100 protein-coding genes, 1 tRNA gene and 2 pseudogenes (2 of these 103 running past the window's edge) are annotated in these 115030 nt (G+C 71.3%); 35 read left to right on the top strand and 68 right to left on the bottom strand.

Features of this window, described 5'->3' with window-relative positions; all coding sequences use genetic code 11:
- The 3 genes from AB5L52_RS32500 to AB5L52_RS32490 all read right to left on the bottom strand — a co-directional run.
- Positions 1–607: the 5' portion of a DUF3068 domain-containing protein gene (locus AB5L52_RS32500; RefSeq protein WP_369367394.1), read on the bottom strand. 386 nt of this gene lie to the left of the window's left edge; 607 of the gene's 993 nt are visible here — the first part of the coding sequence; it begins with the start codon at positions 605–607; its stop codon lies off the left edge, out of view.
- A 46-nt stretch (positions 608–653) separates the two neighbouring features.
- Entirely contained in the window at positions 654–788 is a 135-nt protein-coding gene (locus AB5L52_RS32495; RefSeq protein ID WP_351017763.1) for an SPW_0924 family protein, read from the bottom strand.
- Positions 789–949: 161 nt separating this feature from the next.
- Positions 950–2686: a lytic transglycosylase domain-containing protein gene (locus AB5L52_RS32490; RefSeq protein ID WP_369367393.1), complete on the bottom strand. Its 1737-nt coding sequence runs from the start codon at positions 2684–2686 to the stop codon at positions 950–952.
- Positions 2687–3003: 317 nt separating this feature from the next.
- Between AB5L52_RS32490 and AB5L52_RS32485 the strand changes: the two are divergent.
- Positions 3004–4009, top strand: a pseudogene (locus AB5L52_RS32485) (DUF4184 family protein).
- 497 nt (positions 4010–4506) lie between these two features.
- Here the strand turns inward: AB5L52_RS32485 and polA are convergent.
- Positions 4507–7233, bottom strand: coding sequence for a DNA polymerase I (gene polA, locus AB5L52_RS32480; protein ID WP_369367392.1), 2727 nt, complete (start codon positions 7231–7233; stop codon positions 4507–4509).
- A gap of 178 nt (positions 7234–7411) precedes the next feature.
- Between polA and AB5L52_RS32475 the strand changes: the two genes are divergently transcribed.
- The 7 genes from AB5L52_RS32475 (at position 7412) to AB5L52_RS32445 (ending at position 16864) form a co-directional block, all read left to right on the top strand.
- Positions 7412–9715 (top strand): FdhF/YdeP family oxidoreductase, encoded by a 2304-nt coding sequence (locus AB5L52_RS32475; protein WP_351017771.1) that lies wholly within the window; start codon positions 7412–7414, stop codon positions 9713–9715.
- A gap of 48 nt (positions 9716–9763) precedes the next feature.
- Positions 9764–10246 carry a hotdog fold thioesterase gene (locus tag AB5L52_RS32470; RefSeq protein WP_351017774.1) on the top strand — a complete coding sequence of 161 codons (483 nt, stop codon included), beginning with the start codon at positions 9764–9766 and terminating at the stop codon, positions 10244–10246.
- A gap of 751 nt (positions 10247–10997) precedes the next feature.
- Positions 10998–12224: a branched-chain amino acid ABC transporter substrate-binding protein gene (locus AB5L52_RS32465; RefSeq protein WP_351017776.1), complete on the top strand. Its 1227-nt coding sequence runs from the start codon at positions 10998–11000 to the stop codon at positions 12222–12224.
- Between the two features lie 124 nt (positions 12225–12348).
- Entirely contained in the window at positions 12349–13281 is a 933-nt protein-coding gene (locus AB5L52_RS32460) for a branched-chain amino acid ABC transporter permease (protein WP_351017779.1), read from the top strand.
- A gap of 5 nt (positions 13282–13286) precedes the next feature.
- Positions 13287–15113: a branched-chain amino acid ABC transporter permease gene (locus AB5L52_RS32455; RefSeq protein ID WP_369367391.1), complete on the top strand. Its 1827-nt coding sequence runs from the start codon at positions 13287–13289 to the stop codon at positions 15111–15113.
- A 6-nt stretch (positions 15114–15119) separates the two neighbouring features.
- Positions 15120–16151, top strand: a complete 1032-nt coding sequence (locus AB5L52_RS32450) for an ABC transporter ATP-binding protein (protein ID WP_369367390.1) — start codon at positions 15120–15122, stop codon at positions 16149–16151.
- On the top strand, positions 16148–16864 hold the full coding sequence (locus tag AB5L52_RS32445) for an ABC transporter ATP-binding protein (RefSeq protein ID WP_351567968.1): 717 nt from the start codon (positions 16148–16150) through the stop codon (positions 16862–16864). Before AB5L52_RS32450 ends, AB5L52_RS32445 begins: the two co-directional genes overlap by 4 nt.
- A gap of 73 nt (positions 16865–16937) precedes the next feature.
- Here AB5L52_RS32445 and AB5L52_RS32440 read toward each other — a convergent pair whose 3' ends face one another.
- Complete coding sequence (locus tag AB5L52_RS32440; RefSeq protein ID WP_351567965.1) at positions 16938–17594, bottom strand: response regulator; 657 nt, start codon at positions 17592–17594, stop codon at positions 16938–16940.
- A gap of 100 nt (positions 17595–17694) precedes the next feature.
- On the opposite strand from AB5L52_RS32440, the gene AB5L52_RS32435 reads away from it, so the two are divergent.
- A tRNA-Leu gene (locus tag AB5L52_RS32435) sits at positions 17695–17769 on the top strand.
- A 107-nt stretch (positions 17770–17876) separates the two neighbouring features.
- On the opposite strand, the gene pyk is transcribed toward AB5L52_RS32435, so the two are convergent.
- The 7 genes from pyk to AB5L52_RS32400 form a co-directional block, all read right to left on the bottom strand.
- On the bottom strand, positions 17877–19316 hold the full coding sequence (pyk, locus tag AB5L52_RS32430) for a pyruvate kinase (protein WP_369367388.1): 1440 nt from the start codon (positions 19314–19316) through the stop codon (positions 17877–17879).
- Between the two features lie 170 nt (positions 19317–19486).
- The gene (locus tag AB5L52_RS32425; RefSeq protein ID WP_351567959.1) at positions 19487–20899 is read right to left on the bottom strand and encodes a SidA/IucD/PvdA family monooxygenase; all 1413 of its coding nucleotides are present in this window, start codon (positions 20897–20899) and stop codon (positions 19487–19489) included.
- Positions 20896–22290, bottom strand: coding sequence for an aspartate aminotransferase family protein (locus AB5L52_RS32420; protein ID WP_369367387.1), 1395 nt, complete (start codon positions 22288–22290; stop codon positions 20896–20898). The genes AB5L52_RS32425 and AB5L52_RS32420 overlap by 4 nt, the downstream gene beginning before the upstream one ends.
- Positions 22291–22541: 251 nt before the next feature.
- Positions 22542–23369, bottom strand: a complete 828-nt coding sequence (locus tag AB5L52_RS32415; RefSeq protein WP_369367386.1) for an SDR family oxidoreductase — start codon at positions 23367–23369, stop codon at positions 22542–22544.
- 111 nt (positions 23370–23480) lie between these two features.
- Positions 23481–25997: an aminopeptidase N gene (gene pepN, locus AB5L52_RS32410; RefSeq protein ID WP_369367385.1), complete on the bottom strand. Its 2517-nt coding sequence runs from the start codon at positions 25995–25997 to the stop codon at positions 23481–23483.
- Between the two features lie 95 nt (positions 25998–26092).
- A complete protein-coding gene (locus tag AB5L52_RS32405; protein ID WP_351017806.1) occupies positions 26093–26440 on the bottom strand; it encodes a chorismate mutase in 348 nt (115 codons plus the stop codon).
- Positions 26437–27363, bottom strand: a complete 927-nt coding sequence (locus tag AB5L52_RS32400) for an AraC family transcriptional regulator (RefSeq protein WP_351017809.1) — start codon at positions 27361–27363, stop codon at positions 26437–26439. The genes AB5L52_RS32405 and AB5L52_RS32400 overlap by 4 nt, the downstream gene beginning before the upstream one ends.
- Positions 27364–27489: 126 nt before the next feature.
- Between AB5L52_RS32400 and AB5L52_RS32395 the strand changes: the two genes are divergently transcribed.
- Together AB5L52_RS32395 and AB5L52_RS32390 are read left to right on the top strand one after the other, a co-directional pair.
- Positions 27490–29247, top strand: coding sequence for a beta-galactosidase family protein (locus AB5L52_RS32395; protein ID WP_369367384.1), 1758 nt, complete (start codon positions 27490–27492; stop codon positions 29245–29247).
- A gap of 57 nt (positions 29248–29304) precedes the next feature.
- Positions 29305–30186, top strand: a complete 882-nt coding sequence (locus AB5L52_RS32390; protein WP_369367383.1) for a hypothetical protein — start codon at positions 29305–29307, stop codon at positions 30184–30186.
- Positions 30187–30222: 36 nt separating this feature from the next.
- Here the strand turns inward: AB5L52_RS32390 and AB5L52_RS32385 are convergent, their stop codons facing one another.
- Positions 30223–31128, bottom strand: coding sequence for an SDR family oxidoreductase (locus AB5L52_RS32385; RefSeq protein WP_351017816.1), 906 nt, complete (start codon positions 31126–31128; stop codon positions 30223–30225).
- Between the two features lie 25 nt (positions 31129–31153).
- On the bottom strand, positions 31154–31903 hold the full coding sequence (locus AB5L52_RS32380; RefSeq protein ID WP_369367382.1) for an SDR family oxidoreductase: 750 nt from the start codon (positions 31901–31903) through the stop codon (positions 31154–31156).
- Positions 31904–31997: 94 nt separating this feature from the next.
- Here AB5L52_RS32380 and AB5L52_RS32375 point away from each other — a divergent pair, with 94 nt between their 5' ends.
- Genes AB5L52_RS32375 through AB5L52_RS32360 form a run of 4 tightly spaced genes read left to right on the top strand, consistent with a single transcriptional unit; the run spans position 31998 to position 35376 of the window.
- Positions 31998–32741: an enoyl-CoA hydratase family protein gene (locus AB5L52_RS32375; RefSeq protein ID WP_351017822.1), complete on the top strand. Its 744-nt coding sequence runs from the start codon at positions 31998–32000 to the stop codon at positions 32739–32741.
- Positions 32742–33578: a CoA transferase subunit A gene (locus tag AB5L52_RS32370; protein WP_369367381.1), complete on the top strand. Its 837-nt coding sequence runs from the start codon at positions 32742–32744 to the stop codon at positions 33576–33578. It abuts the gene before it with no gap.
- Positions 33575–34318, top strand: a complete 744-nt coding sequence (locus AB5L52_RS32365; RefSeq protein ID WP_369367380.1) for a CoA-transferase subunit beta — start codon at positions 33575–33577, stop codon at positions 34316–34318. Before AB5L52_RS32370 ends, AB5L52_RS32365 begins: the two co-directional genes overlap by 4 nt.
- On the top strand, positions 34318–35376 hold the full coding sequence (locus tag AB5L52_RS32360; RefSeq protein WP_351017831.1) for a nitronate monooxygenase: 1059 nt from the start codon (positions 34318–34320) through the stop codon (positions 35374–35376). The genes AB5L52_RS32365 and AB5L52_RS32360 overlap by 1 nt, the downstream gene beginning before the upstream one ends.
- Before the next feature lie 151 nt (positions 35377–35527).
- On the opposite strand, the gene AB5L52_RS32355 is transcribed toward AB5L52_RS32360, so the two are convergent.
- The 3 genes from AB5L52_RS32355 to AB5L52_RS32345 are packed head-to-tail and all read right to left on the bottom strand — an operon-like array spanning position 35528 to position 38147.
- Positions 35528–36685, bottom strand: a complete 1158-nt coding sequence (locus AB5L52_RS32355) for an acetyl-CoA C-acetyltransferase (protein ID WP_351017834.1) — start codon at positions 36683–36685, stop codon at positions 35528–35530.
- Positions 36686–36725: 40 nt separating this feature from the next.
- On the bottom strand, positions 36726–37337 hold the full coding sequence (locus AB5L52_RS32350; protein WP_369367379.1) for a TetR/AcrR family transcriptional regulator: 612 nt from the start codon (positions 37335–37337) through the stop codon (positions 36726–36728).
- 24 nt (positions 37338–37361) lie between these two features.
- A complete protein-coding gene (locus AB5L52_RS32345) occupies positions 37362–38147 on the bottom strand; it encodes an SDR family oxidoreductase (protein WP_351567922.1) in 786 nt (261 codons plus the stop codon).
- A gap of 60 nt (positions 38148–38207) precedes the next feature.
- Here AB5L52_RS32345 and AB5L52_RS32340 point away from each other — a divergent pair, with 60 nt between their 5' ends.
- Both AB5L52_RS32340 and AB5L52_RS32335 read left to right on the top strand, forming a co-directional pair.
- On the top strand, positions 38208–39347 hold the full coding sequence (locus tag AB5L52_RS32340; RefSeq protein WP_351567919.1) for an acyl-CoA dehydrogenase family protein: 1140 nt from the start codon (positions 38208–38210) through the stop codon (positions 39345–39347).
- On the top strand, positions 39347–40345 hold the full coding sequence (locus tag AB5L52_RS32335; protein ID WP_369367378.1) for an acyl-CoA dehydrogenase family protein: 999 nt from the start codon (positions 39347–39349) through the stop codon (positions 40343–40345). The genes AB5L52_RS32340 and AB5L52_RS32335 overlap by 1 nt, the downstream gene beginning before the upstream one ends.
- A gap of 64 nt (positions 40346–40409) precedes the next feature.
- On the opposite strand, the gene AB5L52_RS32330 is transcribed toward AB5L52_RS32335, so the two are convergent.
- The 4 genes from AB5L52_RS32330 to AB5L52_RS32315 form a co-directional block, all read right to left on the bottom strand.
- On the bottom strand, positions 40410–41135 hold the full coding sequence (locus AB5L52_RS32330; protein WP_351017848.1) for a VWA domain-containing protein: 726 nt from the start codon (positions 41133–41135) through the stop codon (positions 40410–40412).
- A 118-nt stretch (positions 41136–41253) separates the two neighbouring features.
- Complete coding sequence (locus AB5L52_RS32325) at positions 41254–42717, bottom strand: glutamate synthase subunit beta (protein ID WP_351017851.1); 1464 nt, start codon at positions 42715–42717, stop codon at positions 41254–41256.
- Positions 42710–47302 (bottom strand): glutamate synthase large subunit, encoded by a 4593-nt coding sequence (gltB, locus tag AB5L52_RS32320; RefSeq protein ID WP_369367377.1) that lies wholly within the window; start codon positions 47300–47302, stop codon positions 42710–42712. Before gltB ends, AB5L52_RS32325 begins: the two co-directional genes overlap by 8 nt.
- A 519-nt stretch (positions 47303–47821) precedes the next feature.
- Positions 47822–48553: a VIT1/CCC1 transporter family protein gene (locus tag AB5L52_RS32315; protein WP_351017854.1), complete on the bottom strand. Its 732-nt coding sequence runs from the start codon at positions 48551–48553 to the stop codon at positions 47822–47824.
- Between the two features lie 288 nt (positions 48554–48841).
- Here AB5L52_RS32315 and AB5L52_RS32310 point away from each other — a divergent pair.
- From AB5L52_RS32310 to AB5L52_RS32290, 5 genes and pseudogenes are all read left to right on the top strand, one after another.
- Positions 48842–49747, top strand: a pseudogene (locus tag AB5L52_RS32310) (ADP-ribosylglycohydrolase family protein); the annotation flags it as partial.
- Between the two features lie 8 nt (positions 49748–49755).
- Positions 49756–50865 (top strand): ADP-ribosylglycohydrolase family protein, encoded by a 1110-nt coding sequence (locus tag AB5L52_RS32305; RefSeq protein ID WP_369367376.1) that lies wholly within the window; start codon positions 49756–49758, stop codon positions 50863–50865.
- Positions 50853–52295, top strand: a complete 1443-nt coding sequence (locus AB5L52_RS32300) for an ADP-ribosylglycohydrolase family protein (RefSeq protein ID WP_369367375.1) — start codon at positions 50853–50855, stop codon at positions 52293–52295. The genes AB5L52_RS32305 and AB5L52_RS32300 overlap by 13 nt, the downstream gene beginning before the upstream one ends.
- On the top strand, positions 52292–53185 hold the full coding sequence (gene rbsK, locus AB5L52_RS32295; protein ID WP_351017863.1) for a ribokinase: 894 nt from the start codon (positions 52292–52294) through the stop codon (positions 53183–53185). The genes AB5L52_RS32300 and rbsK overlap by 4 nt, the downstream gene beginning before the upstream one ends.
- 52 nt (positions 53186–53237) lie before the next feature.
- Positions 53238–53366: a hypothetical protein gene (locus AB5L52_RS32290; protein WP_369367374.1), complete on the top strand. Its 129-nt coding sequence runs from the start codon at positions 53238–53240 to the stop codon at positions 53364–53366.
- An 88-nt stretch (positions 53367–53454) separates the two neighbouring features.
- Here AB5L52_RS32290 and lgt read toward each other — a convergent pair whose 3' ends face one another.
- The 11 genes from lgt to hisI all read right to left on the bottom strand — a co-directional run bounded on the left by lgt (position 53455) and on the right by hisI (position 62488).
- Positions 53455–54438 carry a prolipoprotein diacylglyceryl transferase gene (gene lgt, locus AB5L52_RS32285; RefSeq protein ID WP_369367373.1) on the bottom strand — a complete coding sequence of 328 codons (984 nt, stop codon included), beginning with the start codon at positions 54436–54438 and terminating at the stop codon, positions 53455–53457.
- A 102-nt stretch (positions 54439–54540) separates the two neighbouring features.
- On the bottom strand, positions 54541–55314 hold the full coding sequence (locus AB5L52_RS32280) for a DsbA family protein (RefSeq protein ID WP_369367372.1): 774 nt from the start codon (positions 55312–55314) through the stop codon (positions 54541–54543).
- Between the two features lie 128 nt (positions 55315–55442).
- Positions 55443–56261 carry a tryptophan synthase subunit alpha gene (gene trpA, locus AB5L52_RS32275; RefSeq protein ID WP_351017875.1) on the bottom strand — a complete coding sequence of 273 codons (819 nt, stop codon included), beginning with the start codon at positions 56259–56261 and terminating at the stop codon, positions 55443–55445.
- The gene (trpB, locus tag AB5L52_RS32270; RefSeq protein WP_351017878.1) at positions 56258–57541 is read right to left on the bottom strand and encodes a tryptophan synthase subunit beta; all 1284 of its coding nucleotides are present in this window, start codon (positions 57539–57541) and stop codon (positions 56258–56260) included. Before trpB ends, trpA begins: the two co-directional genes overlap by 4 nt.
- A gap of 77 nt (positions 57542–57618) precedes the next feature.
- Positions 57619–57843 carry a tryptophan biosynthesis modulator TrpM gene (trpM, locus tag AB5L52_RS32265; protein WP_369367371.1) on the bottom strand — a complete coding sequence of 75 codons (225 nt, stop codon included), beginning with the start codon at positions 57841–57843 and terminating at the stop codon, positions 57619–57621.
- A gap of 21 nt (positions 57844–57864) precedes the next feature.
- Positions 57865–58674 carry an indole-3-glycerol phosphate synthase TrpC gene (trpC, locus tag AB5L52_RS32260; RefSeq protein WP_351017879.1) on the bottom strand — a complete coding sequence of 270 codons (810 nt, stop codon included), beginning with the start codon at positions 58672–58674 and terminating at the stop codon, positions 57865–57867.
- A gap of 135 nt (positions 58675–58809) precedes the next feature.
- Complete coding sequence (locus AB5L52_RS32255) at positions 58810–59202, bottom strand: DUF2752 domain-containing protein (RefSeq protein WP_351018428.1); 393 nt, start codon at positions 59200–59202, stop codon at positions 58810–58812.
- 212 nt (positions 59203–59414) lie between these two features.
- Positions 59415–59675, bottom strand: coding sequence for an HGxxPAAW family protein (locus tag AB5L52_RS32250; protein ID WP_369367370.1), 261 nt, complete (start codon positions 59673–59675; stop codon positions 59415–59417).
- A 200-nt stretch (positions 59676–59875) separates the two neighbouring features.
- Complete coding sequence (locus AB5L52_RS32245; RefSeq protein ID WP_351017884.1) at positions 59876–60514, bottom strand: TIGR02234 family membrane protein; 639 nt, start codon at positions 60512–60514, stop codon at positions 59876–59878.
- Between the two features lie 70 nt (positions 60515–60584).
- Positions 60585–62063, bottom strand: a complete 1479-nt coding sequence (locus AB5L52_RS32240; RefSeq protein ID WP_369367369.1) for an anthranilate synthase component I — start codon at positions 62061–62063, stop codon at positions 60585–60587.
- A gap of 11 nt (positions 62064–62074) precedes the next feature.
- Positions 62075–62488 (bottom strand): phosphoribosyl-AMP cyclohydrolase, encoded by a 414-nt coding sequence (gene hisI, locus AB5L52_RS32235; RefSeq protein ID WP_351017889.1) that lies wholly within the window; start codon positions 62486–62488, stop codon positions 62075–62077.
- 83 nt (positions 62489–62571) lie between these two features.
- Here hisI and AB5L52_RS32230 point away from each other — a divergent pair, with 83 nt between their 5' ends.
- Both AB5L52_RS32230 and AB5L52_RS32225 read left to right on the top strand, forming a co-directional pair.
- Complete coding sequence (locus AB5L52_RS32230) at positions 62572–63207, top strand: TIGR03085 family metal-binding protein (RefSeq protein WP_351017892.1); 636 nt, start codon at positions 62572–62574, stop codon at positions 63205–63207.
- Between the two features lie 34 nt (positions 63208–63241).
- Positions 63242–63640 carry a VOC family protein gene (locus tag AB5L52_RS32225; protein ID WP_351567883.1) on the top strand — a complete coding sequence of 133 codons (399 nt, stop codon included), beginning with the start codon at positions 63242–63244 and terminating at the stop codon, positions 63638–63640.
- Positions 63641–63661: 21 nt separating this feature from the next.
- Here AB5L52_RS32225 and AB5L52_RS32220 read toward each other — a convergent pair whose 3' ends face one another.
- The 10 genes from AB5L52_RS32220 to hisD form a co-directional block, all read right to left on the bottom strand.
- Positions 63662–64900, bottom strand: coding sequence for an MFS transporter (locus AB5L52_RS32220; protein ID WP_351017898.1), 1239 nt, complete (start codon positions 64898–64900; stop codon positions 63662–63664).
- A gap of 11 nt (positions 64901–64911) precedes the next feature.
- A complete protein-coding gene (locus tag AB5L52_RS32215) occupies positions 64912–65502 on the bottom strand; it encodes an ArsR/SmtB family transcription factor (protein ID WP_369367368.1) in 591 nt (196 codons plus the stop codon).
- Between the two features lie 112 nt (positions 65503–65614).
- Positions 65615–66370 carry an imidazole glycerol phosphate synthase subunit HisF gene (hisF, locus tag AB5L52_RS32210; protein ID WP_351017904.1) on the bottom strand — a complete coding sequence of 252 codons (756 nt, stop codon included), beginning with the start codon at positions 66368–66370 and terminating at the stop codon, positions 65615–65617.
- A 6-nt stretch (positions 66371–66376) separates the two neighbouring features.
- Positions 66377–66772 carry a RidA family protein gene (locus AB5L52_RS32205; RefSeq protein ID WP_351017907.1) on the bottom strand — a complete coding sequence of 132 codons (396 nt, stop codon included), beginning with the start codon at positions 66770–66772 and terminating at the stop codon, positions 66377–66379.
- The gene (gene priA, locus AB5L52_RS32200; RefSeq protein ID WP_351017910.1) at positions 66769–67494 is read right to left on the bottom strand and encodes a bifunctional 1-(5-phosphoribosyl)-5-((5-phosphoribosylamino)methylideneamino)imidazole-4-carboxamide isomerase/phosphoribosylanthranilate isomerase PriA; all 726 of its coding nucleotides are present in this window, start codon (positions 67492–67494) and stop codon (positions 66769–66771) included. The genes AB5L52_RS32205 and priA overlap by 4 nt, the downstream gene beginning before the upstream one ends.
- A 3-nt stretch (positions 67495–67497) precedes the next feature.
- The gene (hisH, locus tag AB5L52_RS32195; protein ID WP_351017913.1) at positions 67498–68148 is read right to left on the bottom strand and encodes an imidazole glycerol phosphate synthase subunit HisH; all 651 of its coding nucleotides are present in this window, start codon (positions 68146–68148) and stop codon (positions 67498–67500) included.
- Positions 68139–68303 (bottom strand): hypothetical protein, encoded by a 165-nt coding sequence (locus AB5L52_RS32190; RefSeq protein ID WP_369367367.1) that lies wholly within the window; start codon positions 68301–68303, stop codon positions 68139–68141. The genes hisH and AB5L52_RS32190 overlap by 10 nt, the downstream gene beginning before the upstream one ends.
- Positions 68304–68306: 3 nt before the next feature.
- Positions 68307–68900 carry an imidazoleglycerol-phosphate dehydratase HisB gene (gene hisB / locus AB5L52_RS32185; RefSeq protein ID WP_351017917.1) on the bottom strand — a complete coding sequence of 198 codons (594 nt, stop codon included), beginning with the start codon at positions 68898–68900 and terminating at the stop codon, positions 68307–68309.
- Positions 68897–70003, bottom strand: a complete 1107-nt coding sequence (locus tag AB5L52_RS32180) for a histidinol-phosphate transaminase (protein ID WP_369367366.1) — start codon at positions 70001–70003, stop codon at positions 68897–68899. Before AB5L52_RS32180 ends, hisB begins: the two co-directional genes overlap by 4 nt.
- Entirely contained in the window at positions 70000–71343 is a 1344-nt protein-coding gene (gene hisD, locus AB5L52_RS32175) for a histidinol dehydrogenase (RefSeq protein WP_369367365.1), read from the bottom strand. Before hisD ends, AB5L52_RS32180 begins: the two co-directional genes overlap by 4 nt.
- Positions 71344–71512: 169 nt before the next feature.
- Between hisD and AB5L52_RS32170 the strand changes: the two genes are divergently transcribed.
- The 4 genes from AB5L52_RS32170 to ybaK all read left to right on the top strand — a co-directional run bounded on the left by AB5L52_RS32170 (position 71513) and on the right by ybaK (position 75652).
- Positions 71513–73090 carry an oxidoreductase gene (locus AB5L52_RS32170; RefSeq protein ID WP_351017926.1) on the top strand — a complete coding sequence of 526 codons (1578 nt, stop codon included), beginning with the start codon at positions 71513–71515 and terminating at the stop codon, positions 73088–73090.
- A gap of 159 nt (positions 73091–73249) precedes the next feature.
- Positions 73250–74338, top strand: a complete 1089-nt coding sequence (locus tag AB5L52_RS32165) for a hypothetical protein (RefSeq protein WP_369367364.1) — start codon at positions 73250–73252, stop codon at positions 74336–74338.
- Between the two features lie 11 nt (positions 74339–74349).
- Positions 74350–75090 carry an LON peptidase substrate-binding domain-containing protein gene (locus tag AB5L52_RS32160; protein ID WP_351017931.1) on the top strand — a complete coding sequence of 247 codons (741 nt, stop codon included), beginning with the start codon at positions 74350–74352 and terminating at the stop codon, positions 75088–75090.
- Between the two features lie 61 nt (positions 75091–75151).
- A complete protein-coding gene (gene ybaK / locus AB5L52_RS32155) occupies positions 75152–75652 on the top strand; it encodes a Cys-tRNA(Pro) deacylase (RefSeq protein ID WP_351567858.1) in 501 nt (166 codons plus the stop codon).
- A gap of 37 nt (positions 75653–75689) precedes the next feature.
- Here the strand turns inward: ybaK and AB5L52_RS32150 are convergent, their stop codons facing one another.
- The 4 genes from AB5L52_RS32150 to AB5L52_RS32135 all read right to left on the bottom strand — a co-directional run bounded on the left by AB5L52_RS32150 (position 75690) and on the right by AB5L52_RS32135 (position 79615).
- Positions 75690–76337 carry an AAA family ATPase gene (locus tag AB5L52_RS32150; RefSeq protein WP_369367363.1) on the bottom strand — a complete coding sequence of 216 codons (648 nt, stop codon included), beginning with the start codon at positions 76335–76337 and terminating at the stop codon, positions 75690–75692.
- Positions 76338–76371: 34 nt separating this feature from the next.
- Positions 76372–77193: an ABC transporter permease gene (locus AB5L52_RS32145; protein WP_351567852.1), complete on the bottom strand. Its 822-nt coding sequence runs from the start codon at positions 77191–77193 to the stop codon at positions 76372–76374.
- Positions 77194–77290: 97 nt separating this feature from the next.
- Complete coding sequence (locus tag AB5L52_RS32140; protein WP_369367362.1) at positions 77291–78304, bottom strand: ABC transporter ATP-binding protein; 1014 nt, start codon at positions 78302–78304, stop codon at positions 77291–77293.
- A gap of 96 nt (positions 78305–78400) precedes the next feature.
- Entirely contained in the window at positions 78401–79615 is a 1215-nt protein-coding gene (locus AB5L52_RS32135) for an NYN domain-containing protein (protein ID WP_351567846.1), read from the bottom strand.
- A gap of 225 nt (positions 79616–79840) precedes the next feature.
- Here AB5L52_RS32135 and AB5L52_RS32130 point away from each other — a divergent pair, with 225 nt between their 5' ends.
- Complete coding sequence (locus AB5L52_RS32130; RefSeq protein ID WP_351017948.1) at positions 79841–80017, top strand: hypothetical protein; 177 nt, start codon at positions 79841–79843, stop codon at positions 80015–80017.
- Between the two features lie 74 nt (positions 80018–80091).
- On the opposite strand, the gene dnaE is transcribed toward AB5L52_RS32130, so the two are convergent.
- On the bottom strand, positions 80092–83631 hold the full coding sequence (gene dnaE / locus AB5L52_RS32125; protein ID WP_351567842.1) for a DNA polymerase III subunit alpha: 3540 nt from the start codon (positions 83629–83631) through the stop codon (positions 80092–80094).
- Positions 83632–83832: 201 nt separating this feature from the next.
- On the opposite strand from dnaE, the gene AB5L52_RS32120 reads away from it, so the two are divergent.
- The 4 genes from AB5L52_RS32120 (at position 83833) to AB5L52_RS32105 (ending at position 88580) form a co-directional block, all read left to right on the top strand.
- Complete coding sequence (locus AB5L52_RS32120; RefSeq protein WP_369367361.1) at positions 83833–85158, top strand: DUF2252 domain-containing protein; 1326 nt, start codon at positions 83833–83835, stop codon at positions 85156–85158.
- 68 nt (positions 85159–85226) lie between these two features.
- Complete coding sequence (locus AB5L52_RS32115; RefSeq protein WP_369367360.1) at positions 85227–85913, top strand: hypothetical protein; 687 nt, start codon at positions 85227–85229, stop codon at positions 85911–85913.
- Positions 85914–85993: 80 nt separating this feature from the next.
- Complete coding sequence (locus AB5L52_RS32110) at positions 85994–86815, top strand: thioredoxin domain-containing protein (protein WP_351017957.1); 822 nt, start codon at positions 85994–85996, stop codon at positions 86813–86815.
- A 94-nt stretch (positions 86816–86909) separates the two neighbouring features.
- Positions 86910–88580, top strand: coding sequence for an alkaline phosphatase (locus AB5L52_RS32105; RefSeq protein ID WP_369367359.1), 1671 nt, complete (start codon positions 86910–86912; stop codon positions 88578–88580).
- A gap of 9 nt (positions 88581–88589) precedes the next feature.
- Here AB5L52_RS32105 and AB5L52_RS32100 read toward each other — a convergent pair whose 3' ends face one another.
- Positions 88590–89168, bottom strand: a complete 579-nt coding sequence (locus AB5L52_RS32100; protein ID WP_351567833.1) for a dienelactone hydrolase family protein — start codon at positions 89166–89168, stop codon at positions 88590–88592.
- Positions 89169–89272: 104 nt separating this feature from the next.
- Between AB5L52_RS32100 and AB5L52_RS32095 the strand changes: the two genes are divergently transcribed.
- Positions 89273–90397 (top strand): mechanosensitive ion channel family protein, encoded by a 1125-nt coding sequence (locus AB5L52_RS32095; protein ID WP_369367358.1) that lies wholly within the window; start codon positions 89273–89275, stop codon positions 90395–90397.
- Here AB5L52_RS32095 and AB5L52_RS32090 read toward each other — a convergent pair.
- The 6 genes from AB5L52_RS32090 to AB5L52_RS32065 form a co-directional block, all read right to left on the bottom strand.
- Positions 90369–91109, bottom strand: a complete 741-nt coding sequence (locus tag AB5L52_RS32090; protein WP_351017969.1) for an SDR family oxidoreductase — start codon at positions 91107–91109, stop codon at positions 90369–90371. The two genes, AB5L52_RS32095 and AB5L52_RS32090, sit on opposite strands and share 29 nt — an antisense overlap.
- Positions 91110–91238: 129 nt before the next feature.
- Positions 91239–92825, bottom strand: a complete 1587-nt coding sequence (locus AB5L52_RS32085) for a Na+/H+ antiporter (RefSeq protein ID WP_351017972.1) — start codon at positions 92823–92825, stop codon at positions 91239–91241.
- Positions 92826–92936: 111 nt separating this feature from the next.
- Entirely contained in the window at positions 92937–93404 is a 468-nt protein-coding gene (locus AB5L52_RS32080) for a GNAT family N-acetyltransferase (protein ID WP_351017975.1), read from the bottom strand.
- A complete protein-coding gene (locus AB5L52_RS32075; RefSeq protein ID WP_351017978.1) occupies positions 93401–94345 on the bottom strand; it encodes an RluA family pseudouridine synthase in 945 nt (314 codons plus the stop codon). The genes AB5L52_RS32080 and AB5L52_RS32075 overlap by 4 nt, the downstream gene beginning before the upstream one ends.
- A gap of 73 nt (positions 94346–94418) precedes the next feature.
- Positions 94419–94991 (bottom strand): signal peptidase II, encoded by a 573-nt coding sequence (lspA, locus tag AB5L52_RS32070; protein ID WP_369367357.1) that lies wholly within the window; start codon positions 94989–94991, stop codon positions 94419–94421.
- Between the two features lie 59 nt (positions 94992–95050).
- The gene (locus tag AB5L52_RS32065) at positions 95051–96196 is read right to left on the bottom strand and encodes a TraR/DksA family transcriptional regulator (protein WP_369367356.1); all 1146 of its coding nucleotides are present in this window, start codon (positions 96194–96196) and stop codon (positions 95051–95053) included.
- 603 nt (positions 96197–96799) lie between these two features.
- On the opposite strand from AB5L52_RS32065, the gene ileS reads away from it, so the two are divergent.
- Positions 96800–99943, top strand: a complete 3144-nt coding sequence (ileS, locus tag AB5L52_RS32060; RefSeq protein ID WP_369367355.1) for an isoleucine--tRNA ligase — start codon at positions 96800–96802, stop codon at positions 99941–99943.
- A gap of 164 nt (positions 99944–100107) precedes the next feature.
- Here the strand turns inward: ileS and AB5L52_RS32055 are convergent, their stop codons facing one another.
- The 14 genes from AB5L52_RS32055 to AB5L52_RS31990 all read right to left on the bottom strand — a co-directional run.
- Positions 100108–101253, bottom strand: a complete 1146-nt coding sequence (locus AB5L52_RS32055; RefSeq protein ID WP_351567813.1) for a DivIVA domain-containing protein — start codon at positions 101251–101253, stop codon at positions 100108–100110.
- 52 nt (positions 101254–101305) lie between these two features.
- Positions 101306–101596: a YggT family protein gene (locus AB5L52_RS32050; protein WP_351017992.1), complete on the bottom strand. Its 291-nt coding sequence runs from the start codon at positions 101594–101596 to the stop codon at positions 101306–101308.
- 60 nt (positions 101597–101656) lie between these two features.
- Entirely contained in the window at positions 101657–102298 is a 642-nt protein-coding gene (locus AB5L52_RS32045; RefSeq protein WP_066992671.1) for a cell division protein SepF, read from the bottom strand.
- Positions 102299–102426: 128 nt separating this feature from the next.
- On the bottom strand, positions 102427–103146 hold the full coding sequence (locus AB5L52_RS32040) for a YggS family pyridoxal phosphate-dependent enzyme (RefSeq protein ID WP_369367354.1): 720 nt from the start codon (positions 103144–103146) through the stop codon (positions 102427–102429).
- Positions 103147–103152: 6 nt separating this feature from the next.
- Positions 103153–103881 (bottom strand): peptidoglycan editing factor PgeF, encoded by a 729-nt coding sequence (gene pgeF / locus AB5L52_RS32035; protein ID WP_369367353.1) that lies wholly within the window; start codon positions 103879–103881, stop codon positions 103153–103155.
- Entirely contained in the window at positions 103878–105086 is a 1209-nt protein-coding gene (gene ftsZ / locus AB5L52_RS32030; RefSeq protein ID WP_351018002.1) for a cell division protein FtsZ, read from the bottom strand. The genes pgeF and ftsZ overlap by 4 nt, the downstream gene beginning before the upstream one ends.
- Positions 105087–105365: 279 nt before the next feature.
- On the bottom strand, positions 105366–106160 hold the full coding sequence (locus AB5L52_RS32025; protein WP_369367352.1) for a cell division protein FtsQ/DivIB: 795 nt from the start codon (positions 106158–106160) through the stop codon (positions 105366–105368).
- Between the two features lie 26 nt (positions 106161–106186).
- A complete protein-coding gene (gene murG, locus AB5L52_RS32020) occupies positions 106187–107275 on the bottom strand; it encodes an undecaprenyldiphospho-muramoylpentapeptide beta-N-acetylglucosaminyltransferase (protein WP_351018007.1) in 1089 nt (362 codons plus the stop codon).
- Between the two features lie 6 nt (positions 107276–107281).
- Entirely contained in the window at positions 107282–108658 is a 1377-nt protein-coding gene (gene ftsW, locus AB5L52_RS32015) for a putative lipid II flippase FtsW (RefSeq protein ID WP_351018010.1), read from the bottom strand.
- A gap of 68 nt (positions 108659–108726) precedes the next feature.
- A complete protein-coding gene (gene murD, locus AB5L52_RS32010) occupies positions 108727–110169 on the bottom strand; it encodes a UDP-N-acetylmuramoyl-L-alanine--D-glutamate ligase (protein ID WP_351567797.1) in 1443 nt (480 codons plus the stop codon).
- A complete protein-coding gene (mraY, locus tag AB5L52_RS32005; RefSeq protein ID WP_351018016.1) occupies positions 110151–111224 on the bottom strand; it encodes a phospho-N-acetylmuramoyl-pentapeptide-transferase in 1074 nt (357 codons plus the stop codon). The genes murD and mraY overlap by 19 nt, the downstream gene beginning before the upstream one ends.
- A complete protein-coding gene (gene murF / locus AB5L52_RS32000) occupies positions 111221–112615 on the bottom strand; it encodes a UDP-N-acetylmuramoyl-tripeptide--D-alanyl-D-alanine ligase (RefSeq protein ID WP_369367351.1) in 1395 nt (464 codons plus the stop codon). The genes mraY and murF overlap by 4 nt, the downstream gene beginning before the upstream one ends.
- A gap of 28 nt (positions 112616–112643) precedes the next feature.
- Positions 112644–114299, bottom strand: a complete 1656-nt coding sequence (locus AB5L52_RS31995; protein WP_369367350.1) for a UDP-N-acetylmuramoyl-L-alanyl-D-glutamate--2,6-diaminopimelate ligase — start codon at positions 114297–114299, stop codon at positions 112644–112646.
- Between the two features lie 39 nt (positions 114300–114338).
- Positions 114339–115030 carry the final stretch of a penicillin-binding protein 2 gene (locus AB5L52_RS31990; protein WP_351018025.1) on the bottom strand. 1276 nt of this gene lie beyond the right edge of the window, so only the last 692 of its 1968 coding nucleotides appear in the window; its start codon lies beyond the right edge, outside the window; its stop codon occupies positions 114339–114341.

The following is a 115030-nucleotide window of genomic DNA, read 5'->3' as shown; positions in this document are numbered from 1 at the left end:
TGATGCCCTGGACGGGCATCGTCTTCGGCATGGGGACCTTGGTCCAGGGGATGGTCTGTTCGAAGTAGTAGACCTTCAGGCCGCGGAAGGTCTGCGTGCCCTTGTAGTGGATGGGGCTGGTGGTGCGGGTCTGGGCGTCGAAGTACTCGTAGTCGCGTTTCTGCGTCAGGAAGGGCCACTTGAACTCGATGCCCGCGCGGGTGACCGGATCGCCGTCGACCATTTCTCCGGTGGCGTGCACGGGGTCCTGGGTGTGGGCGTCGAAGATGTAGCGCTCGGGGATGCGGGAGACCATCTTGCCGTCGGGACCCTGGACGTAGGAGAGGCTGTCCCAGACCACGATCGGCCGGCCCGCCGTCTTCTCGATCTTCTTCGCGGCCGCCACATCGCCCTTGAGGGTCTGCACGATGGTGACCCCGGAGACCTTCCGCGCGCGCATCGTGCCGTAGTCGAGAAGGGTCGCGCCCTTGGCCTCCAGGACCATGTCCTGGTACTGGTTCGCGGGGATCCTGGCCAGGCGCGGGAAGGCGTACCAGCGCATGAGCGGGGACAGCGCCGCGCAGAAGACGGCGCAGGCGAGCAGGACCAGGCTTGCCTTGCGGCGCATCGAGGGCCTCCTTCCCGGACGGATACGGCTGGGGCGGCTGAGGCGGCTACGGATGCGAAGGCACCGTCGTCAGCAGCGGCTTGGGGGACGTCCGGCCCGATGGCGTACCCATGGCGGTCATCGCCAGGACCAGGGCGAGCGCGAGGGCGAGGCCGGTCGCGGCGGCGATCAGGGCGCGCATACGGGCCTCCCGGCGGACGGTCTGCGTCCCGAGGTTTCCTGATGGATCGTCAGGTTGGGCACCGTAGCAACGGGCGGGTGAGATGAGAACAGCGGTGCACCCACGAACGAGGGCGCCCTCCCCGCCGGTGCGGAGAGGGCGCCCTGCCGGTGCGCGTGATGTCAGGAGGAGGACGAGGCGGACGGGCTCGGCGACGGGCTCGCCGAGGTGTCGTCGGCGGCGACCTTCAGCTCGACGGTGAGCGTCGTGCCCCCGGTCGTGGTGATGCGGAGCAGGAAGGTGCCGGTGCTGTCGTCCGCGTACAGCTTCGGCAGCGTCAGCAGGCCCTTGGCGTCCGTCTGCAGAGCGTCGAGGGTGCGTACGGGCTTGCCGTTCTTGTCCTTGAAGTAGGGGCCCTTGTCGTTCTCGGTGGTGTCGAGAGGCGACTTGATCAGGGTGGCGGTGGCCGCGACCTTATCCGCGACGGCGCCCTTGTACGTCGCCTTCACCTGGACCTGGTCGGCGAATTCGCCGCCCGGGGTGCAGGTCAGCGGGGTGTCGCTGGTGCGGGTCAGGGTGTCGGCGACGCGCTCGGTGACGGTGGCGGTGTAGTCGACGCCCTTGACCTTGCGGCCGACGACGGTGGCGGTGACCTTGAAGTCGCCGGTCTTCTCGCCCGCCTGGAGCGCCGGTGCGTGGGCGACGCCCTGGGCGTCGGTGGTGACCGTGGCCACGGTCTCGCCGCCGGTGAAGGTGGCGTCGGTGTCCCCGCTGATCGTGAACCTGACCCTGACCTTGGCGACGGACTTGTCGGCCTTGGTCTCGGCGCGGGTGCCGATCCGCTCGGTGAAGGCGTGCCCGGCCATCGCGGTGAGCTGGGCGGTGTCCGCGTCCTGAAGGTGGTCCACCGTGTCGGTGGGGGTCTGCGGAGTCGTCGGCGGGACGGGCGGCTTCGGCGGCTTCGGGGTGGGGTTCTCGTTCCCGCCGCCGGGCTTGCCCGGCCCACTGGGCTTGCCGGGCTTCGGGGCGGGCTTGGCCTTCGGCGGGTTCGAGTGCTGGGGGGACTGGGTGCGCGGGGTGCCCTGGTCACTGCGGTGGGTGGGCAGGTCGCCGCTGCCGTCGGGCACGGAGTGGGTGCCCTTGCGGTAGTAGTCCAGCCAGCTCAGGACCAGGTTCAGATAGTCCTGCGAGTTGTTGTAGCTGAGGATCGCGCCGTGCAGGTCGTCCTCGTGCGAGAGGTCCCTGCCGTTGCTGCACAGATAGTGGCCCGCGGCGAGGGCGGCGTCGTAGACGTTGTTGGGGTCCTTCTTGCCGTCGCCGTTGCCGTCGCGGCCGGCCCAGGCCCAGGTCGACGGGATGAACTGCATGGGGCCGACGGCTCGGTCGTACTCGGCGCTGCCGTCGTACTCCCCGTGGTCGGTGTCCTTGATGAGCGCGAAGCCGTTGCCGTCGAGCACCGGCCCCAGGATGGGGGTCAGCGTGGTGCCGTCGGCTGCGACTCGGCCGCCCTCGGCCTGGCCCGACTCGACCTTGCCGATGGCGGCGAGCAGCTGCCAGGGCAGGTTGCAGCCGGGCTTGCTGGAGCGCAGTTCGGCCTCGGCCTTCTTGTAGGCGTCGAGGACCGTCGCCGGTATGCCTCCCTCGCCCTCGGCGACGGGAGTGCCGGCGGTCGTCGGCGAGGGGCTGGGCTTGGGGCTGTTCAGCGGCGGCAGGTCCGTGTAGTACGGCGAGTTACCGGTGGCGTTGCCCGTGGAGGCCGCGGCGGGGACGGGGGCGGAGGCGCCGGCCGTCGTCTGTCTGCCGTGGTCCTCGCCCGTTGATCCCGGAGCCTGGGACGCGGACAGGGCCGCGACCGCTGCCGCGGCCACGGCGGTGGTCGCCGCCCCCTTGCGCAGCCGCCTTCCGAAATGCGCCGCCATCGACTGAACCCCTCCCGTGGACGCCCCGCGTCCGTCTCCGTCGGTCTGTCCTCGCCCTGGTGTGACGGTTGACCCGGTGTTCTGGTTGCGCCTGGGGCGTCCTTCCGGCTGTGTGATGTGTGTACGACCATGCGTTCGGCACGGCGACTCAGGTGACCCTACGGCAACTTCCTGTGGGTCGGGACCCGTTCCGGCCCGTTTTCACCGGTTGGCCGACTCTCGTTGTCGCATACGCTCCCGGGCGGGGATCGCGCATACGGGACGGAACTCGATCACCGGCTCGATGCGGTGGCCGACGGCCGTCCCAGGGAGTCCTGTTGCGGTTCACGCTCGGCCATGCGGCGGCCGTCCTGCCCGCGGTCCGCCGGGACGGTTCCGGCCGCGGCCCGCTGATACCGGCGGTGCTCGTGGCGGGCCCCTTCGCGCCCGACATGACCTTCTATGCGGCGAGTGTCCTTCCGGGCGGGATGGAATATGGAATTCGGTGCGGTCACGCATTCGTTCGCCGGGGTCTTCACGGTCGACGTGCTCATCTCCTGGGCGCTGGTGGGCCCGTGGCTGCTCGTCCGCGCACCGTTGCTCGCGCTGCTGCCCCGGGACCTGCGGAGGGGGCGCCCGTCCGTGCTGCTGCGCCGCAGTGTCCCCCGCGCGCGGGTATCGGGTCGGCTCGGTGGTGTGGTGGTACGTCTCCGCGGTGCTGGGTGCGCTGACCCATGTGGGGTGGGACGCGTTCACGCATGACGGGCGGCGGGGGACGCGGCTGATTCCGGCCATCGAGCACGAGCGGGACCATCTGGCGGGCCGCCGCTGTTCTCGTGGCTGCGGTACGGCTCGTCCGTGGTGGGCGCGGTCGTGATCGCGGTGTTCGCCGCGCGTGCGGTGCGGCGGGCGTCGGGCGGGTGCCTGTGGGGGTGGGGGTGGGGCGGGGTGCCGGTGGGGGTGGGGGTGCCCGTGCTGTCCGTGCGGGACCGCCGGATCGCCGGGGCGTTGATCGGCGGTTGTGCGGCGGCCGGGGCGGTGCAGCGGGCGGCGCGCCGGTGGACCACGCTGGCTGCGCCGAGGCGGCTGTGGGATCTGGTGCCCGCCCTGTGCTTCGGAGCGAGTGCCGGGCTGGTCCTGGGGCTGGTGCTGTACGCCGCGGAGGTCAGGGCATGGCGTCCGGACCGGGTTCCGGATGGTCCGGAGAGTCCGGATGGTCCGGAGAGCCACGGTGGTCACGTTGATCAGGGTGATCAGGGCTATCGGGATGATCCTGGTGATCGAGGCGATCGCGGCGGGGTGGTCGGTGGCGGAGCGGGCTCGGAGCGGCCGGTCGCTCGGTGAGGGGCACGACGAAGACCGTGAGGGTCTGCCGGGGCCGCGACCTCGGGATCGCGGTGAGCGCGAGGGCGAGGTAGCCGCGAGCCAGGTCGGTCCACTGGCGCCCGTCCGGGGCGTGGCCCGCGTGGGCGGTCCCGCCGGTGCATCCGTGCCGGAGGTCCGTGGCGGCTCTGCGGACGGTCGCGGCCAGGCCGGCGGGGATGCGGGCGGTGCTTGCGTCGGCCGCGAGGGCCGGGACCGGCGAGGCGGGCATGGCCTGCGCCGAGGCGGTGTCCGCCCAGGCCCGGGTGACTGCCTCGGGCGTCCGGCGGTGAAGCATGCGTATACCCATGCTCGCAGTTTTGCGGCTGTGGGGGGTGAGGGGCGTTTTGGCGGGGGCCACGTGAGTGACGGTCCTTGCGGGGGTTCGGCCGAGGTTCTCCCGTGGGCGCCGGTGCGGTGGCGGAGGGGGCGGTGCAGCCCAGGCAGGCTGCACCGCCCCTCCGCTCAAGCGCCGCAGGCTAGTGCGCCGCCGATTCCCAGTCCGGTCCCGCGCCCACCGAGACATCCAGGGGTGCCTTGAGGTGTACGGCGCCGGCCATTTCGTGGCGGACGATCTCCTCGGCGGCCTGGCGCTCGCCGGGGGCGATCTCCAGGACGATTTCGTCGTGGACCTGGAGGAGCATGCGGGACCTCAGGTCCGCTGCCCGCAGCGCGCTGTCCACCTTGAGCATGGCGATCTTGACGATGTCGGCCGCCGTGCCCTGGATGGGCGCGTTGAGGGCCATGCGCTCGGCCGCCTCGCGGCGCTGGCGGTTGTCGCTGTTGAGGTCGGGGAGGTAGCGGCGGCGGCCGAAGAGCGTCGCCGTGTAGCCCGTCGCCCGCGCCTCGTCGACCGCCCGGCGCAGATAGTCCCGGACGCCGCCGAAGCGCTCGAAGTACGCGTCCATGAGGGCGCGCGCCTCGGCCGCCTCGATGTTCAGCTGCTGGGAGAGGCCGAACGCGGACAGGCCGTAAGCCAGGCCGTACGACATCGCCTTGATCTTGCGCCGCATCTCCGCGTCCACGGCGGTGGGCTCGACGCCGAACACCTGGGACGCGGCCGTGGTGTGCAGGTCCTCGCCGGAGGTGAACGCCCGGATCAGGCCCTCGTCCTCGGAGAGGTGGGCCATCACGCGCAGCTCGATCTGGCTGTAGTCGGCGGTCATCAGGGACTCGAAGCCCTCGCCGACCACGAAGCCGCGGCGGATCGCCCGGCCCTCGTCCGTGCGGACCGGGATGTTCTGCAGGTTCGGGTCCGTGGAGGACAGCCGGCCGGTCGCGGCCACCGTCTGGTTGAAGGTGGTGTGGATCCGGTTGTCGGCCGCGATGGTCTTGATCAGGCCCTCGACCGTGACGCGCAGCTTCGCCTGCTCGCGGTGGCGGAGCATGATCACCGGCAGTTCGTTGTCGGTCTGGGTGGCGAGCCAGGCCAGGGCGTCGGCGTCGGTGGTGTAGCCGGTCTTGGTCTTCTTCGTCTTCGGGAGGGCCAGCTCGCCGAAGAGGACCTCCTGGAGCTGCTTGGGCGAGCCCAGGTTGAACTCGTGACCGGCGGCCGCGTGGGCCTCCTTCACGGCCTGCTGCACCGCCGCCGCGAACGTCTGCTCCATCGCCTCCAGATGCGCGCGGTCCGCCGCGATGCCGTGCCGCTCCATGCGGGCGAGCAGGGCGGACGTGGGCAGCTCCATGTCGCGCAGCAGGTCCGCCGCGCCTACCTCCTCGAGGCGGGTCCCGAAAGCCTCGCCGAGGTCGAGGACCGCGCGGGCCTGGATCATCAGGGACTCGGACTCGGCGCCTTCGTCGGTGCCGAAGGCCAGCTGGCCGTCGGCCGCGGCGGCGGGGGCCAGCTCGCGGTGCAGGTACTCCAGGGACAGCGCGTCCAGGTCGAAGGAGCGGAGGCCCGGCTTGACCAGGTAGGCGGCGAGCGCGGTGTCCATGCTCACGCCCTCGACGGACCAGCCGTGCTCGGCGAAGACCCGCATGGCGCCCTTGGCGTTGTGGAGCACCTTGGGGCGGGCGGCGTCGGCCAGCCAGGCCGCGAACGCGTTCTCGTCGGCCTCGTCCAGCTCGGCCGGGTCGAACCAGACGGCCGCTCCCCCGGCCGCGGCCAGGGCGACCTCGGCGACCGAGCCGGTGCCCAGTGCCCAGGCGTCGACGGTGGCGACGCCCAGGGTCTCGGCGCCGTGCTCGGCGAGCCAGGGGGCCAGCTCGCCGGTGCGCAGGATGGTGCCGTCGATCTCCACCCCGTCCGTCACCATGGGGGTGGTCTCGGCCTCCTCGGCGCCGGGGTCGACGGCGAAGAGGCGCTCGCGCAGGGACGGGTTGCGGATCTCCAGGGTGTCCAGGACCATCGTGACGCCCTTGCGGTCGTACGGGGCCCGCTCCAGGTCGGGGACCGACTTCGGCAGGTCGACCTGGCGCTCCAGCTCGGTGAGGACGCGGTTGAGCTTGACCGACTCCAGGTGGTCGCGGAGGTTCTGCCCGGCCTTGCCCTTGACCTCCTCGACGCGCTCGACCAGCTCCGCGAAGGAGCCGAACTGGTTGATCCACTTCGCGGCGGTCTTCTCGCCGACGCCGGGGATGCCGGGGAGGTTGTCGGACGGGTCGCCGCGCAGGGCCGCGAAGTCGGGGTACTGGACGGGCGTCAAGCCGTACTTCTCGAAAACCTTCTCCGGGGTGAACCGGGTCAGCTCCGAGACGCCCTTCGTCGGGTAGAGCACGGTGATGTTGTCGGTGACCAGCTGGAAGGAGTCGCGGTCGCCGGTGACGATCAGCACCTCGAAGCCGACGGCCTCGGCCTGGGTGGCGAGGGTGGCGATGACGTCGTCCGCCTCGAAGCCCTCGACGGCGAAGCGCGGAGCGTGCATCGCGTCGAGCAGCTCGCCGATCAGCTCGACCTGGCCCTTGAACTCGTCCGGGGTCTTGGAGCGGTTCGCCTTGTACTCGGTGAAGCGCTCGGAGCGCCAGGTCTTGCGCGAGACGTCGAAGGCCACGGCGAAGTGCGTGGGCGCCTCGTCACGCAGGGTGTTGGCCAGCATCGACGCGAAACCGTAGATCGCGTTCGTCGGCTGGCCGGTCGCGGTCGTGAAGTTCTCCGCGGGCAGCGCGAAGAACGCGCGGTAGGCCAGCGAGTGCCCGTCCATGAGCATCAGCCGGGGACGGGTGCCGCCGGGGGTCTTGTCGGTCTTCTTCGATGCTGTCTCTGCCACGTCCCCGATCCTGCCACGCCGCACTGACAGTCCGGGTCGCGCGTATCCGGCGGATGTGGGTGCCGACGGGGAGGCGGACGGAAGAGCCGAGCGAGAACACGGGCGACGGCGGCGTTGTCACTGGCTCGTGGGAGGATCGGCATCGTACTTGTCACGCGCAGTCGAAGGGGAGCGTGCGATGGCGACGAAGCCGCCCAAGGGTGATCCGGTCCAGGACGCGCCGCAGGTCGCGGAGCCGAAGCACGCGGCCGCGGGGCTGCCCGCCATCGGGCACACCCTGCGCATCGCCCAGCAGCAGATGGGCGTGCGGCGCACGGCGCTGACGTTGCTGCGGGTGAACCAGAAGGACGGCTTCGACTGCCCGGGCTGCGCCTGGCCGGAGCCGGACCACCGGCACAAGGCGGAGTTCTGCGAGAACGGCGCGAAGGCGGTGGCCGAGGAGGCCACCCTGCGCCGGGTCACCCCGGAGTTCTTCGCCACGCACTCCGTCGCCGACCTGACCGGCCGCAGCGGCTACTGGCTGGGCCAGCAGGGGCGGCTCACGCACCCCATGTACCTCCCCGAGGGCGGCACGCACTACGAGCCGGTCAGCTGGGAGCGGGCCTTCGACATCGTCGCCGAGGAGATGGCCGCCCTGTCCTCCCCGGACGAGGCCGTCTTCTACACCTCGGGCCGTACGAGCAACGAGGCCGCGTTCCTGTACCAGCTCTTCGCGCGCGAGCTGGGCACGAACAACCTGCCGGACTGCTCCAACATGTGCCACGAGTCGTCCGGGTCGGCGCTCAGCCAGACCATCGGCATCGGCAAGGGCAGCGTCCTGCTGGAGGACCTCTACAAGGCGGACCTGATCATCGTCGCCGGGCAGAACCCGGGGACGAACCATCCGCGCATGCTCTCCGCGCTGGAGAAGGCCAAGGCGAACGGCGCGAAGATCATCAGCGTCAATCCGCTGCCCGAGGCCGGTCTGGAGCGTTTCAAGAACCCGCAGACGCCGCAGGGCATGGTGAAGGGCGCCGCCCTGACCGATCTGTTCCTGCAGATCCGCATCGGCGGCGACCAGGCGCTCTTCCGGCTCCTGAACAAGCTGATCCTGGAGACGGAGGGTGCGGTCGACGAGGAGTTCGTGCGCGAACACACCCACGGTTTCGAGGAGTTCGCCGAGGTCGCCCGGGCCGCCGACTGGGACGAGACGCTCCGGGCGACGGGCCTCACGCGCGCGGAGATCGAGCGGGCGCTCGGCATGGCCCTCGCCTCGAAGCGGACCATCGTCTGCTGGGCCATGGGCCTGACCCAGCACAAGCACGCCGTGCCGACCATCCGCGAGGTGGTCAACTTCCTGCTGCTGCGCGGCAACATCGGCCGGCCGGGCGCGGGCGTGTGCCCGGTGCGCGGGCACAGCAACGTCCAGGGCGACCGCACGATGGGCATCTTCGAGCGGCCCGCGCCGGCCTTCCTGGACGCGCTGGAGAAGGAGTTCGGGTTCGCGCCGCCGCGCGAGCACGGCTTCGACGTCGTGCGGGCCATCCGCGCGCTGCGCGACGGCGAGGCGAAGGTGTTCTTCGCCATGGGCGGCAACTTCGTCGCCGCCTCCCCCGACACCGAGGTGACCGAGGCCGCGATGCGGCGCGCGCGGCTGACCGTGCATGTGTCCACCAAGCTCAACCGCTCGCACGTGGTCACGGGCGCGCGGGCGCTGATCCTGCCCACGCTGGGCCGCACCGAGCGGGATCTGCAGGCCGGGGGCGAGCAGTTCGTGACCGTCGAGGACTCGATGGGCATGGTGCACGCCTCGCGCGGACGGCTCGCGCCGGCGAGCCCGCAGTTGAGGTCCGAGCCCGCGATCATCTGCGGCCTGGCGCGGCGTGTGCTCGGTGCGGACAGCGTCGTGCCGTGGGAGGAGTTCGAGAAGGACTACGCGACGATCCGTGACCGCATCGCGCGCGTGGTCCCCGGTTTCGACGACTTCAACGCGCGCGTGGCCCGGCCGGGCGGCTTCACGCTGCCGCACGCCCCACGCGACGAGCGCCGCTTCCCGACCGCCACGGGCAAGGCGAACTTCACGGCGGCGCCGGTGGAGTATCCCGAACTGCCCGAGGGCCGGCTGCTGTTGCAGACCCTGCGCTCGCACGACCAGTACAACACCACGATCTACGGCCTGGACGACCGCTACCGCGGCATCACGGGCGGCCGCCGGGTGGTGCTGGTGCACCCCGAGGACGCGCGGGCGCTCGGGGTCGCCGAGGGGTCGTATGTCGACCTGGTGAGCGAGTGGAAGGACGGCGTGGAGCGGCGGGCGCCCGGTTTCCGGGTCGTGCACTACCCGACGACCCGGGGCTGCGCGGCGGCGTACTACCCCGAGACGAACGTCCTGGTCCCGCTGGACGCGACCGCCGACACCAGCAACACCCCGGCCAGCAAGTCCGTCGTCGTACGCCTCGAAAGCCGCGCCGAGGGCCGTCTGGAACAATCGGCGACCGACTGAGCGTTTGCTCAGCCAGCAGACTGGTGGACGAAGAACGGAGCCGGGCCCATGGGTGAGCAGCAGCGAGTGAAGTTCCCGCAGGAGATCATCGACGAGTACGCGGCGCTCGGTGTCGACCTGCCCGCCCTGTTCTCGGCCGGACACCTCGGCACCCGGATGGGTGTGCAGATCCTGGAGGCCTCGCCGGAGAGGGTCGTCGGGACCATGCCGGTGGAGGGCAACACCCAGCCGTACGGCCTGCTGCACGGCGGTGCCTCCGCGGTGCTGGCGGAGACGCTGGGCTCGGTCGGCTCCATGCTGCACGGCGGCAGCTCGAAGATCGCGGTCGGGGTGGACCTGAACTGCACGCACCACCGCGGGGTCCGCTCGGGCCTGGTGACCGGCGTGGCCACGCCGGTGCACCGGGGCCGTTCGACGGCGACGTACGAGATCGTGATCAGTGACGAGGAGGGCCGCCGGGTGTGCAGTGCCCGGCTGACCTGCCTGCTGCGGGACGCCCGCCCGGGCGACGCGGCGCAGGCGCAGGGCTAGCCCACCGCGGACCGAGCCGCTTGCGCCGGGCCGCGGCCCCCTCCGGCCCCGGCCCCCTCTCCAGCCGGCCACGGCGCGAATGCCGTTGAAACAGCGTCAAGACACCACGATGGCCAAGGTGTTGGCCGGTCTGCGGCATGCGGCCGGACGCTACTGAGCGTGGAGCGGGGGCCGTCGGCCACCGCACCCCGGGTGATCCGGCCACACCCGGGAATTCCGCTGGTGACGGCCGCGCGCCCGCTTCCCGACAAAGTCGGGTTAGGGCCGCAAGATCACGAAAACCCCGCAAGAGGGCAGTGCAGAGCTACGCAAGTGGACGCCGAAATTCCTTCCCCAAATGTAACTCTGCGTAATACGAATGGAATACGGATTCACCACCGCACGCTCGGTTCGCGCCATCCGCAGGACGCCCCTCAGGTCCGGAAAGCCCCTTGCGGCAACGGTGCCACGTCATCACCAAAACCCTTGAGACGCCTGAATTGATCAAGGTGAGTCCTGCGGGTTCTCATATTCCGGACGGGGCGAATCGGCCGTAATTCCGCCCTTCCCCCCATGGCGTACCGCTCTGCATTACGTCGTGTCATAACAAGAGAGTCACAGCCTTGGTCAGACTCTCCTCCACGTTCCCCACACACGCTTAGAGTCACCGCCAGTCACCGCGCCGGATTGCCTCTTCGGCTTGAAAGTTCGGGCAGGCGCGCGGCTCGACCGCTTCCATCGGGATGCAGTCGTACTGGGGAAAGGACTGATCGTGCGTCAACGTTCGCTCATCGCCATCACCGCCGCGCTGGCCGCGGGAGCACTCACCCTCACCGCCTGCGGTTCGCGCGACAGCGGCGGCAAGGGCTCGGACTCCAAGGGCGGCACCACCGTCGTCATCGGCGTCGACGCCCCGCTCACGGGCGACCTGTCCGCGATCGGCCTCGGCATCAAGAACTCGGTCGACCTCGCCGTCAAGCAGGCCAACAAGCAGAAGCTCGTCGACGGTGTGACCTTCAAGATGGAGGCCCTGGACGACCAGGCGCAGCCCTCCTCCGGCCAGCAGAACGCCTCCAAGCTCGTCAGCGAGTCCGACGTCCTCGGTGTGGTCGGCCCGCTGAACTCCTCGGTCGCCGAGTCCATGCAGAAGGTCTTCGACGACGCCAAGCTGGTCGAGGTCTCCCCCGCCAACACCAACCCGGCCCTGACCCAGGGCACGAACTGGCAGACCAAGAAGGCCCGCACGTACAAGTCGTACTTCCGCACCGCGACCACGGACGCCATCCAGGGCCCGTTCGCCGCGCAGTACGTGTACAACACGGCCAAGAAGAAGAAGGTCTTCGTCATCGACGACAAGAAGACCTACGGCGCCGGCCTCGCCGCCACCTTCACCGACGAGTTCAAGAAGCTCGGCGGCACCGTGGCGGGCACCGAGCACATCAACCCCGACACCAAGGACTACTCGGCCGTCGCCACCAAGGTGAAGAACTCCGGCGCCGACGTCGTCTACTACGGCGGCGAGTACCCGCAGGCCGGCCCGCTCAGCAAGCAGATCAAGGCCGCGGGCGCCAAGATCCCGGTCGTCGGCGGCGACGCCATCTACGACCCGACGTACATCAAGCTGGGCGGCGCCGCGAGCAACGGCGACCTCGCCACCTCGGTCGGTGCCCCGCTCGACCAGCTGTCCTCCGCCAAGGACTTCCTCGCCAACTACAAGGCGGGCGGCTACAACGAGGCGTACGGCGCCTACGGCGGCTACGCCTACGACTCCGCGTGGGCGATCATCCAGGCGGTCAAGCAGGTCGTGTCCAGCGGGAAGGTCCCCTCGGACGCCCGCTCCAAGATCACGGCGGCCATGCAGAACGTCTCCTTCGACGGCGTGACCGGCAAGGTCTCCTTCGACGAGTTCGGTGACACCACGAACAAGCAGCTCACGGTGTACTCCGTGACCGGTGGCGCCTGGAAGACCGTGACGTCCGGTACCTACAACGGCGGCTGACCCACTCCGCACCCGTATCACCCATGAGCCGCGCGGGGCGCTGTTCCACTGGCGCCCCGCGCGCTCACGCATCCGGACATCCGGCACAACCCGTCGAACATCCGAAAGTCTCGGAGGACTTGCGGTGAACGAACTGCCGCAGCAGCTGGTCAACGGCCTGCTACTGGGATCCATGTACGGGCTGGTCGCCATTGGCTACACGATGGTCTACGGCATCGTCCAGCTCATCAACTTCGCCCACGGCGAGATCTTCATGACCGGCGCGTTCGGCGCGCTCACGGTCTATGCGTACGTCCTGCCCGACGGCACCTCCATGTGGGTCGCCCTGCCCCTGATGCTCATCGGCGGCATCATCGTCGCGGTCCTCGTCGCCGTCGGAGCGGAACGGTTCGCCTACCGTCCTCTGCGCGGCGCGCCGCGGCTGGCCCCGCTCATCACGGCGATCGGCCTCTCCCTCGCCCTGCAGCAGGCGGTGTGGGCCTGGTACCCCGACGCCAAGTCGGCCCGTACCTTCCCGCAGATCAACGGCGGCCCCTTCCACATCGGCAACGTCACCATCCAGACCGGTGACATCTTCCTGGTGGTCGCGGCCCCCCTCAGCATGGCGTTCCTCGCCTACTTCGTCATGAAGACCCGTACCGGGCGCGGCATGCAGGCCACCGCACAGGATCCGGACACCGCGAAGCTCATGGGCGTCAACACCGACCGCATCATCGTGATCGCGTTCGCCCTGGGCGCCGCGTTCGCCGCGGTCGGCGGCGTCGCCGACGGTCTGAAGTACGGTCAGATCGACTTCCGCATGGGCTTCATCCTCGGCCTGAAGGCCTTCACCGCGGCCGTCCTCGGCGGCATCGGCAACATCTACGGCGCCATGATCGGCGGCCTCGCCCTCGGCGTCGCCGAGACCCTGGCCACCGCCTACATCGCCGACCTCCCGGGCATGGAGAAGTTCGGCAGCCAGTCCTGGGCCGACGTCTGGGCCTTCGTACTCCTCATCCTCGTTCTGCTGTTCAGGCCACAGGGCCTGCTCGGCGAGCGCGTCGCGGACAGGGCGTGACACCGATGACCACACAGACCACGGCATCCGAAACCCCGAGCGCCCCCGCCGCCGGAACCACGGCCGGTCTCATCGGCCTCCCGCCCGCACTCGGCCGGGCCCTGGCCACCGCGGGCGCCGTCCTCACCATCGTCTCCACGTTCCTGTCCTGGACCTGGACGCAGGACTTCCCCGGCGACCTCACCGTCTACGGCTACCCGGGTGGCCTGCAGGTCCTGGTGCTGATCGGCGCCGCCCTGACCGCACTCCTCGCCCTCGCGTCGTACGGCGTCAAGGGCCTGAAGTGGCTGGCCCCGGCCGGTGCGGACCCCGCGCTGAAGCTCGCGGCGCTGGCCACGTTCGCCACCGCCTGGTTCACGGTCATCGCGATCAGCGTCGAACTCGGCGGCGTCGTCAACCTGGAGCCCGGCGGCTACGTCGTCGCCGTCACCAGCCTGGCCACGCTCGTCGGCGCCCTCGCGCTGCCGTTCCAGCGGCCCGAGCCCGACCCCCTCGACCCCGAGGACAGCGGCTGGGAGCAGTTCCGGCACCGGGCCGGGCACGGCTGGGAGACCGTCAAGGCCGCCTTCGCCGCCGACCGTCCGCGCCCGGTGGGCAAGCTCCCCGCCTACGCCGAGATCCTCATCATCGCCGCGGTCCTCGCCCTCGCGCTGACCGTCTTCACCTACGGCATCGGCACCGAGTACGACGAACTCTTCGTCGGCTTCCTGATCACCGCTGGATTCGGCTTCGCGGCGCTCAACAAGTCAGGGCTCATCGTCCACGCCTCGCAGATCACCAGCAGGCACCAGAACATCACGGTCTGCGGCGCGTTCGTCGCGGCGGCCCTGTTCCCGTTCACCCAGACCGACGACCAGTACGCGACGCTCGGCGTCTACATCCTCATCTTCGCCACCGTCGCCCTCGGCCTGAACGTCGTCGTCGGCCTCGCCGGTCTGCTGGACCTCGGCTACGTCGCCTTCCTCGGCGTCGGCGCCTACGCGGCGGCCCTGGTCTCCGGCTCGCCCAGCTCGCCGCTCAGCGTGCACTTCCCGTTCTGGGCGGCCGCACTGGTCGGCGCCGCCGCCTCGCTGATCTTCGGTGTCCTCATCGGCGCCCCGACGCTGCGGCTGCGCGGCGACTACCTCGCCATCGTCACGCTCGGCTTCGGTGAGATCTTCCGGATCACGGCCAACAACCTGGACGGCACCTCCGGCCCGGACATCACCAACGGCTCCAACGGCATCTCCTCGATCCCGAACCTGAAGATCTTCGGCGTCGACCTCGGCGCCCAGCACGACGTCGCCGGCTTCACCATCGGCCGGTTCGCCAACTACTTCTTCCTGATGCTGGTCATCACCGCGGTCGTCGTCCTCGTCTTCCGGCGCAGCGGTGACTCCCGCATCGGGCGGGCCTGGGTGGCCATCCGCGAGGACGAGACCGCCGCGCTCGCGATGGGCATCAACGGCTTCCGGGTCAAGCTGATCGCGTTCGCCGTCGGCGCCTGCCTCGCCGGGCTCGCCGGCACCGTGCAGGCCCATGTGACCTACACGGTCACGCCCGAGCAGTACTACTTCGCCGGTCCCGTGCCGCCGAACTCGGCGTTCCTGCTGGCCGCGGTCGTCCTCGGCGGCATGGGCACCATCGGCGGCCCGCTCATCGGCGCCTCGCTGCTCTTCCTCATCCCGAACAAGCTCCAGTTCCTCGGCAACTACCAGCTGTTCGCCTTCGGTGTCGCGCTCATCCTGCTGATGCGCTTCAGGCCGGAGGGCCTCGTCCCCAACCGGCGCCGCCAGCTCGAGTTCCACGACGAGGCCGAAGCGCCCGCAGTGCTCGGCAAGACAGGGGCCTGATCCGAGATGACCACGCAGACCATCACCCGAGGCGAGACCGTCCTCGACGCCCGCGGCGTCACCATGCGCTTCGGCGGCCTCACCGCCGTACGCAATGTCGACCTCACCGTGGGCAGCGGCGAGATCGTCGGCCTCATCGGCCCCAACGGCGCCGGCAAGACCACCTTCTTCAACTGCCTGACCGGCCTGTACGTCCCCACCGAGGGCGAGGTCCGGTTCAAGGGCCAGGTGCTGCCGCCGAAGTCCTTCAAGGTCACGGCGGCCGGTATCGCCCGCACCTTCCAGAACATCCGGCTCTTCGCCAACATGTCGGTCCTGGAGAACGTCCTCGTCGGCCGGCACACCCGGACGAAGGAGGGCTTCTGGTCCGCCATCCTGCGCGGCCCCGGCTTCCACCGGGCCGAGAAGGCCTCCCGCGAACGCGCCATGGAACTCCTGGAGTTCGTGGGTCTCGCGCACAAGGCCGAGCACCTCTCCCGCAACCTGCCCTACGGCGAACAGCGCAAGCTGGAGATCGCGCGCGCCCTGGCCAGCGAACCGGGCCTGCTGCTCCTGGACGAGCCGACCGCCGGGATGAACCCCCAGGAGACCCGCGCCACCGAGGAACTGGTCTTCGCCATCCGTGAGAAGGGAATCGCCGTCCTCGTCATCGAGCACGACATGCGGTTCATCTTCAACCTGTGCGACCGCGTGGCCGTGCTCGTCCAGGGCGAGAAGCTGGTCGAGGGCGACAGCGCCACCGTCCAGAGCGACGATCGGGTCATCGCCGCCTACCTCGGTGAGCCCTTCGAGGACGCCCCCGGCGCCGAGGAGGTCGCCGAGGTCGAGGCCGCCGAGGCCCAGGCTGAGGCCGCCCAGGCCGAGACCGAGACGGCCGAGGCCGAGACCGCCGAGGCCGAGACCGCCGCGGACGACGCTGCCGAAGCCGACACCGCCACGGGCGACGCAGCCGAGGTCGAGGCCCCCGAGGCCCAGGCCGCCGAGGCCCACGCCGAACCCAGCACGGACGCCGCGCCCGGCAAGGAGAGCGACCGATGACCGCACTGCTCGAAGTCGAGGACCTCCGGGTCGCCTACGGCAAGATCGAGGCCGTCAAGGGCATCTCCTTCAAGGTCGAGGCGGGCGAGGTCGTCACCCTCATCGGCACCAACGGCGCCGGCAAGACCACGACCCTGCGCACCCTGTCCGGCCTGCTCAAGCCCGTCGGCGGCCTGATCAGGTTCAACGGCAGGTCGCTGAAGAAGATCCCCGCCCACGAGATCGTCCAGCTCGGACTCGCCCACTCCCCCGAGGGCCGGCACATCTTCCCGCGCATGACGATCGAGGACAATCTGCGCCTCGGTGCGTTCCTGCGCGACGACAAGCCGGGCATCGAGAAGGACATCCAGCGGGCCTACGACCTCTTCCCGATCCTGGGCGAGCGGCGCAAGCAGGCCGCGGGCACCCTGTCCGGCGGTGAGCAGCAGATGCTGGCGATGGGCAGGGCGCTGATGTCCCAGCCGAAGCTGCTGATGCTGGACGAACCCTCGATGGGTCTGTCGCCGATCATGATGCAGAAGATCATGGCGACGATCGCCGAACTGAAATCGCAGGGTACGACGATTCTGCTGGTCGAGCAGAACGCCCAGGCGGCGCTCTCGCTCGCGGACCACGGTCATGTCATGGAGGTGGGCACGATCGTTCTGTCCGGCACGGGGCAGGACCTGCTGCATGACGAGTCCGTGCGGAAGGCGTACCTCGGCGAGGACTAGACGCTCCGCTGGTTCCCCGCGCCCGTGGTCGGCGCGGGGAACGTGGCCGCGCGGGGAACGTCGGCCGGAAGAGTCAGGCCTTCTTCGTGGCCTTCTTCTCCTCGCTGTCCGCGATGACCGCCTCGGCGACCTGCTGCATCGACATACGGCGGTCCATCGAGGTCTTCTGGATCCAGCGGAAGGCGGCCGGCTCGGTCAGGCCGTACTCGGTCTGCAGGATGGACTTGGCGCGGTCGACCAGCTTGCGGGTCTCCAGACGCTGGGTGAGGTCGGCGACCTCCTTCTCCAGCTGCTTCAGCTCGGTGAAGCGGGAGACCGCCATCTCGATGGCCGGGACGACGTCGCTCTTGCTGAACGGCTTGACCAGGTACGCCATCGCTCCGGCGTCCCGGGCGCGCTCGACGAGGTCGCGCTGCGAGAAGGCGGTGAGCATCAGGACCGGCGCGATGGACTCCTCGGCGATCTTCTCGGCCGCGGAGATGCCGTCCAGCTTGGGCATCTTCACGTCCAGGATGACCAGGTCCGGCTGGTGCTCGCGGGCCAGCTCGACGGCCTGCTCACCGTCCCCGGCCTCGCCGACGACGGAGTACCCCTCCTCCTCCAGCATCTCTTTGAGGTCGAGTCGGATCAGGGCCTCGTCCTCGGCGATGACGACGCGGGTCGTCAGCGGAGGCACGTGCGACTTGTCGTCGTCGGGCGCGTCTACGGGCTGGGGCGACTCGGCGGTCACAGGGGCTCCTCGTTCCGGGCAGGGGTACTGCTGACAAGAGCCTACCTAGCTACGGTATGGTGGACGCGCGGAGGGTCGGGGGAAACCTTGGATTCTGCGAGCCCCGGTAGCCCAATTGGCAGCAGGCAACGGATTCAAAACCCGTACAGTGTCGGTTCGAGTCCGACCCGGGGCACTTTTCCTTGGATTCCAAGGTCGGCGATCTGCGGGGCCCCTCGGGTGAGGGGCCCTTTCTCACGCCTTCGGCCCGCTCAGGCCGTCATGCCTTGGGGCTGTCGTCCTTCAGGCCCGGGGGCTGTCGTCCTCGCCGATGTGGTGGACCCGGACCATGTTGGTCGAGCCGGAGACCCCGGGCGGGGAGCCCGCCGTGATCACCACGATGTCGCCCTTCTCGCAGCGGCCGTACTTCAGGAGCAGCTCGTCCACCTGGTCGACCATGGCGTCGGTGGAGTCGACGTGCGGGCCGAGGAAGGCCTCGGCGCCCCAGGTGAGGCTGAGCTGGGAGCGGGTGGCCGGCTCCGGGGTGAAGGCGAGCAGCGGGATCGGCGAGCGGTAGCGGGAGAGCCGACGGGCGGTGTCTCCCGACTGGGTGAAGGCCACCAGGAACTTCGCGCCCAGGAAGTCGCCCATCTCGGCGGCGGCCCGGGCGACCGCGCCGCCCTGGGTGCGCGGCTTGTTCCGCTCGGTCAGCGGCGGCAGCCCCTTGGCCAGCATGTCCTCCTCGGCGGCCGCGACGATCTTCGCCATGGTGCGCACGGTCTCGACCGGGTACTTGCCGACACTGGTCTCGCCGGAGAGCATCACCGCGTCCGTGCCGTCCAGGACGGCGTTGGCCACGTCGGAGGCCTCGGCACGGGTCGGCCGGGAGTTGTCGATCATCGAGTCGAGCATCTGGGTGGCGACGATGACCGGCTTGGCGTTGCGCTTGGCGAGCTTGATCGCGCGCTTCTGCACGATCGGCACCTGTTCCAGCGGCATCTCCACGCCCAGGTCGCCGCGCGCGACCATGAGCCCGTCGAAGGCGGCCACGATGCCGTCGAAGTTCTCCACGGCCTGCGGCTTCTCGACCTTGGCGATCACCGGCAGGCGGCGGCCCTCCTCGGCCATGATCCGGTGCACGTCGCCGGCGTCGTCGCCGCTGCGGACGAAGGACAGGGCGATGACGTCGAAGCCGGTGCGCAGCGCCCAGCGCAGGTCGTCCTCGTCCTTGTCGGAGAGGGCGGGGACGGAGACGGCGACGCCGGGGAGGTTCAGGCCCTTGTGGTCGGAGACCATGCCGCCCTCGACCACGCGGGTGCGGACGCGGGGGCCGTCGACGGCGGTGACCTCCAGGCAGACCTTGCCGTCGTCCACGAGGACGCGCTCGCCGGGAGAGACGTCGGTGGCGAGGCCGGCGTACGTGGTGCCGCACTGCCGGCGGTCGCCCTCGACGCCCTCCTCCACGGTGATCGTGAAGGTGTCGCCGCGTTCAAGGAGTACCGGCCCTTCACCGAAACGGCCGAGCCGGATCTTCGGGCCTTGAAGGTCGGCGAGAAGGCCGACGCTGCGGCCGGATTCGTCGGCCGCTTTGCGAACCCGCCGGTAGCGCTCCTCGTGTTCGGCGTGTGTGCCGTGGCTGAGGTTGAAACGGGCGACGTCCATTCCGGCGTCGACCAGTGCCTTGATCTGGTCGTACGAGTCGGTGGCGGGCCCCAGAGTACAGACGATCTTTGCTCGGCGCATATGTCGAGCCTAGGCCTTACCCGCGGGTAGAGAATCGGCCGCACATGACCACTCAACAACCTTTGCATGAAGCCTCATTGACAAGTGTTGAATTGTGCGGCCACTCGCTCCAATGAGCGAATTCCCTCTCCGCGGGTCCCGGACGGCCCTCTTCCCTCTCTTCCCGCTCGTCATCTCCCTTCGACCAGCGGCGTGAGACGCGGAGCCTGGCGGGCCCGTGGGATGCGGGGCCGGGCGTCCTGCAGCCCGAAGGTGGTGAAGGCTGTTCGGGTGGCCGGCGGGTAGGGGTCCTTTCCGGTGAGGGAATTGAGGATCATGGCGCTGCGCCAGGCGGCGAGGCCCAGGTCGGGCGCGCCCACGCCGTGGGTGTGCAGTTCGGCGTTCTGGACGTACGCCGAGCCGGTCACGGACGGGTCGAGGACCAGCCGGAACTCCTCGTCGATGCGCGGGCGCTCGCTGCTGTCGCGGCGCATATAGGGGTCGAGCCCGGCGAGGATGCGGTCGAGTGAGCGCTCGCGGTAGCCGGTGGCGAGGACGACGGCGCCGGTGGTGAGCCGGGTGCGGGTGCCCTGCTGGACATGTTCCAGATGGAGTTCGACCTTGGTGGTGGCGATCCGGCCGGCGGTGCGCACCAGCACACCCGGGGTGAGGACGGCGTCGGGCCAGCCGCCGTGCAGGGTGCGCCGGTACAGCTCGTCGTGGATGGCAGCGAGCGTACCGGCGTCGATGCCCTTGTGCAGCTGCCACTGCCCGGCGATCAGCCGGTCCCGGACGGGCTCGGCGAGGGAGTGGAAGTAGCGGGTGTAGTCGGGGGTGAAGTGCTCCAGGCCCAGCTTGGAGTACTCCATCGGCGCGAACGCCTCGCTGCGGCCGATCCAGTGCAGCTTCTCGCGGCCGGCAGGCCGGTGCCGCAGCAGGTCGAGGAAGACCTCGGCGCCGGACTGCCCGGAGCCGACGACGGTGACGTGATCGGCGGCCAGGAGGGTGGAGCGGTGGTCCAGATAGTCGGCGGCGTGGATGACGGGCACGCCCGGGGCGTCCACCAGCGGCTTGAGCGGGTCGGGCACATGGGGGGCGGTGCCGATGCCGATGACGACGTTGCGGGTGTAGGTGCGGCCCAGGGCCTCGGCCTCGCCCTCGGCGCCGAGCTGGGTGAAGTCGACCTCGAACACGTCCCGTTCGGGGTTCCAGCGGACCGCGTCGACCTGGTGGCCGAAGCTCAGCGCGGGCAGGCTCTGTGCGACCCAGCGGCAGTAGGCGTCGTACTCGGTGCGCTGGATGTGGAAGCGCTCGGCGAAGTAGAAGGGGAAGAGCCGATCGCGGGCCTTGAGGTAGTTCAGGAAGCTCCAGGGGCTGGTCGGGTCGGCGAGGGTCACCAGGTCGGCCAGGAACGGCACTTGGACGGTGGCGCCCTCGATGAGCAGACCGGGGTGCCAGTGGAAACCGGGGCGCTGGTCGTAGAAGACGGCGTCGAGTTCGGCGAGCGGGTGGGCGAGGGCGGCCAGCGAGAGGTTGCAGGGGCCGATGCCGATGCCGACCAGGTCGCGCGGGGATGCGGCGTCGCGGTGTGGGGGGTTGGTCATCCGAGGGTGCCTTCTTCCACGAGTTTCAGGAGCTGAGCCAAGTCGTCAGGCCGGGTGTGGGGGTTGAGGAAAGTGGCTTTGAGCCACAGGCGGCCGTCGAGCCGGGCGCGCCCGAGGACGGCCCGGCCCTCCTGCAGCAGCCCGCGGCGCAGGGCGGCCACGGCGGCGTCGTCCGCGCCCGCGGGCCGGAACAGGACCGTGCTGATCACGGGCCGGTCGTACAGCTCGAAGCCGGGGTGTTCCCGCACCAGCTCGGCGAACTCGCGGGCGCGGGCGCAGACTTGGTCGACCAGGGCGCCCAGGCCGGTACGGCCGAGGGTCCGCAGGGTGACCGCGATCTTGAGGACGTCCGGGCGACGGGTGGTGCGCAGGGAGCGGTCGAGCAGGTCGGGGAGTCCGGCCTCGGTGTCGTCTTCGGCGTTCAGGTAGTCGGCGCGCTGGTGGAGTACGGCGAGTTCGCCGGGGCGGGCGAGGGCGAGCAGGCCGGCGGCGACCGGCTGCCAGCCGAGCTTGTGCAGGTCGAGGGTGACGGTGTGGGCGGCTTCGAGTCCGGCGAGTCGATCCCGGTGCCGGTCGCTGAAGAGGAGGCCGCCGCCGTAGGCCGCGTCGATGTGCAGCCGGGCTCCGTGGGCGGTGCACAGGCCGGCGATCTCGGGCAGCGGGTCGATGAGGCCGGCGTCGGTGGTGCCGGCGGTGGCGGCGACCAGCAGCGGGCCGGAGAGCGCGGTGAGGGCCGCGTCTAGGGCGGCGAGGTCGAGGGTGCCGCCCGCGGCCGGGACGACCACCGGTTCGGGCAGGCCGAGCAGCCAGGCGGCGCGGGGCAGCGAGTGGTGGGCGTTGGTCCCGTGCACGAGCCGCACGCTGCCGCCGTGCGCCTGGCGGGCGAGCAGCAGGGCGAGTTGGTTGGACTCGGTGCCGCCGGTGGTGACGAGGGCGTCGGCGAGACCGGCGGCATGGGCGAGCGCGCGGGTGACCGCGGCCTCCAGGGCGGTGGCGGCCGGGGCCTGGTCCCAGGAGTCCAGGGACGGGTTGAGGGCGCTGACGGCGAGGTCGGCGGCGGTGGCCACGGCGAGCGGCGGGCAGTGCAGATGGGCCGCGCACAGCGGCTCGGCGGGGTCGGCGGCGCCCTCCGCCAGGGCGTGCACGAGGGCGCGCAGGGCATCGGGGTCGCCCTTTTCCGGCAGGACGTCCCCGAGGACCTCGGCGACCCGCGCGGCGACGGTCTCGGGTCCCCCGGCGGGCAGCGGCCCGCCGCGCGCCCGGCCGCCCGCCGCGAGCGCGTCCAGGACCGTGCGCAGGAGGGGGCGCAGGGCGGCCGGGCCGTGCGGGCCCGAGGCGAGGGGCGGCGTGCGCAGCGGTCCGGCACCGCTCATCGACTGTCCTCCGCTCATGGGCTCTCCTCCGCTCACGGCCTGGCATCGGGGAGTTTCCGGCACCGGTGGGCTCCCGGCTTGTGACTGGACTTCCAGCTTGTACGGAAAGAGTCCCGTGCGTCCAAAAAGCCCAGCGATGGCACCCGAAAGGGGGTACTGCCGTGCGAGGAAAGCGCGTTGGGGCGGTACTTATGCGGGGCTGAAATCGGTCGGCGGGTTGACGCGCGAGTTGCCGCCCCCGGGGGCGATGTGCCGCGGCTCGCCGAGGGCTAGTGCGATGCGAAGTCCGCGGTGTGGTCGCGGGCCCACTGGGCGAAGGTGCGGGCCGGGGTGCCGGTGAGTTTCTCCACCGTGCCGGTGATCTCCGGTGGCTCGCCGACGCTCTCCTCGTAGATCCGCAGCAGCCGTTCGAGCGCCTCGGCCGGGAGGTACGGGAACAGCTCCGGGCCCGCCTCGCGGGGGTCCGCCTCCACGAACGTCAGCTCTCTGCCGACGGCCGCGCCGATCGCCGCGACCTGCTCGGCGTTGGTGGTCGCCGCGGGCCCGGTCAGCCGGTGGACGGCGCCCTCGTGGCCGCCGTCGAGCAGGGCCCGCTCGGCGACGGCCGCGATGTCGTCCTCGTGGATCGGCGCGGAGAGCGTGTCGGCGAAGACCCCGCGGACGGTGTTCCCGGCGCGGATCTGCGGCGCCCACTGCAGCGCGTTGGTCGCGAAGGCGTTGGGGCGCAGGAAGGTCCAGTCGAGCCCGCTGTCGCGGATCTGCCGCTCGACGGTGGCGTGCATGACGTGCAGGGGGTGGGTCTCGTCGGCGCCCTCCTGGATCATGCCGCTGGAGAGGAACACGACCTGCCGCACCCCATGGGCGCGGGCTGCCGCCAGCAGGTCGGCCGCCCAGGGGTGCGCGTAGAGGAAGAGGGCCGTCGCGCCGTCGAACAGGGCGGCCGGGTCCTTCGGCGGGAGCCGCACCACCTCGGCGCCGTCGGGGAGCCCGGCCCGCTGCGGGTCGCGGGTGAGCGCCCGCACGGGACGGCCGGCGGCGAGGAGACGGTGGACAAGGGCACGGCCGACGTTGCCGGTCGCACCGGTCACTACGATCACGGAAGGTGCCTCCGAAGGCTCGACTGATCGTTCCTGACCGTGTCGAGCCTAGGAAGGTGTACGGGCCGCGGCATCGTCTGCTGGGACCAGCCGCGGCCTAGGCCGCCGGACCTACTCCGCCGGCGCCTCCTGTTCCGCCGGTTCCCCCTGCTGGCCGCGCACCCGCAGGGCCCGGGCCAGGTCGTCGAGGCGGTCGGCGAGCGTCCGGCGCAGGGCCGGGGTGGGGTCGGCGGAGCGCAGACAGGCCTCGCCGAGCCGCAGGTTCTCGGTGTCGACGGCATGGGCCGGGAAGGCCCAGCGGCCGGCGGCGACCGCTATGGCGGGACCGCGGCGGGCCGAGACCGCCACCGCGTCCGCGTAGAAGCGCGGCACGTACTCCCTCACCAGATCGGCCTGTTCGGGCTGCCAGAAGCCCTGCGCGGTGGCGGTGAAGAGGTAGTTGGACAGCTCGTCGCCGGCGAACATCGCTTCCCAGGCCGCCCGCTTGGCCTCCGGGTCGGGCAGGGCGGCACGGCAGCGGGCGGCGCCCTCCTGGCCGGTGGCGCTCGGGTCGCGGGCCAGCTCGGCGGCGATGGCGGACGCGTCGGTGGCGCCGAGCGCGGCGAGCCGGCCGAGGATGCGCCAGCGCAGCTCGGGGTCGAGTTCCGGCCCGCCGGGCACCGTGCCGTCGGCGAGCCAGGCGGCGATGGCGTCGGGGTGGGCGGCCACGCCGATCAGATGGCGTACGGCGATCAGGCGCAGGCCCGGGTGGTCGCCGTCCTCGGTGCGCCGCAGCAGATCGCGGCAGAGGGCGGTGAGGGTGGCCAGGGCGGCGGGGCGGTCCTCGGCCGGCAGGTACTGGTCGGCGAGCTGGCCGGAGGCGAAGGCCAGCACGCCCTGCACGACGGCCAGGTCGGTCTCGCGCGGGAGATGGGCGCGGGCCGTCTCCAGGTAGGCGGCGGGCGCCAGTTCACCGTCGCGCACGGCATCGCGGAGGGCGTTCCAGACGACCGCGCGGGTGAGCGGGTCGGGCAGGCCGGACAGGCCGGACCGGACGGTCGCGAAGGACTCGGCGTCGAAGCGGACCTTGGCGTACGTGAGGTCGCCGTCGTTGAGCAGGAGCAGCGCGGGACGCTTGCCGAGGGGGCGCGGGGCGGTCTGCGGGACGTCCAGGTCGAGGCGTGTGCGCAGCACCAGCCGGCCCTCGTCGGCGACGTCACGGTCGTACAGACCGACGGTGAGGCGGTGCGGACGGCTGCCCGCGCGGTCGACGGTCAGGGTGCAGGTGCCGTCGGCGGAGGCGACGAGCGGCGTGAGCGTGTCCACTCCGGTGGTGCGCAGCCAGCTGTCGGCCCAGCCGGGCACGTCGCGGTCGGTGGCGGAGGCGAGGGAGTCGATGAAGTCGGCGAGCGTGGCGTTGCCGAACTTGTGCCGGGCGAAGTGGGTGTTGATGCCCGCGAGGAAGTCCTTCTCACCGAGCCAGGCGGCCAGTTGGCGCAGTGCGGAGGCGCCCTTGGAGTAGGAGATGCCGTCGAAGTTGAGCAGCGCGGAGGCCGTGTCGTCGACCTTCTCGGGGGCGACCGGGTGGGTGGTGGGGCGCTGGTCGGCGTCGTAGCCCCAGGCCTTGCGGGCGACGCCGAACTCGGTCCAGGGGCCGGTGAAGCGGGCGGCCTCGGCGGTCGTCTGGTAGCCCATGTACTCGGCGAAGGACTCGTTCAGCCAGATGTCGTCCCACCACTTGAGGGTGACCAGGTCGCCGAACCACATGTGGGCCATCTCGTGCGCGATGACCATGGCACGGGTCTGCCGCTCGGTGTCGGTGACGGCGGAGCGGTAGACGAACTCGTCGCGGAAGGTGACCAGGCCCGGGTTCTCCATGGCGCCCGCGTTGAACTCGGGGACGAACGCCTGGTCGTAGGAGTCGAAGGGGTACGGCTCCTCGAACTTCTCGTGGTAGCGGTCGAAGCACGCGCGCGTGACCTCGAAGATCTCCTCGGCGTCCGTGTCGAGGTGGGGCGCGAGGGAGCGCCGGCAGTGGATGCCGATGGGCAGTCCGTGGTGCTCGGTGCGCACCGAGTGCCAGGGGCCGGCGGCGACGGCGACCAGGTAGGTGGAGATCGGCGGGGTGGGCGCGGCCTGCCAGGCGCCGTCGGCCCGCTGCCCGGTGATGCCGTTGGCGAGCACCGTCCAGCCTTCGGGGGCCTTGACGGAGACCTCGAAGACGGCCTTCAGGTCGGGCTGGTCGAAGGCGGCGAAGACACGCTGGACGTCGTCCATGAACATCTGCGTGTAGACGTACGTCTCGCCGTCGCTCGGGTCGGTGAAGCGGTGCATGCCCTCGCCGGTGCGGGAGTAGCGCATGGCCGCGTCGAGGCGCAGCTCGTGCTCGCCCGCGGTGAGGTTCTTCAGCGGGAGGCGGCCGTCGTCCAGCGCCTCCGGGTCCAGGGGCTGTCCGTCGAGTGTGACCGTGCGCAGCTGGGCGGGCTTCAGCTCCACGAACGTGTCCCCGGCGGACCGCGCGGTGAACCGGATCACGGTGCGACAGTCGAAGGTCTCGTCCCCGGTGGTGAGGTCCAGGTCGACCGTGTAGCGGTGGACGTCGAGGAGCTGTGCTCGGAGCTGCGCTTCGTCGCGCGTGAGTACGGACATGCAGGCCATGCTGCCTGATAGCACTGACAGCGCACAGGGGGTGGGGAGGTTCACGGCTTTTGTCCGGCTCACCGGCCCCGGGAGTCACCCGCGCATCAGTCGTCCGGCTGCTGGCCGTTGGCGGCGTCCTCGGCGATGCGCTCGTGGTGCCGGATCACCTCGGCGATGATGAAGTTCAGGAACTTCTCGGCGAAGGCCGGGTCGAGCTTGGCGTTCTCCGCGAGGCGGCGCAGCCGCTCGATCTGGCGGGCCTCGCGGGCCGGGTCGGCGGGCGGCAGCTGGTGCACGGCCTTGAGCCGGCCGACCTGCTGGGTGGCCTTGAACCGCTCGGCGAGCAGGTGGACGACGGCCGCGTCGATGTTGTCGATGCTGTCGCGCAGCCGCTCCAGTTCCTGGCGGACCTCGGGGTCCGCGTCACCGGTTCCGATGTTGCTGGTGGTCATGCTTGCCACCCTATGGGTTCGCCGGGCCGGGCCCCGGCGGTGTCCGGAGAATGGATCATCGGCGGATCGTCCGGGTCCGGGACGCGGTCGCTCCAGCCGCCGGGCACGCTGCGGCCCTGCTGGGCACGGAAGCGGACCGGGGCGAGGCCCACCCGGCGGGTGAACAGCCGGGAGAAGTAGGCGGGGTCGTCGTAGCCGACGCGGCGGGCGACGGCGGCGACGGGCAGCTCGGTGGCGGCCAGGAGTTCCTTGGCCCGGCCGAGCCGGATGCCGAGCAGATAGTCCTTGGGGCTGCACCCGGCGGCCCGGCGGACGGCGCTGCGCAGCTCGGCGGGGGTCATGCCGTGCACGCGCGCGTGGTCGGCGACGCTCATCGGCGTGCAGGCGTCCCGGGCGAGCGCCTCGAGCACCTGGTCGCCGTCCGGGGCGAGGTCGGCGCGGGCGCGGCGCAGGGCGACGAGGAGTTCGTGCACGGCGGCGCCGGTCTCCACCTCCAGCAGCGGGTTGCCGCGGCGGGCGGCGCGGGCGATACGGGCGATCACCGCGCGTGGCCCCGAGGCGTCGGAGAGCGGCACGACGGGCCGCTCGGGCTCGATGTAGCCCAGTTCGGTGTACGTCTCGGTGGCGGGCCCGGCGAAGTCCACGAAGCCCTCGTCCCAGCCGGTGCCGGGGTCGGGCGCGTAGTGGTGGGGCACGCCGGGGGTGAGCCAGAGCAGCGCGGGCGCGGTGACGGTCGTACGGCGGCCGTCGGCGCCCCGGTACCAGCCGCGGCCCGCGCTGATCACGACGGCCACGTGGTGGTCGAGGGTGCGGGGGCCGACCGTGGGCAGCGCGCCGTGCTGGAGGCCGACGCCGAGACAGACCAGGCCGAGGCGGTGGTGTGCGGGGCCGGGGCTGAAGAACCGCATCCAGGTCTGGTACATCGGCGCTCCTCCCGGGCATGCTCCGCGGCCGGCTTCTGTCCCCGCGTCGGTGCCCGGCGTTTTGTCCAAGCAACGCCGATCTTCGTCCATGGCGCCCGGTCGCCGGAAGGGGTGAGGCTTGGGCGCATGGGCGAGTTCACGGTGGGGGAATCCGACTTCCTGCTGGACGGGCGGCCGGTACGGCTGCTGTCCGGGGCGCTGCACTACTTCCGGGTGCACGAGGAGCACTGGCGGCACCGGCTGGCGATGCTGCGGGCGATGGGCCTGAACTGCGTGGAGACGTACGTCCCGTGGAACCTGCACGAGCCGGTACCGGGGGGCCACCGGGACGTGCAGGCGCTCGGCCGGTTCCTGGACACGGTCCGCGAGACCGGGCTGTGGGCGATCGTGCGGCCGGGTCCGTACATCTGCGCCGAGTGGGAGAACGGCGGGCTGCCGCCCTGGGTGACGGGCGAGGCGGGCACGCGCGTGCGCACGCGTGACGAGCGCTATCTGTCCCGCGTGGAGGACTGGTTCCACCATCTGATGCACGAGATCGTGCCCCGGCAGATCGACCGCGGCGGCCCGGTGATCCTGGTGCAGGTCGAGAACGAGTACGGCAGCTACGGCAGTGACACCGGCTATCTGGAGGAGCTGGCGGGTCTGCTGCGGGCCAAGGGGGTCACGGTCCCGCTGTTCACCTCGGACGGCCCCGAGGACCACATGCTGACCGGCGGTTCGCTGCCCGGGGTGCTCGCCACGGTCAATTTCGGCTCCCACGCGCGCGAGGCCTTCGCGACGCTGCGCCGGCACCGCCCCCAGGGTCCGCTGATGTGCATGGAGTTCTGGTGCGGATGGTTCGACCACTGGGCCGGCGAGCACGTCGTACGGGATCCGGAGGAGGCCGCCGGGGCGTTGCGGGAGATCCTGGAGTGCGGGGCGTCGGTGAACCTCTACATGGCGCACGGCGGCACGAGCTTCGGCGGCTGGGCGGGCGCCAACCGGGGCGGCGGCGCGCTGCACGAGGGCCCGCTGGAGCCGGATGTGACCTCGTACGACTACGACGCCCCGGTGGACGAGTACGGCCGCCCGACGGAGAAGTTCTGGCGCTTCCGCGAGGTGCTGGCCGACCACCACGCCGAGCCGCTGCCCGAACTGCCGCCGCGGCCCGCCTCGTTGGGTCGCCCGGCGGAGGTGGTACTGGACGGCTGGGCGTCCCTGGGCGACGTCCTGGAGACGCTGGGCGGCGAGGAGACGGTGGCGCCGGTGCCGCCCGCCTTCGAGGAGCTGAACGTCACCCGGGGGCTGGTGCGCTACGAGGTGGACGTGCCCGGACCGCGGCAGCCGTATCCGCTGACCCTGCGCGGGCTGCGGGACCTCGCGGTGGTGTACGTCGACGGCGAGCGGGCCGGGGTGCTCACCGAGGAGGAACCGCGGCTGGAGAAGCCTGTCGCGGGCCCCGCGCGCGTGGAGCTGTGGGTGGAGTCTCTCGGGCGGGTGAACTACGGGCCGCGCTTCGGCGAGGCGAAGGGGATCACCGGCGGCATCCTGCACGAGCGGCAGTTTCTGCACGGGGTACGCGCGCGTGGGCTGGATCTGGACGTCTTCCCGGGCGGTGTGGCGAAGGTGCCGTTCGGTGCGCTGCCCGAGGAGGGCGCGGCGGGCCTGTACCGGGGCACCGTCCGGGTCCGCGGGGCCGGGGACGCGCGGCTGGAGCTGCCCGGACGGACCCGCGGTTTCGTCTGGATCAACGGCTTCGGCCTCGGCCGTTACTGGTCCGTGGGCCCCCAGCGGTCGCTGTACGTGCCGGGCCCGGTGCTGCGGGAGGGCGAGAACGAGGTGTGGGTGCTGGAGCTGCAGGAGACCGGCCCGGACCGGCCGGCACCCCGGCTGCTGCCGGTGTGACTGTCCGCCGTGCCGCCTACAGTGGAGAGGAGTTCCGACGTCATTGGGGGTGCGGACGTGGCGAACGGCGGACCGGTCCAGCACGGCTACTCGCACCTGGAGACGGTGCGGGCCGCCGTCACCGCGCTGTACAAGCGCCTGTCCTACGACACCGTCCAGACGTTCTCGACCAGTCTGGCCCCGGCCGACGTGGCCTTCTGCGACACCGACGACCTGCATCTGGGCGCGCAGCGGGTGGCCCGCGAGATCGTGCGGCACTTCCGGCTGCCGGACGCGCGGCTGATCGTCGGATTCCGGGAGATGACGCATGCGGCTCATGTCGAACTGGCGGCGGGCCCCGAGTACTTCGTGGAGCTGAACGACCGTTTCCGCACTCACCGCAGGGACATCGGCGCGGCACTGGCCCACGAGGTGGCGCACGTCTATCTGCACCGCCTGGACCTGTCCTTCCCGAGCACGGCGGAGAACGAGATCCTCACGGACACGGTGACGGCTTATCTGGGCGCGGGCTGGCTGCTGCTGGACGCCTTCCGGGAGGACGCGGTCTCCTCGCAGAAGCTCGGCTACCTCACCCCGGAGGAGTTCGGGTACGTGCTCGCCAAGCGGGCGCTGCTCTTCCACGAGGACCCCTCGGTGTGGTTCACCAGCCCGCAGGCCTACGACGCCTACATCAAGGGGATGGCCCAGGCCCGCCGGGACGAGCAGCAGCCGCCGCTGACCGCGGCCGGCTGGGCGGGCCGGCGCCGCTACGCCCACGACCGCCGGCACGCGGCCACGGTTCTGCCGGGCGCGCCCTACGCCTTCGCCCCCGACCCCACCGGCCACCTTCGCGTCACCTTCCCCTGTCCCACCTGCCACCAGCGCATCCGGGTACCGGTGAAGGGGCGGGTACGGGCGCGGTGCGGTCTGTGCCGGACGGTGCTGGAGTGCGACACCTAGGTTCACACCCGGTAGGTCACAGCACCCGGCCGGCGGCTAGGCGCCGTAGACCGGCCCTGGCGGTTGCGCCGCGGCCAGCAGCTCGCGTGCCCGCTCCCCCGCCTGTGCCGGTGTCCATCGTGTGCCCTTGTCGGTGGTGGGGCCGGGGCGCCAGCCCTCCATCACGGTGATCCGGCCGCCCTCCGCCTCGAAGACGCGGCCGGTGACCCCCGCGCTCGCGGCCGAGCCCAGCCAGACCACGAGCGGGGAGACGTTCTCGGGCGCCATGGCGTCGAAACCGGTGGCCGGGGCCGCCATGGCCTGGGCGAAGGCACGTTCCGTCATGCGGGTGCGTGCGGCGGGCGCGACGGCGTTGACCTGGACGCCGTAGCGGGCCAGTTCGGCCGCCGCGACCAGGGTCAGCCCCACGATCCCGGCCTTGGCGGCGCTGTAGTTGCCCTGCCCGACCGAGCCCAGCAGTCCGGCCCCGCTGCTGGTGTGGACGATCCGGGCCTGCGGGACGCGCCCGGCCTTGGCCTCGGCCCGCCAGTGCGCTGCGGCGTGTCTCAGGGGCAGAAAGTGGCCCTTGAGGTGGACGCGGATCACCGCGTCCCAGTCGTCCTCGTCGAGATTGACCAGCATCCGGTCGCGCAGGAACCCGGCGTTGCTGACGAGCGTGTCGAGCCGCCCGTACGTCTCCAGCGCGGTGTGGACCAGGGAGGCCGCACCGCCGGTCGTGGCGATGTCGCCGCCGTGTGCGACCGCCTCGCCGCCGGCGGCCCTGATCTCCGCGACGACGGATGCGGCCGGGCTCTCCGCGCCCGGTGCCCCGTCCAGCCCCACACCCAGGTCGTTGACGACGACCCGGGCACCCTCGGCCGCGAAGGCGAGGGCATGGGCGCGGCCGAGTCCGCGGCCGGCTCCGGTGACGGCGACGACGCGGCCGTCGCAGATTCCGCTCATCTCAGTTCTCCCGGTCGACGTCATCTCACTTGTCCTCGTGGGCCGTTGCGGCGTCCAGAAAGGCGGGCCGCTCCCCGCCGCCGTGCACATGCAGACTGGCTCCGCTGATGTAGGCGGCCGCGTCGGAGGCGAGGAAGACGGCGGCGGCGCCGACGTCGGCGGGGGCGGCCAGCCGGCCGAGCGGGACGGTGCCGGAGACGGCGGCGATGCCGTCCGGGCCGCCGTAGTGCAGATGCGACAGTTCGGTGCGGACCATGCCGACCACGAGTGTGTTGACGCGGATGTCCGGCGCCCACTCCACGGCCATCGAGGCGGCCAGGTTCGCGAGGCCGGCCTTGGCCGCGCCGTAGGCGGCCGAGCCGGGCGAGGGACGGCCGCCGCTGACGCTGCCGACCATCACGACCGAGCCCCGGCTGCGGCGCAGTTGCTCGTACGCGGCGAGGGACGCGGTCAGCGGGGTGATCAGGTTCAACTCGACGACCCTGGCGTGCCGTTCGGCGTCGGCGTCGACCAGTCGCCGGTACGGTGCGCCGCCCGCGTTGTTGACGAGCACGTCGAGCCGGGGCAGCGCGTCGAAGAAGGTCCGGACGGCGGGTGGGTCGCGCAGGTCGAGGTGGGTGAACTCGACGCCGTCCAGGGGCTGTTCGGGTGGGCGGCGGGCGCAGGCCACGACCCGGGCGCCGGTCTCGGCGAACGCCCGGGCGATCCCGGCTCCGACGCCCCGGGTGCCGCCGGTCACGACGACGGTTCGGACGCGGGTTCTGTCGCGCGGCAAGTTATCCACAGGCCCTCCCGCTCGTCTGCGCCGACTGCTAGCTTCGAAGCCTCGCACCTAACAAATGTTTGGTGGAAAGGTAGCTGATGCGCCCATGGGTGTCTCCCGTTCGTCCCCGGAAAAAGGGATTTCCGTGGTCACCGTCGACTTCCCGCCGGTGAACGCACTGCCGGTGCGCGGCTGGTCGGACCTGGCCGACGCCGTGCGCGCGTCCGGCCGCGACGCCGAGGTCCGGTGCGTGGTGCTGGCCGCCGAGGGCCGCGGGTTCAACGCGGGCGTGGACATCAAGGAGATACAGGCGCAGGGGCAGCAAGCACTGATCGGCGCCAACCACGGCTGCGCCGAGGCCTTCGCGGCGGTCTACGAGTGCGCGGTCCCGGTCGTCGCGGCGGTGCAGGGCTTCTGCCTGGGCGGCGGGATAGGCCTGGTGGGCAACGCGGACGCGATCGTGGCGAGCGAGGACGCCGTCTTCGGGCTGCCCGAGCTGGACCGGGGCGCGCTGGGGGCCGCGACCCATCTGGCCCGGCTGGTCCCGCAGCACCTGATGCGCGCCCTGTACTACACGGGGCGCACGGCGAGCGCCGAGGAACTGCACCGGCACGGCTCGGTGTGGCGCGTGGTGCCGGGCGCGCGGCTGCGGGCGGCGGCGCTGGAGCTGGCCCGCGAGATCGCCGCCAAGGACGGGCGGCTGCTGCGCATGGCCAAGGCGGCCATCAACGGCATCGACCCGGTCGACGTGCGCCGCAGCTACCGCTTCGAGCAGGGCTTCACCTTCGAGGCCAACCTCAGCGGACTGGCCGACCGGGTCCGCGACACGTTCGGGAAGGAGGGGGCGTAGATGGGCGACAAGACGATGACCGCCGACGAGGTGGTCTCGCGGCTGGCGAGCGGCATGACCCTCGGCATCGGCGGCTGGGGTTCCCGCCGCAAGCCGATGGCGCTGGTCAGAGCGCTGCTGCGGACATCGGTCAGCGATCTGACGGTGGTGTCGTACGGCGGTCCCGACGTGGGGATGCTGGCCGCGGCCGGCCGGATCCGCAAGCTGGTCACCGCCTTCGTCACCCTCGACTCCGTCCCGCTGGAGCCGCACTACCGGGCGGCGCGCGAGCGGGGCGACTTCGAGCTGATGGAGGTCGACGAGGCGATGTTCATGTGGGGGTTGCGCGCCGCCGCGAACCGGCTGCCCTTCCTGCCGGTGCGGGCGGGCCTCGGCTCGGACGTGATGCGGGTCAACCCCGGCCTGCGGACGGTCACTTCGCCGTACGGGGACGGGGAGACGTTCGTGGCCATGCCGGCCCTGCGGCTGGACGCGGCGCTGGTGCACGTCAACCGGGCCGACCGGCTGGGCAACGGCCAGTATCTGGGCCCGGACCCGTACTTCGACGACCTGTTCTGCGAGGCGGCGGACACGGCCTACGTCTCGTGCGAACGGATCGTGGACACGGCCGAGCTGACGAAGGCCGCGGCACCGCAGACCCTGCTGGTCAAACGGCACGTGGTGACCGGGGTCGTGGAGGCACCGGGCGGCGCGCACTTCACGTCCTGCGTCCCCGACTACGGCAGGGACGAGGCGCTCCAGAAGCGGTACGCCGGCACGCCTTGGCCTGAGTTCGCGGCGCGCTTTCTGGCCGGGGACGAGCGTGACTACCGGGCCGCGGTCGAGGAGGAGTCATGACCGGGACCACACCACCCGGACCCGGCGGCGCTTCCCGCGCCGAGTACTGCGTGATCGCCTGCGCCGAGGCCTGGCGGGACGGGGGCGAGATCCTGGCTAGCCCGATGGGCCTGGTCCCGTCCATCGGCGCCCGCCTCGCCAGGCGGACCTTCGCACCCGACCTGCTGCTGACCGACGGCGAGGCGATGATCGTGGGCCCGGACGGCACGGTCGAGGGCTGGCTGCCGTACCGCAAGCACCTGGAACTGGTCGCCGGGGGCCGACGGCACGTGATGATGGGCGCGAGCCAGATCGACCGGTACGGCAACCAGAACATCTGCTGCATCGGAGACTGGGCGAAGCCGGCGCGGCAACTGCTCGGGGTGCGCGGGGCGCCGGTCAACACGCTCAACAACCCGACGAGTTACTGGATCCCGAAGCATTCCCGGCGCGTCTTCGTCGAACAGGTCGACATGGTGTGCGGGGTGGGGTACGACCGCGCGGCCGGTGCGCCGTACCACCGCATCCCGCGTGTCGTCTCCGACCTCGGCGTCTTCGACTTCGCCACGCCGGGTCACACGATGCGGCTGGTCTCCGTCCACCCGGGCGTGACGGTGGGCCAGGTCCGGGAGGCCACGGGGTTCGACCTCGTGATCCCGGACGAGGTGCCGTACACCCGCGAACCGACCGTCGGCGAACTGCGCCTGATCCGCGAGGTGATCGATCCGGGGAACACCCGGGCCAGGGAGGTGCCGGTCTGATGGACACGGCACTGACCCGGCTGGTCGGGGTGCGCCATCCGATCGTGCAGACCGGGATGGGCTGGGTGGCCGGCCCGCGGCTGGTCTCGGCGACGGCGAGCGCGGGCGCGCTCGGCATCCTGGCCTCCGCGACGATGACACCGGACCGGCTGCGCGAGGCGATACGGGAGGTGCGGTCGCGCACCGACGCGCCGTTCGGGGTGAATCTGCGCGCCGACGCGGGCGACGCGGCGGACCGGGTGGAGATCATGCTGGCGGAGGGCGTCCGGGTGGCCTCCTTCGCCCTGGCCCCCTCACGCGAGCTGATCACCCGGCTCAAGGAGGCGGGGGTGGTCGTCATCCCGTCCGTCGGGGCGCGCCGGCACGCCGAGAAGGTGGCCGCGTGGGGTGCGGACGCGGTGATCGTGCAGGGCGGCGAGGGCGGCGGACACACCGGCGAGGTGGCCACCAGCGTGCTGCTGCCGCAGGTGGTGGACGCGGTGGACATCCCGGTGGTGGCGGCGGGCGGCTTCTTCGACGGACGCGGCCTGGTGGCGGCGCTGGCGTACGGGGCGGCCGGGGTGGCGATGGGCACGCGGTTCCTGCTCACCTCCGACTCGACCGTGCCGGACGCGGTGAAGGCCCGGTATCTGGCGGCGACGGTCCGGGACGTGACGGTCACCCGGGCGGTGGACGGCCTGCCGCACCGGATGCTGCGCACGGAGCTGGTCGAGACGTTGGAGCGGTCCGGCCGGATACCTGCCCTGGTCCACGCGGTGCGGCGGGCGGCGGGCTTCCGGCGGCTGTCGGGGCTCACCTGGCGGCAGATGGTGCGAGACGGGCTGGCCCTGCGGCACGGCAAGGAGTTGTCCTGGGGCCAGGTGCTGCTGGCCGCGAACACGCCGATGCTGCTGAAGTCCGCGATGGTGGACGGCTGTACGGACCTCGGGGTGATGGCGTCCGGGCAGGTCGCCGGGGTGATCGAAGACCTGCCGTCGTGCGCGGAGCTGGTGGAGCGGATCGTGAAGGAGGCGGAGGAGGCGCTGGTGGAACTGGCTCGGCTCAGAGGCGTTCGATGATCGTCACGTTGGCCTGGCCGCCGCCCTCGCACATGGGCACCACCCCCGACGGCCCCCTCGCACTGCTCGGCCCCAGGGGCCTCCCAGGCTTCAGGAGCCTGCGCCGGACTCCGTCCGCCGAAGTGGGTGGCCGCCCTTGTCGTCGCTCTGCTCAGAGGCGTTCGATGATCGTCACGTTGGCCTGGCCGCCGCCCTCGCACATGGTCTGCAGGCCGTAGCGGCCGCCGGTGCGTTCCAGTTCGTGCAGGAGGGTCGTCATCAGGCGGACGCCGGTCGCGCCGAGCGGATGGCCGAGGGCGATCGCGCCGCCGTTGACGTTGACCTTCTCGGGGTCGGCGCCGGTCTCCCGCAGCCAGGCGAGGACGACCGGTGCGAAGGCCTCGTTGATCTCCACGAGGTCGATGGCGTCGATGGTCAGGCCGGTCTTCTTCAGGGCGTGCGCGGTGGCCGGGATGGGGGCGGAGAGCATCCGGATCGGGTCCTCGCCGCGGGCGGAGAGGTGGTGGACGCGGGCGCGGGGGCGCAGTCCGTGGTCGCGTACGGCCCGCTCGGAGGCGAGCAGCAGGGCCGCGGCGCCGTCGGAGACCTGGGAGGAGCAGGCCGCGGTGATGGTGCCGCCGTCGAGGACGGGTTTCAGGGCGGCCATCTTCTCCAAGGAGGTGTCCCGGCGCGGGCCCTCGTCCGCGGTGACCTCGCCGTAGGGAACGGTCTCGCGGTCGAAGCGCCCGGAGTCGAGGGCCCGCACCGCCCGCCGGTGCGACCGCAGGGCGAACCCCTCCTGCTCCTCGCGGCTGATGCCCCACTTGGCGGCGATCATCTCGGCGCCGGCGAACTGGTTGACGGGCTGGTCGCCGTAGCGGGCGCGCCAGCCGGTGCTGCCGAGGAAGGGTCCGTCGGTCAGGCCGAGGGGTTCGGCGGCCTGCCGGGAGGCGAAGGCGATGGGTATCTGGGACATGTTCTGCACCCCGCCGGCGATCACCAGGTCCTGGGTGCCGGAGAGCACGGCCTGCGCGGCGAAGTGCACGGCCTGCTGGGAGGAGCCGCACTGCCGGTCGACGGTCACGCCCGGCACCTCCTCGGGGAGTCCGGCGGCCAGCCAGCAGGTGCGGGCGATGTCCCCGGCCTGCGGCCCGACCGCGTCCAGGCAGCCGAGGACGACGTCCTCCACGGCGGCCGGGTCGATCCCGGCCCGCTCCACCAGCGCCTTCAGCACATGCGCGCCCAGATCGGCCGGGTGGACCGCACTGAGCCCTCCCCCGCGCCGCCCGACGGGCGTACGGACCGCTTCGACGATATAGGCCTCGGCCATGGCAACTCCCTGACAGGAAAGGGGCGTTATGCGAAAGGTGTCACTCGCGTACGGCGATCCCGTCCAGCACCATCGACAGGTACTGGCGGGCGATCTCCTCGGGGCTGTGCTGTCCGCCGGGCCGGTACCAGGAGGCGGCGACCCACACGGTGTCGCGCACGAACCGGTAGGTGAGGCGGACGTCGAGGTCGGCGCGGAAGGCGCGCTCGGCGACGCCGCGCTCCAGCGTGCTCAGCCAGGCCTTCTCGAAGCGGCGCTGGGAGTCGGCGAGGAACGCGAAGCGGTCCTGGGCGACGAGCTGCCTGCTCTCCTTCTGGTAGATCGCGACGGCCGCGCGGTGCCGGTCGATCTCCCGGAAGGACTCGGTGACGAGCGCCTCCAGCGTCTCGCGGGGCCCGAGTCCGGCGGCGAGGACGGTGTCGTAGCCGTCCCACAGTTCGTCGAGGAAGGTCCGCAGGATCTCCTCGAGCATCGACTCCTTGGAGTCGAAGTGGTAGTAGAGGCTGCCCGCGAGCATCCCGGCGTGGTCGGCGATCCGGCGGACGGTGGTGGCGTTGTAGCCGTGCTCGGCGAAGACCTCGGCAGCGGTGGTCAGGAGTTCACCGCGCCGGGCCGCTGCCGCGGTCACCTGGGGCTTCTTCTTGGTCGGCACGCACCCATTGTGGTCTGTCCGTCGTCAGGGGTGCTGGCTGCTGACGGCGACGACCTCGCCGGTCAGATACGAGGAGTAGCCGGAGGCCAGGAACACGATCACGTTGGCGACCTCCCAGGGCTCGGCGTAGCGCCCGAAGGCCTCGCGTCCGGTCAGCTCCTGGAGCAGTTCGGCGGAGGTGACCTTCGCCAGGTGCGGATGCATGGCGAGGCTCGGCGCCACGGCGTTGACCCGCACGCCGTACGCGGCGGCCTCGATCGCCGCGCACCGGGTCAGCGCCATCACGCCGGCCTTGGCCGCGGCGTAGTGCGCCTGCCCGGCCTGGGCGCGCCAGCCGACGACGGAGGCGTTGTTGACGATCACCCCGCTTCCGGTCTCGCGCATGGCCCGCAGGGCGGCGCGGGTGCACCGGAAGGTGCCGTTCAGGGTCACGTCCAGCACCTTCGACCACTGCTCGTCGGTCATGTCGACCAGGTCCGAAGTGCCGCCCAGGCCCGCGTTGTTGACGACGATGTCCAGCCGCCCGTGCTCGGCCACGGCCGCCCCGAACAGGGCCCGCACCTGGGTCTCGTCGGTGACGTCGCACGGCAGCGCGGCCACCCGGCCCGGGAACTTGCGGCCCAGCCCGGCCTCGTACTCCTTGAGCCGGCGTGTGTGCGCGTCGCTGATGAGCACGCGCGCGCCCTCCTCCAGGAAGCGGTGCGCGGTCGCGCCGCCGATGCCGGCGCCGGCCGCCGCGGTGATGACGGCGGTGCGGCCCCGGAGCAGTCCGTGCCCGGGCACGTAGGCCGGGCTCTCGACGCCTGTCATAGGGCCACGCTAACCTACCAAACACTTGTTAGGGAAGGTCGAGGGAGGAAGGTGCCGGTGGTGGATCTGTCCCATTCCGCGGCCGACGAGGAGTTCCGCGCCGAGGCCCGCGCCTGGCTGGCGGCGCACGTGCCGCGCACGCCGCTGCCCTCACTGGAGACGGCGGAGGGCTTCACGGCCCACCGCGCCTGGGAGGCCGAACTGGCCGCGGACCGCTGGTCGGTGGTGTCGTGGCCGGAGAAGTACGGCGGCCGGGACGCGGGGCTGCTGCGCTGGCTGGTCTTCGAGGAGGAGTACTGGGCGGCGGGCGCGCCCGGCCGCGTCGGCCAGAACGGCGTCAGCCTGCTCGCGCCGACGCTCTTCGACCACGGCACGGAGGAGCAACGCACGCGGGTGCTGCCGCCGATGGCCACCGGCGAGGTGGTCTGGGCGCAGGCCTGGTCCGAGCCGGAGGCGGGCTCCGACCTGGCCTCGCTCACCTCCAGGGCGGTACGGACGGACGGCGGCTGGCTCTTGCGGGGACAGAAGACCTGGTCGTCGCGGGCGGCCTTCGCCGACCGGGCCTTCGGCCTGTTCCGCAGCGATCCGGGCGCGCCGAAACCCCACCAGGGGCTGACCTACCTGATGTTCGACCTGCGGGCGCCCGGGGTCACGGTCCGCCCGATCGGCCGTCTGGACGGCAAGCCGGCCTTCGCCGAGCTGTTCCTGGACGACGTGTTCGTGCCGGACACGGACGTGATCGGCGAGCCCGGCCAGGGCTGGCGGATCGCGATGTCCACGGCGGGCAACGAACGCGGGCTCACCCTGCGCTCACCGGGCCGCTTCCTCGCCTCGGCACACCGGCTGGTCGAGCTGTGGCGCTCGCGCGGCTGCCCGGAGCACGCCCGCGCCCGCGTGGCCGACGCCCTGATCGGCGCCCGCGCCTACCAGCTGTTCACCTACGCGGCCGCCTCCCGCTTCCTTCGGGGCGAGCGCCTCGGCCCCGAGTCCAGCATGAACAAGGTCTTCTGGTCCGAGCTGGACCTGGCGCTGCACGAGACGGCGCTCGATCTGCTCGGGGAAGAGGGCGAGTCGGCCGACACCGCCTGGTCCGAGGGGTACGTCTTCGCGCTCGCCGGGCCCCTCTACGCGGGCACCAACGAGATCCAGCGGGACATCGTCGCCGAACGGCTGCTCGGCCTGCCGAAGGGACGCCGCTGATGCGCTTCCTGCTCGACGCCGAACAGCGCGCCTTCACCGAGTCGCTGCACGGGATGCTGTCGGCCGCGGACGCCCCGGCGGTGATCCGGGACTGGAGCGACGGTGACCATGCGCGCGGGCGGGCACTGTGGCGCCGTCTCGCCGAGGCGGGGGTGTTCGGCCTGGCGGTGCCGGAGGAGCACGGCGGGCTGGGGCCGCATCCGGTGGAACTGGCGCTGGCCTTCATGGAGTTGGGGCGGCATGCGGTGCCGGGCCCGCTGGTGGAGACGGTTGCGGCGGCGATACTCCTTGCCGGCCCCCCGCTCTCGAAGCGGTTCCTGCCGGGGCTCCTGGCCGGTACGGACCTCGTGACCGTGGCGGCACCCGCCGGACCCGCCTTCGGCGCCGGCGCCGCTCCCCTCGCCCTGGACGCCGACGCGGCCGCCCTCCGCCTCGCCCTCGCCCCCGACGGCGGCCTGCGTCTGGCGTCCGCCACCGGCCCGGTGCGCCGCTCCCTCGACCCCGCCCGCCGCCTCACCCCGCTCACTCCGGACGGCGAACTCCTCACCCGCCACCCCCGGTACGGCCTCGCCCTCACCTGGGCCCGTCTGGCCACGGCCGCCCAGGCCCTCGGCGTCGGACTCGCGCTCCTCGACCGCACGGTCGCCCACGTCCGGCAGCGCACCCAGTTCGGCGTCCCCATCGGCTCCTTCCAGGCGGTCAAACACCGCCTCGCCGACGCCACGACGGCCCTGGAGTTCGCCCGCCCCCTGGTCCTCGGCGCGGCGATATCCCTCCGCCCCGCCGAGGTGGCCGCCGCCAAGCTCAAGGCGTGCGAGGCGGCGTACGGCGCGGCCCGTGCGGCGCTGCAGCTGCACGGCGCGATCGGCTACACCGCGGAGTACGACCTGTCCCTGTGGCTGACCAAGGCCCGCGCCCTGCGGACGGCGTGGGGCACGCCCGAGGAGTGCCGGGAGCTCTTTCTGGGGGACGCGCTCAAAGGACCGACGGGCCCTTGAGCGGTTGCTCTCGAACCAGCCCTCATCTGCGAGCGGTTCAAGCGGATCGACGCCAGGGCGTGGCTCATGCGGGCCGTACGATGCCGGCGGCGCGCGCGGCCGCCAGCCACTGGGGGAACTCGCCGACGAGCCGGTCGTACAGCTCGGCGTCGGAGACGCGCCGCGGGTCCTGGCCGGCGTGGAAGAAGCCCGCGTTGTCCACGATCCGCTTGCCCGGTACGGCCAGCTCGTCCAGTTTCCGCAGGAACTCGAACTGCCGGCTTCCCGGGTCGCCGAAGCCGACGAACTGCCAGAACAGCGGCAGCCGGGCCGCCTTGCACAGATAGCGTTCGGCGGCGAGCTTGTTGACCGGGCCGCCGTCGGTCTGGAAGACGACCAGGGCGGGGGCGGTGGCGCCGCTGTCCAGGTAGTGGTCGATGACGGCGTCCATCGCCAGGTGGTAGCTGGTCTTGCCCATGTGGCCGAGCCCGGCCACGATCCGCTCGACGGCGCCCTCGTGCCGGTCGAGGGCGATGTCGGTGACCGCGTCGACGTCCGTGGAGAAGAACACCGCCGGCACCCGTCCGTCGTCGTCCAGGTGCGCGGACAGGCCCAGCACCCGGTCGGCGAGCGTCTGCACGCTGCCGTCCTGGTAGTACGGCCTCATCGAGCCGGAGTGGTCGACCACGAGATAGACGGCGGCGCGCAGCCCGTCCAGGCCGTGCCGGGTGAGCGACACCCCGGCGCTCTTGTACAGGCTGACCAGCGCGGGCGCGGTCTCCTCCACCTTGCGCAGGCTGATCGCGGCCATGGTTCCCCCTCGACGGTGCGGACATGCAACGACGCCTGCCCAGGCGTCCGGTCGGGGACAGGGGGCAGGCGCCGTCAGTGTTCCGTACGCCGTTGTACGGGACGTTTCAGGGGTGCCGTCAGACCGCCAGGGAACGGTCGGTCGGGCGGATCGGGGCCGGCAGGTCGCTGGCACCGGTCAGGAACCGGTCGACACCGCGGGCGGCCGAGCGGCCCTCCGCGATCGCCCACACGATCAGGGACTGGCCGCGGCCGGCGTCACCGGCGACGAACACACCCGGCACGTTGGTCTGGAAGTCGGCGTCGCGGGCGATGTTACCGCGTTCGTCGAGGTCTAGACCAAACTGGTCCACCAGGCCGTTCTCGCGGTCGGTGCCGGTGAAGCCCATGGCGAGGGTGACCAGCTGGGCGGGGATCTTGCGCTCGGTGCCCGGCTTGGACGTCAACTTGCCGTCGACGAACTCCACTTCGGCCAGGTGCAGCCACTGCACGTTGCCGTCCTCGTCGCCCTCGAAGTGGGTGGTGGAGGCGGAGTAGATCCGCTCGCCGCCCTCCTCGTGGGCCGAGGTGACCTTGTAGAGGATCGGGAAGGTCGGCCAGGGCTGGCTGGTCGGGTGCCGCTCGTCGTTCGGGCGGGGCATGATCTCCAGCTGGGTGACGGAGGCCGCGCCCTGGCGGTGGGCGGTGCCCACGCAGTCCGCGCCGGTGTCGCCGCCGCCGATGACGACGACGTGCTTGCCCTCGGCCGAGATCGGGGCGGTGACGTAGTCGCCCTCCTGGACCTTGTTGGCCAGCGGCAGGTACTCCATCGCCTGGTAGATGCCCTTGAGCTCGCGGCCGGGGACCGGGAGATCGCGGGCCGTGGTCGCACCGGCGGCGATGACGACCGCGTCGTACCGCTTCTTCAGGTCGGACGCCTTGAGGTCGCGGCCGATCTCGATACCGGTGCGGAAGCGGGTGCCCTCCGCGCGCATCTGCTCGATACGGCGGTTGATGTGCCGCTTCTCCATCTTGAACTCGGGGATGCCGTAGCGGAGCAGGCCGCCGACGCGGTCGGCGCGCTCGTAGACGGCGACCGTGTGGCCGGCCCGGGTCAGCTGCTGGGCGGCGGCGAGGCCCGCCGGACCCGAGCCGATGACCGCGACGGTCTTGCCGGACAGGCGCTCGGGGGCCTGCGGGGCGACGGTGCCCGCGTCCCACGCCTTGTCGATGATCGAGACCTCGACGTTCTTGATGGTGACCGGCGGCTGGTTGATGCCGAGCACACACGCCGACTCGCAGGGAGCGGGGCACAGCCGGCCCGTGAACTCCGGGAAGTTGTTGGTCGCGTGCAGACGCTCGGAGGCGGCGCCCCAGTCCTCGCGGTAGGCGTAGTCGTTCCACTCGGGGATCAGGTTTCCGAGCGGACAGCCGTTGTGGCAGAACGGGATGCCGCAGTCCATGCAGCGGCTGGCCTGCTTGCTGATGATCGGCAGCAGGGAGCCGGGGACGTAGACCTCGTTCCAGTCCTTGACGCGCTCACCGACGGGACGGGTCCGGGCGACCTCGCGGCCGTGGTTCAGGAAGCCCTTCGGGTCAGCCATTGATCGCCGCCTCCATCATCTTCTCGGTGATCTCGGTCTCGGAGAGACCCGCTCGCTCGGCGGCGTCCTTGGCGGCGAGCACTGCCTTGTACGTGCTGGGGATGATCTTGCTGAACCGGGCCACGGCCGTGTCCCAGTCGGCGAGCAGCTTCTCGGCGACCGTCGAGCCGGTCTCCTCGGCGTGGCGGCGCACCACGTCGTGCAGCCACTGCTTGTCCGTGTCGTCCAGCGCCTCGACCGACCCGGCGTTGCCGGCGTTGACGTTGTCGCGGTCGAGGTCGATGACGTAGGCGATGCCACCGGACATGCCCGCCGCGAAGTTGCGGCCGGTCGGGCCGAGGACGACCGCGCGACCGCCGGTCATGTACTCGCAGCCGTGGTCGCCCACGCCTTCGGAGACGACCAGCGCGCCGGAGTTGCGGACGCAGAACCGCTCACCGCTACGGCCGCGCAGGAACAGCTCGCCGCCGGTGGCGCCGTAGGCGATCGTGTTGCCGGCGATGGTCGAGTACTCGGCGAGGTGGTCGGCAGCCCGGTCCGGGCGGACCACGACCCGGCCGCCGGAGAGGCCCTTGCCGACGTAGTCGTTGGCGTCGCCCTCCAGGCGCAGCGTGACACCGCGCGGCAGGAACGCGCCGAAGGACTGGCCGGCCGAGCCGGTGAAGGTGATGTCGATGGTGTCCTCCGGCAGGCCCGCACCGCCGAACTTCTTCGTCACCTCGTGGCCGAGCATGGTGCCGACCGTGCGGTTGATGTTGCGGATGGCGACCTGGGCGCGCACCGGCTGGGCCTCGGTCGCGTCGTTCGCCGCGAGGGCGTCGGCGGCGAGCTTGATCAGCTCGTTGTCCAGGGCCTTCTCCAGGCCGTGGTCCTGGGGGACCACCCGGTGGCGGACGGCGCCCTCCGGCAGCGACGGCACGTGGAACAGCGGCTCCAGGTCCAGGCCCTGCGCCTTCCAGTGGTCCACCGCGCGCTCGACGTCCAGCACCTCGGCGCGGCCGACGGCCTCCTCGATGGAGCGGAAGCCCAGCTCGGCCAGCAGTTCGCGGACCTCCTCGGCGATGAACTGGAAGAAGTTCACCACGTACTCGGCCTTGCCGGCGAAGCGGTCGCGCAGGACCGGGTTCTGGGTGGCGATGCCGACCGGACAGGTGTCCAGGTGGCAGACGCGCATCATCACGCAGCCCGAGACGACGAGCGGAGCGGTCGCGAAACCGAACTCCTCGGCGCCGAGCAGCGCGGCGATGACCACGTCACGGCCGGTCTTCAGCTGGCCGTCGGTCTGCACGACGATCCGGTCGCGCAGGCCGTTGAGCAGCAGGGTCTGCTGGGTCTCGGCGAGGCCCAGCTCCCAGGGGCCGCCCGCGTGCTTCAGCGAGGTCAGCGGGGAGGCACCCGTACCGCCGTCGTGGCCGGAGATGAGCACGACGTCCGCGTGGGCCTTGGAGACACCGGCCGCGACCGTGCCGACGCCGACCTCGGAGACCAGCTTCACGTGAATCCGCGCCTGCGGGTTCGCGTTCTTCAGGTCGTGGATCAGCTGGGCCAGGTCCTCGATGGAGTAGATGTCGTGGTGCGGCGGCGGGGAGATGAGGCCCACGCCCGGCGTCGAGTGACGCGTCTTCGCGACCCACGGGTAGACCTTGTGGCCGGGCAGCTGGCCGCCCTCGCCGGGCTTGGCGCCCTGGGCCATCTTGATCTGGATGTCGTCGGCGTTGACCAGGTACTCGGAGGTCACGCCGAAGCGGCCGGAGGCGACCTGCTTGATGGCGCTGCGCCGCGCCGGGTCGTACAGGCGCTCCGGGTCCTCGCCGCCCTCACCGGTGTTGGACTTGCCGCCCAGCTGGTTCATGGCGATGGCGAGGGTCTCGTGCGCCTCCTTGGAGATGGAGCCGTACGACATCGCGCCCGTGGAGAAGCGCTTGACGATCTCGCTCGCCGGCTCGACCTCGTCGACGGGGATCGGGGCGCGGCCGGAGTCGAAGCCGAACAGGCCGCGCAGCGTCATCAGCCGCTCGGACTGCTCGTTCACGCGCTCGGTGTACTTCTTGAAGATGTCGAAGCGGCCGGTGCGCGTGGCGTGCTGGAGGCGGAAGACCGTCTCCGGGTCGAACAGGTGCGGCTCGCCCTCGCGGCGCCACTGGTACTCGCCGCCGATCTCCAGGGCGCGGTGCGCGGGAGCGATGCCCGAGGCCGGGTAGGCCTTGGCGTGGCGGGCGGCGACCTCCTCGGCGATGACGTCGATGCCGACGCCGCCGATCTTGGTGGCGGTGCCGTTGAAGTACTTCTCGACGAAGGCCTCGTCCAGGCCGACGGCCTCGAAGACCTGGGCGCCGCGGTAGGAGGCGACGGTGGAGATGCCCATCTTCGACATGACCTTCAGCACGCCCTTGCCGAGGGCGTAGATCAGGTTCTTGATGGCCTTCTCCGGCTCGACGCCGTTGAGGAAGGTCCCCGCGCGCAGCAGGTCCTCGACCGACTCCATCGCCAGGTACGGGTTGACGGCGGCGGCGCCGAAGCCGATCAGCAGGGCGACGTGGTGGACCTCGCGGACGTCGCCGGCCTCGACCAGCAGGCCCACGTGGGTGCGCTGCTTGGTGCGGATGAGGTGGTGGTGGACGGCCGCGGTGAGCAGCAGCGACGGGATCGGCGCGTGCTCGGCGTCGGAGTGCCGGTCGGACAGGACGATCAGGCGGGCGCCGTTCTCTATGGCCGCGTCGGCCTCGGCGCAGATCTCCGCGATGCGCGCGGCGAGGGCGTTGCCGCCGCCGCCGACCCGGAACAGACCCGACAGCGTCGCGGCCTTCATACCGGGCATGTCGCCGTCGGCGTTGATGTGGATGAGCTTGGCCAGCTCGTCGTTGTCGATGACCGGGAAGGGCAGTACGACGGACCGGCAGGAGGCGGCGGTCGGGTCGAGCAGGTTGCCCTGCGGGCCCAGCGAGGAGCGCAGGGAGGTGACCAGCTCCTCGCGGATCGCGTCCAGCGGCGGGTTGGTGACCTGCGCGAACAGCTGGGTGAAGTAGTCGAAGAGCAGGCGCGGGCGCTCGGACAGGGCCGCGATCGGGCTGTCGGTGCCCATGGAGCCGATCGGCTCGGCGCCGGTGCGGGCCATCGGGGCGAGGATGACGCGCAGCTCCTCCTCGGTGTAGCCGAAGGTCTGCTGGCGGCGGGTGACCGAGGCGTGGGTGTGGACGATGTGCTCGCGCTCGGGCAGGTCGCCCAGCTCGATCTCGCCGGCCTCCAGCCACTCGGCGTACGGCTTCTCGGCGGCGAGGGTCGCCTTGATCTCGTCGTCCTCGATGATGCGGTGCTCGGCGGTGTCGACGAGGAACATCCGGCCGGGCTGCAGGCGGCCCTTGCGGACGACCTTGGCCGGGTCGATGTCGAGGACGCCGACCTCGGAGCCGAGGACGACGAGGCCGTCGTCGGTGACCCAGTAGCGGCCGGGGCGCAGACCGTTGCGGTCGAGCACGGCGCCGACCTGGGTGCCGTCGGTGAAGGTGACGCAGGCCGGGCCGTCCCAGGGCTCCATCATCGTGGAGTGGAACTGGTAGAAGGCGCGCCGGGACGGGTCCATGGAGTCGTGGTTCTCCCACGCCTCCGGGATCATCATCAGCACGGAGTGCGGCAGCGAACGGCCGCCCAGGTGCAGCAGCTCCAGCACCTCGTCGAAGGAGGCGGAGTCGGAGGCGTCCGGCGTACAGACCGGGAAGATCCGGTCCAGCGCCTTGGCGCCGAACAGGTCGGAGACCAGCTGCGACTCGCGGGCGACCATCCAGTTGCGGTTGCCCTTGACGGTGTTGATCTCACCGTTGTGCGCGACGAAGCGGTACGGGTGCGCGAGCGGCCACGACGGGAAGGTGTTCGTGGAGAAGCGGGAGTGCACGAGCGCGACCGCGGAGGCGAAGCGGCGGTCGGACAGGTCCGGGAAGAAGGGCTCCAGCTGGCCGGTGGTCAGCATGCCCTTGTAGACGATCGTGCGCGCGGAGAGCGACGGGAAGTAGACACCGGCCTCGCGTTCGGCGCGCTTGCGCAGCACGAACGCCTTGCGGTCCAGCGCGATGCCCTCGCTGGCGCCGTCGGTCACGAAGATCTGCCGGAAGACCGGCATGGTGGAGCGGGCGGTGGCGCCCAGCAGCTCCGGGGCGACGGGGACCTCACGCCACCCGAGGACGGTGAGACCCTCCTCGACGGCGATCGTCTCGATCTGTGAGACGACCTCGGCGGTGCCCTCCTCCGGCAGGAAGGCGATACCGGCGGCGTACGACCCGGCGGCGGGGAGTTCAAATCCGGCCACTTCGCGGAAGAAGGCGTCGGGGACCTGAGAGAGCAGACCCGCGCCGTCGCCGGAGTCGGGCTCGGAGCCGGTGGCACCGCGGTGCTCCAGGTTGCGCAGCACCGTGAGTGCCTGCTCGACCAGCGTGTGCGACGCCTCGCCGGTGAGGGTGGCGACGAAACCGACACCACAGGCGTCGTGTTCGTTGCGGGGGTCGTACATACCCTGGGCAGCAGGGCGAGCATCCATGAATGACCAGTTCTGGCCATTCGCGGAATGCTGGGACGGCTGGCGCGGCGTACGCATCGGCTCTCCCGTCGTCGTCATGTGGCATGTGGCAGGTGCCGAGGGACGACGTTGGCCCTCTGCGTGAGTCTCAAAATTTCGTGCAGGTTACATGATGGAGCGGTTCTCGGGAAGCGGATACTCCGTTCCAACATGCGGACGCCACAGGGTCCGTGGCCAAGGTGCCGCACGGTGGCGGCGGGGTGCCGCACAGGGCGGCGACTGCCGCACGAGACGGCAGTGGTGCCGCGCGTGTCGGCTGTGATGCCACACGGTGGCGGCGGTCGTGCCGCACGATGACGGCGGGGTGCCGCGCGTGGCGGCGAACGCGTGAAAGGGACCGTTGCGGACAAGATCGATCGGATCGGCGTCCGGCGGCCCAGAGGACGAGGGGAGCGTCTTCACTCACCCCGCGGGGGTGCGGCAGGCGTCATTGCATGCGGCGCTTACGGCTCATGCCCGGTGGTCACGCGGTCGAAACCAGCGAGTAACGGGCGATGGCGGGTACTTATGCGGCCCAACGCATAGGTACCGGCGGCGCTATCCTACGACCGTTCCGAACAGGCTGCCCAGGGCGTACGTCACACCGGCCGCGGCACCGCCCAGCACAAGCTGCCTGAGGCCGCTGTACCACCAGCTGCGCGCGGTCACCTTGGCCACGACCGCACCACAGCCGAAGAGCCCGGCGAGGGCGAGCAGCACGGCAGGCCAGAGCACCGTCGCGCCGAGCAGATACGGCAGCACGGGCAGCAGGGCGCCGAGGGCGAAGGAGCCGAACGACGACACGGCGGCGACCAGCGGCGACGGGAGGTCGCCCGGGTCGATCCCCAGTTCCTCCCGGGCGTGTATCTCCAGCGCCTGCTCGGGATCCTTGGACAGCTGTCGCGCCACCTCACGGGCCAGGTCGGGCTCCACCCCGCGGGCGACGTACAGCGCGGCGAGCTCGTCCTCCTCGTCCTGCGGGTGCTTGCGCAGCTCACGGCGCTCGACATCCAGCTCGGCCTCGACCAGCTCCCGCTGGGAGGCGACGGAGGTGTACTCACCGGCCGCCATGGAGAAGGCACCGGCGGCGAGCCCCGCGAGGCCGGTGATCACAATGGTCTGCTGACTCACGGCCCCGCCGGCCACACCGGTCATCAGGGCGAGGTTGGAGACGAGGCCGTCCATGGCACCGAAGACGGCGGGGCGCAGCCAGCCGCCGTTGACGTCGCGGTGCGTGTGGTTGTCCCGATGCGCCTCGTGCAGCGCGGCCCGGGTTTCTATGACGGCCATGCGGACCCCTGGATAGCTTAGCCAAAGCTAACTTTGGACGAGTTCTACTTTTCGACAACACAGAACCTACGCCCATTCGGCCCAGCTCGCCAGCAAGGAAAGGCTGGGCTAACCTGCAGCTTTACCAACTTTGCTCATCTAGGAGTGATTTCGCTCAGATGCCAAGCGGGTGATGCGACCCCGGAGGAGCTCGCGCGGCGGGAGACCGTGGCACACATCCGCAAAGCGCCCCGCTGAAGGAGGCCGCCCACCGCTGCAGTACGGACGACACTGAGTACGCGATCTTCTGACGCCGAGTGGGCGGCTTTCGCCGCGGAGGGGGTGCTGCGGGCCGGTGACGACGACGTCCTCGGCGACCTCAGCCGGGAGCGCCGCACCCGTGCCGCCATCGACCTCACCTGGACCGCCGTGGCCGCGGAGGTTGCCGCGGCGGCGGACCGCGCGCCCGAGACCGGGTCCGCCGTTTTCCCCCTGCGCGCCCGTCTCTCCGTCCGCGCCGGCCTCGGCAACCTCGCCACCGGCCTGCGCCCGCCCGCCACCGGCCACGACAACCCGCACTCCTTCGACGACGCCGCCTGCATCCGCGCCTGCGTCCTCGCCGTCGCCCACCCCGGCGACCCCGAACGCGCCGCCGCGCTCGCCGAGTTCGCCGAGTTCGATGCCCGCTACACCCAGGACGGCGACGGTGTGCACGGCGCCCGCGCCATGGCCGCGGCGCCGGCCCTCGCCCTCGCCGACGCCGGCCCGGACACCTGCGTGACCGCCGCGCTCGCCGAACTCCCGGCCGACACGGAGATCGGCCGCAACGCCCGCCACGCGCTCGCCCTCGCCGAGGACGGCGAGTCCGCCTTCGCCCTCGTCCCGCTCCTGGAGCACCGGATCGTCGACCATGTCCACAGCTACGGCACCGCCGCCGCCGAGACCGTCCCGGTCGCCCTGGCCGTACCCGCCGCCGACGGTCGTATCGCCGAGGCCGTACCCGCCGCCGACTGCCTGTCCCGGGTGGCCGACTCCGCCCCCGCCCTCGCGGGCGCCCTCACCGGAGCCCTGGGCGGCGGCGCGGCTGTCCCGCAGACCTGGCGGGACGCCTGCCGCACTCTGTCGGGCTGCGCCCTTCTCCGCCTCGCCGGCACCGACCTGGTGGAACTCGCCGGGCTCCTGGAAGCCGCACAACCGGCCCGCCCAGGAGGATGATTCGGGGCATGACGCCCACAGAGCCTGAATGCCCCGCAGGCCCCGAAGAGGAACAAAGCGCCGGGACAGCCCCTTGTGGACTCGCCGAACGGATCATCGGCGCCCTGGTCGGAGCCGCCGTCGGCGACGCCCTCGGCGGTCCCGTCGAGGGGTACGGCCCCGAGCGGATCGCCGAGCGCCACGGCGGCCGCGTCCACGGCGTCGTCGGCCCCCGGCACGGTGACGCCCGGCGCACCGCGCGCCCCATCGCCCCGTACCGGAAGGGCGACGGCCACGTCACCGACGACACCTTGACGACCCACGCGCTGGTACCGGTCCATGCCCGCGTCCGCGACCACCTCGACGCGTATGCGGTCGACGGCCACCTGGTCCCGGACCTGATGACCAACCCCCGGGAGGCGGGCGTCGGCAACATCATCAACTGTGGCGCGGCGATGTACATGACCCCCGTCGGCCTGGTCGACGCGGCCAACCCGGCCGCCGCCTACGCCGAGGCGCCGGACATCGCCGGTGCGCACCAGTCGTCGTACGGCCGTGAGGCGGCCGGTGTCCCTGCCTCGGCTGTTGCCGCCGCGACGGCACCGGGGGCGACCCCGGATTCGGTCGTCACCGTCTGCCCGACACTGGCGAAGGACGGTACGCGCGAGGCGATCGAGAACGTCTGCGAAGTGGCCCGTGTTCACCGGGACTTCGAGTCGGCGCTCCGACCCCTGCGCGCGGCGGTGGCCCCGTACGACACCGTCGGCCCCGACCACCGCGCGCCCGCGCCGGCCGCGCGCCGCTCCTCCCGGCTGCGCGCGGTCGAGGAACTGCCCATCGCGCTCGGCCTGTTGCCGGTCTCCGGCGGCGGCAACCGGCATGCCGTCCTCGGCGCGGTCAACTACGGCCGCGACTGCGCCTCGATCGCCACGATGGCCGGTGCCCTCGCGGGCGCCCTGGGCTCGCCCGTCCCGCGGGACCGGGCGAAGACGGTGGCCGGGGCGAGCCGTCTCGACCTGTGGGCGACGGCCCGGACACTCAACGAGGTCACGCGGGAGATCTTCGGGCGCTTTGTGCGCCGGCGCCGGGCGCACGAGCGGGCCTTCGCGGCACACGGAGGCTGCGCATGCTCCGACTGACCTGGGTCCAGCCGGAGGACCTGCTGGGCCACGAACTCCGCCAGGCCCGCCTGGACGGCCGGTCGCCGTCGGCGATCGAGGCGCGCTGGCGAGCGGCGGGCGGCCCGGACGCGCCGGCCCGTGCGGGAGCGTCCCCGCACCGGGCATCCCGCTATCTGCGTCTCCTCGCGGAGGACCTGCTCGACGAACTGGCCGACCTGCCCAGCGCGCTGTCCGAGGACGAGCCGACGGGCCTGGAGCGGATCAAGTCCCTGTGCACGGACTGGCCCGGCCCGGGTGGCCGCGGGCACTCGTGCCGCCGGGGCGGCGCCCGTCCCGCCGAAACCGGCACCCCGCAAGCGCGGGCGAGCGACCAGACCCCCGCGCCGGCCCCCACCCCGGCCGCCCTCGAAGCCGCCTGGCTGGGCCGGGCCATCGGCTGTCTCCTCGGCAAGCCCGTCGAAAACCTCCCCCTCGACGCCATCCGCGCCCTCGCCCGAGCCGCCGGCAACTGGCCCCTCACCACCTACTTCACGGCCGTCGGCGTCCCGGCGGACCTCCTCGCCGCGCACCCCTGGAACCGTCGTTCCGCCTCCACCTCCCTCGCCGAGAACATCGACGGCATGCCCGAGGACGACGACCTGAACTACCCCCTCCTGAACCTCCTGCTCCTGCGTCGGCACGGAAGGACCTTCAGCACCGCCGACGTGGCCCGGCTCTGGCTGGACGAACTCCCGCCCGGCCGTACCTTCACCGCCGAACGCGTCGCCTGCCGCAACCTCCTCAGCGGCATCGAACCCCCGCACACCGCCCGCCATCGCAACCCCTTCCGCGAGTGGACCGGCGCGCTGATCCGCGCCGACGTGCACGGTTGGACCAACCCGGGCGACCCGGCCGCCGCAGCCGAGCAGGCGTACCGCGACGCGGTCCTCACCCACACCGCCAACGGCGTCTACGCGGCGATGTTCACGGCCGCCGTCATCGCCACCGCCGCCACCGGCGACCACGACGTCCACGCCTGCCTGCGGACCGGCCGCCGGGTGATCCCGCCCCGCTCCCGGCTGGCGCGGGCGATCGACCACGCGGTCCGGCTGGCCGAGTCCCACGAGGACTTCGACGAGGTCGTGGACCGACTCCACGCCACCTACTCCCCCGCCCACCACTGGATCCACGTCCTGCCCAACACCGCCCTGCTCACCGCCGCCCTCACCCACGCGCACGGCGACTTCGCCGGCTCCGTCTGCCGTGCGGTGTCGGGCGGCCTGGACACCGACTCGGTCGGCGCCACGGCCGGCAGCATCGCCGGACTGCTCGCGGGCGACCCCGCCGCCCTCCCCGAGAGCTGGCGCGCCCCACTGAAGAACCGGCTCGCCACCACCGTCGCCGACTTCGACGGCACCGGCTTCGACACCCTCGCCCACCTCACCCATCTGGAGGCGACCCGCTCATGACCCACATCGTCGTCCTCGGCAGCACGAACATGGACCTCGTCACCTATGTCACCAAGGCCCCGCAACGCGGCGAGACCGTGACGGGACGGGAGTTCCACACGATCCCCGGCGGCAAGGGGTCCAACCAGGCGATCGCCGCGGCCCGCGCCGGCGCCACGGTCTCGATGATCGGCGCGGTCGGCAACGACGCCTTCGGCCTGCGGCTCCGCGACACCCTCGAACACTCCGGCGTGGACACGGACTTCCTGCGTACGGTCGAGGGCCCGTCCGGCACCGCGCACATCGTGGTGGACGACGAGGGTGCCAACTCCATCGTCGTCATCCCCGGCGCGAACGGCACCGTCGACCATCTCTCCCCCGGCGACGAGGGCGTCATCGCCTCCGCCGACGCCCTGCTGCTGCAGCTGGAGATCCCGCTGGCCGCGGTCGTCGCGGGCGCGGAGGCGGCGCGCCGGCACGGCGTCCGCACGGTGCTCACCCCCGCGCCCGCCCAGCCGCTGCCGCCCGAACTCCTCGCCGCGACCGACCTGTTGGTGCCCAACGAGTACGAGGCGGTCACCCTCACCGGCCGCACCGACCCGCGCGAGGCCGCCGCCGCCCTGCTGGACCTGGTGCCGGAGGTCGTCGTCACCCTGGGCGCGACGGGCAGCCTCTATCTGGCCCGGGGCACCGAGCCGCTCGTGATCCCGGCGCCGAAGGTGACCGCCGTCGACTCCACCGGCGCCGGGGACACTTTCGTCGGCGCGCTCGCTGTCGCCCTCGCCGAGGAGAAACCGGTGCGGGAGGCCCTGTCCTGGGCGGCGGCCGCCGCGGCGATCTCCGTCCAGCGGGCCGGGGCGTCGGCGTCGATGCCGTACCGCCCGGAGATCGACGCCCAGTGCACGGCATGAGGAACCGCGTATGAGGAACCCCGCATGAGAAACCGCGTATGAAGTACGACGCATGAGTACGACGACGACACCGCCCTCCGCCGGTCTGCGGGTGCAGTCGGTCCACCCCGACGGCCGCTTCATCGACGCGGCGATGGTGACGCCGGCCCAGCGGGCTCCCTCCTCGGCCCGCAGCGCCTGAATCTCCTGGTCCACCGCGACCGGGCACCCGGACACGCCGAGGGCGCCCGGAAGAGCTCCGGGCGCCCTCGGCGTCGTCGAGCAAACGGTCAGCTCTTCTTCGTCGCCGACTCGGTCTCGTCCTTCACCTCAGCCTCAGCAGCCACATCCGCCTCGGCCTTGATCTCAGCCTTGATCTCAGCCTTGGCCTCGGATTTGTCCTCGGACTTGTCCACCGCCTCGGCCGCAGCCTCCGTGTCGTCGGCCGAACCGTCGGAGACGCCCGGCTCGACCACGGCTTCCCGTCCCGGCCGCAGCCGCGACGACACCACGATGTACGTCACCGCCAGCAGGAACACGATGATCGCGGTCCAGTCGTTCAGGCGGAGGCCCAGGATGTGGTGCGCGTCGTCCACGCGCATGTACTCGATCCAGCCGCGGCCCACGCAGTACGCCGCGACGTACAGGGCGAACGCCCGGCCATGGCCCAGCTTGAAGCGGCGGTCGGCCCAGATGACCAACAGAGCCACGCCGACGCACCACAGGGACTCGTAGAGGAAGGTCGGGTGGTAGTAGCCCGGCACCCGGCCGCCCTCGGAGGAGGTGATGTGCAGCGCCCAGGGGACATGCGTCTCCCGGCCGTACAGCTCCTGGTTGAACCAGTTGCCCCAGCGGCCGATGGCCTGCGCGAAGGCGATGCCGGGCGCGACGGCGTCGGCGTACGCGGGCATCGGGATGCCCCGGCGCCGCGCACCGATCCATGCGCCGAGCGCACCCAGCGCGATCGCGCCCCAGATGCCCAGGCCGCCCTCCCACACCTTGAAGGCGTCCACCCAGTCACGGCCCGGGCTGAAGTACAGCTCGTAGTCCGTGATCACGTGGTACAGCCGGCCGCCGACCAGGCCGAACGGCACAGCCCAGACCGCGATGTCGGCGACCGTGCCGGTCCGCCCGCCACGAGCGATCCAGCGCTTGTTGCCGAGCCAGACGGCGACGAAGACGCCGATGATGATGCAGAAGGCGTAGCCGCGCAGCGGGATGGGGCCGAGATACAGCACCCCGCGCGACGGGCTGGGAATGTAGGAAAGTTCCATGGCAAGTCCGACGCTACCGTGCCGGGCCGTGGGGACCGCAAGCAGCCCGGCTACGGCTCCATAACGGGGGCGTGAGAAATCGGGCGGGTCGGGGGAGATCCCTTACCCCCGGTTGGCCTCCTCCACCATCTTCTTGAGCTTGGCCGGAGTCATGGTCTGGTCCTGGTAGATGTTCTTCCCGCCGAGCAGGACCGTGGGCGTGCCGGTGAAACCGCCGCCCTGGAAGGCCTTCTGGGACTTGTTCACCCAGCTGTCGTGGGTGCCGCCGTTGACGCACTTCTGGAAGGCGGGGGTGTTCAGACCGCTGACCTTGCCTGCCAGGTCGATCAGCTTGGCGTTGTCCGCGAACGCGTCGTTGGTTTCCTTGGGCTGGTTCGAGTACAGCGCGTCGTGGTAGTCGCGGAACTTTCCGGTGTCCTGGGCGCAGGCCACGGCGTTGGCCGCGCGCAGCGAGCCGGTGCCGCCGAGATTGCCGTCGATCAGGCGGACCAGGTGGTATTCGATTCTGAGCTTGCCGGAGTCGGCCAGTTGGTGGAGCGTCGGGCGGTAGGCGACCTCGAAGGCCATGCAGGCCGGGCAGCGCATGTCCTCCCAGACGGTGAGCGTCGACTTGGCGCCGTCCTTGCCGACCGGGATGGCGAGGCTGTCCTTGCCCTGCGCGCCCGAGGGCGCCACGACCGGGCCCGCCTTCTCGCTGCCCTTTTTACCGGCGTTGGCGGCCAGCACGCCGATCACCGCCGCGAGGCCCAGGACGCAGACGATGCTTGCGCCCACGACCAGAGTGCGCCGTCGCTTGTCCGAGGCCTTCTGCTTCTCGCGCTCGACCGCCAGCCGCTCCCGGGCGGTGCGCTTTCCGTCACGGTTCTTCTCGCTCACACCCCCAGAACGAACCGGGGAGGCGCAGCGCGCCTCCCCGGCCTGAGGTCCACCCGTTCGGGTGACCGAATATTCCGTTACGGACAGATACGAATGACGAACGGAAACGGGCGAACGGCTACGGACAGTTACGAACGTCCGCGCACACCCTTCGCCAGCTCCCCGGCCAGCTCGCGGACCCCCGCGATACCCGACGCGGGGTCGGGGGCGTCGAGCATCCGCTTGACGAAGGCCGAGCCGACGATGACGCCGTCGGCGAAGCCGGCGACCTCGGCGGCCTGAGCGCTGTTGGAGACGCCGAGTCCGACGCAGACGGGCAGCCCGGTGCCGGTGGCGCGGGTGCGCTCGACCAGGTTCTGGGCCTGCGCGCCGACGGATTCACGGGTGCCGGTGACGCCCATCAGCGAGGCGGCGTAGACGAAGCCACTGCCCGCCGCGGTGATCCGGGCGAGCCGCTCGTCCTTGCTGCTCGGCGCCACGACGAAGACCGTCGCGAGGCCGTGCTTCTCGGCGTGCTCCCGCCACAGCGCCGACTCCTGGACGGGCAGGTCGGGCAGGATGCAGCCCGCGCCGCCCGCCTCCGCCAGCTCGGCGGTGAACCGCTCGACGCCGTAGCGGTCGATGGGGTTCCAGTACGTCATGACGAGCACCGGCTTGCCGGTCGCCTCGTACGCCTCGCGGACCGTCCGCATCACGTCGGCGATCTTGACCCCGCCGCGCAGCGCGATGTCGTCGGCGGTCTGGATGACCGGGCCGTCGAGGACGGGGTCGCTGTGCGGCAGCCCGACCTCGACGACGTCCGCCCCGCCGTCGAAGACGGCCTTGATCGCCTCGATGCCGCCGTCCACGGTCGGGAACCCGGCCGGGAGGTAGGCGATGAGCGCGGACCGGCCCTCGGACTTGGCGGCGGCGAGGGTGTCGCTCAGCAGCCGAATGTTCCCGCTCACTTGGCGTCCCCCTCGATCTCGGCGGTGTCGGTGGCATCGGCGGCGACCTCGGCGTCGGTGTCGTAGAGGCCGAAGTAGCGGGCGGCGGTGTCCATGTCCTTGTCACCGCGGCCGGAGAGGTTGACGACGATCAGGCCGTCCTTGCCCAGCTCCCTGCCGACCTCCAGGGCGCCGGCCAGGGCGTGGGCGCTCTCGATCGCCGGGATGATGCCCTCGGTACGGGACAGCAGGCGCAGGGCCTGCATGGCGGCGTCGTCGGTGATCGCGCGGTACTCACCGCGGCCCGAATCCTTGAGGTACGAGTGCTCGGGGCCGATGCCCGGGTAGTCCAGGCCCGCCGAGATCGAGTACGGCTCGGTGATCTGGCCTTCCTCGTCCTGCAGCACATAGGACCGGGAGCCGTGCAGGATGCCGGGCTCGCCGGCGGTGAGGGTGGCCGCGTGCTCGCCGGTCTCGATGCCGTGACCTGCCGGTTCGCAGCCGATGAGGCGGACGCCCGCGTCGGGGATGAAGGCGTGGAAGAGGCCGATGGCGTTGGAGCCGCCGCCGACACAGGCGATCGCGGCGTCGGGAAGGCGGCCGGCGCGCTCCAGGAGCTGGCGGCGGGCCTCGACGCCGATCACGCGGTGGAAGTCGCGGACCATCGCCGGGAAGGGGTGCGGGCCGGCGACCGTGCCGAAGAGGTAGTGGGTGTGGTCGACGTTCGCCACCCAGTCGCGGAACGCCTCGTTGATGGCGTCCTTCAGGGTGCGGCTGCCGGACTTCACGGAGACGACCTCGGCGCCGAGCATGCGCATGCGGGCCACGTTCAGGGCCTGGCGCTTGGTGTCGACCTCGCCCATATAGATGGTGCATTCGAGGCCGAACAGCGCGCAGGCGGTGGCGGTCGCGACGCCGTGCTGGCCGGCGCCGGTCTCGGCGATGACCCGGGTCTTGCCCATCCGCTTGGTGAGCAGGGCCTGGCCGAGCACGTTGTTGATCTTGTGGGAGCCGGTGTGGTTGAGGTCCTCGCGCTTGAGGAAGATCCGGGCGCCACCCGCTTCCGCGGCGAAGCGGGGAACCTCCGTCAGGGAGCTGGGGCGGCCGGTGTAGTTGACAAGGAGGTCGTCGAGTTCCCGGGCGAACTCGGGGTCGTGCTTGGCCTTGTCGTACTCGACGGCGACCTCGTCGACGGCGGCCACGAGGGCCTCCGGGATGAACTTGCCGCCGAACACGCCGAAGTAGCCTTCGGCGGTGGGGACTTGACCCTGTGGGTCAGGGAAGAAGAAGTTGCTGGGCATGCCGAAACCTCACGGTGAGTGCGTGAAAAGACACTATTCGCCGTGGGGGCGGGGATGTGACCGATGACTGCGGGCCGTCAGTGGTTTCTCGCGCCCGCGCGGCGGTAGCCGCACATCAAACAGAGCCCCGCGCCCCTGACGGGGCGCTGCCATCGACGTCCGTTCACCTGCCCGGGCTCGTCTCCGATGACGTACCGGACGCGCCGGCCGTGGACGCGCCTCGCCGGGGCTCGGCAGCCCCGGGGGCGGCAGCCGCGCGCCAGACGGGCGTAGCGGTCCACGGTCGTCACGGTGAGAGTCATCGGGGGCAGCCTATCGGGTGATCAGCTCCGGCCGTGCCGGAGCGCGGGGTGCTCGCCCGCGGCGACCAGGTCGGCGACGGCGGTCTTCGGGTCGCGGCCGGTGACCAGGGACTCGCCGACCAGGACCGCGTCGGCGCCCGCGTTGGCGTAGGCGATCAGGTCGTGCGGGCCGCGGACACCGGATTCGGCGACCTTGACGATGTGGTCCGGGATCTCCGGGGCGATCCGCTCGAACGTGCCGCGGTCGACCTCCAGCGTCTTCAGGTTGCGCGCGTTGACGCCGATGATCTTGGCGCCCGCGTCCACCGCCCGCTCGACCTCGTCCTCGTCGTGGACCTCGACGAGCGGGGTCAGACCGATCGACACCGCCCGCTCGATCAGCGACTCCAGGGCCGGCTGGTCCAGGGCGGCCACGATCAGCAGCGCGAGGTCGGCGCCGTAGGCCCGGGCCTCCCACAGCTGGTACGACGTGACGATGAAGTCCTTGCGGAGCACCGGGATGTCCACGCGGGCGCGGACGGCCTCCAGGTCGGCCAGCGAGCCGCCGAAGCGGCGCTGTTCGGTGAGCACGGAGATGACGGCCGCGCCGCCCGCTTCATAGTCCGCGGCCAGCCCGGCCGGGTCGGCGATCGCGGCCAGCGCGCCCTTGGAGGGGCTGGAGCGCTTGACCTCGCAGATCACCTTGACGCCGTCGCCCTTGAGCGCGGCCACCCCGTCCTTGGCGGCGGGAGCCTTGGCCGCGCGCTCCTTGAGCTCGTCGAGGCTGACGCGTGCCTGCCGCTCCGCGAGGTCGGCACGGACTCCGTCGATGATCTCGTCGAGCACACTCACGCGAGCGGCCCCCTTTCAGACGGGTGGTTCCTTCAGGTTTTGAAAACCCGTGGTCATTGCGATGGTATCCGGAGGAACGCGGAGGTCTCGCATCCGGTGGACGCCGGTCCCACTACCTGGACGTTCCCCGAACGATCAAGGATGCAACCAGCCTCCCGACGGCAGGTTCCGGACAGCCGTGAACAACAACAGCAGCACCCCGAGCCCCCACAGATGCACCGGCCCCAGCTCCAGCCGCAGCGGCCGGCCGCGCGCCGCGCGGACCGCCCAGGCGGTCCACAGCACCGCGAAGCCCAGGTAGCCGGCGACCCCCAGCGCGTTGTCGTGCAAAGCGGTGAGGAGATCGCCGTGGACGAAGGCGTGGGCGCTGCGCAGTCCGCCGCAGCCGGGGCAGTACAGGCCGGTGAGCCGGTACAGCGGGCAGGCGGGGTAGTGGCCGGGCTCGTTCGGGTCGACCGCGCCGACGTACGCGAAGGTCCCGGCGACGGCGGCGAGGAGCCCTGCCGGGACGGCGAGCCGCTGCCACACGGGGGCGGGAGAGACGGCGGACCCCGGAACCGTGTACGGGGCCGGACGACTGTCGGCTTTCACCCCAGCATTGTCTCCTCCACGGCGGCATCACGCGCGCGGGTCGGCCGGCTGGGGGCGGGACACCATGGCTGCGTCGGACGGAACGCCTGAGGGGCGGCCCGCACCCGTGCCGGGTGTCGGACCGCCCCTCAGGGAAGCGATCGATGCGCTCAGGCCTCCGCGCCGACCGGCTCGGGGGTCGCGGCCGGCGCCCCGGCCACCACGAGGGGCTTCGGGTCCGCGCCGAGCCCCATGGCCTTCATGATGCCGCCGACCACCACGCCGCCGAGGATGAGCACCATGCCGGCCCAGAAGCCAACGGGGTTGGCCATCACCATGAAGGCGCCCGCGACGCAGAAACCGATGAAGGAAATGATGACACCGGTCCAGGCGGCCGGGGTGTGACCGTGGCCGTGGCTGCTGCCCGCCATGTCTGTGCTCCTCGTTGCTGTGTACGTGTCCAGTAGGCGTCGTACGTGTCGTACGGCTGCGAGCCCGCCCGTCACTGTCCGAGCCGGACGCTCACCGCCCATTGTCCCGTACGCGTGCGCCCACCGGACGCGGGGGTGGCGTCTGGTTCGCCACACCCGTCTCGCCTTGACCCACGGTCGACCGCGGCTCGGCCGGAGGCTCAGGCTCCGGTCGGGTCCTCGCCCCGGTCCAGGGCCTTCCACATCTCCTCGGGCCGCTCCGGGTCGACCGGCCGGGCCTTGCGGCGCGGACGGTCGGCGCCCCGCTCGTAGCGCCCGGACATGGCGGGCCACAGGGCGCCGTAGCGCAGCGCCAGCAGACCGGCCAGCAGGATCAGCGCCCCGCCGACGGCCGCGACATAGGGCCAGCCGGTGTGGCTGAGCGCGGCGACGGTGGCGGAGGTGTCGCCGCTCGCCTGGGCGGCCTTGTCGTCCAGCGCGGAGTTGTCGGAGGCGGCCACCAGGGCGGCGGCCACGATGCCGGCGCCGGAGAGCGCGAGCAGCCCGGCGACGACGATCCGGCCGGCCCTGCGGACGGCGAAGACGGCGACGAGCGCGGCGAGGCCCACTATGGCGAGGGCCGCGGGAACGCCCGTGACGTCGCTGCCCTTGACGGTGAGCGGGAAGGCGCCGCCGGCCACCGTCGCGGTGCCCTCCGCCCAGCGCTGCCGGGTCGCGAGCAGCGCCACGGCCGCGCCGAGCGCGCCGCACAGGAGGGCCACGGCGAGGCTGCGGCGGCCGGACCGGGCGGGCGCGGCGGCTTCGGTACGGGGGTGAGGAACGGCAGTCACGTACTCCACTATGGCTCGAACCCCGGGCGAACCGTCACCCGGGGTTCGTATGAGAAGCGCCCCACTCGCCGGAAGCGCCCTACTTGCCCAGCCGGTTGGCGGTGTGCACCGCGCGGAGGACGGCCGCTGCCTTGTTGCGGCACTCCTGGTCCTCCGCGACCGGGTTCGAGTCGGCGACGATGCCCGCTCCGGCCTGGACGTAGGCCGTGCCGTCGCGCAGCAGGGCCGTACGGATGGCGATCGCGGTGTCGGAGTCGCCCGCGAAGTCCAGATAGCCGACGCAGCCGCCGTACAGGCCGCGCCGGGACGGCTCCAGTTCGTCGATGATCTGCATCGCACGGGGCTTGGGGGCGCCGGAGAGGGTGCCCGCCGGGAAGCAGGCGGTGAGCACGTCGAAGGCCGTGCGGCCCTCGGCCACCTGGCCGGTGACGGTCGAGACGATGTGCATGACGTGCGAGTAGCGCTCGACGGACATGAAGTCGACCACCTCGACCGAGCCGGGCTCGCAGACCCGGCCGAGGTCGTTGCGGCCGAGGTCGACGAGCATGAGGTGCTCGGCGCGCTCCTTGGGGTCGGCGAGCAGTTCCTCGGCGAGATCCTGGTCCTCCCGCGGGGTGGTGCCGCGGGGCCGGGTGCCGGCGATGGGGTGGACCATCGCGCGTCCGTCCTCGACCTTCACCAGGGCCTCGGGGGACGAGCCGACGACGTCGAAACCGTCGAAGCGGAAGAGATACATGTACGGCGAGGGGTTGGTGGCCCGCAGGACCCGGTAGACGTCCAGGGCGCTCGCCGTGCACGGGGTCTCGAAGCGCTGGGAGGGCACGACCTGGAAGGCCTCGCCCGCGCGGATGCGCTCCTTGATGTCGTCGACGGCCACCTGGAAGTCGGGGCCGCCCCAGAGCGCGGTGTACTCGGGGAGTTCCGAGGGCGGGAGGACGGCGGGCGGCTGGGGCACCGCGCGCGTGAGGTCGGCCTCCATGGCGTCGAGGCGGGCCACGGCGTCGGCGTAGGCCTCGTCCACGCCGGTGTCGAGGTCGTTGTGGTTGATCGCGTTGGCGATCAGCAGGACCGAGCCCTCCCAGTGGTCCATGACGGCGAGGTCGCTGCTGAGGAGCATGGTCAGCTCGGGGAGCTTCAGGTCGTCGCGCTCGCCGGGGCCGATCTTCTCCAGGCGGCGGACGATGTCGTAGCCGAGGTAGCCGACCATGCCGCCGGTGAAGGGCGGCAGGTCCTCCTGGTGCGGGGTGTGCAGGGTCTGGAGGGTGGCGCGCAGGGCCTTGAGGGGGTCGCCGTCGACGGGGACGCCGACCGGCGGGGTGCCGAGCCAGTGGGCCTGCCCGTCGCGTTCCGTCAGTGTCCCGGCGGAGCGGACGCCGACGAAGGAGTAGCGGGACCAGGAGCGGCCGTTCTCCGCGGACTCCAGCAGGAAGGTGCCGGGGCGCTCGGCGGCCAGTTTGCGGTAGAGCGCGACCGGGGTGTCGCCGTCGGCGAGGAGCTTGCGGGTGACCGGGATGACGCGCCGGTCGGCGGCGAGCTTGCGGAAGGTCTCGAGGTCCATGGCGGCCGACCTTACTGATCCGCGCTCTGGGCGGCGGAACCGGCGTCCTTGAGGAGCACGTCGAGGAGCACGTCCTCGTCGAAGCATGTGCGCGCCCCGGTGTGGCAGGCCGCGCCCACCTGGTCGACCTTGACGAGCACGGTGTCCGCGTCGCAGTCGAGGGCGACGGACTTCACCCACTGGAAGTGGCCGGAGGTGTCGCCCTTGACCCAGTACTCCCGGCGGCTGCGCGACCAGTAGGTGCAGCGGCCGGTGGTCAGCGTGCGGTGCAGCGCCTCGTCGTCCATCCAGCCGAGCATGAGCACCTCACCGGTGTCGTACTGCTGGGCGATGGCGGGGAGGAGGCCGTCGGCGCTGCGCTTGAGGCGGGCGGCGATCTCCGGGTCGAGGCTGCTGGCCCGGGGCGTCCCGGTCGTACTGGTCATGAGTGCCATTGTGCCGCGCGGGTACGACAGTGCCGGTGCCGTGTCCACTGCGCGGACCGGGCGGCGGGTCGTAGGCTGACTCCATGTCGACCTTCGCCCAGCGTGAACGGCTGCTGCTCGCCGACCTCTTGGAAACCGTCGGTCCGGATGCCGAGACCCTCTGCGAGGGCTGGCGGACCCGGGACCTGGCCGCGCATGTGATCGTGCGCGAGCGCCGTCCGGACGCGGCCGGCGGCACGCTGATCAAGCAGCTCGTGCCGCGCCTGGAGAAGGTGATGGCCGAGTACACCGCGAAGCCGTACGAGGAGCTGATCCAGCTGATCCGTACCGGCCCGCCGCGCTTCTCGCCGTTCCAGCTCAAGCAGGTCGACGAGGCGGCCAACGTCGTCGAGTTCTACGTCCACACCGAGGACGTCCGCCGGGCCCAGCCGGACTGGAGCCCGCGCGAGCTGGACCCGGTCTTCCAGGACGCCCTGTGGTCCCGGCTGGAGCGCACCGCGCGGCTGGTGGCCCGGGGGGTGCCGACGGGTCTGGTGCTGCGCCGTCCGGACGGGCAGACGGCGGTGGCGCACCGGGGCGCACCGGTGGTGACGGTGACCGGCGAGCCGTCGGAGCTGCTGATGTTCGCGTTCGGCCGACAGGACGCGGCCGCGGTGGAGGTGGACGGCGAGGCGGACGCGATCAGCAAGCTGCACGACTCCAAACAGCTGGGGATCTGATCCCAGCGGTCGAGCGTCCGAGAGGGGCCGTGCCGTGATCAAGGTCGCGATGACCGGTGTGTACGTGGACGACGTGGCGCGGGCGCACGCCTTCTACACGGATGTCCTCGGCTTCGAGACCCGTACCCACATGGATCTCGGCGGCGGCACGCTCTTCGTCACGGTCGGGGCTCCGCGGGGCGCCCAGCCCGATCTCCAGCTGCTGCTGGAGCCGGGCGAGGGCCCCATCGCCGAGCCGTACCGCCGGGCGCTGTACGAGTCGGGCATCCCCTGCATCGTCTTCTCGGTGGAGGATCTCGGGGCGGAGTACGCGCGGCTGACCGGCCGGGGTGTCAGGTTCACGCACGAGCCGCAGGAGCAGGGGCCGGTGCTGGCGGCGGTGTTCGACGACACCTGCGGCAATCTGGTGCAGTTGGTTCAGCCGAAGGGGTGAGGCCGCGGGTGCGGGGCGCGGTCAGCCGGGAAGTTCCGCACGGCGCAGTGCCGGTACGGCGAGGGCGACGACCCCGCCGAGGCCGCAGACGGCGGCGCTGACGACGTAGACCGGCGCGAGCCCCCAGGCCCCGATGGCGGCGGCCGCGAACGGCATGCTCAGCGGGGTGAGGCCGAGGCTGATCAGGCTGGAGACGGCGGTGACCCGGCCGAGGTAGGCGGGGCCGGTCAGGGTCTGCAGCAGCGCGCCGCACATCGCCCCGCTGAGCCCGGTGAGCAGGCCGACGAGCACGGCCGTGCCGACGGCGGCGACGAGCGTGGGGGCGTAGGCGAGGGCACCGACGGCCACCGAGCCCACGATGATCGTCCACCCGGCGACGAGTCCGGCGCGGGCCAGCCGCCCCCGGACGGCCAGCAGCAGCGAGGCGGCTCCCGCTCCCACACCGAACCCGGCGAGCACCCAGCCCATGCCGGAGGCGCCCCAGCCGCGCCGGTCGGACAGCAGGGTCAGACCGACGTTGAGCGGACCGACGAAGCCGAGGTCACCTAGGGCGATGGCCAGCATCAGCGGGGCGAGGACGCGATGGCGGCGGATGTGGCGCAGGCCGGCGCGGAGGTCGCTCCACGCGGTGCCCGCCGCCGCCCCGGGCTCCTTCGGCAGGTCCCGGACCCGTACGGAGAGCAGCAGCGGCACGGAGACGGCGATGAGCAGCCCCGCGAGGGCGAACGCGGCACACGCTCCGCCCGTCGCCACCCCGAGCCCGCCGAGCGGGGCGCCCGCGACGGCGGCGAAGCGGATGGCGAGACCCCGCATGCCCTGGACCCGGCCGAGCTGGTCCTTCCCGGTGAGACGGGCCGGCAGAGCGCCCACGGCGGGCACGAAGACGGCGTCGACCGCGCCGAAGACCAACGCCAGCAGGGCGAGCGGCACCAGCCCGGGGCTGGTGAGGAACAGCAGGGCGGCCACCGCGAGAACGGCCGCGCAGCGTACGGCGTCGCTGCCGATGACGACCCGGCGCGGCCCGAACCGGTCGGCGACGACTCCCCCGCCCAGCATCAGCACGGCCCGGGGCAGCGCACTCGCCGACATCACGAGCCCGACCTGCGCCGGGGTCCCGGACCGGACGGCAGCCCAGGACAGGGCGATGTAGTAGACGTTGTCGCCCAGCATCGAGGAGGTGTAGGCGGCGAGCCAGCGCCGGACGTCGGGGTCGCGGTGGGCGGGGACGGTGGCCGGCGGCGTGGTCAGCGTGGCGGTCACGGGGGGTCCTCTCAGGTCCGGAACGGGAAGCCGTACGTGTGCACCGCGACGTTCTCGCGGCCCTCGGTGTCGCCGGCGGTCTCGGCGGCCCGGCCCCGCTCGTCGTACCTGCGGACGAGAGCGAGCAACTCCTTGTTCAGCTGGGCCAGTTCACCCGCCGTCAGCCGCAGCACCGCCTCGGAGGACTCCGCGGCGTCGTTCCACTGCGCGCCCCAGTGGGCCCGCTCGTCGAGGAAGCGCCGGTACAGGTCGGCTCGCTGCTCGAAGAACAGCCTGCTGGCGGCGGTGTGCGCGGCCGCCTTCTCCGGGGCGTCCCGGAAGTCCTCGTCGCGGATGCTCACGCCGTCGGAGGCCGGCTGCCACCAGCGCTCCCGGCCGTCCCCGCTCTGCGGCTCCGCCTCCTCGATCAGCCCGTGCTCGGCCAGTTTGCGCAGGTGGTAGCTGACCAGTGAGACGGCCTCGTCCACCTGCTCGGCGAGCTGCGACGCGGTCGCGGTACGAGCGATGGTCAGGGCCCGGTACAGCTGCGCCCGCAGCGGATGCGCGAGGGCCTTCAGCGTGCCCACGTCCGTGATCCGGCGGTCCCTCTCCTTTTCCGACATGGCTCGACCCTAGATGCGAAAGGAAAATTGCACAACAGATTTTGCGCAACTTCTCTTTCGCATCTGGCGGTGAAGAGGCCCCGGCGGCAGCCCGCCGGGGCCGGTGTACGCGCTAGCGGACGGGGTGTCCCGCCTCCCGCAGCGTCTGCTTCACCTCGCCGATCCGCAGATCCCCGAAGTGGAACACCGACGCGGCCAGCACCGCGTCCGCGCCCGCCGCGACGGCCGGGGGGAAGTCGGCCAGCTTGCCGGCGCCGCCCGAGGCGATGACCGGGACGGTGACGTGCCCCCGGACGGCGGCGATCATCTCCAGGTCGTAGCCGTCCTTGGTGCCGTCGGCGTCCATGGAGTTCAGCAGGATCTCGCCGGCGCCCAGCTCGGCGGCCCGGTGCGCCCACTCCACCGCGTCGATGCCGGTGCCCTTGCGGCCGCCGTGCGTGGTGACCTCGAAGGAGCCCGACTCTGTGCGGCGGGCGTCGACCGACAGGACCAGCACCTGGCGGCCGAAGCGCTCGGCGATCTCACGGATCAGGTCGGGGCGGGCGATCGCGGCCGTGTTCACGCCCACCTTGTCCGCGCCCGCCCGCAGCAGCTTGTCCACGTCCTCGGCCGTACGGACGCCGCCGCCGACCGTCAGCGGGATGAACACCTGCTCCGCGGTGCGGCGCACCACGTCGTACGTCGTCTCCCGGTTGCCCGAGGACGCGGTGATGTCCAGGAACGTCAGCTCGTCGGCGCCCTCGGCGTCGTACACCTTCGCCATCTCGACGGGGTCGCCCGCGTCGCGCAGGTTCTGGAAGTTGACGCCCTTGACGACCCGGCCGTTGTCCACGTCCAGGCAGGGGATGACTCGGACCGCCAGGGTCATGACTGTTCAGGCTCCTCTGAATGCTTCAAGCTCTACTTCGACCAGGATGCGCGGATCGACGAAGCCCTCGACCACCAGCAGGGTCGTACAGGGGCGCACGGAGTCGAACAGCTCCTTGTGGGCCCGTCCTGCCTCGTCGACGTCGCGCACATGGCTCAGATACATACGCGTACGGATCACGGACTCGATGCCGAGCCCGAACTCCTTCAGCGCTTCCAGGGCGTTGCCGAAGGCGACCTTGGTCTGCTCGTACGGGTCGCCCTCGCCGTACAGCACCGTGCCCTTGAAGGACGTGGTGCCCCCGACGGACACCCGGTCCCCCGCCGCGACGGCCCGTGCGAAGCCGAAACTCTCTTCCCAGGGGCTTCCGCTCTGCACGCGCCGCACGGCTCCGGACGTCATGACGACACAGCCTCCAAGGCCTCTTCCAGGGTGAACGCCTTCGCGTACAGGGCCTTCCCGACGATGGATCCCTCGACACCGAGGGGTACCAGCTCGGCGATGGCGCGGAGGTCGTCCAGGGACGACACGCCGCCGGAGGCCACGACCGGGCGGTCCGTCGCCGCGCAGACGTCCCTCAGCAGCTGAAGGTTCGGGCCCTGCAGCGTGCCGTCCTTGGCGATGTCGGTGACGACGTAGCGGGCGCAGCCCTCCTTGTCGAGGCGCTCCAGCGTCTCGTAGAGGTCGCCGCCGTCGCGGGTCCAGCCGCGGCCGCGCAGGGTGGTGCCGCGCACGTCCAGGCCGACCGCGATCTTGTCGCCGTGCTCGGCGATGACCCTGGCGACCCACTCGGGGGTCTCCAGGGCGGCGGTGCCGAGGTTGACGCGGGTGCAGCCGGTGGCCAGGGCGGCCGCCAGCGAGGCGTCGTCGCGGATGCCGCCGGACAGCTCCACCTTGATGTCCATCGCCCTCGCCACCTCGGCGATCAGCTCGCGGTTGTCGCCGGTGCCGAAGGCCGCGTCCAGGTCGACCAGGTGCAGCCACTCGGCGCCGGACCGCTGCCAGGCGAGCGCGGCCTCCAGCGGGGAGCCGTAGGAGGTCTCGGTCCCGGACTCGCCGTGCACGAGGCGGACGGCCTGGCCGTCGCGGACGTCGACGGCGGGGAGGAGTTCGAGCTTGGCCATGGTCTACAGGGTTCCGATCCAGTTGGTGAGGAGCTGGGCGCCGGCGTCGCCGGACTTCTCGGGGTGGAACTGGGTGGCCCACAGGGCGCCGTTCTCCACGGCGGCCACGAACGGCTTGCCGTGCGTCGACCAGGTCACCTTGGGGGGCGCGATCACCGGGTTGTTGGTCTCCAGGTGCCAGTCGTGGACGGCGTAGGAGTGCACGAAGTAGAAGCGGGCGCCGGCGTCGAGGCCGGCGAACAGCTCCGAGTCGGCGGGGGCGTCGACGGTGTTCCAGCCCATGTGGGGCACGACCGCGGCCTGCAGCGGCTCGACGGTGCCGGGCCACTCGTCCAGGCCCTCGGCCTCCACGCCGTGCTCGATGCCGCGCGCGAACAGGATCTGCATGCCGACGCAGATACCCATCACGGGCCGTCCGCCGGACAGCCGGCGGTCGATCACCCAGTCACCGCGCGCGGCGCGCAGGCCCTGCATGCAGGCGGCGAACGCGCCGACGCCCGGCACCAGCAGTCCGTCGGCGTTCATGGCCTTGTCGAAGTCACGGGTGATCTCGACATCGGCGCCCACGCGCGCGAGGGCGCGTTCGGCGGAGCGGACGTTGCCGAAGCCGTAGTCGAAGACGACGACCTTCTTCGGGGAAGCGCTCAATTCCACACCCCCAGCCGCAGGACGCCCGCGACGAGGCACATGGCCGCGCCGATGGAGAGCAGCACGATGAGGCTCGTGGGCATCTTCTGCTTGACGAAGGAGATGATGCCGCCGACCAGGAAGAGGCCGACGACGATCAGGATCGTGGACAGACCGGTCATGGGTTACAGCGCGCCCTTCGTGGAGGGGAGGATGCCGGCCGCGCGCGGGTCACGCTCGGAGGCGTAGCGCAGCGCCCGGGCCAGCGCCTTGAACTGGCACTCCACGATGTGGTGCGCGTTGCGCCCGTACGGCACGTGCACGTGCAGCGCGATCTGCGCCTGGGCGACGAAGGACTCCAGGATGTGCCGGGTCATCGTGGTGTCGTACTCGCCGATCATCGGCGCCATGTTCTCGGGCTCGGTGTGCACGAGGTAGGGGCGGCCGGACAGGTCGACGGTGACCTGGGCGAGGGACTCGTCCAGCGGGACCGTGCAGTTGCCGAATCGATAAATTCCCACCTTGTCGCCGAGCGCCTGCTTGAAGGCGGCGCCGAGCGCGAGGGCGGTGTCCTCGATGGTGTGGTGGGAGTCGATGTGCAGATCGCCGTCGGTCTTCACGGTCAGGTCGAACAGACCGTGCCGGCCGAGCTGGTCGAGCATGTGGTCGTAGAAGCCGACGCCGGTGGCGATGTCGGTTCTGCCGGTGCCGTCGAGATCGATCTCGACGAGGACCGAGGTCTCCTTCGTGATGCGCTCTATGCGTCCAACGCGGCTCATGCCTCAAGCTCCTTCTTGACTTCACGGACCGCGTCGAGGAACGCGTCGTTCTCCTGCGGGGTGCCGGCGGACACCCGCAGCCACCCCGGTACGCCGTTGTCCCGGACCAGGACGCCCCGGTCGAGGATCTTCCGCCAGGCCTCGTGGGAGTCCGCGAACCGGCCGAACTGCACGAAGTTCGCGTCGGACTCGGTGACGTCGTAGCCGATCGCGCGCAGCTCGGTGACCAGCCGGTCCCGCTCCGCCTTCAGCTGCTCGACGTACTTCAGCAGCGTGTCGGTGTGCTCCAGGGCGGCCAGCGCGGTGGCCTGGGTGATCGCCGACAGGTGGTACGGCAGCCTCACGAGCTGGACGGCGTCCACGACCGCCGGGTCGGCGGCGAGATAGCCGAGGCGCAGGCCCGCCGCGCCGAAGGCCTTCGACATCGTGCGGGAGACGACCAGGTGGGGCCGGCCTTCCAGCAGCGGCAGCAGCGAGTCGCCGTGGCTGAACTCGATGTAGGCCTCGTCCACGATCACCATCGACGGCTTGGCCGCCTGCGCCGCCTCGTACAGCGCGAGGACCGTCTCGGGCGGAACCGCGTTGCCCGTGGGGTTGTTGGGGGTGGTGACGAAGACGACGTCGGGCTTGTGCTCGGCGATCGCCTCGACGGCCGCCGCGAGGTCGATCGTGAAGTCCTCGTTCCGCGGGCCCGAGATCCAGCCGGTGCCCGTCCCGCGCGCGATGAGCGCGTGCATCGAGTACGACGGCTCGAAGCCGATCGCCGTGCGGCCCGGCCCGCCGAAGGTCTGCAGCAGCTGCTGGATGACCTCGTTGGAGCCGTTGGCGGCCCATACGTTCTCGATGCCGAGGGGGTACCTGCCGGTCTTCGTGAGGTACTTGGCCAGCTCGGTGCGGAGCTGGACCGCGTCCCGGTCGGGGTAGCGGTTCAGGTCGCGGGCGGCCTCCCGCACCCGCTCCGTGATCCGCTCCACGAGCGGCTCGGGCAGCGGGTAGGGGTTCTCGTTCGTGTTCAGCCGTACGGGGACGTCCAACTGGGGCGCGCCGTAAGGGGACTTGCCACGCAGCTCGTCCCGTACGGGGAGATCGTCGATGCGGGTCACTTGCTCTCGGGTACCTTCCAACCGAACCGTGCCTTGATCGCGGCGCCGTGCGCCGGCAGGTCCTCCGCCTCCGCCAGCGTCACCACGTGGTGGGCGACGTCGGCGAGCGCGTCCTTCGTGTAGTCCACGATGTGGATGCCGCGCAGGAAGGACTGGACGGACAGGCCCGAGGAGTGGCAGGCGCAGCCACCGGTGGGCAGGACGTGGTTGGACCCGGCCGCGTAGTCGCCGAGCGACACGGGGGCCCAGGGGCCGATGAAGATCGCGCCCGCGTTGCGCACCCGGTCGGCCACGGCGGCCGCGTCGGCGGTCTGGATCTCCAGGTGCTCGGCGCCGTACGCGTCGACCACCCGCAGGCCCTCCTCCAGGCCGTCCACGAGGACGATCGCGGACTGCCGGCCCTTCAGCGCGGGCACGATCCGGTCCTCGATGTGCTTGGTCGCCGCGACCTGCGGCTCCAGCTCCTTCTCCACCGCGTCCGCCAGCTCGACGGAGTCGGTGACCAGAATGGCCGCCGCGAGCGGGTCGTGCTCGGCCTGGCTGATCAGGTCCGAGGCGACGTGCACCGGGTCGGCGGTGTCGTCGGCCAGGATCGCGATCTCGGTCGGACCGGCCTCGGCGTCGATGCCGATCCTGCCGGTGAAGAAGCGCTTGGCGGCCGCGACCCAGATGTTGCCCGGGCCGGTGACCATGGTGGCGGGCGGGCAGGACTCGGTGCCGTACGCGAACATCGCGACGGCCGTGGCGCCGCCCGCCGCGTAGACCTCGTCCACGCCGAGCAGCGCGCACGCGGCGAGGATCGTCGGGTGCGGCAGCCCGCCGGCTGGATCATTTTCAAAAGCGGGGGCCTGCGGCGGGCTGGCGAGCGCGATCGACTCGACGCCGGCCTCCTGCGCCGGTACGGCGTTCATGATCACGGACGAGGGGTAGACGGAGCGGCCGCCCGGCGCGTACAGCCCGACGCGCTCGACCGGCACCCACTTCTCGGTCACGGAGCCGCCGGGCACCACCTGGGTGGTGTGCGTGGCGCGGCGCTGCTCGCGGTGGACCAGGCGGGCGCGGCGGATGGACTCCTCCAGCGCGGCGCGCACGGCCGGGTCGAGGGCCGCCAGCGCGTCGGTGAGCGCCTGGGCCGGCACACGGACGGATTCCAGCCGTACTCCGTCGAACTTCTCGGCGAAGTCGATCAGCGCCGCGTCGCCCCGATGATGCACGGCCTCGCAGATCGGACGCACCTTCTCCAGGGCGGCCGAGACGTCGAAGTCGGCTCGGGGCAGCAGGTCGCGCAGGGCGGGGCCCTCGGGAAGGGCGTCGCCGCGCAGATCGATTCGGGAGATCACGGTCTCAATTCTGGCAGACCGCCGTCTCGAATCGTCGGCGCGTATCAATGGCTGATACAGAACGTGGCCGAACTCGGAAGATCTCCTTCACCTCTAGTGTTCCAGCAGTCACTGAGCGGGCATGAACGGTTGTACGAGACCCCTGACCAGCGGAGGAGAAGGAACAGCGGTGACCGAGGGGGCCGGTGTCGGCACCGGGGACCTGCCGGACGAGCTGACCGCGGCCGAGGCGGGCATGTGGCAGGCCTTCCGCAACGGCAGTGTGTACGACCTGAGCAGCGGCGACACCGTCGTGGACGATCCGCACGGCGGCCACCCCTGGGGCCCGGAGCGCGCGGTGCGGGCCCGGATCGTGGCCTGGCTGCTGCTGGACGGCCCGCCCGCGCTCGCGGGCCGGGTGTCCTCGCTGAAGCTGACCGGCGTGCGGATCACCGGCACGCTGGACCTCGCCGGCGGCGCGGTGCGGCCGTACGTCGAGCTGCGCGGCTGCCGCTTCGACGACCAGGTGCTGCTGCCGGAGGCCCGGTTCACGACGCTGCGGATGGTGGACTGCGCGGTGCCCCGGCTGGAGGCGGCCCGGGTGCACACCGAGGGCGATCTGCATCTGGCGCGCTGCCGCTTCCAGAACGGGGTGCGGCTGACCGACGCGCACATCGGCACCGATCTCATGCTCAACCAGGCGGTCGTGTACCGGGACCGCAGCGGGCGCTCGATCGCCGGGGACGGCCTGACCGTCGGCCAGGACCTGCAGGCGGAGATGCTGGAGTCGCACGGCGAGCTGCGGCTGCGCGGCGCCAAGGTCGGCGTGTCGCTCAGTCTGCGCGGCGCGATGCTGGACAACCCGTACTCCCGCTACGCCCTGAACGCACCCCAGCTGACGGTCGAGCGCACCCTGTATCTCACCCCGGCCGGCGTGGGCAGCCCGCTGCTGAGCGGCACGACCCCGGCGCGCGGGACGCGGATCCAGCGCTTCGAGTGCCGGGGCGGGCTGCGCCTGGACGACGGGCGGTTCGGGGACGCCGTCGACTGCGAGCGGGCCCGGTTCACCCTCGGCGACGACCAGGAGCTGTCGCTGCGCCGGGTGCACGCCTCGGAGCTGCGCTTCCTCGGGGACATGTCGCAGCGCGGCAAGGTGGTGCTGTCCGGCGCGCGGATCGTCAGCCTGGTGGACCGGGCGGCGAGCTGGCCCGGCCCCGGCAATCTGCACATGGGCGGCTTCGTGTACGAGAACCTCGTCCCGCGCGGCCCGTTCCCGCTGACCGGCCGGCTGGACTGGGTGGCGGCGGCCACCGCCGAGTACGCCCCGGAGCCGTACGAGCGGCTGGCGGCGGTGCTGCGGGCGGCCGGGGAGGACGAGGACGCGCGCGAGGTGCTGCTCGCCAAGCAGCGCCGGCGCCGCGAGACGCTGCCGCTGGCCGGCAAGTTCTGGGGGTACGTCCAGGACTGGACGGTGGCCTACGGCTACCGGCCGGGCCGGGCCGCGGTGTGGATGGCGGTGCTGTGGGCGGCGGGGACGCTGGCGTTCGCGCACGCGGACCATCCGCCGATGAACCATGACGGCCATCCGTACTGGAGCCCGGCCCTGTTCACCCTGGACCTGCTGCTGCCGGTGATCGACCTGGGCCAGACCGGCCAGTGGCAGCTGCGCGGCGTCTGGCAGTGGCTGGCGGCCGCGATGATCCTGATCGGCTGGATCCTGGCGACGACGGTGGCGGCGGGGGCGACGCGGTTGCTCCGGCGGGGCTGATGGGGCGCAACTGCCCCGTTTTTGCCCAGAGATCGCGTTTTCCGCGCTGTCGCCGCACAAAAGCCGAACAGTCACCTTTTACCGGGCCTTGACCCATGGCCGTACAACTTTCCGCGACTTACCCGAAGCCTCTGGCGCGCTGCCGACCTGGGCCTTTCAATGGTCGGCACCATGGCTTCGCTGCCCTCGTTCATCCGCCCCACGCGGATGACCAAACGCTCCGCACACCTCGTCCCCGGCCGGTCCGTGGCCGGGGACGAGGCCGTGCTCGACGCGCCCGACGACCGGCTCTCGCCCGCGCTGGTCGCGGCCGGCCGGGGCGATCACGAGGCCGCGGCCTGCCTGCTGGCCGCCACCCGCGCCGCGGCGGCCTGGGAGAACCACGACCGGTACGTACGGCGCCTGGCCGCGTTCGCCTGCTCGCGCCCCGAGTGGTTCGAGGCCTGGCGCACGACCGCCCCGCAGGACCCCGGTGCCCTGCTGGTCGGGGCGCAGCTGGCGGTGGACCGCGTATGGCCCTCGCCGGCCCGCGCCGAGCTGCTGCGCGAGGTGAGCCCCCTCATCACCGCCGCCGCCCGCGCCGACGACCGCGACCCGGTGCCCTGGCGGATCGCGCTGGACCACGCGCGCGGCTCGCGGGCCGGTCACCGGTACTTCGAGGAACTGTGGGCGGCGGCCGTCCGGCGCGCCCCGCACCACTACGGCTGCCATGTGGCCGCGCTGCGCTATCTGGCCGACGCCTGCTGTGTCCTGTGGGGAGACACCCCGCACACCCCCCGTGCCTCGCACCGCGAGTGCCTCGACTTCGCCGACCGGGCCGCGCAGGACGCCCCGGCCGACTCGCTCGTACAGGCCCTGCCGGCCCGGGCGGCCCTCGGCTTTCTGACCGACGGCTGCGGCCCCGAGGTCCCGCGCGCCCGGCTGGACGCCGCCGCCGACCGGGCGCTCGCGCTGTCCGCCCGTTTCCCGGTGGCCGACCCGTGGCCCGCCGAGATCCGCAACAAGCTCCTGTACGTCCTGCTCCGCCTGGACCGCTGGGAGGACGCCCGCGCGCAGCTGCGCCTGATCGGCCCGTACGCCACCTCCTTTCCGTGGGACCGGTTCTCCGACGACCCGCTCGGCCACTTCCTGCAGCTGCGCGAGCACCTGCTGACGGCCGGTCCCGGGCCGGTCCCCGCGGGTCTGCTGACCTGGTCCCCGGCCCTGCTCGGCGGGCATGGCGGACACGCCCGCGCCGACGACCACTAGGCTGAGGCGTCGTGACCACCGCCCGTCTCCCGCTCTTCCCGCTGAACACGGTGCTGTTCCCGGGGCTCGTGCTGCCGTTGAACATCTTCGAGGAGCGCTATCGCGCGATGATGCGCGAGCTGCTCAAGACACCGGAGGACGAGCCGCGCCGGTTCGCCGTCGTGGCCATCCGCGACGGCCACGAGGTGGCACCGAGCGCCCCCGGCATGCCGGATCCCACGGCCCAGCCCGCACGGGGACCGGCCGCGGGCTTCGGCCCGGAGCCGCTCAAGTCCTTCCACGGGGTGGGCTGTGTGGCGGACGCGGCGACCATCCGGGAGCGGGCCGACGGCACGTTCGAGGTGCTGGCGACGGGCACGACCCGGGTACGGCTGGTCTCCGTCGACGCGTCCGGACCGTTCCTGACGGCGGAGCTGGAGGAACTGCCGGAGGAGCCGGGCGACGAGGCGGGCGCACTGGCCGAGGGGGTGCTGCGCTCCTTCCGCCAGTACCAGAAGCGCCTGGCGGGCGCCCGCGAGCGCTCGCTGTCGACGGGCGCGGACCTGCCGGACGACCCCTCGGTGGTCTCCTACCTGGTGGCGGCGGCGATGGTGCACGACACCCCGACCAAGCAGCGGCTGCTGCAGGCGCCCGACACCGCGTCCCGGCTCCGTGACGAGCTGAAACTCCTTCGCGCCGAGACGGCGATCATCCGTAGTCTGCCGTCGCTGCCCGCGTTCGAGCTGACCCGGGCGCCGACGAGCCTGAACTGAGAACGACGGCTGAGAACGACGGCTGAGAACGACGGCTGAGAACGACGGCTGAGGAAGACGGATGGCGAAGAAGCCGAAGAAACAGCAGTCCGGGGGCACCCCCGCGACGGTCGCCCTCGCATCGGCCGGCGTGGATTTCACGGTCCACGCCTACGACCACGACCCCGCCCACCCCTCCTACGGCGAGGAGGCCGCGGAGGCCATGGGCGTCTCCCCCGACCGCGTCTTCAAGACCCTGGTGGCCGACGTCGACGGCGCCCTGACCGTGGCCGTGGTCCCGGTCTCCGGCTCCCTGGACCTGAAGGCCCTGGCAGCGGCGGTGGGCGGCAAACGAGCGACGATGGCGGACCCGGCCCTGGCGGAGCGGACCACCGGGTATGTGCGGGGCGGCATCTCGCCGCTCGGCCAGCGCAAGAGGCTGCCGACCGTCCTGGACGACTCGGCGAAGGCGCACGAGACGATCTGCGTGTCGGCGGGGCGCCGGGGCCTGGAGGTGGAATTGTCCCCGGGAGACCTGGCACAGCTGACGAGCGCCGTACTGGCACCCATCGGGCGAGGCTGACGACGGACGCCTGCCCGCAGCGGCTGACGGGCGGCGGCTACGCCTGGTGCGGATACGGCAGCTCGGGCTCGGGGTCCCGGGGTCCGAACAGCGCCGTGAGCCCGAGGTGGACCACCAGCGCGCCCAACGGCCAGGCCAGCAGCGCCCCCTTCGCCGAAAGCTTCAACGGCGCGGAGAAGGCAACCCCCTTGCCCACCGCCTTCGCATGCGCGAGCACGTCGGACTCGGGACCCAGCCACACCCCCAGCCGCCACGCCAGCACCGAGCCGAGCAGCGCGCCGAGCCCCAGCGCCACCACGACCGGCACGCCCCCACGCCGCCGCAGCAGAAAGACCACCACCGCGCTGACGACCCCGAAGGCGAGCCCCAGCAGGGTGAACGTACCGTCCACGCCTATCGCCTGTTCCCCTTCGCTGTCCTTGAGGTAGACGACCCAGTTCTTGTCGACCTGGTCGCCGACCAGCGGCACATGCGGCGCCAGCCACCACCACAGCAGCCCCAGCAGCACCCCGCCCAAGGCCACGGCCACCGTGATCACGGCGGCCTCCCGCAGTTCGGTCTTCATCCCGGGGCCGTCCTGTTCATAGCTGCCCCCCTCCTGCGCCCCGGCAGGCGGCGACGCCTGCCAGACCTGGTGCGGGGAGTCGTCGTGCGGTGGCGGTGGCGGAGTCAGCGGTGCGGTCATCCTGACATCGTGCCAGGTCGCGCTGTGCGCCGCGTCACCGGACGGCCGCCCGGCGGTACGCCCAGGTCGCCACGGCCAGCGAGACCACCCCGACACCCGCGCACACCCCCAGGTCGACCAGGACGACGGCCCAGTCCGGGTGGGCCCCGAAGGTCCGGGCGTAGGCCTCCACACCGTAGGTCGACGGCAGCAGATCCCGTGCCAGCCGGATGATCTCCGGCATCCGGTCGGCCGGCAGCACCCCCAGCAGCAGCGCCGCCGACATGCCCAACTGACCGAGCAGCGTGGCCAGTTCGGGCCGTGGCGCGAGCAGCCCGCAGGCGGCGCCCAACCCGGACAGCGCGGCCCCGGCGAGCGGGATCACGGCCACCAGGATCCACAGGTTGGACAGCGGCAGCCCGAACAGCACGCACCCGAAGACGGCCGTCACCAGCGTCCCCGGCACGGTGAAGGAGGCGTACGCCGCCGCCGCGCCCAGCACCACCGCGGCCGGCGGCACCGGCAGGGTGGCGTAGTGATCGAGGCCCCCGCTCGCCCGCAGCTGACCGAAGTACTGCGACAGCAGATTCAGGGCCACATACGCGACGACCAGCACCGACGAGCCCGCCACCACGGACTCGGCCTCGCTGCCGCTGTCCACGACGCCCCGCATCATCACGGTGATGCCGACGGACTGGAAGGTGGCCACGAACAGCAGCGGGATCCGCGCCACCCGGGCCCGGGACAGCTGTGCCCGGTAGACGGCGGCCAGCGACGGCCACAGCCGTGCGGGCGGCCCGAGTTCGGCCGCGGCCCGTGCCGTCTCGGGCACGGCCGGGGAACCGCCCGGCAGAACCTCCGCGGGTACGACACTCACGTCGAGCTGCTCCTCTTCCCTACCGCATTCCCTGCCGCGGTCGCGTAGCTCCCTACGACAGTCGCGCAGACCCATACGCATCGCACGGCCGCCGCGCTCACGCCTTCACCAGCCCCTGCCGGGCCGCGCCGCCCAGCGCGAGGTAGACGTCCTCCAGGCTGGGCGTGGCGAGCGTGAAGTCGTCCAGGGCGGCGAAGGCGGCCCCGCCGGTCACGGTGGCGACCACGGCGCGGGCCTCCTCGGGGGCGAGCCGCAGCGTCCAGCGCCGTCCCGACTCCGCGGCGCGCTCGCGCAGCGCGGCGACCTCGGGCACCTCCAGCGGCGCCCGCTCCCGCCACACCAGCTCGACCCGCACCTCGTCGGCGACCTGCTCCTTCAGCCCGGCGGGGGTGTCGCAGGCGATGACCCGCCCCTGGTCGAGCACGGCGACCCGGTCGAGCACGGTCTCGGCCTCGATGACGTTGTGGGTGACCAGCAGCACGGTCGTACCGCGTTCGGCGCGCCGCCGGTCCACGGCCGCCCAGACCGCGCGCCGGGCCACCGGGTCCATGCCGGTGGTCGGCTCGTCCAGCACGAGCAGCGGCCGCTCGCCGACGAGGGCGGCGGCGAGACAGGCGAGCCGGCGCTGCCCGCCGGACAGCTTCTTCAGCGCCCGCCCGGCGATCGGCGTGAGCCCCAGCTCCTCCAGTACGGCGTCCCGCTCGGCCCGCGCCCGCGTCACGTCCAGGCCGCGCAGGCGTCCGGTGGTCTCGGAGGCGAGGGAGACGGTCAGCTCGTCCAGCGCGGAGGACTCCTGACCGAGGTAGGCGAGGAGGCGCGCGGCCCGTTCGGGGTGCCGGACGATGTCGTGCCCGAGGATCTCCACGCTGCCGCTGTCCGGCCGGAGCAGCCCGGTGAGCTGTCGTACGAGGGTGGACTTGCCGGCGCCGTTCGGCCCGAGCAGCCCGAAGACCTCGCCGCGCCGCACGTCCAGCGCCACCCCGTCGGTGGCCCGCACCTCGGGGGTGCCGGGCGTACCGCGCCGCCCTTTCACGGCCGGATAGGTCTTGCCGAGCCCGCGTACGCGTACGACCTCGTCATGCCGAGGTGCCTGTGCCGCGCGCGTACTCACAAGGGACGAGACTAAGGGGTCGGAGCCCTTTACTCGCCGTTGGGGCCACGTCCGTACGCGAACGGTAAGCATCCCGGGCACCGCGTGCCCGGCCGCTCACTCCGGCGCGGGCGCGCTCTCCGCCGCGGCCGGTACGTCGATCTCCCGCCAGAACCCCGCCCGAATGGCGTACCGGTCGTGTTCGTCGATCTGGTCGTCCTTGTGGGCGAGCAGCCCGAACCGCGCGGCGTACCGCAGCAGCTCTCCGTCGATCCGGTGCGGGATGCGCGGATACAGCTGCGAGAGTTTCTGCAGATGGCCCTGGTCTCCGAGCCGGGACATCCAGCGGCGGGCGAAGACCTGTCCCACCTCGTACGGGTCGCCGCCGACCGTGGTGATGTCCTCCTCGCGGTCGGCCCACCGCTGCTCGGCCGTGGTGAGCTGGGCGAGCGTCGGCATGGCGGCGACCTCGGGCGGCTCGGTGACGGCGCCCGGGCGGTCCACCCAGCCCTTGTCGGAGGACCAGCGCAGGGTCGCGGTCGCGGGGTGCTGTACGGGCTGGGCGCCGGGGGCGCGCAGCGCGGCGAGGTCCTTGGGGGTGGGGACGCCCTTGGCGGCGGCCCGCTCCTGGGTGCCGTTCCCCGCCGCGGCGGCCGCCGGGGGCGCGCCCTGGTCGGTCGGCCGCTCGGCCGCCGCGGCGAGCGCGGACTCGGGCAGCGGCGCGGACAGGATCGCGGCGATCTCGGGCCGCGGCACGGGCGGCGGGGCGCAGACGCTGGTCAGTTCCTTGGCGCGGACGGCCTGGGTGATCCAGGCGCGGTCCAGGACCCGCCGCTCGTCGGCCTCGGCGACCAGGTCCTCGGACTGGTTGTAGTCGCCGTCGGCGGCCTGTACGGCCCACAGATGGACGGCGACGCCGTGCTCCTTGGCGGCCATCATGCCGGGCAGCAGATCGCCGTCGCCGGTGACGAGGACGACGTCGGAGCAGGCGCGGTTGCGGGCCAGCTCGGTCAGCTCGGCGTGCATGGCGGCGTCGACGCCCTTCTGCGCCCAGCGTCCGTCGCTGCGGGTGAGGGCGCCGAGCCGGACCGTGACGCGGGGCATCACGCGCAGCCGTCGATGCTCCGGTTGGGGGACGCGGTCGGGGGCGCCGTCGAACCAGTAGATGCGCAGCAGCGGGCGCTCGGTCTCCGTCTCGGCGCGTTCGCGCAGCGCCTGGATCAGCGCGGTGTGGTCGACGGTGATCCGCGACCGCGAGGGCTCACCGGCGAGGAGGCTGGCGGCTGCTCCCAGCAGGTACCCGGCGTCCACCAGGACGATGCAGCGGTCCACGCGACTCACCCTCTTTCCGGGAGGCTTGGCTTCGGACTTCCTTCGAGTCTGCCCGACGGCGCAGAGGTTAACGGCCCGAACTCGATCTTCGGCGTGGCGTTTGCGGATCCCGCGCGCCCACCAGCCCTGTCACACACGGTAATTATCCGACATGCGCCTGATGTCAGCGTATGTGAATCTGGTCCCGGACCTGGCCCCTAGATCCCCCGCAGGAGGCAGATCACCATGGCCAAGAACAAGAACCGCAAGCAGGGTGGCCCACAGAGCCGCGCGTCCCAGACCGAGCAGTCTCAGCAGCACGCGCAGCGGTCGCAGGAGGCACCCGAGTCTCCCGTGTCGCACATCCAGGGCAACCCGTCGGATGTTGCTCGTAAGAAGCAGAAGAGCTTCGGCCACAACTAAAGGGCAGTTGAAGCCCAGGCACACAGGAGGGGCGCACCCGTGGCGGGTGCGCCCCTTTGCACGTCGGCTGTACGTCAGCCGGCCAGGCAGGACGGGCCGAGCAGCACCTTCAGGTCGCCGAAGAGCGCCGGGTCGGGCTTGACCCGGTGCCGGTCCAGGCGCAGCACGGTGGTCTTGCGCGGGCCCTGCAGCTTGATACGGACCTCGCTGTCGCCCTTGTGATGGCTGAGGATCTCACCGAGGCGGCTGACCATGGGCGGAGTGACTCTGGTGGCCGGGATGGTGAGGATCACCGGCGCGTTGGTGCCCGCGTTGGACAGGTCCGGGACCATCAGTTCCATGGCGACGAGCCGGGGCACGTCCTCCCGCTTGTCGAGGCGGCCCTTGACGAACACCACGGCGTCCTCGACGAGTTGGGTCGACACCAGCTGGTAGGTCGCGGGGAAGAACATGCACTCGATGGAGCCGGCGAGGTCCTCGACGGTGGCGATGGCCCAGGCGTTGCCCTGCTTGGTCATCTTGCGCTGGAGACCGGAGATGATGCCGCCGATCGTCACCACGGCACCGTCGGCGTGCTCGCCGCCCGTCAGCTGGGCGATGCCGGCGTCGGCCTTGTCGGACAGCACGTGTTCGAGGCCGAAGAGGGGGTGGTCGGAGACGTACAGACCGAGCATCTCCCGCTCCTGGGCGAGCAGATAGGTCTTGTCCCACTCGTCCTCGGTGAACTGCACGTCGAGTCCGAAGCCGGGCTCGCTGCTGCTCTCCTCGCCCATGCCGCCGAAGAGGTCGAACTGTCCCTCGGCCTCCTTGCGCTTGACCGCGACCACGTTGTCGATCATCGGCTCGTACTGCGCGGTGAGCCCCTTGCGGGTGTGGCCCATGGTGTCGAAGGCGCCGGCCTTGATCAGCGATTCCGTGGTGCGCTTGTTGCACGCGACCGCGTCGACCTTGTCGAGGTAGTCGGGGAAGGAGGCGTATTTCCCCTTCGCCTTGCGGCACTTGATGATCGACTCCACGACGTTGGTGCCGACGTTGCGCACGGCTTCGAGGCCGAACAGGATCACGTCGTCGCCCTGGGCGGCGAAGTTGTGCACCGACTCGTTGACGTTCGGCGGGAGCACCTTGATGCCCATGCGGCGGCACTCGTTGAGGTAGATCGCCGACTTGTCCTTGTCGTCCTTGACGGAGGTCAGCAGCGCGGCCATGTACTCGGCGGGGTAGTTCGCCTTCAGGTACGCGGTCCAGTACGACACCAGGCCGTACGCGGCGGAGTGGGCCTTGTTGAACGCGTAGCCGGCGAACGGGACCAGCACGTCCCACAGGGCCTGGATGGCCTCGTCGCTGAAGCCGTTCTTGCGGGCGCCGGCCTGGAAGATGGTGAAGTTCTTCGCCAGTTCCTCGGGCTTCTTCTTGCCCATCACGCGGCGGAGGATGTCGGCCTCGCCGAGGGAGTAGCCCGCGATGATCTGGGCGGCCTTCTGCACCTGCTCCTGGTACACGATCAGGCCGTAGGTGACGTCCAGGACCTCCTTGAGGGGCTCCTCCAGATCCTTGTGGATCGGCGTGATCTCCTGCTGCTTGTTCTTGCGCAGCGCGTAGTTCGTGTGGGAGTTCATGCCCATCGGGCCCGGGCGGTACAGGGCCGAAACGGCGGAGATGTCTTCGAAGTTGTCGGGCTTCATCAGCCGCAGCAGCGAGCGCATGGGGCCGCCGTCGAACTGGAAGACGCCGAGGGTGTCGCCGCGCTGGAGCAGTTCGAAGGTCGTGGGGTCGTCCAGCGGAAGGGACAGCAGGTCGATGTCGAGGCCCTTGTTGGCCTTCACCATCTTGACCGCGTCGTCCATGATCGTGAGGTTGCGCAGGCCCAGGAAGTCCATCTTCAGCAGGCCGAGCGACTCACAGCTCGGGTAGTCCCACTGCGTGATGGTCACGCCGTCGGTGTGCCTGACCCACACCGGGACGTGCTCGGTGATGGTCTCGCTGGACATGATCACGCCGGCGGCGTGCACGCCCATCTGCCGGACCAGGCCCTCCACACCGCGCGCGGTGTCGATGACCTTCTTCACGTCCGGCTCGTTCTCGTACATCCCGCGGACCTCGCCGGCCTCCGAGTAGCGCGGGTGGCTGGGGTCGGTGATGCCGGAGAGCGGGATGCCCTTGCCGAGGACGTCGGCGGGCATGGCCTTGGTGATGCGGTCGCCCATCGCGTACGGATAGCCCAGCACGCGCGCGGAGTCCTTGATCGCGTTCTTGGCCTTGATGGTGCCGTACGTGCCGATCATGGCGACCTTGTCGGCGCCGTACTTCTCCGTCACGTACCGGATCACCTCGACGCGCCGGCGCTCGTCGAAGTCGATGTCGACATCGGGCATCGAGATGCGCTCGGGGTTGAGGAACCGCTCGAAGATCAGGCCGTGCGGGATCGGGTCGAGGTCGGTGATGCCCATGGCGTAGGCGACGATCGAGCCCGCGGCGGAGCCTCGGCCGGGGCCGACGGCGATGCCGTTGTTCTTCGCCCACATGATGAAGTCGGCGACGACGAGGAAGTAGCCGGGGAAGCCCATCGAGATGATGACGTCCATCTCGTACTCGGCCTGCTTCTGGCGGTCCTCGGGGACGCCGCCGGGGAAGCGGCGCTCCATGCCGCGGCGGACCTCCTCCTTGAACCAGGTGACCTCGGTGAAGCCCTCCGGGATGTCGAACTTGGGCATGAGGTCGCGCTTCTCGAACATGCCGGTCGTGTCGACCATCTCGGCGACGAGGAGCGTGTTGGCGCAGCCCTCCTGCCAGGCGTCCGAGGAGTCGATGGCGTACATCTCGTCCGTGGACTTCAGGTAGTAGCCGGTGCCGTCGAACTTGAAGCGGTCCGGGTCGGAGAGGTTCTTGCCGGTCTGGATGCACAGCAGGGCGTCGTGGGCGCCCGCCTCGTGCGCGTACGTGTAGTGCGAGTCGTTGGTGACCAGCGGGGGGATGCCGAGCTTCTTGCCGATCTCCAGGAGACCGTCGCGGACCCGGTGCTCGATCTCGATGCCGTGGTCCATCAGCTCCATGAAGTAGCGGTCCTTGCCGAAGATGTCCTGGTAGTCGGCAGCCGCCTTCAGGGCCTCGTCGAACTGACCGAGGCGCAGCCTGGTCTGGACCTCTCCGGAGGGGCAGCCGGTGGAGGCGACGATGCCCTCGGACCACTGGGCGATGGTCTCCTTGTCCATCCGGGGCCACTTCTGCAGCCAGCCCTCGGCGTAGGCGTCGGAGGAGAGCCGGAAGAGGTTGTGCAGCCCCGTCTTGTTGGTGGCCCACATCGTCTTGTGGGTGTAACCACCGGAGCCGGAGACGTCGTCACGCTTCTGGTGCGGCTGGCCCCACTGGATCTTGCGCTTGTTGCGCCGGGACTCGGGGGCGACATAGGCCTCGATCCCGATGATCGGGGTGATTCCGGCCTTCTGCGCGGAGTGGAAGAAGTCGTACGCCCCGTGGAGGTTGCCGTGGTCGGACATGGCGATGTGCGTCATGCCCATCTCATTGCAGGCATTGAACATGTCCTTGAGCCGCGCGGCACCGTCCAGCAGCGAGTACTGGGTGTGGACGTGCAGGTGCGTGAAGGGCGGCTTTGACACGGTATGGCCTCCAACGAAAACGCTCGGCGACGGATGGGGGGACGGTTCCGGGGTCAGCGTCGAAGTCTATGCCTCAGGACTGACACCGGCGGCCGATCCTTGCGTACCTTCATGCGGGAACCGGGCACTCCCGCGTGGCGTCGCCCGTTGGGTACGGCAGAGACGCTGTCGTACAGGCAATGCACCAGGAGGCACCCCGCGATGTCGGTCCCCCAGCTCAGTGGCGAGCAGCGCGGCGAGGAGATCCTCGCCGTCTTCGACACCGCCTTCGGCCGGCTCCTGGCCGCCGACCCGGCCGCGTTCCGCGTGAAGTTCCGGAAGATGGCGGCCTCGGCCTTCGCGTTCTACCGGGGCACGGCGTGCCTCTTCTACCACGACCTCGACGCCGAGAAGCGCGGTGGTCCATTTCTGGACGACCGCACCTCGCGCGTCTGGATCCACGGCGATCTGCACGCGGAGAACTTCGGCACGTACATGGACTCCAACGGCCGCCTGGTCTTCAACGTCAACGACTTCGACGAGGCCTACGTCGGCCCGTTCACCTGGGACCTGAAGCGCTTCTCGGCGTCGATCGCGCTCATCGGGTACGCGAAGGCGCTCAGCGACGAGCAGATCACCGAGCTGGTGACGATCTACGCGGCCGCCTACCGCGAGCGCATCCACGCCCTGGCCACGGGCGCGAAGAGCGACGAGGTGCCGCCCTTCACCCTGGACACCGCCGAGGGCCCGCTGCTGGGCGCCCTGCGGGCCGCCCGTTCGCTGACCCGCTTCGAGCTGCTGGAGTCGATGACCGGGATCCGCGACTTCGAGCGCCGCTTCGCGCCGGGCGGCGGCTCCATCGAGCTGGACGCGGCCACCCGCTACAAGGTCCTCGCGGCCTTCGACGGCTATCTGGAGACGCTCCCGGACTCCTCCCTGGCCCGCCCGGACTCCTACCGGGTGAAGGACGTCGTCGGCCGCCGGGGCATCGGCATAGGGTCCGCGGGCCTGCCGTCGTACAACATCCTGCTGGAGGGCCACAGCGACGCCCTGGAGAACGACGTCGTGATCTACATCAAGCAGGCCCAGACCCCGGCCGTCTCCCGGCACATCACGGATCCGGCCATCGCCGGCTACTTCCAGCACGAGGGTCACCGCACGGTGATCTCCCAGCGCGCCCTGCAGGCGCACGCCGACCCGTGGCTGGGCTGGACCGAGCTGGACGGCGCGGGCCAGCTGGTGGCCGAGGTCTCGCCGTACGCCGTCGACCTGGACTGGAGCGACATCGACGACCCGGAGGAGATCGCGCAGGTCGTCGCCGACCTGGGCCGGGCCACGGCGTCGATGCACTCGGCGGCGGACGACACCTCCGGCGAGTCCCTGGTGCCGTTCTCCACCGAGCGGGCGATCGACGCGGCGCTCGCGGCCGACGAGGAGGGCTTCGCGCCCCTGCTGGTGGACTTCGCGCACAGCTACGGCGCACGCGCGCGTGCCGACCACCAGATCTTCGTCGACCTGTTCCGCAACGGCCGGATTCCGGGGCTGTGACCTTCGCGCACTCACAGGCATCCTTTAGGGGTCTCTTAACCGCCCACGTGTCAGACTGTTCTTTCGCTATGGACATATCCGGGACCCAGCTCAGAGCCGTGCGCGCGGCGCTGTTCACGGCTGTCGTCGTGACGCTCAGCACCGCGTCGCACGTGCTGCTGTCCCGGGCCCCGCTGCCGGCGGCGACGGTGCTGGCGGTCTGCGCCGGCGTGTTCGTCACCGCGTATGCGCTGGCGGGCCGCGAGCGCGGCTTCGGCCGGATCGCGGCCCTGCTGGTCCCGCTGGAACTGGCCGCCGACACGGTGTTCACCACCGGCCAGCACGCCTGCTACGGCCGGGCCGGCGGCCCGGTCGCCGGCCCCCTGCACGTGTTCGGCTTCAACGTGCTGTGCGAGGGCGGCCCCGTCGGCACCCCGCTGGCTCAGATGACCGGCCAGGGCCGACCCGAGGCGCTGCTCGCACACGCCAGTCCGGCGGCCGCCTGGCTGCTGCTCGCCGCACACGTCGGCGTGGGCCTGCTCGCCGCCGCCTGGCTGCGCCGGGGCGAGCGGGCGCTGATGCAGCTGCTGCGCGCGGTCGCCGCCTCCACTTTCCGGCCGCTGCTGCTCGCGGTGGCCGCGGTCGCCATCCGGCTGACCCCGGTCCACCGGCTGCCCCGCCCGGCTCCGCGCCGGGCCGCCGGCCGCGACCTGCTTTTCGTGCACTCCCTGGGACGACGTGGACCGCCGTGCCGGCCCGCCTTCGCCGCCGCCTGAGCGGCGAGGTCTGAGCACACCCAGTCCCCCACACGTATTCCGCGTACGGCATGTGCGCGTCCCACACGGAGATCACCAGTATGAGCAAGCGGAACAGCCAGTCGGCGAAGACGGCGGCCCGGGAGCGGCTACGCCAGGAGCGCGAGCGGCAGGCCAAGCGTGACAAGGCCAGGCGGCAGATCATCGTGGCCGCCTCCGTCGTGGCCGTGCTGGCCGCGGCCGGCGGCATCGGCTACGCCCTCGTCCAGGCGAACAAGCCCAACGGATGGGAAGCGGTGAAGGACCAGAAGCTGGTCAAGCCCGCCAACACCACCGGGACGGATGGCACGACCGTCGTCATCGGCAAGAGCACCGCCAAGAAGACCCTCTCGATGTACGAGGACCCGCGCTGCCCGGTCTGCTCCATGTTCGAGCAGAACGTGGGCGAGACGGTGCGCAAGGGCATCGAGGACGGCAAGTTCAAGTTCCAGTTCGTCGGCGCCACGTTCATCGACAACAACATCCCGGGCACGGGGTCGAAGAACGCGCTGAGCGCGCTGGGCGCCGCGCTGAACGTCAGCCCCGAGGCGTTCCTCGAGTACAAGTCGGCGCTGTACTCGGCGAAGTACCACCCCGGCGAGCAGGACGACAAGTTCAAGGACGACTCGTACCTGATCCAGGTGGCCGACACCGTCAGCGCCCTCAAGGGCAACACGAAGTTCCAGAACGACGTCAAGAACGGCACGTTCGACAAGTGGGCGCTCGTGATGAACGACAAGTTCGACAAGGACGGCCAGAAGTACAAGTTCTCGGGCACGCCCACGTTGATGATGGACGGCAAGGTACTCACCACGGACGGGAAGAACCCGCCGATGTCCGCGGCCGACTTCAACCGTGTGGTGGACGCCGAGCTCAAGGGCTGACGCCCCGGCGAAATCCGACCTTCACGTGAAGAGCGGGCGAACATTGAGCGTTCGCCCGCTCTTCTGTTCGTACCGGTCAGTAACCTGATGGGTCGTGACCAGTCGAAAAAGATCACTTTCAGCCACTGAAGGCCTCAACTCCGTCTCACCCCGCCGCCGTACGGTCGTCAAGGCCGCGGCGGCGACCGCTGTGCTGGCCGCTCCGCTCGCCGCCGCCCTTCCGGCGCGCGCCGCCGGCCAGGCCCCCGCCTTTCTGCACGGTGTCGCCTCCGGTGACCCGCTGCCCGACGGCATCCTGCTGTGGACCCGGGTGACACCGGCCCCGGAGGCCGTACCCGGCTCCGGGCTCGGCCCGGACACCGAGGTGAGCTGGGTCGTCGCCAAGGACAAGGCGTTCACCAGGATCGTCGCCAAGGGGACCGTGAAGGCGACCGCCGCCGCCGACCACACCGTGAAGGCCGACGTCCGCGGCCTGCAGCCGGCGACCGACTACTGGTTCCGGTTCTCGGCCGGCGGCACCGACTCCCCGGTGGCGCGCACCCGTACCGCCCCGGCGGCCGACGCGGCCGTCGCCGGCCTGCGCTTCGGCGTCGTCACCTGCGCCAACTGGGAGGCCGGCTACTTCGCCGCCTACCGGCACCTCGCGACCCGTAACGACCTGGACGCGTGGCTGCACCTCGGCGACTACATCTACGAGTACAAGTCCGGCGAGTACGCGGCGCGTGGCACGGTCGTCCGCCCGCACGCGCCGGCGGGCGAGATCATCACGCTCGCCGACTACCGGACCCGGCACGGCAAGTACAAGACCGACCCCGACCTGCAGGCCCTGCACCTGAAGGCGCCGGTCATAGCTATCTGGGACGACCACGAGTTCGCCGACAACGCCTGGTCGGGCGGCGCGGTCAACCACACCGAGGGCGCCGAGGGCACCTGGACCGCCCGCAAGGCGGCCGCCAAGCAGGCCTACTTCGAGTGGATGCCGGTCCGCCCCGCCATCGAGGGCACCACCTACCGGCGGCTGCGCTTCGGCAAGCTCGCCGATCTGTCCCTGCTGGACCTGCGCTCCTTCCGCTCCCAGCAGGCATCGGCCGGCAACGGCTCGGTGGACGACCCGAACCGGACGATGACCGGCCGCGCCCAGCTCGACTGGCTGAAGGCGGGCCTGAAGGCCTCCGACACCACATGGCGACTGGTCGGCAACTCGGTGATGATCGCGCCGTTCGTCATCGGCTCCCTCACCGCCGACCTGCTCAAGCCGCTCGCCAAGCTGCTCGACCTGCCGCAGGACGGCATCGGCGTCAACACCGACCAGTGGGACGGCTACACCCACGACCGGCGTGAACTCCTCGACCACCTGCGCGCGAACGCCATCGGCAACACCGTCTTCCTGACCGGTGACATCCACATGTCCTGGGCCAACGACGTGCCGGTGGACGCGGGCACCTACCCGCTGTCGCCGTCGGCGGCCACCGAGTTCGTGATCACCTCGGTGACCTCCGACAACCTCGACGACATCGTCAAGGTCCCCGAGGGCACGGTCTCCGTCGTCGCCGCGCCGCTCATCGAGGCCGCCAACCGCCACGTCCACTGGGTGGACACCGACCGGCACGGCTACGGCGTGCTGGACATCACCGCCGACCGCACACAGATGGACTACTACGTCCTGTCCGACCGCACCGACGCGAACGCCACCGCCAGGTGGGAGCGTTCGTACCGCACCCGCAGCGGCACGCAGAAGGTCGAGCGGACCTACGACCCGGTGTAGCGCCTACGCCTACGCGTTCTCCAGGCCGTCCAGGAAGCCGAGCGCCACCCGCCAGGTGGCCTCGGCGGCCTCGGCGTCGTAGTCCGGCAGCCCGGGGTCGGTGTACAGGTGCCCGGCGCCGGCGTACCGGTAGACCTCCACATCGGCGCCCGCCCGGCCCATCTGCAGATACCAGGCGGTCAGCCAGTCGTCCGTCTCGAACGGGTCCGGCTCGGCCACATGCAGTTGCACCGGCAGCTCCTCCACGCGCGTGTTGGGCGCGATGTCCGACGTGCCGTGCAGAAGCAGCAGCCCGCGCGCCTTGTCGTCGCCGAGGGCGAGGGTCTGGGCGATGGAGGCGCCGAGCGAGAACCCGGCGTACACCAGCCCGCGCTCGGAGTACGGAGCCACCGCCAGCACGGCCCGCTTCAGCAGTTCCTCCTTGCCGATCCGGTCCTTGAACTCCATGCCCTCCTCGACGGTGTCGAACGTGCGCCCCTCGAAGAGGTCCGGCGTCCACACCTCGTGGCCGGCCGCGCGCAGCCGGTCCGCGGCCTCGCGCACCGCGGGCCGCAGGCCGTAGGTCGAGTGAAAAAGCATGATGTTCATGAGGCCATGGTGCCAGCCGCTGCGGCGCCGCCCGAGCCGCCGTACCCGGGAACACGTCGAACTCACATGTTCATCCCCGCCGAGCGCCGGTTAGAAGCGGAGGCATGGAGAACGTACTCCGCCCTGTGCTCGTGATCGGCGGCTCGGTACTGCTCACCCTGGCCATCGGCTGGGTCACCGACCGGCTGCTGTGCAAGGCCGACGAACGCCACCGCGACACACCGCTGTGGGGGCTGCTGCGCCGCGGCCGCGTCCCCTATCAGCTCGTGCTGTGCGCCGCCCTGCTGCGCGGGTCCTACGACCGGGCCAGGCTGCTGGAGCGGCACCAGGCCGGCGTCGGGCGGATGCTGACGCTGGTGCTGATCGGCTCCACCGCCTGGCTGGTGATCCGGATGGCCGGGGCGGCCCTCGAGACCACCTACAGCCGCTACGCCCGGGCCCACCGGGACGCGGCCCGGGTGCGCCGGGTGCGCACCCAGGTCGAGCTGATCATGCGGGTCGTGTCCGCGATCGTCATCGTCGTGGCGATCGCGGCCATGCTGCTGACCTTCCCGGCGATGCGCACCGCCGGCGCCTCGCTGCTGGCCTCGGCGGGCATCCTCGGCATCGTGGCCGGTGTGGCCGCCCAGTCGACCCTGTCCAATCTGTTCGCCGGGCTGCAGATCGCCTTCGGTGACATGGTGCGCATCGGCGACACGGTCGTCGTGGGCGGCGAGTGGGGCATGGTCGAGGAGATCACCCTGACCTTTCTGACGGTGCGGACCTGGGACGAGCGCCGGATCACCATGCCGGTGTCGTACTTCACCTCCAAACCCTTCGAGAACTGGTCGCGGGGCAGCCCGCAGATGACCGGCACCGTCCACTGGCACCTGGATCACAGCGCGCCCGTCGGGGCCATGCGCGAGAGGCTGCGTGACATCCTGCGCGGGCTCCCGGCCTGGGACGGCCGCGCCCACGGTCTGGTGGTGACGGACAGCACGCCGAACACCATCCAGGTGCGGGCCCTGATGACCGCGAAGGACGCCGACGACATCTGGACGGTACGGGTCGCGGTCCGCGAGCAGATGCTCACCTGGCTGGTGGCGGAGCACCCCTCTGCGCTCCCCCGCGTCAACACCGCCGAGGCGGTGCTCCCGCCGCAGCACCTCCCCTCCCCCGACGGCGCCCGCCATGACGCCGACGACGAGTTCCCGGAGTCGGTCACCTTCCGCGCTCCGCGCCGCCGTTGACCTGGATCACCTGCGAGGTGACATGCCCGGCGCCGGGCGAGGCCAGCCAGTGCAGGGTCGCGGCCACGTCGCCCGGTGTGCCGGCGCGGCCGGTCACCGTGTCGGCGATGAGCCGCGCCCGCCGGGCCTCGTCCATGGTCTCACCGAAGAACTCGGTGTCCTCGATGTACCCCGGCGCGACCACGTTCACGGTGATGCCGCGCGGGCCCAACTCCCGGGCCAGGTCGTGCGCGTAGGGATGCAGCCCGGCCTTGGCCGCCGCGTAGGCGCCGGTGCCCGAGCCCCGGTAGGCGGCGATGGAGCTGACGAAGAGCACCCGGCCTCCGGGCTCGGCGAGCCTGTCCTTGAGGGCCTCGGTGAGGAGCGCGGCGGTCAGGACGTTCTGCCGGAAGTTGCGGGTCCAGTCGTGGGCGACCCGGTCCAGCGGGTCTTCGCTCTCGGACGCGGGCTCCAGATACCCGGCGCCGCCGGCACTGTGCACAAGGACGTCGACGGTGCCCAGCTCCGCGGCGACGAACCGGGCCACCCCGCGCACCTGCGCGGGCTCGGACAGGTCCGCCGCGTGGACCAGCGCCCCCGGCACCCCGGCCTTCTCCAGCACCTCCGCTCGCCGCCCGAGCAACAGCACCCGGTCCCCGTCCGCCGCGAACGCCCGTGCCGTCACCAGCCCGATTCCCGTACCGCCACCACTGATCACGATGTTGCGAGTCATGATCCGAGCGTAGGAGCGAGCCGCGAATGATGCCGGGATTCATCCACAGGTCGGGCAATTTGTATGACTATTCACCCGTGGGGGTGTGGCGGCGGCGGTGGCTGTCCACAGGGGCGTCATCCACCGGCGTCACCGCAGACTGCGCACGTCGAGATGCCGGAGCACCCGGTCCACGATCTCCGGATCCGCCCCCGGCTCGCTCCGCGCCGCCAGCACCTCGTGCCGTGCCGCGCTCAGCATCTCGTTCTGGATGTTCCGGATCCGCTTCAACCGCCTGATCCGCTGATGCTGCGCCTCCCGCCGCTCCGCCTCGCCCATGTCGGGACTGATCCGGATCCCGATGTCGAAGGCGCGCCGCAGCATCTGCTCGGACAGCTCCTCGGGCAGGTCCTCCACCTGCTCGATCTCCCGCAGCCTGCGCTTGGCGGCCTTCGCGGCCCGCACCGCCAGCTCCTTCTCGAACTCCTTCTCCCGCTCGGAGTCGGCCCGCACCCCGAGCCGCTTCACCAGCCACGGCAGCGTGAGCCCCTGCAGGACCAGCGTGACGACGATGACCCCGAAGGCGATGAAGACGATCTCGTCCCGATCGGGGAACGGTGCACCGCCCTCGATCTTCAGCGGGATGGCCAGCGCGAGCGCCACCGAGGCCACGCCGCGCATCCCGGACCACCACATCACGACGGTTTCCCGCCGGCTGACCGGGATCTCCTCGTCGTAGTCCCGACGCGCGTGCAGCCGCTTGGTCAGCCAGGTCGCGGGCAGCAGCCACACCAGCCGTACGACGATCACCACGCCCGCGACGGCGGCGGCCCAGCCGAGCAGCTCGCCCCAGCGCCCCTCGGCCGTGTGGATGGCGTTGTGCAGCTCCAGACCGATGAGCCCGAAGGCGACGCCCGTGACGAGGGTGTCGATGATGTCCCAGAAGGTGTGCCCGGCCAGCCGGGTCATCACGTCGTCGGCGTCGGTGGCGTACTCGGCGAGGAAGAGCGCCGTGGTGAGCACCGCGAGCACCCCGGAGCCGTGCAGCTTCTCCGCGAGGACGTAGGAGGCGTACGGCACCAGCAGGGTCATGCCGATCTGCAGCGTCGGATCGCCCAGCAGATCCATCAGTCCGTTCGCACCCCAGCCGAGCACGAGGCCGACGGCCACCGCGACGACGGCGGACAGCACGAGGTCCAGGCCGGCCCGCCACGGCGAGAACGAACCGCTCACGGCCGCGGCGATCGCCACGTGGTAGAGCACGATGGCCGTGACGTCGTTGAAGAGTCCCTCGCCCTCCAGGATCGACACCAGTCGGCGCGGCAGCCCGAGCTGCCCGGCGACACTGGTCGCGGCGACCGGGTCGGGCGGGGCGATCAGCGCGCCGAGCGCGACGGCGGCGGCGATCGGCAGCCCCGGCACGATCGCGCCTGCGACGAACGCCACGCACACCGTCGTCACGAACACCAGGGCGACGGCCAGCAGGAGGATCGGGCGGAGGTTGGCCGTGAACTGCCGCCAGGAGGTGCGTCGTACGGCGGCGTAGAGCAGCGGCGGAAGCAGCCCGGGCAGGATCAGGTCCGGCGGGATGTCGACGTTGGGGACGAAGTCGGCCACCGCGAGGATGCCGCCGAACACCGTCATCAGCACCGGCGCCGGCACCCCGAAGCGGTCGCCCACCGGGACGCTCACCAGGGCGCCGAGCAGCAGGACGAAGAGCAGAGCCAACTGATCCACGGACGGCGCTCCGGGGGTCGACGATCACACGGCAGGCCTCAAGCCTGCCACCCGACCGGCGGGAACGCCTGCCGCCGCCGGCCCGGGGCACGGCCTGGCCCGGGGCACCGCCTACAGGACGCGGCGCATCGCGCGGTGCGGGATGCCGGCGTCCGGGAACTCCGGGCCGTACGGCGCGTAGCCGAGGCGTTCGTAGAAGCCCAGGGCGTGGGTCTGGGCGTGCAGGTCCACCGCGGTGAGACCACGCGTGCGTGCCGCGTCCTCGATGGCTCGGACCAGGGCCATGCCGACGCCGAGGCCGCGGGCCGCGCGGGAGACGGCGAGCCGGCCCAGGGAGCCCACCGCGGCGTCCCCGCCGGTCTTCGCCGCCGCGGCCGCGCCGTACAGCAGCCGTCCGGTGCCGAGCGGCACGCCGTCCTCCCGGACTGCCAGAACGTGCACGGCGACCGCGTCGTAGGCGTCGTACTCGATGTCCTCGTCTACGCCCTGCTCCTGGACGAAGACCTCCTTGCGGACCGCGAAGCAGGCCTCGCGGTCGGCGGGGTCCTCGGCGATCCGGACGGTGTACGCCGCGCTCACCCGTACGTCTCCTCGCGGACCTGGTCGAGGGCCTTCTGCAGGTCCTCGGGGTACTCGCTCTCGAACTCCGCCCACTGGCCGTCCCCCGGGTGCTCGAAGCCGAGGCGCACCGCGTGCAGCCACTGGCGGGTCAGGCCCAGCCGCTTGGCGAGGGTGGGGTCGGCGCCGTAGGTGAGGTCGCCGACGCAAGGGTGGCGGTGGGCGGACATGTGGACGCGGATCTGGTGGGTGCGGCCGGTCTCCAGCTTCACGTCCAGCAGGGAGGCGGCGCGGAACGCCTCGATGAGGTCGTAGTGCGTCACCGAGGGCTTGCCCTCGGCCGTGACCGCCCACTTGTAGTCGTGCTGCGGGTGGCGGCCGATCGGGGCGTCGATCGTGCCGCTCGTCGGGTCCGGGTGGCCCTGGACCAGGGTGTGGTAGCGCTTGTCGACCGTGCGCTCCTTGAACTGGCGCTTGAGCGAGGTGTACGCCCGCTCCGACTTGGCGACCACCATCAGGCCCGAGGTGCCGACGTCCAGGCGGTGCACGATGCCCTGGCGCTCGGCGGCGCCGGAGGTGGAGATCCGGTACCCGGCGGCGGCGAGGCCGCCGATGACGGTGGGGCCGCTCCAGCCCGGCGACGGGTGCGCGGCCACGCCGACCGGCTTGACGATCACGACCACGTCATCGTCGTCGTGCACGATCTCCATGCCCTCGACCGGCTCGGCGACCACCTGCACCGGCGCGGGCGCCTGCGGCATCTCGACCTCGAGCCAGGCGCCGCCGCTCACCCGCTCGGACTTGCCGACCACCGTGCCGTCGACCTGCACCTTGCCGGCCGCGGCCAGCTCGGCCGCCTTCGTGCGGGAGAAGCCGAACATGCGGGAGATGGCGGCGTCGACGCGCTCGCCCTCCAGGCCGTCGGGCACGGGCAGGGTACGGATCTCGGGAAGCGTGCTCACCCGTCGAGTATGCCGGACGGGCGGAACCGGCCCGAACGAGCCTGTGGAAAACCGGCTGTCGAGAGCTCCGGCGTCAGTCCTTGTGGACCGTGCCGTCCGGGTCCAGCCCCCGGAAGGACAGCAGCACGATCAGGATGCCGCCGCACACGATCGACGAGTCCGCGAGGTTGAACACCGCGAAGCCCTTGGGCGCGATGAAGTCCACCACCTTGCCCTCGAAGACGCCCGGCGACCGGAAGATCCGGTCGGTGAGGTTGCCGAGGGCGCCGCCGAGCAGCAGGCCGAGCGCGATGGCCCACGGATAGCTGTAGAGCTTGCGGGCCAGGCGGATGATGACCACGATCACGGCCGCGGCGATCAGGGTGAAGATGATCGTGAAGGCCGCGCCGAAGCCGAAGGCCGCGCCCGGGTTGCGGATGGCGTTCAGCTCCAGCCAGTCCCCGATGACCTTGATCGGCGCGCGGCCCTCCAGCTTGGCGACGACGAGTGTCTTGCTGATCAGGTCGAGGGCGTACGCGAACGCGGCCACCGCGAACAGCAGGGCGATCCGGCGTCCGCGGGGGCCCCGCGCGTCCGCCGGCGCCGGCTGCTCGCCGCTGTCGTCCGGGGTGTCCGGCGTACCGATGATGCGCTCCGCCTCTGCCACGTGAGTCCCTCAACCTAGGTGCCTGACTGAGGACGAGACTACGGCACGGCCCGGCACGCTCAGGAGCGGCGTTCCTGCTTCTGCTTGCACTCGACGCACAGCGTGGCCCTGGGGAAGGCCAGCATCCGGGCCTTGCCGATGGGGTTGCCGCAGTTCTCGCACAGGCCGTAGGTACCGGCGTCCAGTCGCTCCAGGGCGTGCTCGTTCTGGACGAGCATCTCGCGCGCGTTGGCGGCCAGCGCCAGCTCGTGCTCGCGCGTGATGTTCTTGGTGCCGGTGTCGGCCTGGTCGTCTCCCGCGCCGTCCCCGGAGTCCCGCATCAGGCCCACGAGCGAGGCTTCGGAGGAGCTGATCTCGGCGCGCAGCCGCTCCACCTCGGACAGCAGTTCGGCACGGGCCTCGGCGACCTCTTCCGAGGTCCAGGGGTCCTCGCCGGGGCGCACCGCCAGCTCGCCCGGTTCCGCCGCGGCGACCCGCGCCTTGGGAACGGCGCTCTCCGCCGTGGCCGTGCCAGGAGTCTTCTTCGCAACCACTGTCGTGGCTCCCGTCTGCTTCGCGGCCCGCGCCGCGCCCGCTTTCTTGGCCGTGCTCGTGTCGGCCGTCTCCGTGGAGACGCCCTCGGCGGCCGCCTTCCTGCCGCCGGCCTTCTTCGCCGCCGGCTTCCTGACGGCCGTCTCCTCCGCCTCCGCCACCCCCTTCGCCTTCACAGCCGCCTTCTTCCCGACGGCCTTCTTGCCAACGGTTTCCTTGCCGACGGCCTTCTTGGCCGGTGCCTTCTTGGCAGCCGCCTTCTTACCGGCCGTCTTCCCTCCGGCCGCCTCTCCTCCGGCCGCCTTCTCGGCCGCCGTCTCCTTCGCCTCGGACTTCGTGGCGGTGGTCTTCTTGCCGGCCTTGGTGGCCGCCCTCTCGGCTGCGGGCTTCTTGGCCGCGGCCTTCTCGGCGGCTGTTTCCTTCGCCGCGGTCTTCCCTGCGGCCGCCTTCGCGGTCGTCTTCGCCGTCGTCTTCGCGGCGGCGGGCTCCTTCACGGCCGCTTCTCGCATCGCAGGCTTCTTCGTGGCCGGCTCCGCGTCCCTCCCCCCGGCCGCCGTCTTCTTGCCGGCCACTCCCTTGGCCTCGCCATCAGGGGCAGCCGCGGCACCGGAGGCGGCCGCGCCCCTGCGCCGGCCGGTCGCCGGCTGCTCTACGGCGGTCCTTTTCGCCACCATGGCCGCGGCCCCTTCACATATTGTGTTCTTGTTCGCGAATCGTGCTGGGACGATAAATCGACTTGAGTCCCGCGGCAACGGGGCACACCGCCCGATTCGCCCGCCCGCACCCCCACGCAGCGAGCCTGCATCCGTTGTGCCCAGCTCCCCGGCGGGTAATCCGACCGGCTCAGCCTCCCCGGACCCGGGCCCCGCCCACGCGCCATTCGGGTCATCCGGGCCGGTCGCGGCGGCCGCGGCCGTACCGCGCGGAAAACCGGTCAGCCGCTGTCCGTGGGGCGCCGTACACTGGGCGGAGCGAGAAGCGTGGATGGGGACGAGTAGCGGCGTACGCAGCCCAGAGCGACCCGGGGACGGTGTGAGCCCGGGGGCGAGCGCGACGTGAAGATCACCCCGGAGCCGCCGGAAGAAAGCCGCAGCCTGAGCGCTGGGGCCGGTAGAACCGGCTTCGCGACCCCAATGAGGGGGCTCACCGGCGTGTACGGCGCGGCGGAGGGCCAAGGAGGGTGGTACCGCGGGAGCGCGCCGCACACGGCGTAGACAGGATCGAAGGCTCTCGTCCCTCCGACGGAAGGCAGCAAGTCCGTTGGAGGATGCTCGCAGATGACAGCGCCGACGTACCGCCAGGTGCCCGCACAGGTCGACCTGCCCGCTCTTGAGCACGCCGTGCTCGACTTCTGGCGCGAGCAGAAGATCTTCGCCAAGAGCCTGGAGCAGTCCGAGGGCCGCCCGGAATGGGTGTTCTACGAGGGCCCGCCCACCGCGAACGGCATGCCCGGCGCCCACCACATCGAGGCGCGCGTCTTCAAGGACGTCTTCCCCCGCTTCCGCACGATGCGCGGCTACCACGTGGCCCGCAAGGCCGGCTGGGACTGCCACGGCCTGCCGGTGGAGCTGGCGGTCGAGAAGGAGCTGGGCTTCTCCGGCAAGCAGGACATCGAGGCGTACGGCATCGCCGAGTTCAACGCCAAGTGCCGTGAGTCGGTGACCCGGCACACCGACGCCTTCGCCGAGCTGACGACCCGCATGGGCTACTGGGTCGACCTGGACGACGCCTACCGCACCATGGACCCCGAGTACGTGGAGTCCGTGTGGTGGTCGCTGAAGGAGATCTTCGGCAAGGGCCTGCTGGTCCAGGACCACCGCGTCGCCCCCTGGTGCCCGCGCTGCGGCACCGGCCTGTCCGACCACGAGCTGGCGCAGGGCTACGAGACGGTCGTCGACCCGTCCGTGTACGTCCGTTTCCCGCTCACCTCCGGCCCCCTCGCGGGCGAGGCCGCGCTCCTGGTGTGGACGACGACCCCCTGGACCCTCGTGTCCAACACGGCGGTCGCCACGCACCCGGAGGTCACCTACGTCGTCGCGACCGACGGCACCGAGAAGCTCGTCGTCGCCGAGCAGCTCGTCGCCAAGGCGCTCGGCGAGGGCTGGGAGACCACGGGCCAGACCTTCACCGGCGCCGAGATGGAGCGCTGGACGTATCAACGTCCGTTCGAGCTGGTGGAGTTCCCGGAGCCGGCGCACTACGTGGTGAACGCCGACTACGTCACCACCGAGGACGGCACGGGTCTGGTCCACCAGTCCCCCGCCTTCGGCGAGGACGACCTCAAGGTCTGCCGCTCCTACGGCCTGCCGGTCGTGAACCCGGTCCGCCCGGACGGCACCTTCGAGGAGGGCGTCCCGCTGGTCGGCGGCGTCTTCTTCAAGAAGGCGGACGAACAGCTCACCGAGGACCTGCTGCAGCGCGGCCTCCTCTTCAAGCACCTGCCGTACGAGCACAGCTACCCGCACTGCTGGCGCTGCCACACCGCGCTGCTCTACTACGCGCAGCCGTCCTGGTACATCCGCACGACGGCGATCAAGGACCGCCTCGTCCAGGAGAACGAGCAGACCAACTGGTTCCCCGAGACGGTCAAGCACGGCCGGTACGGCGACTGGCTGAACAACAACATCGACTGGGCGCTGTCCCGCAATCGCTACTGGGGCACCCCGCTGCCGATCTGGCGCTGCGAGGACGACCACCTCACCTGCGTCGGCTCCCGCGCGGAGCTGACCGAGCTGTCCGGCACCGACCAGTCGAACCTCGACCCGCACCGCCCGTACATCGACGAGGTCACCTTCGCCTGCACCCACGAGGGCTGCGGAAAGACGGCCACGCGCGTGCCGGAGGTCATCGACGCCTGGTACGACTCGGGCTCGATGCCGTTCGCGCAGTGGGGCTACCCGTACAAGAACAAGGAACTGTTCGAGAGCCGGTACCCGGCGCAGTTCATCTCCGAGGCGATCGACCAGACCCGCGGCTGGTTCTACACGCTGATGGCCGTCGGCACGCTGGTCTTCGACAAGTCGTCGTACGAGAACGTGGTCTGCCTGGGCCACATCCTCGCCGAGGACGGTCGCAAGATGTCCAAGCACCTGGGCAACATCCTGCAGCCGATCCCGCTCATGGACGCCAACGGCGCGGACGCGGTGCGCTGGTTCATGGCGGCCGGCGGCTCCCCGTGGGCGGCCCGCCGGGTCGGACACGGCACCATCCAGGAGGTCGTCCGCAAGACCCTGCTGACGTACTGGAACACGGTCGCCTTCCAGGCGCTGTACGCCCGTACGTCCGCGTGGGCACCCAGCGCTGCGGACCCGGCCCCGGCCGAGCGCCCGCTGATCGACCGCTGGCTGCTGTCCGAACTGCACGCCCTCACCGACCAGGTGACCCAGGCGCTGGAGGCGTACGACACCCAGCGCGCCGGCAAGCTGCTGTCCGCGTTCGTCGACGACCTGTCCAACTGGTACGTCCGCCGCTCGCGCCGCCGCTTCTGGCAGGGCGAGAAGGCCGCACTGCGCACGCTGCACGAGGTGCTGGAGACGGTCACGAAGCTGCTGGCGCCGATCGTCCCGTTCATCACCGAGCGGGTCTGGCAGGACCTGGTCGTGCCGGTGACCCCGGGCGCGCCGGAGTCCGTGCATCTGGCCGCGTGGCCGGAGGCGGACCTGGCGGCGATCGACCCGGAGCTGTCGAAGCAGATGGTTCTGGTCCGCCGGCTGGTGGAGCTGGGCCGTGCCACGCGCGCGGAGTCCGGCGTCAAGACGCGCCAGCCGCTGTCCCGCGCGCTGATCGCCGCGACCGGCTTCGAGGCGCTGGACCCGGAGCTGCACAGCCAGATCACCGAGGAGCTGAACGTCTCCTCGCTGGCGTCGCTGTCCGAGGTGGGCGGCTCGCTGGTGGACACCACCGCCAAGGCCAACTTCCGCGCGCTGGGCAAGCGGTTCGGCAAGCGGGTGCAGGACGTGGCGAAGGCGGTCGCGAACGCGGATGCGGCCGCGCTGTCGCTGGCCCTGCGCGAGGGTACGGCGTCGGTGGAGGTCGACGGTGAGACCGTCACCCTCGCCCCGGACGAGGTGATCATCACCGAGACCCCGCGCGAGGGCTGGTCGGTGGCCTCCGACTCCGGTGCCACGGTGGCCCTGGACCTGGAGATCACCGAGGAGCTGCGGCAGGCGGGTTTGGCCCGTGACGCGATCCGGCTGATCCAGGAGGCCCGTAAGAACAGCGGGCTGGATGTGGCCGACCGGATCACTCTGCGGTGGGTGTCGACCGACCCCGCGGTGGTCGCTGCGCTGAGCGAACACAGCCGGCTGATCGCGGACGAGGTTCTGGCGACCGACTTCGCCCAGGGTGAGGCCGACGACAGCTACGGCGAGCCGTTCACCGACGAGGGGCTGTCGCTCACGTTCCGGCTGCGGAAGGCGTAAGCGCCGAGCGGTCCGAGAAGGGCCCGGTCTCCGGTTCGGAGGCCGGGCCCTTCTCCATGGGTCCGCAACGCGCGTAAAAAGGGCGGGACCCCGGATCGGGTGATCCGGGGTCCCGCCCTGAACGCTGCCGACGCCTAAGGCGTACTACTCACCGTGCCCGGTGCTCAGTTGTCGTCCTCGTCGATCAGGAACCCGCGCATCGGCGAGGGTGCCTGGCCCATCGGGGACGGGCCCTGCGGGCGGACCGGGGCCATGGGCTGCGTCATGGCCGGGGTCATCTGCTGCTGACCGCCGTAGGACGGGGCGGACGGAGCGGGGTTGCCGCCCATCGTCTGGTTACCGCCGTAGGACGGGGCGCTCGCGCCGGCCGGGGCCATGGAAGGCGCCGGGGACGGCGGCAGGGACGCGGTGGCCGGGGTGCGCGGCGGAGCGAGCGAGTCGTCGGCCTGGGTCTCCAGCTGGCGCAGCTGGGACTCGAGGTACGACTTCAGCCGCGTGCGGTACTCGCGTTCGAAGCCGCGCAGGTCCTCGACCTTGCGCTCCAGCGTGGCGCGGGCGGACTCCAGGGAGCCCATCGCGACGCGGTGCTTCTCCTGCGCGTCCCGCTCCAGGGCGTCGGCCTTGGCACGGGCGTCACGCTCCAGACCCTCGGCGCGGCTGCGGGCCTCGCCGACGATCTTGTTGGCCTCGGAGCGGGCCTCGGCGATCGCCTGGTCGGCGGTCTGCTGGGCCAGCGAGAGGACTCGGGCGGCGCTGTCGCCACCAGGGCCCTGACCGGGCATGCCGGGTCCACCCATGGGACCGCCCATGCCCATCTGCTGCTGCATGGGCGGCTGTCCGCCCATCGGGCCCTGACCCATCGAGCCCTGACCCATCGGGCCCTGACCCATCGGACCCTGGCCCATCGGACCGGGACCCTGCGGGCCGCCCTGACCGCCGGGACCGGCGGGCAGCTGCGGGGCGCCGCTCGGCAGCTGGGGCGGGCCACCCATGGGGCCACCCATCTGCTGCTGCGGCGGGCCCGATATTCCGGCGGGCACCGGCGCGCCGGGACCTCGCATGCCCTGCTGCTGCGGATGCTGCTGCTGGTCCTGCTCCGGCGGGCCCTTGCGCATGTTCTGCTGGTTCTGCGCGGCCGCACGGGTCGCCGCGGCCAGCTTGGCGCGCAGGTCCTCGTTCTCGCGAAGCAGACGGGTCAGTTCGGCTTCGACCTCGTCGAGGAAGGCATCGACCTCGTCCTCGTCATAGCCTTCTCGGAGGCGGACGGTCGTGAACTGCTTGTTCCGCACGTCCTCGGGGGTCAACGGCATCTCTTCACCTCAACGTAGTCATCGGCAGTCGGCAAGACCGTATCGTCCACCCTCATGACGCAAAGCTCCCCGTGATGGAAAGGAGGATGTAAACGATGATCATCAGTACGAAGAAGGACAGGTCGAGCGCCACGCCCCCGAGACGCAGCGGCGGGATGAACCGCCGCAGAAGCTTCAGCGGTGGATCGGTGACAGTGTAGGTGGCCTCCAGTACGACCACCATCGCCTTGCCGGGTTGCCACGAGCGGGCGAACTGGAACACATAATCCATGACCAGCCGGAAAATGAGCACGGCGAGGAACACCAGTAGCGCGGTGTGGACCACCGTGACGAACACGCTCATGGCCTGCGCTTCCCTCTCCCCTGTTCCGTGCTCTTCCGAACTTCGATCCGGTTGTGCGTCTCAGCTCTGGTTGAAGAACCCGCCCTCTGCGATGCGGGCCTTGTCCTCCGCCGTGACATCGACGTTAGCAGGAGACAACAGGAACACCTTCTGCGTCACCCGCTCGATGCTGCCGTGAAGACCAAACACCAAACCGGCCGCAAAGTCGACAAGTCGCTTCGCGTCTGTGTCATCCATCTCAGTCAGATTCATGATCACCGGGGTGCCCTCACGGAAGTGTTCCCCGATGGTACGGGCCTCGTTGTAGGTCCGGGGGTGAAGTGTGGTGATCCGGTACGGCTCTCGTTCCGACACGACCTTGGGCATGATCACCGGTGCGTTCTTCTCCAGGGACTGACGTTCTTGTGTGATGGATGCCACGGGCGCGATGCGCGCCGGACGTCCGGATTCCGCGGCGAGCGAAGTCGAACGAGCCACCGGCTCACGCGGTGCGGGCGGTTGCACGATGCGCACCTCTTCGTCCCTTTGGGACTGATGTGCACCGTGCGATTGGTGTGAAGATTCGTGCCGTCGATGATCTCGTTCTGGCTCCGGGTCCAGCTCGGGCTCGAAGTCGTCGTCAGGGTCGAATCCGCGGCCGTCGTACCCATCGTCCTCCACGAGGCCGAGGTAGACCGCCATCTTGCGCATCGCGCCGGCCATGCTCTGAGTCCTCCGCTCTGTGGTGGATCGGCTGACGACTGCCAAGTGCCCGCGATCCACGGGGTCGTTGCGCCCGCATTCACGGGCATTGACCATATTTTCTGCTGTGGTCCGACTTCTTGGCGACGTTACCCGAGCTTGGGGCGGACTCCGAGTACCGCAGTGCCGACGCGCACATGTGTCGCTCCGGCGGCCACGGCCTGCTCGAGGTCCGCACTCATCCCTGCCGACACCATGGTTGCAGTCGGATGAGCCCGGCGCAGGTCAGTCGACAAATCCATGAGCCGCCCGAACGCCGCCTGTTCGCGTCCCGCGTACTCCCCGGCCAGCGGAGCGACGGTCATCAGTCCGTCGAGCCGCAGCCCCGGAGCCCGGGTCACGAGGTCGGCCAACTCTTCGATTCCGCCGGGCGCGACGCCACCGCGCTCGCCCCGCTCGCTCTCGCCCGCGTCCAGCGCCACCTGGAGCAGGCAGCCGACCTCGCGCCCCGCCCGCACCGCCTCTTGGGACAGCGCGGTGACGAGCCGGGCACGGTCGACGGACTGCACCACATCGGCATAACCGACCACAGAACGGACCTTATTGGTCTGCAACTGACCCACGAAGTGCCATGTCAGTGGCAGATCAGCGCACGCGGCGGCCTTCGGCGCCGCGTCCTGGTCGCGGTTCTCGGCGACATGACGCACACCGAGTTCCGACAGGATCCGCACATCGCTCGCCGGGTAGGTCTTGGTGACCACGATCAGGGTCACCTCCTCCCGCTTGCGCCCCGCCGCCACACACGCGGCAGTGATGCGCTGCTCCACATTCGCCAGATTTCCGGCGAGTTCGGTCTTACGGTCCGTCATGCCCCATCAGTCCAGCCAGACATAGCCCGCGAGCCGCCCGGTGGAGCGGTCGCGGCGGTACGAGAAGTGGTCGCCCGACTCCAGCGTGCACACCGGCGACTGCGCCCGGTCGCACACCCCGAGCCGTTCGAGCTGCGCGTGCACCCCGGCGCTCACATCGACCGCCGGCGTACCCCAGCTCGTTTCAGCGTGCGCCGCCGGCTCGACGGCCGCGACTTCGTCGCGCATCCGCTCCGGCACCTCGTAGCACTGTCCGCACACGGCCGGGCCGGTGCGGGCGACGATCCGGTCCGGCTCGGCGCCGAGTTCGACCATGGCCCGTACGGCGGCGGGGACGACCCCCTTGACCATGCCGGGCCGGCCCGCGTGGGCCGCCGCGGCGACCCCGGCGACGGGATCGGCCAGCAGCACCGGCACACAGTCGGCGGTGAGGACGGCGAGGGCGAGTCCGCGGCGGACGGTGACGACGGCGTCGGTCTCCGGCACCGGCTGCTCGCCCCAGGGCTCGTCCACGACGGTCACATCGGCGCCGTGCACCTGGTTCATCCAGACGACCCGGCCCGGGTCGAGACCGAGCGTTTTGGCGGCGATGTCCCGGTTGGCCCGTACGGCCTCGGGGGCGTCGCCGACCGCGCCGCCGAGGTTGAGCTCCTCATACGGAGCGGCGCTCACCCCGCCCCACCGGTCGGTGAAGGCGAAGTGCGCGCCGCTCACGCTCTCGCGCTGTCTTATCACTTGAGGAAGTCCGGCACGTCCAGCTCCTCGGCCGCGCTGTCCGAGTAGGTCCGCGGCGCCGGCGTCACCGGCGGGGCGACCGGGATGTCCGCCACCGGCTCGGGCGCCTGCTCCGGCTCCTCCTTCGGCTTGACGCTGCCGAGCGAGCCGAAGGACGGGCGGCTGGGCTCGCTCGGCCGGGCCGGAGCGGGCTCCTCGCGCCGGGCGGAGGCCGAAGTCGAGGCCGAGCCGAGGACGTTGTCCCGGCGGGCGGGCGGCTGGCCGCCGTCGAAGCCGGCCGCGATCACGGTGACCCGGACCTCGTCGCCGAGGGCGTCGTCGATGACCGCGCCGAAGATGATGTTGGCCTCGGGGTGGGCGGCCTCGCTGACCAGCTGGGCGGCCTCGTTGATCTCGAACAGACCGAGGTCGGAGCCGCCGGAGATGGACAGCAGCACGCCTCGGGCGCCGTCGATGGACGCCTCGAGGAGTGGCGAGGAGATCGCCATCTCGGCCGCGGCCACCGCGCGGTCGTCGCCGCGGGCCGAGCCGATGCCCATGAGGGCCGAACCGGCCTCGGACATGACCGACTTCACGTCGGCGAAGTCGAGGTTGATGAGGCCCGGGGTGGTGATGAGGTCGGTGATGCCCTGGACACCGGAGAGCAGGACCTGGTCGGCGGACTTGAAGGCGTCCAGGACCGAGACCTGGCGGTCCGAGATGGACAGCAGCCGGTCGTTCGGGATGACGATGAGGGTGTCGACCTCTTCGCGCAGCTCGGCGATGCCGTCCTCGGCCTGGTTCGCCCGGCGCCGTCCCTCGAAGGTGAACGGGCGCGTGACCACGCCGATGGTGAGGGCGCCGAGCGAGCGCGCGATGTTGGCCACCACGGGCGCGCCGCCGGTGCCGGTGCCGCCGCCCTCACCGGCCGTCACGAAGACCATGTCGGCCCCCTTGAGGACCTCCTCGATCTCCTCGCGGTGGTCCTCGGCGGCCTTGCGGCCGACGGCCGGGTTGGCCCCGGCGCCGAGTCCGCGGGTGAGTTCACGACCGACGTCGAGCTTGACGTCGGCGTCGCTCATCAACAGCGCCTGTGCGTCGGTGTTGATGGCGATGAACTCGACACCCTTGAGACCGACCTCGATCATCCGGTTGATGGCATTGACACCACCGCCGCCGACACCGATGACCTTGATGACTGCGAGGTAGTTCTGCGGTGCTGCCACGTCGAAGGCCTCTCGCCTCGAATTACGTTGTCGCCGCGGTGCGGTGCCCCGCGCCGGGACGACAGATGCCGAATGGGACGGTCCGTAGTGCCGACCCGAACCCTAACCCTGAAGTTTAGGGTTACCAGTGTGTGTGTTTCCTGAAGTCTTCTGAACAGGACACTAAGTCGACAAGTGGCGCACGTTCAACGAACACGCCGAACCTCCCGTTTTTCTTTTCACCCTATGTGATCAGCCGTAGCAGTGCCCAACCAGGGTGCTGGCCTGCGCTGATGTGCGTCAACTCCCTGATGACGCAGGGGCGGTGGGAACGCTGACGTCGAAGTGCCGCGCGCCGGGAGCTGCTTTCATGAGAGCCGTGAGGGTCCGTGCCTTGGCCCGGCCGTTCTCGCTGCTGCCCCATCCGACGGTGCGGCCGTCGGCCAACTCCAGCGAGATGTTGTCGTAGGAACGGACTTGGACGGTCCGGGTCTGCTGCGCCACGGCGGCCGGCAGCGCACCGGCGACCCGGACCGCCTCGCGCACCAGCCGGTCGGTGCCGAACCGGCGGAAGCCGGCGGCACCGGGACCCGTGCGAGAGACGGACAATTCCAGTGTCGGAACGGCTTTCGGCGCCTGTGAAACCGTGGCGAAACGGACACCTTCGTGGTCGACTTCGACGAAGTCCCCGCCCTTTCGGAGAAGCAGAACCGGAGTGCGCTCGGTCACTTTCAGACCGATTCCATGAGGCCAGGACCGGACCACATCAACAGTGTCAATTCGGGGCAATTTCCGGCGAAGTCGGACTTCGATGGCGTTCATGTCGACGGAAATCATCGGGGCCCCGACCGGCACGTCCGCCGCGTCGCGCACCTCGGCGGGGGTCAGGACATCCGTGCCGGACACCGAGACATGGCGGACGCGCAGCCATGCGGAGCCGTACAACACCCAGGTGCCACCGGCTCCGAGGAGGACGGCGACCACGGCCAGGATGACGATCGTACGAAGGCGCGCTCTTCTCCGTCCGCGGGCGGGCGGCGGGCCGGACGACTTCTGCTGGCGTTCACCGCGCTCGGCGGTCGTCGGTCCGGCCACGCTCACTGCCCTTTCGTCATACGGTCCTAACGGCGCGAGGCGATCGCCTCGTACACCATGCCGACGAGCAGCTCGTCGGCGTCCCGGCGACCGAACTCGCTTGCCGAGCGGGACATCTCGTACAGCCGGTGCGGATCGGCGAGCACGGGCAGCACGTTCTGCTGCACCCACTCGGGGGTCAGTTCCGCGTCGTCGACGAGGAGTCCGCCCCCGGCCTTCACCACCGGCTGGGCGTTCAGCCGCTGTTCGCCGTTGCCGATGGGCAGCGGGACGTAGGCGGCCGGAAGTCCCACGGCGGAGAGTTCGGCGACGGTCATCGCGCCCGCACGGCAGAGCATCATGTCGGCCGCGGCGTACGCGAGGTCCATCCGGTCCAGGTAACTTACCGGGACATAGGGGGGCATTCCCGGCATCTGCTGTACCTGCGGCAGTTCGTTCTTCGGGCCGACCGCGTGCAGGATCTGGATACCGGCCTGCTGCAGCCATGGGGCGACCTGCTGGGTCACCTCGTTCAGACGGCGGGCACCCTGGGAGCCGCCGGAGACCAGCAGTGTGGGCAGGTTCGGGTCGAGGCCGAAGCGGTGGCGGCCCTCGGGGCGGGAAGCGGCCCGGTCCAGCGTGGCGATGGACCGGCGCAGCGGGATGCCGATGTAGCGGGCGTCACGGAGCTTGCTGTCCGGCGTGGAGACGGCGACCCGGGCCGCGTACCGCGAGCCGATCTTGTTGGCCAGGCCCGGGCGGGCGTTGGCCTCGTGGATCACGATCGGCACACCGAGCCGCTTGGCGGCCAGATAGCCGGGCAGGGCGACATAGCCGCCGAAACCGACCACGACGTCCGCCTTGGTGCGCTCCAGGATCTGCTCGGCGGCCTTGATGGTGCCGCGCAGCCGACCCGGGACGGTGATCAGCTCGGGGGTGGGCTTACGGGGCAGCGGCACCGCGGGGATCAGCGCCAGCTCGTAGCCGCGCTCCGGGACGAGCCGGGTCTCCAGGCCGCGCTCCGTGCCCAGGGCCGTGATCCCCACGGTCGGGTCCTGCCTGCGCAGGGCGTCCGCGAGGGCGAGCGCGGGCTCGATGTGGCCGGCGGTCCCCCCACCGGCGAGTACGACATGCACCGAAATTCACCGCTCTCCGGACGAACGCGCCCTCGGGGCACGCCGTCGCATCGTGTTCCATCTCCGGGAGGCACCGGCCGGCCTTCCCGACCGAGCAGAGCCCCCGGCTCCCCGCTTTCTACCAAAGCGAGGTTGCCGCATCGCAAGCGCTGCCCGCGCAGCGGGTTCGTCGCGCGCGAAGGCGATCAGCAACCCAATGGCGAACATGGTCGGCAGCAGGGCGGACCCTCCGTAGGAGAACAGCGGGAGGGGGACGCCGGCGATCGGCAGCAGACCGAGCACCGCACCGATGTTGATCACCGCCTGGGCGGTGATCCAGGTGGTCACGCCTCCCGCGGCGTACCTCACGAAGGGGTCCTCCGTGCGTCCGGCCACGCGGATACCCGCATAGCCTAGAGCCGCGAACAGGGCGAGCACCGACAGTGTCCCCGCCAGGCCCAGTTCCTCACCGGTGACCGCGAAGATGAAATCGGTGTGGGCTTCCGGGAGTTGGCCCCATTTTTCCACACTCGCACCGAGACCGGAGCCGAAGAGTCCGCCGGAGGCGAGCGCGTAGATCCCGTGCACGGCCTGCCAGCAGTCGGCGACGCCCGTCCTGGGCTCGGTGGCGCCGATGCAGGCGAGCCGGGCCATCCGGTTGGGGCTGGTCTTGATGGCGACGAAAGCGAGCAGTGCGGCGATCTGCAGCACCATGGCGAACAGCCTGGTCGGCGCCCCCGCGAGCCACAGCAGGCCGAACAGGACCGCCGTGAGGATGATCGTCGTACCCATGTCGCCGCCGAGCATGATCAGCCCGAGCAGCAGGAAGGTGACCGGCACCAGCGGCACCAGCATGTGCTTCCATTCGGTCAGCAGCTTCTTCTCCTGCTTGCGCGCGATCAGGTCCGCGCCCCACAGCACCAGGGCCAGCTTGCCGAACTCGCTCGGCTGGATCTGGAAGGAGCCGCCGAGGGCGATCCAGTTCTGGTTGCCGTTGACCGTCTTCCCTATCCCCGGCACCTGCACCAGGACCATCAGGAAGACGGCGCAGGCCAGGATCGGATAGGCCAGCGCCCGGTGCAGCTTCACCGGCATGCGGGAGGCCGTGAACATCAGTGCGCCGCCCAGCACGGCGGCCAGCAGCTGCTTGCGGAAGAAGTACGACCCCGGCAGCGCCATCTGCAGCGCGGTGACCTGGGAGGCCGAGTAGACCATGACCAGGCCCAGCACGGTGATCAGCACGCTGCCGCCGAGGATCAGGTAGTAGGCGGTCAGCGGCCGGTCCCAGGCCTTCTTGGCGCGACTGCAGAACCGTTGCACGGGGCTGTCGCGCCGGGGCCGGGGGACGGCGGGCCGACGGGACGCCCCGGGTGCGGGCGGCCGACCGGTACGGCTACTGGGCATCGGCGCCTCCACTGAACGTCGACCGTCCCACGCGTCCCTCCCAAGATCCGCCCGGCGGGCGGCCGGGGTCAGGCTTCGAGTTCGCGGACCGCCGCCGCGAACGCGTCACCGCGCTGGTTGTAGTTGGTGAACATGTCCATGGAGGCGCAGGCCGGGGCCAGCAGCACCGTGTCACCGGGCTGCGCGAGCCGCTTCGCTTCCGTCACCGCCTGGAGCATCGCCTCAGTGTCGGTCCGGTCGAGGTCGACGACGGGTACTTCGGGCGCGTGTCGCGCGAGGGCCTCGCGGATCAGGGCACGATCGGCGCCGATCAGGACGGCTCCGCGAAGTCGCTTTGCCGACTTGGCGACCAGCTCGTCGAAGGTCGCCCCCTTCGCCAGACCACCCGCAATCCATACAATCGACTCATATGATGCCAACGAGGCTTCGGCGGCATGCGTGTTGGTGGCCTTGGAGTCGTCCACGTACGCCACCGCGTCGATGTCGGCGACGTGCGCGATGCGGTGGGCGTCCGGCCGGAAGGCCCTGAGGCCGTCGCGTACGGCCTGGGCGGGCACCCCGAAGGCACGCGCGAGGGCCGCCGCGGCAAGGGCGTTGGCGATGTTGTGCGGGGCCGGCGGGCGGACGTCGGAGACCTCGGCCAGCTCCTGCGCGTTCTTCTGCCGGTTCTCGACGAAGGCGCGGTCGACCAGAATGCCGTCGACGACGCCGAGTTGGGAGGGCGCGGGGGTACCGAGGGTGAACCCGATGGCCCGGCAGCCCTCCTCGACGTCGGCCTCGCGGACCAGGTCCTCGGTGGCCTTGTCCTCGACGTTGTAGACGCAGGCGACCCGATTGCCCTCGTAGATACGGCCCTTGTCGCGCGCGTACGCCTCCATGGAGCCGTGCCAGTCCAGGTGGTCCGGGGCGAGGTTGAGGACGGCCGCCGAGTGGGCGCGCAGCGAGGGCGCCCAGTGCAGCTGGTAGCTGGACAGCTCCACGGCGAGCACATCGAGATCGCCGTACTCCTCGCCCAGGACCGCGTCCAGCAGGGAGACGCCGATGTTGCCGACGGCGGCCGTGCGCAGGCCCGCGGCCTTCAGGATCGACGCCAGCATCTGCACGGTCGTGGTCTTGCCGTTGGTGCCGGTGACGGCCAGCCAGGGCGCCGCTTCGGGGCCGCGCAGGCGCCAGGCCAGCTCGACGTCGCCCCAGACCGGCACGCCCGCCCGCTCGGCCGCGAGGAACAGCGGCTTGTCCGGCTTCCAGCCGGGCGCGGTGACGATCAGCTCGGTGCCCTCCGGCAGGGACGCACCGTCGCCGAGGCGCACGGTGACGCCGAGCGCCGCCAGCTCCGCGGCCTGCTCACGCGCGCGTGCGTCGTCGCCGTCGTTGACGACGGTCACGATCGCCCCGCGCGCGTGCAGCACCTTGGCCGCGGGGACGCCGGAGACACCGAGGCCGGCGACGACGACGCGCTTGCCCTGGAAGTCGAAGGGCTCCGAGGTGGAGGTCACTTTTCCGCTGCCCATCCCGCATAGAAGAGGCCCAGTCCGACAATCACACAGATTCCCTGGATGATCCAGAATCGAACCACCACGAGGACCTCGGACCAGCCCTTGAGTTCGAAGTGGTGCTGGAGTGGCGCCATCCGGAAGACGCGCTTGCCGGTGAGCCGGAAGGAGCCGACCTGGATGACGACCGACATGGTGATGAGGACGAACAGGCCGCCCATGATGGCCAGCAGCAGCTCCGTGCGGGAGAGGATCGCCAGACCCGTCAGGACACCGCCGAGGGCGAGCGAACCGGTGTCGCCCATGAAGATCTTCGCCGGCGAGGTGTTCCACCACAGGAAGCCCAGGCAGGCACCCATCAGCGCGGAGGCGATCACCGCGAGGTCGAGCGGGTCGCGCACCTCGTAGCAGGCGGCCGGGTTGGTCAGGGTCTGCGCGTTGGCGCAGGACTCCTGGAACTGCCAGACGCCGATGAACGTGTAGGCGCCGAAGACGAGCACGGAGGCGCCGGTGGCCAGGCCGTCCAGGCCGTCCGTCAGGTTCACGCCGTTCGACATCGCGAGGATCATGAAGAGCGCCCAGACGACGAACAGCACCGGGCCGATCGACCAGCCGAAGTCCGTGATGAAGGACAGCTTGGTGGAGGCCGGTTTGTTGCCGCGCGCGTCGGCGAACATCAGCGACAGCACGGCGAAGGAGATGCCGACGATCAGCTGGCCGGCCATCTTCGCCTTGGCCCGCAGACCCAGCGACCGCCGCTTGACGATCTTGATGTAGTCGTCGAGGAAGCCGACGAGGCCCATGCCGAACATCAGGCCGAGGACCAGCAGGCCGGAGTAGGTGGGCGGGTAGCCGGTGATGAGCTTGCTCAGGAAGTACGCGGCGATCGTCGCCAGGATGAAGGCGATGCCGCCCATGGTCGGCGTACCGCGCTTGCTGGCGTGCTCGCGCGGGCCGTCGTCACGGATGTACTGGCCGTAGCCCTTGCGGGCGAGAAGCTTGATCAGCAGCGGGGTGCCGATCAGCGTCAGGAAGAGGCCAATGACTCCCGAGAACAGGATCTGCTTCATCATCGGGCGGCAACCTCGCCCTCGACGAGCGCCTGGGCCACGCTCTCCAGACCCACCGAACGGGACGCCTTCACGAGCACGACGTCCCCCGGGCGCAACTCGCTGCGCAACAGGTCGATCGCCGCCTGTGCGTCGGACACGTGCACCGACTCCTCACCCCACGAACCCTCGTTATATGCGCCCAGTTGCAGCCAGGAGGCCTCAATCCCCCCGACCGCGACGAGCTTGCTGACGTTGAGCCGGACGGCGAGCCGTCCGACGGCGTCGTGCTCGGCGAGCGCCTCGTCCCCCAGCTCGGCCATCTTGCCGAGCACCGCCCACGTGCGGCGCCCCTTGCCCATGGCCGCGAGCGCCCGGAGGGCGGCCCGCATGGACTCGGGGTTGGCGTTGTAGGCGTCGTTGACGATGGTCACGCCGTCCGGGCGCTCGGTGACCTCCATGCGCCAGCGGGAGAGGGTGCCCGCCTCGGAGAGCGCGGTGGCGATCTCTTCCGCGGACATGCCCAGCTCATGGGCGACGGCGGCCGCGGCGAGCGCGTTCGACACGTGGTGCTCACCGTACAGGCGCATGGTCACATCACATGCACCGGAGGGTGTGTGAAGCCTGAAGGACGGCTGTCCACTGTCCGTGAGTCGCACGTTCTCGGCGCGTACGTCCGCTTCGGCCGACTCTCCGAAAAGGACCACCTTCGCCTTGGTACGCGGGGCCATGGCCCGCACCAGCGGATCGTCGGCGTTGAGGATCGCCGACCCGTCCTCCGGAAGTCCTTCGACGATCTCGCCCTTGGCCTGCGCGATCTGCTCGCGGCCGCCGAACTCGCCGATGTGGGCGGTGCCGACGTTGAGGACGAGGCCGATCTTCGGCGGGGTCAGGTCGGTGAGGTAGCGGATGTGCCCGATACCGCGGGCGCCCATCTCCAGCACGAGGAACCGCGTCTCCTCGGTGGCGGTCAGCGCGGTCAGCGGCAGCCCGATCTCGTTGTTGAGCGAGCCGGGCGTGAACACGGTCGGCGCCTTGCGCTGGAGCACCTGGGCGATGAGGTCCTTGGTGCTGGTCTTGCCGGCCGAGCCGGTCAGGGCAACGAGGGTCGCGCCGAGCCGGCGTACGACGTGCCGGGCGAGGGCGCCGAGCGCGGTCTGTACGTCCTCGACCACGATCGCGGGCACGCCGACCGGCCGCGACGCCAGCACGGCCACCGCGCCCGCCTCGACGACCTGCGGTGCGAAGTCGTGGCCGTCCACGCGCTCACCGGCGAAGGCGGCGAACAGGCTGCCGGGCACCACCTCGCGGGAGTCCCGGACGACCGGACCGGTGACCTGGACGGACGGATCCGGTATGTCGTGCGTCTGCCCGCCGACGACTGCTGCGATCTCGGCGAGGGAGAGGGCGATCACAAGTTCATCCCCTGGGTCTTCTGGATTTTCATCCCTGGGTCTTCTGGATGGCTTCGCGGAGCACCTGGCGGTCGTCGAAGGGACGGACCACGCCGGCGATGTCCTGGCCCTGCTCATGGCCCTTGCCCGCGACCAGCACGGTGTCGCCGGCCTGGGCGCGGCCCACGGCGGCGGCGATCGCCGCGGCCCGGTCCTCGAAGAGGAGCACCTCGCCACGCTCGTGCGCGGGCACGGAGGCGGCTCCCTGGAGCATGGTCGCGAGGATCGCGAGCGGATCCTCGGAGCGAGGGTTGTCGGAGGTCAGTACGGCCGTGTCGGAGAGCCGGGCCATGGCGGCGCCCATCGGGGCGCGCTTGGTCCGGTCGCGGTCGCCGCCGCAGCCGAGGACCACGTGCAGCCGGCCCTTGGTGACCTTGCGCAGCGCCTTGAGCACCGATTCGACCGCGTCGGTCTTGTGGGCGTAGTCGACGACCGCGAGATAGGGCTGCCCGGCGTCCACGCGCTCCAGCCGGCCGGGGACACCCGGTACGGCGGCGATGCCGTCGGCGGCGGTCTGCGGGTCGAGACCGGCGGCGGCGAGGGCGACGACGGCGGCGAGGGTGTTCGCCACGTTGAAGGGGCCGGCGATCGGCGACCTGGCGTGGATCCGCTCGCCGTGCGGGCCGACGGCGGTGAACGTGGAGTCCATGGGGCCGACCTGGACGTCCTCGGCGCGCCAGTCGGCGTCGGGGTGGCCCTCGGCGGAGAAGGTGACGACCGGGACCGTGGCCTCCTCGGCGAGCCGGCGGCCGTACTCGTCGTCGGCGTTGATCACGCCGAATCTGCTGCGCTCCGGGGTGAACAGCTGCGCCTTGGCCCGGAAGTAGTCCTCCATGTCGGAGTGGAACTCCATGTGTTCCGGGCTGAGGTTGGTGAACACGGCGATGTCGAAGACACAGCCGTCGACCCGGCCGAGGACCAGGGCGTGGCTGGAGACCTCCATGGCGACCGCGTCCACGCCGCGCTCGCGCATGACGGCGAACAGGGCCTGCAGGTCGGTGGCTTCGGGGGTGGTGCGCTCGGACTTGATGCGCTCGTCGCCGATGCGCATCTCGACCGTGCCGACCAGGCCGGTGGCCTTCGCGGTCCGCAGCCCGCCCTCGACCAGGTAGGCGGTGGTGGTCTTGCCGGAGGTGCCGGTGATGCCGATCTGGAGCAGGTCGCGGCCGGGGTGGCCGTAGATCGTCGCCGCCAGTTCACCCATCCGCGCGCGCGGGTCGGCCACGACGAGGACCGGCAGTCCGGTCGCGGCGGCGCGCTCGGCGCCCGTCGGGTCGGTGAGCACGGCGACCGCGCCGAGGCCGGCGGCCTGGGTGACGAAGTCGGCGCCGTGCAGGCGGGCGCCCGGGAGGGCGGCGTACAGGTCGCCGGGGCGGACGGCGCGCGAGTCGTGGGTGATCCCCGTGACCTCGGCGGCGGCCTCCGGAGCGGCGGCACCCAGCTGACCGGCCAGTTCCGCGAGGGGTGTGGCGGAGACGTGAACCGGTCGCGGCGGTCCCGGATATGTCACGGAAGCGCCCTTCTGGGTGGTTTGGGACTGATCAGCGTGTGGCACGGCGGTGAGCGTACCGGGCGCACCCGCTCCGGAGCGAAGCGAGGGGCGGGGGGCGCCGTGGTTCCCGGGTTCCGGGGTGATCGTTGTCACGAGTTCGTTCCTGGTGTCCGGTGTGCTGATCGGGGCTGATCAGGGCTTGTAGTCGACGGGCAGGTTGGCGGCCGGCGCCCCGGTCGGCGGGACCTGGAGGGTCTTCAGGGCGAACTCCATCACCTGCTTGTAGATGGGACCGCAGATCTGGCCGCCGTAGTAGCTGCCGGAGGTGGCGTTCTGGATGGCGCAGTAGACGGTGATGCGGGGGTTGTCCGCGGGGGCGAAGCCGGCGAAGGACGAGGTGTAGCCGCGGTACTTGCCGGTGGCCGGATCCACACGGTTGGCCGTGCCGGTCTTGCCGGCGACGTTGTAGCCGGGGATGCGGGCCTTGATGCCGGTGCCCTGCTCGTCGTCCACCACGGACTCCAGCATCTGGGCGACCGTCCGGGCGGTCTTGTCGCTGACCACCCGCGTCTCCTGGGGCTTCGGGGAGGGGGTGAAGCGCCCGTCGGCGCCCTTGGTGCCGCGCACCAGGGTCGGCTGGATCCGGACCCCGCCGTTGGCGATGGTCGAGTACACGGAGGCGGCTTGCACGGCGTTGATGGAGAAACCCTGGCCGAAAGGAATCGTGTACTGCTGCGACGTGGACCACTTCTGGTACGGCGCGAGGATGCCGGGGGTCTCGCCGGGGAAACCGAGCCCGGTCGGGTTGCCGATGCCGAACTTGCGCAGATAGGAGTAGAGGACCTTGTTCGCCTCGGCCTGGGTCCTGCCGAGCTGGCCGGTGG

Origin of the sequence: Streptomyces sp. CG4 (assembly GCF_041080655.1) — a bacterium.
Lineage (GTDB): Bacteria > Actinomycetota > Actinomycetes > Streptomycetales > Streptomycetaceae > Streptomyces.
Note: the sequence above shows the minus strand (reverse complement) of the source record. Positions and strands in the feature narration are given on the sequence as shown.

Coding starts and splice junctions, on each gene's coding strand:
- AB5L52_RS32365 (WP_369367380.1), top strand. CDS start 33,575: ATGACCGGGACCACACCACCCGGACCCGGCGGCGCTTCCCGCGCCGAG.
- AB5L52_RS32100 (WP_351567833.1), bottom strand. CDS start 89,168: ATGAACATCATGCTTTTTCACTCGACCTACGGCCTGCGGCCCGCGGTG.
- AB5L52_RS32045 (WP_066992671.1), bottom strand. CDS start 102,298: ATGGCCGGCGCGATGCGCAAGATGGCGGTCTACCTCGGCCTCGTGGAG.
- AB5L52_RS32305 (WP_369367376.1), top strand. CDS start 49,756: ATGACGCCCACAGAGCCTGAATGCCCCGCAGGCCCCGAAGAGGAACAA.
- AB5L52_RS32150 (WP_369367363.1), bottom strand. CDS start 76,337: ATGACCGCACCGCTGACTCCGCCACCGCCACCGCACGACGACTCCCCG.
- gltB (WP_369367377.1), bottom strand. CDS start 47,302: ATGCGTACGCCGCGCCAGCCGTCCCAGCATTCCGCGAATGGCCAGAAC.
- AB5L52_RS32315 (WP_351017854.1), bottom strand. CDS start 48,553: ATGGCCGTCATAGAAACCCGGGCCGCGCTGCACGAGGCGCATCGGGAC.
- AB5L52_RS32230 (WP_351017892.1), top strand. CDS start 62,572: ATGTCGACCTTCGCCCAGCGTGAACGGCTGCTGCTCGCCGACCTCTTG.
- AB5L52_RS32335 (WP_369367378.1), top strand. CDS start 39,347: ATGCGCTTCCTGCTCGACGCCGAACAGCGCGCCTTCACCGAGTCGCTG.
- AB5L52_RS32240 (WP_369367369.1), bottom strand. CDS start 62,063: ATGGACCTCGAGACCTTCCGCAAGCTCGCCGCCGACCGGCGCGTCATC.
- AB5L52_RS32370 (WP_369367381.1), top strand. CDS start 32,742: ATGGGCGACAAGACGATGACCGCCGACGAGGTGGTCTCGCGGCTGGCG.
- pepN (WP_369367385.1), bottom strand. CDS start 25,997: ATGTCCGTACTCACGCGCGACGAAGCGCAGCTCCGAGCACAGCTCCTC.
- pyk (WP_369367388.1), bottom strand. CDS start 19,316: ATGCGCCGAGCAAAGATCGTCTGTACTCTGGGGCCCGCCACCGACTCG.
- lgt (WP_369367373.1), bottom strand. CDS start 54,438: ATGGAACTTTCCTACATTCCCAGCCCGTCGCGCGGGGTGCTGTATCTC.
- AB5L52_RS32475 (WP_351017771.1), top strand. CDS start 7,412: ATGGCGACGAAGCCGCCCAAGGGTGATCCGGTCCAGGACGCGCCGCAG.
- AB5L52_RS32055 (WP_351567813.1), bottom strand. CDS start 101,253: ATGCCGTTGACCCCCGAGGACGTGCGGAACAAGCAGTTCACGACCGTC.
- AB5L52_RS32040 (WP_369367354.1), bottom strand. CDS start 103,146: ATGACGGACCGTAAGACCGAACTCGCCGGAAATCTGGCGAATGTGGAG.
- ileS (WP_369367355.1), top strand. CDS start 96,800: ATGACAGCGCCGACGTACCGCCAGGTGCCCGCACAGGTCGACCTGCCC.
- trpB (WP_351017878.1), bottom strand. CDS start 57,541: ATGCCCAGCAACTTCTTCTTCCCTGACCCACAGGGTCAAGTCCCCACC.
- AB5L52_RS32110 (WP_351017957.1), top strand. CDS start 85,994: ATGAGCAAGCGGAACAGCCAGTCGGCGAAGACGGCGGCCCGGGAGCGG.
- AB5L52_RS32250 (WP_369367370.1), bottom strand. CDS start 59,675: ATGGCGGGCAGCAGCCACGGCCACGGTCACACCCCGGCCGCCTGGACC.
- AB5L52_RS32400 (WP_351017809.1), bottom strand. CDS start 27,363: ATGTACCAGACCTGGATGCGGTTCTTCAGCCCCGGCCCCGCACACCAC.
- AB5L52_RS32375 (WP_351017822.1), top strand. CDS start 31,998: ATGGGTGTCTCCCGTTCGTCCCCGGAAAAAGGGATTTCCGTGGTCACC.
- AB5L52_RS32455 (WP_369367391.1), top strand. CDS start 13,287: ATGACCACACAGACCACGGCATCCGAAACCCCGAGCGCCCCCGCCGCC.
- AB5L52_RS32115 (WP_369367360.1), top strand. CDS start 85,227: ATGGACATATCCGGGACCCAGCTCAGAGCCGTGCGCGCGGCGCTGTTC.
- AB5L52_RS32450 (WP_369367390.1), top strand. CDS start 15,120: ATGACCACGCAGACCATCACCCGAGGCGAGACCGTCCTCGACGCCCGC.
- AB5L52_RS32420 (WP_369367387.1), bottom strand. CDS start 22,290: ATGAGCGGAGGACAGTCGATGAGCGGTGCCGGACCGCTGCGCACGCCG.
- hisB (WP_351017917.1), bottom strand. CDS start 68,900: ATGAGCCGCGTTGGACGCATAGAGCGCATCACGAAGGAGACCTCGGTC.
- AB5L52_RS32330 (WP_351017848.1), bottom strand. CDS start 41,135: ATGGCCGCGATCAGCCTGCGCAAGGTGGAGGAGACCGCGCCCGCGCTG.
- AB5L52_RS32300 (WP_369367375.1), top strand. CDS start 50,853: ATGCTCCGACTGACCTGGGTCCAGCCGGAGGACCTGCTGGGCCACGAA.
- AB5L52_RS32360 (WP_351017831.1), top strand. CDS start 34,318: ATGGACACGGCACTGACCCGGCTGGTCGGGGTGCGCCATCCGATCGTG.
- priA (WP_351017910.1), bottom strand. CDS start 67,494: ATGGCCAAGCTCGAACTCCTCCCCGCCGTCGACGTCCGCGACGGCCAG.
- AB5L52_RS32090 (WP_351017969.1), bottom strand. CDS start 91,109: ATGACTCGCAACATCGTGATCAGTGGTGGCGGTACGGGAATCGGGCTG.
- AB5L52_RS32325 (WP_351017851.1), bottom strand. CDS start 42,717: ATGGCTGACCCGAAGGGCTTCCTGAACCACGGCCGCGAGGTCGCCCGG.
- mraY (WP_351018016.1), bottom strand. CDS start 111,224: ATGATGAAGCAGATCCTGTTCTCGGGAGTCATTGGCCTCTTCCTGACG.
- AB5L52_RS32130 (WP_351017948.1), top strand. CDS start 79,841: ATGGCCAAGAACAAGAACCGCAAGCAGGGTGGCCCACAGAGCCGCGCG.
- AB5L52_RS32445 (WP_351567968.1), top strand. CDS start 16,148: ATGACCGCACTGCTCGAAGTCGAGGACCTCCGGGTCGCCTACGGCAAG.
- AB5L52_RS32355 (WP_351017834.1), bottom strand. CDS start 36,685: ATGGCCGAGGCCTATATCGTCGAAGCGGTCCGTACGCCCGTCGGGCGG.
- AB5L52_RS32050 (WP_351017992.1), bottom strand. CDS start 101,596: ATGAGCGTGTTCGTCACGGTGGTCCACACCGCGCTACTGGTGTTCCTC.
- AB5L52_RS32205 (WP_351017907.1), bottom strand. CDS start 66,772: ATGACGTCCGGAGCCGTGCGGCGCGTGCAGAGCGGAAGCCCCTGGGAA.
- AB5L52_RS32385 (WP_351017816.1), bottom strand. CDS start 31,128: ATGAGCGGAATCTGCGACGGCCGCGTCGTCGCCGTCACCGGAGCCGGC.
- AB5L52_RS32290 (WP_369367374.1), top strand. CDS start 53,238: ATGAGTACGACGACGACACCGCCCTCCGCCGGTCTGCGGGTGCAGTCG.
- AB5L52_RS32470 (WP_351017774.1), top strand. CDS start 9,764: ATGGGTGAGCAGCAGCGAGTGAAGTTCCCGCAGGAGATCATCGACGAG.
- AB5L52_RS32065 (WP_369367356.1), bottom strand. CDS start 96,196: ATGGTGGCGAAAAGGACCGCCGTAGAGCAGCCGGCGACCGGCCGGCGC.
- murD (WP_351567797.1), bottom strand. CDS start 110,169: ATGGGCAGCGGAAAAGTGACCTCCACCTCGGAGCCCTTCGACTTCCAG.
- AB5L52_RS32120 (WP_369367361.1), top strand. CDS start 83,833: ATGTCGGTCCCCCAGCTCAGTGGCGAGCAGCGCGGCGAGGAGATCCTC.
- hisF (WP_351017904.1), bottom strand. CDS start 66,370: ATGACCCTGGCGGTCCGAGTCATCCCCTGCCTGGACGTGGACAACGGC.
- AB5L52_RS32215 (WP_369367368.1), bottom strand. CDS start 65,502: ATGTCGGAAAAGGAGAGGGACCGCCGGATCACGGACGTGGGCACGCTG.
- ybaK (WP_351567858.1), top strand. CDS start 75,152: ATGGCGAAGAAGCCGAAGAAACAGCAGTCCGGGGGCACCCCCGCGACG.
- AB5L52_RS32490 (WP_369367393.1), bottom strand. CDS start 2,686: ATGGCGGCGCATTTCGGAAGGCGGCTGCGCAAGGGGGCGGCGACCACC.
- hisI (WP_351017889.1), bottom strand. CDS start 62,488: ATGACCAGTACGACCGGGACGCCCCGGGCCAGCAGCCTCGACCCGGAG.
- AB5L52_RS32190 (WP_369367367.1), bottom strand. CDS start 68,303: ATGACCGGTCTGTCCACGATCCTGATCGTCGTCGGCCTCTTCCTGGTC.
- rbsK (WP_351017863.1), top strand. CDS start 52,292: ATGACCCACATCGTCGTCCTCGGCAGCACGAACATGGACCTCGTCACC.
- AB5L52_RS32495 (WP_351017763.1), bottom strand. CDS start 788: ATGCGCGCCCTGATCGCCGCCGCGACCGGCCTCGCCCTCGCGCTCGCC.
- AB5L52_RS32395 (WP_369367384.1), top strand. CDS start 27,490: ATGGGCGAGTTCACGGTGGGGGAATCCGACTTCCTGCTGGACGGGCGG.
- AB5L52_RS32425 (WP_351567959.1), bottom strand. CDS start 20,899: ATGACCAACCCCCCACACCGCGACGCCGCATCCCCGCGCGACCTGGTC.
- AB5L52_RS32405 (WP_351017806.1), bottom strand. CDS start 26,440: ATGACCACCAGCAACATCGGAACCGGTGACGCGGACCCCGAGGTCCGC.
- AB5L52_RS32345 (WP_351567922.1), bottom strand. CDS start 38,147: ATGACAGGCGTCGAGAGCCCGGCCTACGTGCCCGGGCACGGACTGCTC.
- ftsW (WP_351018010.1), bottom strand. CDS start 108,658: ATGCCCAGTAGCCGTACCGGTCGGCCGCCCGCACCCGGGGCGTCCCGT.
- trpM (WP_369367371.1), bottom strand. CDS start 57,843: ATGACTCTCACCGTGACGACCGTGGACCGCTACGCCCGTCTGGCGCGC.
- AB5L52_RS32095 (WP_369367358.1), top strand. CDS start 89,273: ATGGAGAACGTACTCCGCCCTGTGCTCGTGATCGGCGGCTCGGTACTG.
- AB5L52_RS32165 (WP_369367364.1), top strand. CDS start 73,250: ATGGTCGGCACCATGGCTTCGCTGCCCTCGTTCATCCGCCCCACGCGG.